We start from the raw sequence: 115,343 nt of genomic DNA on the forward strand, positions 1-115,343 counted from the left end.
CCTGCGGCACGGCCTCGACGCTGTCTCCAAGAGGATCGCGATCGGCGGTATCTCGCGGGTCGTGAACGGAAACCGTAGCGGTCAAGAACCCGACGCATTTGGCGAGGCTCGCACAGTCACAGCTCACGATGCATCTCGAAGTTTCGCAGCTGTTGCTGGGTTAGGAATTCCGACGCAGGCCTAGACGCTCCTTTTTGGGCATTCACCGGCAAGCACATTCGGGTGCGGCCTCCCGGTTCCCGAATTAACTTCCTGCGAGGAGATCAAGCTTAACTTGAAGATTTGATTGCAGCGGCGCATCGTAGGGTTAGCCTTGTGCACCGGACATTGCTCCCGTCCTGGGTCCGCCCAAGCGAAGCCGTCACGCCATCATATTCGGCGTGGCGGGTTCGTTTGCTCGGCCACGCACGCGAGTGTGATTTTGAAGAGGCCGTCAAAACACGAAACGCTCGACCTCGTCGAGATGCGTCGACAGGTTATCGGTCTGCGAACCCGGCACTCTGACAACGCCCGCGTCACATATCTGTTGAACCGGTTGCTGATCAAGACTGCATATCTCACCGAAGCAGAGAGCGCAGCTCAGGCGATACGGCTGTGGGACGCATTCACCGAAACGATGGCAGATGTCGAGAAGATCATCACAAAACGCGGCCAGGCGGCATCGATTAAGGCTAACAAGTAGATCCGGTTGCATAAGGCGAGCACTGCGTTGATGTTACTTATCGTCGCGCAGGTGGCTGTGTCTCGCGTAACCGCCTCCTTCGCGGCAAGGGGCCGCCGCCGTCACAAGCTGCGGCCCCGCCCGTGAGCGGCCTAGTAAGCGCGCCGCACTACTCGGCACAGGGAGGGCAGCCTCGGAGAAAACCGGTGGGCAAGCTCGAGCACTGCGGCTTCGTCGGTTTCGAGCGCGATCTTCTGGGCGAGCATCACGTCGCCAGCTGCCAGGGCCCGTTCGGGAACGAAACACCACCCGATCTTAGGCTGTCGTTCTTCATCAAGCTCCAAATCATTGCTCATAGTGCCCTGATGAATTCGATATCGCTGGCCGGTGCGGAGCCCGTGACTTCGAAATAACTCTCGGCATCAAACTGCGCACGCTGATCCGGAGATAGCCAATCGCGCAAAAGACGCCGCGCTCGCGCTTCCAGCCCATTTGCTCGACGAAGGTCCAATACAGCGAACGCAGGGCGCGCAAACGCGCACTACTTCCGACGCGGTTGCCTCTGAAAAACAACCTTTGCTGTGCGATACGGCCTTGAGATCGCCGACCGGCGACCGAGTAGGAGCGGTAAATCCACGACCCCGAGGGGCTGGCCAAGGCTGAGCGGTGTCGAGCGGCTCACATAGGCGCGTTTAAGTGCACAGCTCTGATTTCCCGCGCATGCTCATCAGCGTCAGAGGGAGCGCGATCCGTTTGCAGGCGCCATAGCATTAAGCGAGCTTGCCCGCTGGAACGCGGCGAACTGTCCATCGATTTTACCGGAAAACTGCGCCGCATCGCGGGACCAGCAGGAATTGTGCGACTCATTTGGATAATAATTTAGAGATTGGCTGGAAAGCGAACGAAGCGGCGACTGCCGATCTCTATTTCTCGCCGCAGAGGTCGTTCATGGGCAGTCGTGATCTAGTCTCCAGCAGTTTCCTAGGGCTGACCGCATTAGGAGTTGCGCTACTCTGCTCGAGCCTGCTTGTCTTCGTTTTCACATGAAGTGAACCGTCACTCGCGTGGCCCCTGCTCATTCAGTTCATCGGCTGGACGGGCTGCTCCCCTGCATTGGAGGCTAGCATCAGCCATCGCCGCTTGAGCTGTGTGATCATGTACGTCAGCGGTTCGCCACGTTGCCGGCATCAAGCATGTTGCCGAGGAACTCGAGCAAGATGAAGACTGGCTGCCAGAAGCCGCCAATGAAATGGAGATTGAACCTGGCGCAATCTGGGGCTATGGCGCCGGAGAACATGGCATGCAGGTTTTCACTAAGTTCGGAATCGAAAATCTGATCGAACTCGTCCGGATGTATAGGAAAGCCCGGAGCCGCCTAAGCGCTCGCCGCAAGAATAAGGTGCTCTCCGACGCCGGCCGATCCTCGACGCACGTTGCCGTCGTAAGATGCGGGCACAATCTTACGCCTTGGATGATCAGATGGTTTTTTGCTGCGCAGTTTTAGACTGGGACGTTTCATGAATGCTGCGATAGCAGGCCTTGGAGCCGGGCCCGTCGTGCGACTTCTGAAAAAATACATCCGCTTTGCGCGCGGGGTCGACGAGCTGACAGTAGGCGAGAAAGTTTATGCGATCGCCGGGTTTTTGGGAATTGTTACGATCTTTCTCCTGGTCATGTCTGTCCAGACCGTGCGACTGCAGAATTCCTACCGTGATACGCAAACGTCCTCCGCTGAAGCGGCGATCAATTCCGGACTGGTCAACGCATCCATCTATGCGATCGTGATGGACTCGCGCGGCATCTACATGTCTACCGAACGAGCCAAGGTGAAAGAGTTCGCGGACGAAATCCTCAAGCGCAACCACGAGCTTGCGGAGGTGATGAACGGCTGGGAGCCTACGGTCCGTTCGGAAGACTTTGAAGAGTTCGTATCGCTCAAACGGCGGATTGCCCAATTCATCGATTTCCGCCAGGAGTTGGTGCGCCGGGCGGTGGAGATTAGCCCCGCAGCTGCCCGCGAGTTTGGGGACACCGAAGCCAGCAGCACGGTTCGGGAGAGGCTGAATGCGGATCTGGAAGCGTTGCAGCGCGGCTATAATGAACGCACTCGCGAAGCAGATGGGCTCGCGCAGAAGAATCGCTGCGCGGCAGCGTACCTGTTCATGCTGGGTTTGGCGGCGCTGGTGCTTGCCGCGCTCAATGTTCTTGTGATCCGGGATTCAGTGCTGGCGCGGCTTTCAGACATTGCCCAGGCGACCGATCGTATCGGAACCGGGGACATCGGAAGCGAGGTGCCACATCTGCGAGACCACGACGAAATCGGCCACCTGGCGCGCGCCGTGCAGAACTTCCGCGCTGCTGTCGCTCAAGTTTTTGAGCTCGAACAACTTGAATTGGACCTCACCAAGCAGCGCGACGCCGCAATGGCCGAGCGCGACGCTTTCAACGACGAGTACCAAGTTAAAAAGTGGCAGCTCTCCGCCATTATCAACAGCATGCCGCAAGGCCTGATCATGGTCGATGGCAAGGCACGTGTGATTGCAATGAACAGCAACTACCGGCGCATGTATAATCTGCCCGAGACCATCGACTCAGGGGCGTCGCTCGGCGAGATCCTGCAGCACGGGCTGTTCAGCGGCGACATCAAAAAGTACGTTTCGGCCATTCTCGTTCGGATCGGAAAGAGGGAGCCGGCAGCTTACGAGGTAACGCTCGACGACGGCCGGATCGTCAAAATTTATGAACGGCCTATTGATGCCGGCGGCTGGTTCTCCGTCCAGGAGGACGTCACGGAACAGCGGCAGCACGAGCGTATTCTCGGGCGTACCGAACGCCTGCTCGCCACGATTGTCGAGAACGTGCGCGAAGGTATCATTGCCAAGGACGCACGCAGTCTGCGCTATCTGTTCATCAACAGGGCGGCCGAACGGCAGATGGGGCTGTCGCGCACCGACATTGTCGGCAAGACTGCGCGCGAATTGTTTTCTTCGGAAACGGCCGAGCTGATAGAAAAGCGCGACCAGCAGCTACTTGCGCAAAGCCAGCAGCTCGAGCCTATTGTCTGTACTATCTGCAATCCAGTTCGTGGCCGCCGGGTGATCTCGTGGAGGCGTTTGCAGATTGGCGCCCCCGGGGAGGACTCGCACATGTTCGTGAGTATGGTGGAAGACCTCTCCGATCAGGCTGGGACCGCCGACTAGCAGCTGGCATTACGTCACCCTCCGTGCAGGCGAATATGGGTACTGTCGCTCATTTCTGTTCTGTGCCAAATGGTTGGCATCCGCCCGAGGAAGAGTTCTCCACCAGTGCTGGCCTAGCTTGTCAGGTGTGTCGCTCTCGCGACGTCATAATTGTTCCATGGGCCGTCGAAACGTTTTTGACTTCACGGGGTGGCGAGTTCAGCGTTTGATTATGGCGGACCCCGGGGTAAGGTCTTTTCTCTCGAAGACAGTTTGAGGCGGGTTCAAGAGGCCGCTGTCCAGCGCCAGCGACCTCTTCGTTAGGTTCATCGGGAAAGTTCGTCCGATGCCGACGCAAGTATGGGCTCTCGCCGCGTCAATCGGCTGGACAGTCGTCGTGGCCGCGATCCTGCTCTATTTCATCTTCAGCCCTGGGTAATCCGGCGCCTCTTAAGGCGAGACGCCTAGTCGTCGTGATTGCGCAGCCGTGGCCACGGGACTGCCGGGCGCATAGGGCCGTGCCAAAAAGACGACCTACAATTGCCCCGCCGAATTGGGAAAGTCCGCGGAGGAGAAATCGCTATCTGCCGGAGCCTTGAAAGGACACGCCGAACGTGAGGTGACGCCAGCCGCGGTCATGCCTTTTTCTTCCTGGCGTTGGCCACGATGGCGTTGATGTCGACGGCTGGCCTGGTGGCCCCGCGGGCGGGCGCTTGTTCGGTGCCCGCGTCCAGGCGAATGTCCAGGGCGTCAAGGGCGCGAAGGATCAGACCGAGTTCAGCGCGCGCGTGACCGTGCTCAACTTCGATCACCCATTGGCGACTGACGCCAATGCTCTTGGCGAACGTCGATTGATCGAGTTTGAGCTTCTTGCGCCGCTCGCGAAGGACGGCGCCGAGTTCGGCCGGCGTGCGTACGAGCATGGGATCTCCAAATGTCAACGTTCGCTTACTTTAGCATAAGTCGGCGTTCGTTGACAATTTGTAAATGTCAGCGATCGATGACATCATAAAAAGTCATCAATCGCTGACATAGGCTCCGTCCGCGCCGACTTGATCAGCAGCGGATCGACCTGTTTCACCGCGGCAATGTTATCGAGCAGGAGTGGCCAGGCGCAGCTATAGATTACCATCGTGATCTTCGACAGCTCGCCGATTCGAGCAACAAGACCGGCAGCGGCGCGGTGTTGCGGCAGATCTCGATGAACTGGTTCACGAGATTGCCGACTCGCGCATACCAACCGACCGCCACGCCAAGCGGGACGATCAAGGCAACCGAAATCAAAAATCCGCTCAGGGCACGCAGCAGGCTGGCGGAGACGTCATCATAGAGCTCGCCGGTTTGCGCAAGCTGCCAGCCCGCAGCAATGATGTCCGAGAGCGGTGGCAGGAACACGGGATCGATCAGCCCGAGCCTCCGAGCCGCGTCCCACGCCGCCAACAGGAAATCAGCAGCAATGAGCGGTGCCCGAAGGCAGCCAGCCCGCGGGCCGCGGCGCGGATCCGGTCCACCGCCGGCGATGCCGGTCTTTCCACGCTGGTGAGCGGCTCTCGGGGCCCGTGCGCAACTCCACCAATGTCAATGTTCGAGACTAGACATGGGCGAACTCCTCCACTTTGCGATCGGTGCGCGCACCAGCTCCGCCAGCCAACTGTGCCTGCTGTGCTTTCAGCACTTCCTCGCAACAAGCTCCAGACCTCGTGGCGCACGCTGCCGAACTCAGGCACTGAGCGCACGTCGTCAGCCTCGCTGCGGAGCCCATCCGGAATGTCGAACACCTGCTTGATCCGGCCCGGGCGGGACTCATGACCGCCACCCGCTGGCCGAGTACGATGCCCTCGTCGATGCCGTTGGTGATGAAGACGATTGTCTTGCCGATGGCGCGCCAGATCCGCAGCAGCTCACCGTGCAGCATCGCGCGTCTGGGCGTCGAGCGCGGCGAACGGCTCGTCCATCAGCAGCCCTCGGGATCGTAGGCGAGGCTTCGCGCGATCGCGACACGCTGCTTCATGCCGCCGGAGAGCTCATGCGGACAGCGGTCGGCAAAGCCGGACAGCCCGACCAGGTCGAGGAAATGCAGCGCGATGTCGAGACGCTGCTGGCCTTGAGCCCGGGGATATCGAGACCGAACTCGACGTTCTCTTCGGCGGTACGCCGGGGACACAGTGCATACTGCTGGAACACGATGCCGGGGTGGCGACCGGGTCCGGCAATCGGCCGGCCATCGAGCAGAATCCGGCCGCCGGTCGGCAGCGTGAGCCCGCCTAGCAGATCGAGCAACGTGGATTTCCCGCAGCCGCTTGGGCCACCCAGGGCGAGGAATTCGCCGGAGCGAACATCCAGCGTGATGTCCTCCAGAGCGGCGAAGTGACGGCCTGGTCCGCGGCCCTCGCCGCGCACGACGAACTCCTTGCGGACATGCTCGAAACGGATCTTCACAGTGGTCATCGGGCCTCCGCCGTCCTTCCGGACGGAAATAGTTGAACGCATTGGTGTAGGTGTCGGAAGCCTTGACCTGGCCCGGCTTGAATAGGCCGTCCTTCACAGCCAGTCGATCCACATCTGGATCTCGTTATCCGAGATCACGCCGTCTTGGCCGCAACGCCGGTGCTCTTCCAGTATTTCATCGAGGAGGCATCCTCGTTGCGCTTGCGCTCGACAATGATCTTGTCGAACCGGGCCCGCACCTCTTCCGGCGTTGTGGTCTGGGCCCATTCGATGGCCCGCGAAATCCCTCCACCAGCCTGCGCGAGGCATTGGGAGTGTCGTTGATGAATTTGTGCCGCAGTACATAGGCACCGTCGGTGAACTGGCCGAACAGATCGGTGTCATTAAAAAGCGAACGGATGCCGCCGCGCTCAAGGGCTATGTCGCGCAAAGACGCCACTTAGCGCACTCACCTCGACTTGGCCCTGGCGCAACGCTTGCTCGCCGCTGACCGGCGGGATCGCCACCGCCGCGCCTTGGCGTCCTTGAACCCAGCAACGCTCGACGCCATCCTGCTAGACAGCAGTGCCAACACTCCCGAGCCTATGCCGCGCGATCTCAGCACCGGAGGCGTCAACCACGATTACGACCGTGCCCGCATCACGGTGATATTCGGGATCGCTGGCGATATCCCGAGCGACAAGGGCAGCGTATTTGACCGCTAGTTCAGCAGAGCGAAATAGCTCCCCCACATCGTCCGCCTGTGTCTCTCCGTTGTGGAAAATTGGGAAGTAGTAGCGTCGCATAGCCGCCGGCCCTCGTCCTTTAACCATGATCATGCCCACATCTCGGGACGGCCCGCACCTGTCAAAAACGACAGGGATCGCGCGACAGCGACTTCGCGCAATGGATCGTTATGCGCTTTGTTGCACTGTGACTTGCCCTCGCGCTCCGGTTGCGGTTGAATTCGGGGTGAGTGATTGGGGAATCACAATGAGGTCGAAAATTGCAGCCGGCTTGATGGCGCTCTTGCTCTCGACTACTTGGGCCTCGACGGCTGAAGCTCAGTTCGAGCCGTTGGCATTCGCGGTCTGCAAGAAGATCCCGAGCGACGCAGACAGATTGAAGTGCTTCGACAGATCGGGAAAAGGGCGAAGATCAAGAATCAACCACCGAGCCCACTCCCGTCAAAGCTAAGTGGACGTTTCGAAGGGCAAAATCCCCGATCGATGACAGCGATCAACTCGTTGCAATGCTCTAGGGCGAAACAGGGAAACGTTGCTGATCCTAAGATCCTGGGAGAACAAATCCGTCTTTATCCCGCCCGAGCTCGTTATTTCTGGCACCGGAAACCTCTACGACCTTCTAAGCCGGGTAAACGGAGATTCAGCCGCAAGTGTTCCGGGCAGCACCAATGGAAGGGCGATCTTTATTCCTAACGCTCAAAACTTATGGAATCGCTCCCGGACCAAGGCAAGCTGTTCATCAGAGCGACTGGTTTTCAAGGCACATCCAACGACGGCGCGTTCCTCTTAAATGACGTCACAGCCGCAAGGAACCGAACGGCAGAGACCTGTCGATGAACGACATGTAAGCCGAGCTCAATGAAGGCGGTTAAATGAGCTCGCTGATTTTTGAGGCGGCCTCAGGGGCGCTATTAGCTCCTATGAGCGATCTGGTCCTGTATGAAAGCAGCAAGGCGACGTCTGGCATTTAACGCAGCAACCGCTTTCGAGCTCGCCAGTCGTGCAGCATCAGCCGAATGCCGGCTGTGGAGGACCGACGTCGTTCATTGAATGGGCAAATTCCTGCGGGACAGCGCAAGGTCCGGAGCACCAAGCGCTGCTCAACCTGATCGGGACTTCGATACCAGCAAGGACACAATGATGCGGTATCCTCGGACTTTGGCGGCAGCCGCTCAGCCACCACTGCCCAGGCAATGACGGCGAGTGCGAAAACGCCTCCCAGAGACCCCGCTCCGGATCGAGGCTTCGCGGACGGGGGCGCCCCTTCGTTATCGCCGCTCTGTCCGCATGTAAGGGCTGCGCTCTGAGACCTATTGGAGGTCGGGGGCAGCCGCAAACGGGGCGAGCGGTTGGGTCACCGCTTTGAATGGCTCACCCGATCCGTAGATTTTCCGCCGAGTCTTTTCCGCGATTGTTCACGACGTCGAAGCTGACCTTAGCCCCCTCCGCGAGTGAGGTGAAACCGGCCTTCTCAACTGCCGAGATGTGAACAAAGACGTCCTTGCCGCCGTTGTCAGGTTGAATGAACCCGTACCCTTTCGTCGGGTTGAACCACTTCACTGTCCCCATAGCCACGTAACGTCTCCATTTTTCAAAAAACCAAAACTACTGCGGGAATTCCGACAAAAGAAAGGCTGGTCGCGAGGCGCGCGGGCCGATAACGGCACGCTGATTTAGTCGGCATGCCCCCAGTCAAGTAGATCCAAATAGCAGATCTGAAGTGTGAGCGGCTGCTTGGAGCCGTCTAAGAGCACACGTACCCTGTTGCCGGTGGAGCCTAGCGCAAGGACAACGCCGAGCTTGCCGGATAATGTTCGACCAGCCGACTCAGCCAACATGATACAACAACCCGGTGCCACCCTATCCATGATGAGGGACAATTCTGAAAAGGGCGGACAAAACTTGTGGTCGGACATGCAGGCGAAAATATCGTAAAATCGGCACAAGGAAAAGCCGCGCAGGCTCGGTAAGGACACAAATGTAATAACGATGCTGCCTCGGATCGAGTATCCTCATTGGTTGATGTTGGCGGGACCCATGTTTGTGCTGCCAGGAATGGCCGGATGGGCGGTTCAATGAAGCCGACAACCGGCCCGCGCTGACGCGGGGGGCCCTGAGCGCCTCCGCTGCGGCAGATAGCAGAGCTCAATGGACGTACTCATGATTTCCCCCGTATTTGACAGATGTTGGCGGATCAGCGGCCCAAAGAAAGCACGTGCGCCGGATCCGCTCACTGATCAGCATTTGCAGTATATGCAAGCAACTTTTCTTTTAATGCAACCACCGAGAGTCGGAACATCGTAACGCTTGCGGGCCGATTATCTGAGAGCCGCTGGATGCCGATTTTGAATCCGGACTATCCAATTGCTGTCGCCTTCCCGGCGTGCTCTGAACAGATCGACGCAGTTCCTCGAACAAAGGGGAGTTCGCCACGACTAGTGGCGGATGAGACCGAGCCTGCCCCCACACAGAGCGCAACGCGCCGCTCCGTTCTTTCGACGATTTTCCGAGTATCGGGGCATTGTTGGCTCCTCCTCTTTCTCGTAGCTGCTCGTCACGTATCTTTTTGCTGTACGTCGATAGCTATTGATGGGCGCTGTGGCATATCTGTCCTCATCGACTGCCGCTCTTGAAGAGCTCGAAATCAAGTGCTGCAATTGCCCAGCTTCGGTCCGGCAGGGCCTCGTTTCAATACGTCAGACAATGTCACGGCCTCACCGGCCCAGCCTGAGGAGTGCAAGCAGCCGTGCTTGGGTTGGCAGGTTTAATTTCCCATCTATTTTCACCCGGGACCCAGAGCGGCAGCAATGCTGCAGCGGGTGACTTGAGGACGATCTAGATCAGCGCTTTCAGATACTCAGGCCGCCTTCGGGCGACCTCCTTGCGTGAGTGCGGCAATACTTGTCATCAAATATAGAACGATGACTGCCCGCATTTAAGAAGGATCGGGAGGCGTGACATTGACTATCAGCTTCTCGGCAGCGAGCAGCAACAACGTCAGCTTGTCTTGCTAAGCGCGAGTTGGCGCAGTTACTTGAAGCGGCCGAACAACCATGTCCTGGGCTGGTTGAGAAAGGCCGTGGCGCTCGACCGCCTGGTCGCAAGCGGCCTCGACCCGGCTCATAATGACCCGACTCATAATAAACGCGAGACGCTAGAAAATGGGTCGTCTTCACGAGGGGCACTTTAATTCTGCAAAAAAGCCGGCCTCGGGGATGACTCTTGGGGCCGGAACTTATGGTCTTCTCTCTCCCAGAGACCGGCAGAGGCCAAGAAGGAAGCACAAGCAGCGGGCATCGCACACGCCAAGGCGAACCTCGTTCGACTATCTTGGCCGCAAGCCGAGCTTCACGCGTGACCAGCTACAGACCGTCCGCAACATGCTTGAGCTTGAGGCAGGCACCAGCGCCATACCGGGCTGAGCCGTCAAGCGGCGCTCCGTATCAAGGCTGACCGTGTGGCGCCGATGGGAGCCGCTGAACGGCACGCAAGCTGAGCTAGCGCCACACCCTGCGCCCCAGACGACGAGGTTGGAGAGATGCTTAGAAGGTCACCGCAATTCCGTAATCATCCGATCAGCCATCGACCTTTGTGGATATCGAACTTCACCAAACCCTCGTCTCGCATTTTCAAGAGGAGGGACTGGCAAGCTTCCTGATTCATGATATTGGCGCGTTTCATGACCTCGTACAGTTTGAGCGGTTTCTCTCGGAGCGCCGTCAAGATATTTTCTCGATCATTCAGCACGACGAAACTCCTACCATTACAAGCGCGCTAAATTACAGAGAGTACGACAGCTGATCTTCCGCCACGATTATCTCGATATTCTCGGACGTGGTTTTGATGCGATATCTAAGACGTCCGTCTGCCTCGATGGGCATACATTGAATTATGGTGTAAATCACCCGGTGGACCACTTGCTCCACGCCTTGTGGACCTTGGGGCCGATAGCGAACCTCCTCATTCAACCTATAGGGATAATGACGCACAATGATTTCGGCTGCTCTAGCGTGGAACGTGCTATGATGCAATGCATCGATTTGCCCTCCGGAGAGCGTTACGCGTCCGCGCCTCGCGATCGCAGGAGCGCAACGGAGAGGTCTGCCGTTAACGGCGGCAAGCGCCGAGCCAATCTTCAAGGCGCCGATCATGATAGAAAGTTCCAAGGAGCGATCACGCCGAGCGGCTCGCCGCGAACGAGACGGAGCACATCGCGCGAGGTGGCGCGATCTCGCCATAGATCTTGTTGATCGCCTCCGCGTAGTAGCGGATGGTCGCCACCGCCACAGCGGCTCGGCCTTGTACGCCATCCCGATCTCGATGCCGTTGTCGCGTACGCCGAGCACGGCAAGCTCGAGCGCATGACGCGCGACGAGCTCGGCGGCGCAACAGCACCTTCTTGCGTTCCGCGGGCGCGGCGCGCGACCATGCTCCCTTGTCGCAGGCTCTTCGCGCACCTGTACCGCGCGTCTATATCGGCGACACCGCCATCGGCGATCGGGTCAGCAGCTTGCCGTCGATGGGAGAGATGACGTCGAGCCGCGCGCCGCCTGCGCCCTCGACCGCGGCGCCTGCAATGAAGTGCTGCCGCGGAGAGATGGCTGCGGATCGCCGCGCGTTGATGTCGGATTGCAACATGAGAACGCCCGGAGCGAAACGTTGGATCGGCGGCTGCGCCGCCGACCGCGATTATGCGCTTCATACAGCCTCGATGCGACATTTCTCACAAATCCACCGATAGGTGGATATCATGCATCGCAGCAAATCCATAACGTTGCGGCAACATTCATCTGCGCTCGGACATGGGCCGTTGCGCGTCCGTTCGCTGACACCGGTCTTCCAATGACCAACAGATCACGCCCTCGCATCTTGCTGATCGGCACGGGCGACACTAAGTCGGACGAGCTCCTGTTCATGCAGCGCTGCATTGCGGGCGCCGGCGGCGAGACCGTCTTGATGGACGTCAGCGTCCTCGGCGATCCCCCTTACAAGGCAGCGCACGACAAGCACGCGGTTGCCGCCGCCGCCGACACGACGATCGCTGCCGTGATCGCGAGCGGCGACGAGAATTCGTCGATGACCTTGATGGCGCACGGCGCCGCCCGGCTGACGCGGCAACTCTGCGACGACGGCCGGATCGACGCCATGATCGCGATCGGCGGCACCATGGGCACCGACCTCGCGCTCGAGGTCGCGCTCGCCCTGCCGCTCGGCTTTCCAAAGCTGATCGTGTCGACCATCGCCTTTTCTCATCTGATTCCCCCCGAGCGCATCGCCGCCGATCTGATGATGATCCTGTGGGCCGGCGGCCTCTACGGCCTCAACGGCACCTGCACGGCGGTGCTGTCGCAGGCCTGCGGCGCGATCGTCGGCGCGGCCCGCGGCGCCATCAGGCTGCGGCCCGAGGGCCCGATCGTAGCGCTGACCTCGCTCGGTAAGAGCTGCCTCAGCTACATGGTCGAGCTGAAGCCGCAGCTCGAGGCTCGCGGCTATGAGGTCGTGGTGTTCCACACCACCGGCATGGGCGGCCGTGCGATGGGATCGATCGCAGCGCAAGGCGGATTTGTCGCGGTGCTCGACCTCAGCCTTCAGGAGGTCGCCAACCAGGTGATGGGTTCGGTGGTAAACTCCGGCTCGGACCGTCTGATGAATGCAGGCCGGAACGGCATTCCGCAAATTGTGGCGCCCGGCGCCATCGACATGGTGGACTTTCCCGCCTGGCTGCCGGTGCCGACGGAACTCGCCGATCGTCCGTTCCATGCGCATAACCGCCTGCTTGCGTCCGCGAGCTCCGGTGCCGTCGATCGCCGACGGATCGCGCGCGCCATTGCCGCGAAGCTTGCGGAGGCGACGGCGCCAGTAGCTTTCGTCCTTCCGTTCGGCGGCATCCAGCGATGGGATCAGGACCGCGAGACGCTGTACGATCCCGAAGGCCTCAGCGCCTTTGTCACGGAAATGCGTGCGGCGATCCGCCCGCCAATCGAGCTTCACGTGATCAAGAACCACATCAATCACCCGGGCTTCGTCGCGAAGATCCTGGCGATCTTCGACCGCTGGGTGGCACACGGCATCGTTCCAGCCGGCAAAGTTCCAGCGGAGCAGACATGAGCATATCCGCGCCAAGGGCGCTGGTGCTGGATTTCGGCGAGGTGATCTTAAAAACCTTGTTCGAAACGCATGATGCGGAAGCCGCGCGGCGTTGCCAAGGGAGCACTGACTTGGCGCTGGCCATCGCGGAGGACACCGATCCGCTCTGGTCGGCGATGCAGCGCCGAGAATTGTCCGAGCGCGACCATTGGCTGAGTCGCAGCCGGGAGGTCGGCAGCTCATCGGCGAGGACCGGGGGGATAGGCAGACCTTCGTCCGTCGGGCGCGCGGCGCTGATCCGATGCTCATCATCCGCCTCGAAGCCGGGCGCCATCCGGATCGCGCGAGCAGCCGGCGGCAAGGTCGCCATTCTCTCCAACCAGCCTCGACCTCTTCTAAGGCGCGGAGTTTCGGCGCAAGCGGCCGCTGCTCGGGCATTCGAGAGCATCGTCGAGGCCACGCATACCGACATCCTGAAGCCCGCCCCCCAACGCCGATGGCGCCGTGTGCGATGCCCTCGAGCTCGCGCCGCAGGCCTGCGTGTTCGTCGACGACCAGGAACGCGACATCAAGGGTGCGATCGCCTGCGGCCTCTCGACCGTCTGGTTCGATGTTCGACATCCCCAGAACTCTTCCCGGCAGGCACTCCACATGCTCGGCCTTGCCTTTCGACAGCGGAGCCATCCATGCCCGAAATCAATTTTCTCATCGAGAACAATGCCCGCCGGATCTGGCATCCGATGGCGCATCCCAAAGACATGCAGGACCATCCGCCGCGGATCATCATGAAGGGCGAGGGCATCCACGTCACCGACATCGAAGGCAAGACCGTGCTGGACGCGGTCGGGGGGCTCTGGAATGTGACGCTCGGTTACAGCTGCGATCCGATTAAGAAGGCGATCGCCGACCAGCTCAAGGAGTTGCCCTATTATTCCGGCTTTCGCGGCGTCTCGACGGGACCCGCGATCGAGCTCGCCTATGAGCTCACCGAATGGTTCAAGCCGGAGGGCATGGTGCGCGCGTTCTTCACCTCGGGTGGATCCGATTCCGTCGAGACCGCGTTGCGACTCGCACGGCAATATTGGAAGATCAAGGGCCAGCGCGACCGCACCAAATTCCTGGCACTGAAGAAGGGCTATCACGGCACGCATTTCGGCGGCGCATCCGTCAACGGCAATGCCAATTTCCGCCGCAACTACGAGCCGCTGCTGCCGGGCGTCTACCACATCCCCTCGCCCTGGACTTACCGCAATCCCTTCAACGAGACCGACCCTGCGAAGCTCGCGCAGCTCTGCGCCAATGCGCTCCTCGACGAGATCGAATTCCAGGGCGCCGACACCATCGCCGCCTTCATCATGGAGCCGGTGCTCGGTGCCGGCGGCGTCATCGTGCCGCATTTGAGTTTCATGGGACTGGTGCGCGAGATCTGCGACCGCTACGGCATCCTCCTGATCTCGGACGAGGTCGTCACCGGCTTCGGCCGCACCGGGGCATGGTGCGGCGCGCGGCTCTGGAACGTCAAGCCGGACATGATGACAATCGCCAAGGCCGTCACATCGGGCTATTTCCCGCTGGGCGCCACGATGATCGGCGATAAAATCGCCGAGGCGTTCGAGAGCGACGAGACGAGCTTCGGCTCGATCGGCCATGGCTACACGTATTCCGGCCATCCGGTCGGTTGCGCGGCCGGTATCGCGGCGGTTGCCGAAACAAAGCGGCTTAAGCTCGACGCCAGGGCCGAGGCCTACGGCGCCATCATCGACGAGGCGCTCGCGGCTCTCAAGCAAAAGCACGAGATCGTCGGCGACGTGCGTGGCAAGGGCTTGATGGCCGCGCTCGAGCTGGTCGCCGACCGCGGCAGCAAGAAGGCGCTCGACAAGAAGCGCGTCGGAAAGATCGCCGATGCGATCTACGATGCCGGCGTGGTGGTTCGCGTCTCCGGCAGCAATATTATCCTCTCTCCGCCGTTGATTATTACGGCCGAGGACGCCAGGACGATCGCTCACGCGATCGACCACGGCCTTGCGACTGGTTGATGAAGGCAAGCGTGGCCGCTAATTCGGCCGCACCATCAGCGCCACCACCGCGGAGCGCGTCTCCACGCCGAGCTTTTGAAAGATGTGGATGAGGTGCGTCTTGACGGTCGCCTGGCCGATCTTAAGGCACTCGCCGATCTCGCAATTGGTGCGGCCGCAGCACAACAGCCGTACCACGTCCATCTCGCGGCTGGTCAGCCCATAGCGCTGCCCGTCCTCGGACGCGGCGGCGCGGCCGACCAGGTTGAACTGGAGGTACTGGTGGATCTTCTCGGCGATGGTCACGGCGCGCTCCGGGATCCTCGCCTCCCTATCCCATACGACGCTCATCCCGGCGACGATTTGGTCGTCGCGCCGGAAGAAGAAATCGAGGATGTCGACGATGCCGCATTGGTCGATGAACGAGCGGTAGAGCGCTGTCTCGCCTGTTTGCTGGCCGGCCATCGTCTTACTGAGGCGCGCCACCGCAAGGTCACCCGCATGAGTCGGATGCTGCGGGTCGAAGGCACTCATGCCCTCGAGATACTGTAGATGAAACGGCTCCGGAATGCGCGCCAGGAGGAAGCGCCGGAGGTTGTAGCCCTCGTCGACTTCGTAAAATGCCGTCGCCGAGCCCTCCAGCATGGACTGGGCAAAATGCACGGCTTCGGTCGTTACGGCCTCCGAGCGGCCCATGAGCATCAGCATGGCCTAGTTTCCTCGATTCCACTCCATTCGGGACATCTGGTGCGTCCTCGCGCGGGCGACGCCGGGAGAGGCACGGCACGTACTTAAGCAACTTGCGGGCCATCGGTTTAGGTTGCCGCCGAGCCGAGGTCCGAACCTGGTCTGCGCCTCGATCGATTGACTGGACAGCGACACCGGCACGTTCGCCGCAACCGATTCGATCCTCGCACGGATTGCCGGCCTACGCGACCGGTTATTGCCGAACGCACAAGCCGCATCACATCGTGACGCCCTGCATTGATGAATTCACATCGCGCGACGTTGTACAATGCGGGCAGCATCGATCTACTCGATCTAACCGCGATGCTTAAATTCGCACGCCAACCTAGCGGGACCATTCCGACCGGTCCGATGGTCATGCTCATCAAAGCGGAAAGCGCGACTATGGCACCTCGGTGACATTCGACGAGCGCCTGCTCGCTTGCAGTGCCGGGGCGGGATCGCTTGGATTGGCATCCGATGAGTGGCTCATCCATGCCAGCTCGGGCAGCCCGATCGGCAAGGCGGCGGTGACGATCGGCGGCAACCGATCGGCGCCCCGGCCTGGGAGCCGCGTCCCACAGGAGCAATAAGGCGATGACCACCGGGAGCGTCGTCCGAGCCAGCCAATTGCCAGCTTGCGGAACGAAGCGGGCTGAGGAATGGCGCCGCTCCCCGGCGGCGGCGCGGCAGCTCTTGTTGCTGATCCAGGAATTGCCGTGCCGCTCGCGAAATACGGTGCGCTCCGCATTTCAAACACACGTACGGCTCAGCCCTTGTCCTATTCCGACATTTTGTTCTCAAGCATACATGGATGGCGCGACAACCAAGATGAGAACGCGTCTCGCCGTCCAGACATCAGCGGCACGACGATATCACGGAAGAAGATGCCGATCGAGAGCTCGGGGCCTTCCGACGGCTAAGCAGACAGTCGTACCGTGTTGCGAGCTCACGGTAGGGCGCTTGTGATCAGCGTCCCGGACTTTTGCGCTCGATCGTATGGTTGGAACGGCCCGGAAACTGCGCTCTTCTGTCGCGTGAGGCACCACGTTTCACGTCAAGGAGTTTGCAGCACTTCAATTTCAACCGCTGTGCGGGCGCATGTCTAGACCCAGCTCGAAATTAATCAGGCCAACGCTTGGCACGGACGTTGCTATTGAGAGCTAGGACAGCAAGCGAGTGGGCGCGGCCAGATGAGCAATATCTTCCGTGGGCCATATCCGAGAGGTGCAACACCGCCCCCGAGCGGATCAACCTTCTCAGCCCGATGATCGAGTTTAACGTTGAACGGCTTGCCGGTTTCGCACGCGTCTGGCCCACCGTGTTGCTGCCCTGGACTACTCCCGCCGCTCGCTAAGCACTCATGGAGGTTGAAATGATGACCCAACTCGGCGCATCCGTACGCAGCCAAACAACAGACGTGGATGCAATGTTGGCCGAACTGCGTTTGAACAATGATCCGCACGATGTCGAAGTCGGCGGCATGTCTTTGCACATCCTGCCCGGGGTTTTGTCACCGCGCCTGAGTCACGCACCGGACGCACTGATCTCGAAATGGCACATCGAGCCCGGCGCGGCGGTACTCGATCTTGGGTGCGGATCCGGTGTGCTGGGCCTTGCAGCACTCCGTGCCGGGGCAAGACGTCTAGTCGCTCTCGACATAAATCCGCAGGCCGTTCTCTCGACGAAGATAAACATAGAGCGATTAGGCTATGGAGATCGAGCAGAAGCCCTCGAGAGTGACACCTATGCTGCGCTACAACCTGGAGCACAATTTGATACCATTATCTTTGCCGCCCCCTATTGGAACCGCAAGGCCAATGACGATCTCGAGCGTTCGTGTTTCGATCAAGATCACAAGGTCATGGCCGCCGCCCTCGGAGGGGCGCACGTCTGGTTAAGTCCGAAGGGTGCGATGTATGTGATTTTCTCCGATCAGGGAGACGTGGGGCATGTCATGAACCTGATCGAGGAGAGCAAGCTGCGCGTCAGAGGCATGCATATTTTCCGACCGACCATTCCAGGCGGGCACGTCCGCATTGTTTGGAAGCTATCCGCGCGATGAAAGTCTCTTGGCCAAGAAGCGCGGTACCCATCACATCAGCGCCAAGCGCTTGGCAGTGTAGTCGATCAGGCCAATTTGCATGTTCCCGACCCAGCTGAAATCGCTTGGCCGCGTGCATGAGTGCGCATCTCGATCGCGACCGTCGAGAGACATCGCAGGTCCGATGCCGTGATCCAGACAATAGCCTCCAAGAACATACTGGTTGGCTTCACCCCGGAGTGCGAGGTGAGGATTAATCCCGCCCGGGCTCGAGCGGTTCGGCCGGACGCCTCTTGGGGCCGGGCACAATTCGTCGCCCCGACAGTGAGATCTGACGAGTGGGCGAGATAGCGTTGCGGGCCCGATGCGCAATGCTACGACCATCGCGAACTTGTGAACTCGGCGGCAGGGGCGGACCATCGCTACGTTCCGTAATTTGAGTGTAGTTTCACGAGCGATCTCGCTGCGGTGATCAGCCGGATAGCAATTCTAAGAATTGAAGTCATGCCTAGATATCAACGCTTCAGGGCTAGGCGGCGCTCTTTCCCTGCAGCGTTATGAAGGGGGCGCCCCGCCTCTTTTCGACGAACGAGCGCATTTTACTGCAGTTCTTATGCGTCAATCCAGCAAGTGAGATCGTTTCAAGCACGACATCCACGCAAAGCTAGGGGCGTCGACGCAGTCATATACTTAAGCTTCTCCCGGGGACTGATGATCAGGCGCCTTCTTACTGGATGCGAAAACTTCGTCTCAGACATGGTCCAGCTTGATTCAGCTAAACACCGGGCAGTGCGATCGACAGGGCGCCTGCCGCGCGGTAGCAGCTGAACGGCTGCCCGAGTCCTGCATGATTGGCGAAGGAGGCTTCTGTCGCTTTCGGCGACCTCAAGCCGCAATGTTTGGGATTACCGGCGGTAAACTATGATTCGACACATCGTATTCTTCACCGCAAAAGATAAGGCGCATATCGACAAAATCATCGAGGGCCTTTCCGTTCTCACCAAAATCCCGCACGCTCGGCGGCTTGAGGTCGCTCGCAACCGCAAGAGTGACCGGCTTGGCAACGAAATTGATGTGATCGTCTACGGTGAATTCGACGACGAAGGCCAACTCGAAGCCTATAAAGCGCACGAGCTTTATCAAGATTCGATCCGGCAAGTAAGACCGCTCCGCGAGCTACGTCTCGCGGCCGACTACAGCATGTCTGCAGATGCGGAGCCAGTATGTTCGGCAGGCCCTCCCCACGGGCGTGGTTAATTGTCAGGCATGTAGGGCTTTTGGGTGGCCATAAGGCTCGCCTTCGCCGGGCGGAATTACGATCACCGATGTATCGCTGAGCTGAGCGACAGAATAATGCATGTAGTGGAACTGCAGTGGATTGAGCCCGTCACAGCCATGCGAAGCCTCTCGCATCGGAGGCACCTCACGTTCCTGGATAGCGCATCGAGAGACGCGGTGCTCGGGCAGCATTCCTATGTGACGTGCGATCCCTTCTGCACCTATATGATGGCGGACGGGAAAGGCATTTGCAACGGAGAGACCATTGTGGGCGATCCGTGGGTGGCACTTCGCGCTCTGCTAGCCAACTATCCGCAAGTGCACTGCGCCGATCTCCCGGCTTTCCAGGGCGGTGCCGCCGGCTTTTTTGGATACGAGCTGAACAGGACGCTGGAGCGATTGTCGGTGCCGGCTATCGGGGGGCATCGCTTGCCTCAGGCAATCCTACATCTTTACGACGTCGTGATAAGCTTCGATCACAGCCATAACAGATGTTGGGTCGTTTCTACCGGGTGGCCGGAGCAGGATCCGGCTCGCCGGCGTGAGAGAGCTCGCGGAAGAGCCGAAGAATTTGTTGCGCTGATTAGAGTCTCAGCCTCCCCTCCTGATTTGACACCAGGCCAAGCCGGCTTATGGCATTCAAATTTCAGTCGCCAAGGATACATTGCGGCAGTACAGAGCGTAATTGATCTCATTCGGGCGGGTGACGCCTTCCAGGTCAATATTGCGCAACGCTTCAGCGCGCGCCTGGCGAACTCGTTCGATCCGATAGCCTTCTATTGTCAGCTGCGGAGAGTGAATCCGGCTCCCTTTGCCGCCCTCCTTCGGTATGGCAAGCTCACCATTGCATCGAGTTCGCCCGAGCGTTTCCTCAAGCTTCACGGTCGACAGGTCGAAACGCGGCCTATTAAGGGGACGATGGCGCGTTCTGCTGATCGGGAGGAAGACCGGCGTCGTGCTGAGACGCTGTCAGGTTCGGAAAAAGACCACGCCGAGAACACCATGATCGTCGACCTCCTACGCAATGATCTCTCGCGCGTTTGCACGCCCAGAATCAATCCATGTCCCGTCATTGTGCAACCTCGAGTCCTATGCATCAGTGCACCACCTCGTGTCGGTCGTTACGGGTGAGCTGGCATGCGGAGAGGACGCCGTCAGCCTACTTCGAGCCTGCTTTCCCGGCGGCTCCGTTACTGGAGCTCCCAAGGTACGCTCGATGGAAATTATCCTGGAGATCGAGCGTGTGGCGCGAGAGGTGTATTGCGGTGCCATAGGCTACATAGGGTTCAATGGACATATGGATTCAAATATTCCCATTCGCACCGTGACGATCGATGCCGGCCAGGCCGCCTTTCATGCAGGTGGCGGGATAACGGCAATGTCCGATCCGGTCGCCGAATACGAGGAGAGCCTAGCAAAAGCAGAGCGCATTTTTCGCGCATTTATTGCTGAAGGCGCCGGTGCATCTTGATTGTCATCATCGACAACTACGACTCTTTTGTCTTCAACATTGCGCGATATTTCCGCAAGCTTGGTGCAGCAACATGTGTCGTCCGGAACGACGCGATGCATGTGAGCGAACTTGCTGACCTCAGGCCCCGCGCGATCGTCATCTCCCCCGGCCCGGGCACTCCAAATGAGGCTGGAATATCGACAGCCGTCGTTCGCGAACTTTCCGGTCAGGTGCCAATTCTCGGCATCTGTCTCGGACACCAGTGCATTGGGAGCGAGTTCGGCGCACGTGTAACGCGCGCACGCCGTCCTATGCATGGTCGGCCCTCGTATGTCACGCATGAAGGCGGGGGCCTGTTCGAAGGATTACCATCCCCACTTTGCGTAGGGCGCTACCATTCGCTTATCGTCGAATTGGATCCGTCATCTGCCCGAGACCTCGCTGTGACAGCACTCTCGGATGATGGGGAGATCATGGCTCTTGCCCATCGCAATCAAGCGACATATGGCGTGCAGTTCCATCCGGAGTCGATACTCACACCGCAAGGGGACGCACTATTCGCAAACTTCCTACGGCTTGCAGAGCTTTCTTAAGGCGGCCGTACAGGTCGGTTTCACAATGCGCAGCTCGATAAAATACCGGTCAACGCGAAAGGAGCAATACTGCCGAAACGGGTTGAGTTCATTGCTGCGGGCAGCACACAACGCCGCGAAGCGGGTTGAACTTATCAATACCTTTCAGGTGCTCGGATCAATAGAACTCTACTGTTGATAGTCCCAGCAGGACGTTGTCAATCAGCCGGGTCGAACCAACGTAGGCTGCGACACAGAGCGCCGCCGGATGCCGCAGCGGACTCTCGGCGCGCTTGAGCGTATGACCGTCGACAAGTTCAAGGTATTGCAGCCGATCAACTGTTTCAAGTTGCCGCTCGGCGGTCGCAATCAGCTTGTCCACCTCGCGCACTCCTGAGCGGAACTCATCCGCCGCGGCGAACAGTCCACGACTGATGGCAACCGCTCGCCGGCGTTCTTCCTTGCTCAGATACCGATTGCGGCTGCTCATCGCGAGCCCGTCGGGTTCCCGAACGGTTGGCACGGTGACGATCTTGATGGGAAGATTGAGATCTGTTGCCATGCGACGCACGACCGCGCATTGCTGAAAATCCTTTTGCCCGAAAAACACGACGTCCGGATGCACCATGTTGAACAGCTTGCACACGACGGTCGCGACGCCCCGAAAATGCCCAGGCCTGATAGCTCCGCATAGTGGCTTCGCCAGTTCGCCCGGCTCGACGAAGGTCTCGAATTGAGCCGGATAGACTTCCTGTGCACCCGGCGCGAACACAATCGCAACACCAGCATCGCGGCACAATTTTTCATCGCGCAGGAAATCGCGAGGATAGCTGCTGAGATCCTCGTTTGGTCCGAACTGAGTCGGATTGACGAAAATGCTGACGACGGTGATATCGCATTGCGCGCGGCTCGCCTCGATCAGGGCGAGATGGCCATCGTGCAAATAACCCATTGTCGGCACTAACCCGACGCGTTTGCCCACGCTGCAAGCCTTCGCGAGCTCACGACGAAGCTCAGCGACCGTGGTAATCGTCTGCATCATTGCACCTTACATCAGGTTGGGTTGGGAGGAGCCCAGGTTGCGATAATGTCACTCAGGCTTTCAGGAAGCCGGTAGGACTCCTGCGGCGCCGGGAACGCACCGGTGCGGACATCGGCAGCCCAACGCGACAGCGCCGCTTGTAAAAGCTGAAAGCCATCTGCATAGGCGCGAACGAATTTGGGCCGATGACCTAAGGTCAGCCCCAGGACATCATGGAATACGAGCACTTGGCCCGAGCAGTCGGGACCCGCGCCGATTCCGATGGTTGGTATCGATAGCGATTCGGTCGCTCGCTGGGCTAGCTCGGCCGGAATGCCTTCAAGCACCAACGCGAAGCATCCGGCCTCCTGCAGACGGTGAGCGTCATCGAGCAGCCGCAAAGCGTCATCGGCTTTCCGGCCCTGCACCTTGAATCCGCCCATGACGTTGACGCTTTGCGGGGTGAGGCCGAGATGGCCCATGACAGGAATTTCGCAATCGACCAGGGCACGCACCATTTCCACGCGCTTGGCCCCGCCCTCGAGTTTCACGGCATCTGCGCCTCGCTGCAGGAACCCTCCAGCGTTGCGTATCGTCTCCTCCGGACCAAGGTGAAAGCTAAGAAACGGCAGATCGGCCACGAGCAAGGCACGGGGCCTTGTGCGTGCAACAGCCTCGAGATGATGGTTCATCATTGCCATGCTGACCGGTAACGTGTTGTCGAATCCGAGACAGACATTGCCAACACTGTCGCCCACAAGAATGATGTCGACGATGGGGTCGGCGATGCCTGCCGTAACCGCATCGTAGGCGGTGGTCATGGTGACACGCCGCCGCTCCTGCTTCCACCGCTGCAGAATTGGGATCGTGACCCGCTCAACTGACACTTCCGAAGCGTGGCTCATTTTCGATCAGTTCCATCAAATGTCTCAAGTCGATTCTGCAGCTCGAAGCGATAGGGATCTGCTCTCATTTGTGCCGCCTACGATTTCGACGCCACAGCGCTCCCCAGGTCGCCCCATTTCCGAATAACAAGGCGAACGGTAATCCGATTGTTTCGAGCGACGCGGTTGGGTACTACGCGCATGCTGGGACCACGCTTTCCTATGGAGGACAAGACAAAACTGTCAACCGTGAAAGGAAGAAAGAAACATACGTCTCCAAGGTAGCGCCCGTGTGCACAAAAATTCCAATGGTCGCGCGACCATCCAGCAAGAACTTCCCGAATTCAAATTGTCATGTGGAAGCGCCTTGCGTCACGCCGCGCCTCAGGGCGCGCTGGGGCGGTCGGAGCCATTCCAGATGAGAGCGCAACGGGCGACGAGGGTGCGCTGATCTGGTCGCGCCGAAGCGCCGCGATGAAGCTCATGGTCTTCCAGTGGCGGAAAGGTGGTAACCTCTGGTCGGTCTGGGGCAGTGGTCCCGTCGACTCGCGTCATGCTGTGGACACCGCCTTCTCGCTTCACCAGGAGTTCGTCCATGTCTGCGGTTTGTCAGCTCACGCCATTGCTCGCCGCCCGCGGCGCAGATGATCTCTTGGTCGAGCCGCATCGGCGCTTGGCGAGCGATGTCGGAGGGCAGGGTGCTGGCCGGCTTGTTGCCGTCACCCCAAAGCAGGTCGAGGTCCGAGTGATCCGAAAGATAGGCGCCGGTGAGATGTTGACAGCCGGGCTGCCGAACGTCCGGGTCTGCGGACAGAGGCGGACGAGCCGATCAATCTTGTACTACCACGCCGCAGGGGCGAACCTTGCCGCGTGCCAGCGGCGGAGGCGGCCTGCGTTCGATGATCTCGTCGGACCCGATCGCGATGCGCCGTTTGCCGTGGCAAGGCGGCAGCGGCAAGCTAAGCGGTATCATTCCCGCGGGATCGACGCAGGTCCGGAGATGAGCTCGTCGCCATTGCGGCGACCCGGTCCGCGATCTCGGCTGCCTTCCGGCGCCCAACTTGTTCAGCGCTGAGCCGGCCGGGATCATCCGGTACTGTAGGCCAACTGCGGCCGAGCATCCGTGTCCGATCGGACAAGCACGGCTCGCAGCACGGAAGGACGACGGGCCCAGATCGCGCAGGCGCGCTTGAATGCCAGCCTTGCTCTGGCCGGTCTGCGAGCGGGCCTCCCTTTCCTTCCCTCATCACGCTTCGATGGCGTTCTCACCGCCCCCCTCCACATCCCTCCCAAGGACCTTCTTCGCCTCCGTCATTATCGGCGCTTTTCAGCCAACCCCTGCGGCGAAAGCCAAAGCCGTCTTCGCGCGCCTGCTACGAGGCAAGCCCACGTCACTATCCACCGACGAGGGCGATAGCGCTACCGTCATCGAAATCATCGAGCGCGTGCTCCAGTCGCGACAATCGAGCCGAGCGGCGTGACCGTGACAGGCACCTCGATCTCGCCTTCGCGGGCGCGTACGACTGTTTCGCCTTCCTGCTGGAGCTGAACGACGGCGCTCTGGATGCTCAGGTCTGTGCCTTTGAAAGTACTGTCGCAGCAACCCTTGGTATTCTCGTTACTGTCGAGCCGCCAAGCGCTTTGCGGGTTGCAGAAGTGGATACCGCATCGATCTTGAGACGATCGTGCTGAGCGATTTCGGCTCCCTAATCCCGGGTCAGCCTCCGGTCAACCCGGTCAACCGCGCCAGTCGCGGCGCTCCGCGCCATCGCTGGCGCACCCAAAATAGGCCTCGGTCCGTAGGCCGGGGCGTTCGATCCACCTTTTGAACGTGATCAACATTTGAGAAGAATCGGACCGCCAAACTTATAGTTGAGCCGTGCAGTCATAACGTCGAGATCCTGGCGGATGCGGTCGACCCACCAGCGGGCTCGGTGAAGCTCACCATGGCTGGCCGCATGAACAGGTGTGCGTACTCGAATCCAATCGACCAATTCGGTGCGAAGCCGTACTCGAATCCGGCTGCCAATGCGCCGCCCCAAAGAACGTGCTTGCTTTCTCCACCTAACTCGCCCGTCGTCCAGATGACCCGAAACGTGTTGCTCATCACCGCGGCGCCGCCTTTGGCGTAAAGCAGTACGTTGTCGAAGGCATAACCGATCTGCGCCGTTACGAGGCCGAACGCATCGATCTTGGTCTGGTTGATATCCAAAAAGCAACGCTGGGATTCCAGCCAGTCAAACGAGCCCAGTTCCCCTGGCCTTCAACACCAAGCACGATCGGGCCCATCTGCCATCGATAGCCGATCTGCCCGCCCACGCGTCCGCCGGTGGCATCATGGCAGCCCTCAGGCTTGCCAACATCGGAATCCCAGCAATTCGAGCTTGAACCAAAGCCGCCGTTCATACCAACGTTGTAGCCGCTCCAGTCGTAGATTGCAGCCGCGACCGCCTGCGGAGCGTTGTTGTAGAGAGGCTGGGCGGGCTGCGCAGCCAGATCCGCGCCGAATGCGGGCGCCAACACGCCAAGCCCCGAATGCTCACAGTCGCGAGCAACAAGTTCTTCATTTCTACTCTCATCTCTTCAGTGTCCCAGGCGTCATGCGTCTTAACAACGTCCGCGCGAATTGCTGTAACTGCATCGCAACATTTGCGCCGAAAGAAATGCGTGAACCGAACGCTGCGTCAGGTTGCGGCGTTGCAGATCATCTCCAACGGGATCGCAATGCACCTTCGCGTGCGAGCATAGATTGCGTAAGACTGAGAAGCGGGCCGCTGATTTCAGCGGAGTAAGCGCACGGCAAGTAAGATTGTGGCAAACCACACAGCAAGTGAGACGAGTGAAGTGCTTTGCAAAACTCTTGCTCTTGTCCCGTGCCGCCACTAAAGACCCCGTTACACACCACGCTCGTGTTGCATCCATTGGCCCTAGAGATCAGATGAAGTCTATTCGATTGAATCAATGTCCTGCAGATGCTGCCCCGTTCGTCGCAGATGCCGCTGCGTCCCGTGCTCGACAGAGCATGCGAATGACAACCTCCGCCTTCGGATGAAGGATGCGGCCCGAAGAATTTTACTTATTGGTTCAGCGAGCCGTTCTCCACCCGAGGCTTCCTACCACACCGCCAATGTCCCGACCGCCGATAACGCTTGCCGATCGTTCCTGCGCTTGCCGCCAGATATTGGACCCTCCATGACCCTTGCGCGAGCGCTTGGGTGAGCGCGCGAGTAGGTAGCCTCTTGCGAGGAATGAGGTGGCAAATGGCCGCCGTGTGTTCATCTTCTGAGCTGAAGTTCTAAGTCGATAAAGGACAGCGAGCATGTTCGTTTCATTCTTCCCTCGACCAAAGTTGTTCTTTGCGTCGTCAATTCTTTGGACGGCGTTGGTGATGGCGTTTTGGTATGGATTTGCCGGCAATCTCTTTCAAGCCCCGGAGAAGCCGGTCGGGCTTGCGACGTTCTGGTCGGCCTCGGCGCTGTGGTTTGATCTCTATTTTGCGCTGGCCGTTACGGTGTTCGCGGCTGCATGGATGTTATTTGCCCCCCATCCCTGGGCGACGTGGTCCATTCTTGGTTCGGCGCTGATCCTGTTCACCTCTTACTTTCAGGTCCAGGTCTCGGTCGCGATCAACAGCTGGTATGGACCGTTCTACGACCTGGTCCAGGCTGCGCTTTCGAAATCGGCGCCGGTCACGGTTGAGCAGTTCTACAACGAACTGTCGACCTTTGCCGGTATCGCGCTCGTGGCCGTCGTGGTCGGCGTGATGACGCGATTCTTCGTCAGCCACTACATCTTCCGCTGGCGCACAGCGATGAACGATTTTTATGTCGCGAACTGGCCACGGCTGCGCACGATCGAAGGCGCCTCCCAGCGCGTCCAAGAAGACACCATGCGCTTTGCCAGCACCATGGAGGGTCTAGGCGTCAATCTCATCAGCGCGGTGCTGACGCTCCTGGCCTTCCTGCCGGTTCTAGTGCGGCTGTCCAGCAACGTGACTGAGCTGCCTCTGTTCGGCTCGATTCCCTATCCGCTGGTGTTCGCCGCAGTGATCTGGTCGATCCTGGGCACCGGCGTTCTCGCGCTTATCGGCATCCGTCTGCCCGGAATAGAATTTTTCAACCAGCGGGTCGAAGCGGCCTATCGCAAGGAGCTGGTGCTCGGCGAGGATGATGCGGCGCGTGCCAATGCTCCGACATTGAGCGTGCTGTTTAGCGACATTCGCAGGAATTACTTCCGTCTCTATCTGAATTTCATGTACTTCAATATCGGCCGGATCGTCTATCTGCAGACTGACGCCATCTTTCCTTATCTGCTGCTTGCGCCTACAATCATCACAGGCAAGATCACCCTCGGCGCGATGAACCAGATCCTCAATGCATTCACGCAAGTGCGAACCTCGTTTCAGTATCTCGTCAACTCCTGGAGCACGATCGTCGAACTGATCTCGATCTATCAGCGGCTGCGGAGCTTTGAGGCAAAGATCCACGGTGGGCTACTGCCGTCGATCGAGACACAAAAACAGCCAGCCTGAGGCAGGAGTTGACGAAACCCGGCCCTTGAGTCGCTTGCCGCACACCCGATCCGACGCCTCCCACGCCGCGGTCGTCGCGTCCTTGATCGTAGCGTCATGTCTACGCTTGCGCTCTCGAGGTGCCTCGACCGGCCCCGGTTCAACCGTTGCGCGTACCCGAATTGCAGGCACCGCGTGCTTGCGGATGCCAACCCGTCGTCGCGCATATCGCTCGAGGATGCGCCTCTTTTTCCGCCCGGCGCCGACCAGCCACGATCCGTTACGGCCGACACCACCTGCCGCCGCGCGCCCATGCTGATCTTTCCCGCCATAGACGCCACCGGACTAATTCGATGGCGCCCACTCAATTACCGTAAGCGTCGTTCTCAGGCCACGGCTTTGAGGGCTTGAGCGCGGTAGGCCCAGGGCAGTAGCAGGTCGATGTCTCGGTTTGGATGTCCGTTGACGATCCTGGTCAGGACGTCGGTGAGGTAGGCGAGCGGATCGACGTCGTTGATCTTGCAGGTCTCGACCAGGGACGCGACGACGGCCCAATGCTCGGCGCCGCCGTCGGATCCTGCGAATAGTGCATTCTTACGGCAAAGTTTGATACCGCGGATCGATCGTTCGACGGTGTTGTTGTCGAGCTCGATCCGGCCGTCGTCAATGAAGCGCGTCAGTCCTTGCCAGCGCGAGAGGGCGTAGCGGATGGCATCGGCGAGCTTGATCTTCTGGCTGATGAGAGCCAGCTTGGCGCGCAACCAAGCCTCGAAGGCGTCGGCCAGAGGCCGGCTCTTCTGCTGCCGCACGAAGCGACGTTCCTCGGCGCTGCGGCCGCGGATCTCCTTCTCGATCGCATAGAATGCGGCGATGTGCTTGAGCGCCTCGCTCGCGATCGGAGCGGGGCCGGCTGTCGCGAGTTCGTAGAAGTTGCGCCGCATGTGCACCCAGCAGAAGGCGAGCTCGACTCCGCCGCGTTCGGCAAGCTTTGGGTAGGCATTGTAGCCATCGACCTGCAGGACGCCCTTGAAGCCGGCAAGATGGCTGAACAGCCGCTCGGCTTTGCGGTCGGGTGCATAGACATAGGCAATGCCGGGCGGATCGAGGCCGCCCCAGGGGCTGTCGTCGGCTGCATAGGCCCAGAGCTGGCCGGTCTTGGTACGCCCTCGACCGGGATCGAGCACCGGCACCGTCGTCTCGTCGGGGAACAGCTTGGATCTCGCGCGAAGCAGAGCGAAAAGGCGCTCATGCAGCGGACGCAGATGGAAGGCCGCATGCCCAACCCAGTCCGCCAGTGTCGATCGATCGAGAGCAATGCCTTGGCGGGCATAGATCTGGGTCTGCCGGTAGAGCGGCAGATGATCGGCATATTTGGACACCAGAACCTGGGCGACGGTTGCCTCCGTCGGCAGGCCGCCCTCGATCAGCCGGGCCGGAGGCTCGGCCTGCCTGACGCCATCTTCGCAGGCTCGGCAGGCGTATTTAGGACGCCGGGTGACGACAACGCGGAACTGCGCCGGCACCATGTCCAGCCGCTCGCTCCTGTCTTCACCCATCCGATGCAGTTCGCCCTGGCAGCAGGGGCAGGTCTTGTCGTCGAGGTCGACGACGACCTCGATCCGCGGCAGGTGGGCCGGCAGTGCTCCGCGATTGACGCGGCGCTTGCGTGCGCGCTCCGCCCGGCCTTCCGGGGCTGTCTCGTCCTGACCGGCCTCGGCAAAGGCTGCGACCTGTTGGACGTCCTCGAGGCCCAGCAGCATCTGCTCCTCGGGAAGCGACTCTGCCTTCCGGCCAAAGCGGTGCCGTTGCAGCTCCTTGATAATCTGACGCAGCCGCTAGCTCTCGTGAAGCGCTGCCAGCGGCATCGCCTTGAGCGTCTCGGGATCATCAGGAAGGTTATCGCTCACAGGCAAATCAGAGCATATTCGCGCCCGCTTGACGACGTGCTCGATGCCCCTGATTCACTTCGCCGCAGCACGGCTCACAACTATCCGACTTGCGTCGGCACGACCGTCTCCCGTGCCGGGTGGACACGCCGCCAATCGAGCCCTTCGAGCAGCGCCGACAATTCCGCCGCCGACAAACGCATCACGCCATCCTCGATTTTCGGCCAGCGGAAGACACCGTCTTCGAGCCGCTTGGCGAACAGGCACAAACCCGTACCATCCCAGAAGATCAGCTTGATCCGGTCTGCCCGCTTGGCACGGAACACATAAACAGCACCCGAGAACGGGTCAGCCTGCATGTGCTCGCGTACCAACATGGCAAGCCCCTCCATTCCCTTGCGGAAGTCGACCGGCTTGGTTGCCACCATCACCCGGACATTGCCGGACGGGCCGATCATCGGCTTGCCTTGAGCGCATGGACGATGGCCGCAATCAGCGCCACGTCCGCGCCTCGGCCGACCCTGATAGTGACGCCTTTGGCTTCGATCTCGATGCCCCCGACATCCGGCTTGGCCTTGCGTCGCGCTGTCTTGCGCTCATGGCCAACAGCCGCGGCCGGTACCATGGCCTCTACCACCGCCGGTACAAACGGCGGATCGTCAGCCATCGACGTCGGCAACCGGCGTGCTTGCCGGCGCCAGGTGAACACTTGTTGTGGGGCAAGCCCGTGCCGCCGGGCAATATCGGAAACGACGGCGCCTGGTACCAGCGTCTCCTCGACGATCCGCGCCTTGTCGTCCTTGGAGAACCAACGACGGCGTCCCGTCTCCGTGATCACTTCCAGCCGGCGCGCCGTCGCGTCCGACTTAAGCGTATGGTCCAGCATAGACACAAGCCGATCCCTTCAAAGAGATCGTGAAACTCACCTATCCCATGCGCCGCGAGAAGGTGGGAGCAGAACGACGCTTACCAATTACCGGCGAGAAGTTGTCCAGTAACCATCCGGACGAGGCAATGCGCCTCAGTTCGGCGTCTGCAAGGACGCTCCAGGAGCCGCAGCATGCGAGGCGTCTCCGAATTCCGCTCAATACGCCTTTCGCAACATCGGCGTAAGTGGGGGTGAGCAACCGTGCTGTATCTCTCCAATAATCTTGAACCCGTGGCGTTGGTAAAAGGGAATGTTTTCAGGATCCGAACTTTCGAGGTAGGCAGCGATGCCCTGCTCATCGCAGCGTTGAAGAGCGTACTTCATCAGCAATGTGCCAAGCCCTTGTCCGGCCCAGTTCGGATCGACAGCGATGACGGGCAAATACCAATGTGGCTCGGAGGGATGATGTTCGGCCATTCCCTGGCGTAGGTGTACCATATGTTCGCTGATTTCCGGGCGCAGGGACAGCGCCATGATTGCGTCCAGCGCATCCTCATCCTGCTGCACGCCGGGAGGCAGCCACAGGGCCGCGGCGCGACTGTCTGCCGCGACGTATGCTGTGCCATGCTCGAATGCTCGTCCGCCACAGGCGTTGATGAACTGAGTCATGCTGCCAAGATATTGCCCAGGGTCCGGCCAACTCCAACGCATCAAAGGATCGGCGGCAAAGCCGAGGACAATTGTCCAGACGATTCTTGCCCGAATACTTGCGTTCGCCGAGGTGACGCCCGGCTCGCTTGTCATGTTGCACCGCTTTTTCGATCGCAGAGTTGAAGGTTGGAGCACACGACCGATACCTTGGACGTGAGCGGAATGGTTGTGCCCCCGAAGATTCATCGGATCCCTTTAGTTTCCGCCTCCCGCTCTCATCCTGTCTCAGAAGACCGCCTTCGACCGCCGCTTCGGACGGAGATTCCTCGCTGGAGGCCCTGACTCTTGGACCTGGACCTGGATCTGGATCTGGATCTGGCGAGGACTTGTGCTTTTCGCCATGAGAGCGTCATCTGGATCCTGCCCTTTCCGAAGGAAGGGTTCGTTTTATCGGCGTCGACAACTCTGCCAGCTTTCCGAAAGCAGCGAAAAGACGATTTGAGTTACAAGGTGATCTTGTTTCGCCAAATGTTGCGAGTTGCATTCGCTCGAGAGTCTAAGCACTGCAGCATAATTTGTAACCTGCCAACCCAGGTAGGTGCTTGGCATTCTCTGCCCTAAGGATTGCCAACGACTTCCGCTTCGGCCTTGCCGCAGCGATCCGCACCGGTGACGTCGCCCGCACGCATCGAGTTGCCGCCTCCGTTTCAACGATCATCACCGGCTCGACCCCGCCTCGCCCTGGGGCGGGCTCGGCTATTCCGCCACCGGCCGCGAATGCGGCACCGAGAGCTTCGACGACCACTTCAACACCAAGAGCGTGATGATCGCCACGCACGAGCAGCCGTTCGACTGGTATCGCGACACGGCCAACCAGAAGCGGCTGAACTAACATGACGACAAGCGGCAGACGTTCGAAGAAGGCGGGCCGCATAAAGCATAAAGGGAGAGTGTCAATGTCGACATCCGTGAACGCAGGCACTCGTCTTGTCGACTGCCGGTCGGGCCGTTCCATCGCGGCATCATGCTGCTGATCGGCATCGGAATGTTTTTCGAGGGTTTTGACATCTACATTGCCGGTACCGTGCTGAGCGTGATGCTGAAGACGGGCTTTTCGATCCTCGCTGAGAATGTGGTGTTCATCTCCGCGGCCTTCGTCGGCATGATGCTGGATCGTTCGGTACCGGATTTCTCGGCGACCGCTATGGACGACGCTTCGCGCGCATGTCTTGCCCAGCGGCCAGGCCGCAGAGCTCGATCTGCGTCAAGTCCAACTCAGGCAATGCGCAGTGTTCGAAAGCGATATACTCCCAGGCGGCGGCGACCGTGGCCGGCGCCGTTCGGCGATCCAGCACGACGTCCAGTTAGTCGTCCTTGCACCGGCTCAGGGCGGTGTCGCTCTGCTCGCTGCATCGGGTGACGGCGTTGCGTCGGATCGGACCGACGGCAGCGGGCGCACGCCGCCGCCTTCCGCGCGTTCAGCCGGGCGCACACTGGGCTGCGCCCGCGGCGTCCCTGCGGTAGCGGCTGGTCGAGGTCTGGTAGTACTGCGCGCGGATGGCCGCCATGGCCTCGATCAACGCTCCCCACGGCGCGGGAAAGCGTTCTTCCGCCATCAGGCGGTTCAGCATGCGCGTATGGCCGGCCAGCTCGTCCTTGAGGAACTCCACCACAGGCATAGCCGGATAGCGCTGCAGCAGCAGGATCGCCGCGTTGTCGGCCTCGCCGGCCGAGCTGTCCTTGTCGCGTCCATGCAGATCGTTCTGCAGACGCCCTATCCCGGAGATGAGCCGCAGGACCTGGCGAAACGCCGGACGCGCCCGCAAGGTCGCCATGTCCAGCCCCCACAGCAAAGACAGGCAACAGAACACATTCGCGTAGGCGATCGAATCGATGCCGTTGTGCAGGTACTCGGCGTAAGACCAGCGTTCCGCCCCTGCCGCCCGCGCGTGTCCGGCGCGCAGCGCCGCGCAGTAACGCCGGGTATCGTCGAGAAGCTGAGCATAGTCGCGACGATCGTAGGCGAGTGCGGCCAGCGAGGCGCGCAGCACAGCGCAGCCCTCGAATCCGGGGAGCGCGCACGGCACGCCCTGCCCCAGCGCCTGCTCCACAGCGGCGAGCTGCTCCGGCGCGATCAGGCCGACGTCGTTGCAATCGTCGAGCCAGAACAGCAGCGCCAGTTCGCGGTAGAACGCCACGATCAGCGTTTCGTCCTGCGGATCGCGGCCGGTGCGGGCGCTGGCGTCGCGCAGGCTCGGGTGGATGCGCTGCAGGATGTACTGGCCGCCCCTGACCGCTTCCTCGGCATGCTCATCGGCGAACCCGGTCAGGGAATGCCCCCACTCCACCACCTGCTGCAGCGCGCGTTCGGTCTGGATCATGGCACCGCTCCTGCTGCCTCGGCCAGGGCGCGTTGGCCCCAATGCAGCGCCAGCCACAACCCGGCGAGTTCAGCCACGCGCACGACCCGCGTGGGGCAATACAGTTCCTTGCCGATCCACAGCGGCGTCTGCGGCAATGGATGCGCCGCATGGCGGGCGAGCATCCACTCGAGCGCACGCGCCACCGCCAGCGCGATGCGCCGGCGCCCTGTCGCCTCTTCGCTCCCGTCCATCACGTGCAACGCGAACAGCGCATAGGCGGTTTCCTCGAATGTGGACGCGCGACCGGCGCCCCAGCCGCCGTCGTTGCGCTGCGCCCGCAGCAGCGCCGCCAGCGCGCGCTCGTCGCGCCACTGGGGCTTGCCTTGCGCCAGCGCTGCTACCGCGTGCGCGGTGGGATACAGCCACGAAACGTGCCATTTTTCGTTGTCCCATAGACCCTGCGGGTTGCGATTGGCCTCGACGTAGGCGGTGGTGCCGGCAGTGGGCTTTCCCAACAGTCGCAACGCATGCAGGGCATGGATGTTGGTCGACACCGAGGCATTGCGCTCGCCGGGGAAGGTGACGAACAGCTCGCCGCATTCGAAATGGCGCAACGCATCGACCGCCCGCTCGCGGCCTGCAAGGCGCAGGACGCACAACGCAATCGCGGTGTCGTCCGCATCGGCCGCGAAGTGCAAGGACGGGCCCAGACCGCGCACGCCCAAGCGGGCGTCGAGCTGCAAGACGATCACGTGCACCGCCTCGGCGAGCGCGGGATGTGTGAACAGCCCGGCCAAATGCAGGGTGTACAGCGACCAGCATGGCTCGAACACATTGATCGGCCAGACGTTGGGAATGACACCTTCGATGCCGCTGCGCGTCGCGCGCGATGCTGCCTGCAGATACGCGTCGGCGCGCCCGACCTGCGGCGTGCTCTCCTGTGTCACGGCCTGCGCACGCCAGGCGGTGGTGGCCGCCGGACTGATACCGATGCTGCCGTCGTGATCCGGGCATGCGGTGCTCGGCGACGTCCCCCAGGCTTCCCAGGAGTGCAGCAACGGATGGCCGCTCGGCAACGTCGCCATTGCCCTAAGCTTGACCAGGCACGCTTGCCGCAACGGCAACAGCGCCAGGTGGCGCGGAAACGCCACGCCGTCCAGCAAGGATGCGGCCTCGGCGCAAAGCTGCGGCAGGATCAGCTCCGCGCCGATCGGCGCGTCTTCCGGCACCGCATGCGCGTAGGGATCGGGCAGGCGTTCGAGGAACCGGGTTGCAGCCTGGACCGCGTCGGCAGCGCTGGGAAGAGGATCGGCACTCTGCAATGCCAGCAACGCCGCCCACGTGGGCGCATGGCGGAACAGCGGGAAGTCCGCACTTCCCCATCCGCCATCGGCCTGTTGCTGCGCGATGAGCCACGCATATGCGTCCTGCCGACCGGTGACGTTGCCGTGGAATTGCAGAGCTCGCGCCGTGTCGTAGACGGACGGACCGACGCTGCCGCCGTCGCTCATCTCGCTCAGCAAGTGGCGCAATTCGGAAAGGATCTGTTCCGACCGCGCGTTCACGCGCCCTGCTCCTTCTCCAGTCCGTTGACGAGAACCAGGATCGGGCAGACGCCGCGCGCGTCGCCGCAGGCCCGTCGCGGCCCCGCGCATGGGCAGCGCCGGACGGCCGCCCTGCTCCGGCGCGGCGAGGCGCCCCGATCCTGGCGCCGGTCCGCCGCATAGGCTTGCGCGTAGCCCGCCGCGGGCGCTGCGGCCGTGCTGGGCAATCGCTGCGATCGGCGCCGCGGACTCGGACACAGTGCAGCATGCACGGCTGCCGCCGGTCGATGGCAGCGGCACAGGAGCGACTCCATGCGGACGGGCGCGCTCATGCGCATGGCGTGTGCTTGAGCAGATACGCGTTGGCCCGCTGCAGCATCTGCGCCAACCGTTCCGCACGCGGCCCAAGCGGGGCGATGGCCTCCCCGGCGTCGCGCAACAGATCCAGCGCGAACTGGCGCGCAGCCTGCAGCCCCATGATCGACGCGCAGGTCGGCTTCTGCGCCGCCGCGTCCTTGCCGGGGGTCTTGCCCAGCGTCGCCGTATCTGCTGTCGCATCGAGAATGTCGTCGACCACCTGCAATGCCAGGCCGAAACAGGCGCTATAGCAATCGAGCGCAGAGTACAGCGCAGCGTGTGCAGCATTGTCCGCGATGGCGCATAGCGCGCCCATGCGAACGGACGCGCGCACCAGCGCTCCGCTCTTCATCCGGTGCATCGCCAGGATGCTGTCCAGCTCGACGTGCTTTCCGACCAGAGACAGATCCACTGCCTGCCCGCCTGCGGCACCCTCGGCGGACACTGCCTGCGCCAGTTCGCGCACGAGCGCGATACGGTTGTCGCCCGGCCCATCCAGGCTCGCCAAGGTCAGGAAGGCGTGCGCCTGCAGCGCATCGCCGACAAGGATTGCAGTGGCTTCGCCGAACTTGACATGCACGGTCGGAAGGCCGCGGCGAAGCACGTCGTCGTCCATCGCGGGCAGGTCGTCGTGGACCAGGGTACAGGCGTGCATCATCTCGATGGCGGCGCCGACGTCGTCGAGCATATGCGCCGGCGTGTCGGCTAATGCGCCGGCAGCCATGCAGAGCAAGGCGCGGGTGCGCTTCCCGCCATTCAAGGTGGCGTAGTGCATCGCCGACATCAGCTCGGTCCCACCGTCGTTTTCGGCGCAGAGAAGACGCGCCAGCGCCTGTTCGACCCGTTTTGCGCCGTCCTGCATCCAGATCTCCGGAAGCAGCCTGCCGGATGCGCCGCGCCCCTGAGCGCCCAATCCGCCGAGCGCGGAAACACCAGTTCGTCCGTCGTGTTGCGTGTAACCGGTCTGCATGTCGTTTATGTCCTTGTACCTGACAGGAGACGGCCACGGCGAGTGGCGAGCCGCCGCGGTATTGCCGGCGTGGCTGCCTCGCCACACCGGCGCAAGCGATGCCAGCTCACGAGAATCCGATGCGGATTTTCATGGACGGATGTGCGGTCGGGTAATAGCGCCGGCCTTTTTCCACGTCGCTCAGCAACCGCGGCCGCACCCCGGCCTTGTGCATGGTCAGCGCCAACGCGATGCAGAACTGCACTAGTTCCAGCCATACCAGGTGGTAGCCGATGCAGACGTGTGGGCCGGTACCGAACTGCAGGATGTCCACCGGCCGGATCGGCTCCGTGCGTTGCAGCCACCGCGCCAGGCGGAACTGATCAGGCGCCTCGTGCAGCAGCGCCGAGGTCGAGAAATGCAGCAGCGGGATGCACAGATGGGTGCCCGCGGGAATGCGCCGCTGGCCGAGTTGCAATTCATGCAGCGCGCGACGTGGCAGGAGCGAGGTCGTCGGATGCACGCGCAGCGTTTCGCGGAACAGGGCCTCGGCGACGGGACACTGCGCCAGGTCCGCGTGCCGGGTCGGCACCGCGCCGACGCGTTGCGCCTCCTCGACCAGGGTGTCCCACAGCATAGGCTGGCGCGCCAGCTCGACCACCATCCAGGCCATCGTCGAGGCGGTGGTGTCGTGACCGGCAAGCAGCAGCAAGCGGATATTGGCGATCAGGACGTCATCGGAGAGCGCATCGTCGCTTCGATCGAAGGCGCTCACCATGTGCTTGATCAACCCGGTGCGCGCGGCATGCGCACGCGCGTCGCGGACGAACTGGCGCAACTGCGCGTCGATCCAGTCGCGGGCGGCGCGGCCGCGCCGCAAGGGCAGTCCGGGCAGATCGACAGGGGGCGCGACGATCAACTGCAGCAGTTGCCGGTACTTGCGATGCCATCCCGGCAAGTCCTGCGCGGGGATTCCCATCAGGCTGAAGATGAGCTTGAGCATCAAGTCGCCGGTTTCGCGCAGGATGGTTACCTCCCCGCGGTCGCGCCACGCCTGCACCCGCGCTCCGATGACGGGCGCGAACAGGTCGCCGATACCGGCCTGGGTCAGCCCCTTGGGCAGGAACGCCGCCTTGATCGCATCGCGCGCCTGCCGATGCGCGCCGCCGTCCTGGGCGACCAACGTTCCGGCAAACAATTCGGGCGCGATCTCCTCGATCAGCGCCGAGGACACGTCCTTGTGCCGGAGCAGAGCGAACGCATTCGGATCCACGCAGGTCATCAGGTGTCCGGCAGGGCCGAAGTCCAGCCAAAAGTGGCTGCCCAGCGTCCGTTCCGCGCGCCGCAGCAAGCTCGGCAGGTCACAGATGATGGCGGGAAGATGCCCCACCAAGGGGAAAGCGCCGGGCACGACCGGTATGTCGAACCGCAGCCGGTGGCGACGGTTTAGCGGGTTGAGCAGCATGTTCATCCGCAGCGCGGCGCCGCGGCCGCTTCGGCGGTGTCGCCGGCACGACGCGCGACGCGGCTGTTGCCACCGTCGGCGTACGTCGGCACATGCGCCAGCATGCCGCCGTCGATGCACACGACCTGGCCGGTGATGAACGCCGCATCGTCGGAGAGCAGAAACGCCACCAGCGCGGCCACGTCCTCGGGGCGGCCGATGCGCGGCAGGAGCTGGTGCCGGCGCAGATGCCGTTGCTTGCACTCGTCCAGCTTGGCAAGGAGACGCTCGGTCATGATGAGACCCGGCGCAACCGCGTTGCAGCGGATCTGCGCTTGACCGTACTGGGTGGCGAGCGAGGCCGAGAGCATGTTCATCGCCGCCTTAGACGCGGCGTAGGACGTCTGCGCGGTATCACCGCTGAGCCCCTGGCATGACGACATGTTGACGATAGCGCCACCGCCGCGGGCGATCATCGGTGGGATGGCCTGCCGGCAGCAGAGCAGCGTGCCGCGCAGATTGGTCGCCATGGTCTGATCCCAGACCGCCAGATCCAGGTCGCGGATCGCGCCGTCGCGCGGGGTCAGATGCATGGCGCTCGCGTTGTTCACCAGCAGCTCGACGCCACCGAAGTGCCGCTCCGCCGTCTCGAACAGCACTGCCACCGCCTGCGCATCGGCGATGTCCATGGCTAGGGCCAGCGCGTGGCCCGCTTCGGCCGCGATCTGCGCGGTGCAGGCGATGGCCGCCGAGCCATCAATGTCGGCCACCACCACTCTGCCGCCCTCGCGCGCGATGGCAAGCGCGCATGCCTTGCCAATGCCGGCGCCGGCGCCGGTCACTACGGCCACCTTGCCTTCAAACCGTCCCATCGTGTCCTCGTGGATTGCGCTGGTCTTTCGCGGCATGCCGCTCGGCCTCGGCCGGAGAAGGCGCAGGGTCGGCGCTGGCGCGCTCGTCATCAGTAGCGTCGCCTTCGATGACCCGAATGGCGGCGACCGGGCACTGGCTGGCCGCGAGCCGCACGGCGGCGTGCAGCGCCTGCGGGACCGTCGCCGCGCACACTACGGCCACGCCGTCCGGTTCGCGCTGGCGAAAGGTGCCCGGCAGCGTCAGCACGCATTGCGCGGTGGTTCCGCACAAATCCTGGTCGACCACGACGCGCATCTCAGCCCCCATTTGCATGCAGCCGCACCCGCAACGCGCGGAATGTCCTAAGGAATGCGGAGGGCTCCCGGGTCGGCTGCTCGGCCAATGCCAGCGTGGGAAAGCGCGCCTGGATCCGCGGCAGGCACTCGGCCAACTGCACCCGGGCGAGTTGCGCACCGAGGCAGAAGTGGATGCCGTGGCCGAAGCTCAGCATGATCTTCCCGTCGGTCGACATGCCAGGACTGGTGCCGTAGAACCGCGCGGGATCGAAGCGATCGGGATCGGCGAAGGCGTCCGGGTCGCGATTGCCGGCCGCGATCAGCACGCGCACGTCCGCGTCCTTCGGGATCACCACGCCGCCCAGCTCGATGTCGCGCCGGGCGATACGCGGAATGGAGCTGAACATGGCGGGCGCGTCGCAGCGCAGGACTTCTTCGACGAATGCCTTCACCCCTACGGCGTCTCCCTGCAACCAGTGCCGCTGTTCGGGATACGCCAGCATCGCCAGGACCGCATGGTCGATGGTCGCAGCAGTGGTGGCGAAACCGCCCAGCAGCATGCCCCATAGCATGCTGATCAACTCCGCATCCGACAAGGTGTCGGCATCGTCGTCGTGTGCGCCGACCAGCATCGAGACGATGTCGTGGCAGGGATCGGTGCGCTTGCGCTGTATGAGGTCGACGAAGTAGGCCTGCACCCTGCCGCTGGCCGCATCCGCCGCGGCGAGCTGGGGATCGCTGGCGTGCGGGCTCAGGCCTTCCAGAATGGCGCCGATGCCGGCGGCGAGCCCGAACATGTCGTCCGGGGGCATGCCGAACAGTTCGGCGAAGACCAGCATGGGCAAGGCCAGCGCGAATTCCCGATGCAGGTCCACCGCCTCCCCGCGCTCCAGCGCGGGCGTCATGCCGTCCAGGCGCGCTGCGACGATGCGCGCGATGCTCGGCCGCAGGTCGTCGATCTGGCGCATGGTGAAATCGCGCGAGATCAGCCGGCGCAGACGCGTATGCGTCGGTGGGTCCTTCATCGCCAGCGTGGACGCCAGCAGATTGAGCGACAGGCTGGTCGCCGCACGCGGAAAATAGCGCGCAAGTTCGCCTGGCGCCGGTCCCCGCAATGCATCGCCCGTGGCCTTGAGCGCCCAACAGATGTCGGCGTGGCGGCTCAACAGAAAGAGGCCCGAGGCCGCGCGATGCACCGGATCGTGCTCGCGCAACCACCGCATGAACGGATACGGGTCGTGGATACACGCTGGCGACGCCAGTTCTGCGAAGGCGTTCCGGCATGCTGCCGTGGTTTGTTGCACGTCCATCTTGGTCACCTGTTGGCTGGCTGATCTGACCGGTGCACGCCAGGCGCCAACAAATTGCGGAGAAGATCGCGATTCCGAGCGGCGTCCGCGCCTCACCAGAGCACCGGAAACTCCTCGAACCCGCCAGTGATGATCTCCTTGCGCAACTTCAGTTCTTCAGGCGCCACGGCCAAGCGCAGCGCGGGAAAGCGCTGGAAGATCGAACCGAACACCACCTTGAGTTCCAGCCTGGCCAACGCCAAGCCGATGCAGTAGTGCGGCCCATAGGAGAACGCCAGGTGCGGCTTTGCGTCGCGTCCGATGTCGAAGATTTCCGGGTCTTTGAAATGGCGGCGATCGAACGACGTCGCCGACAGGCCGACCAGCACCTTGCTCTCCGCGGGAATATGCACGCCCGCGATGATCACGTCGGTCCTCGGATAACGCATGATGCCGTCCCAGCCCGCGCCCGGCGGGTACATGCGCAGAATTTCTTCCACCGCCTTGTCGACCAAGGATGGATCGCCGACCAGGCGTTCGCGCTGTTGCGGATGGCGGAACATGGCCAGCAGGCCGAATTCGATTTGCGCGAGGGTGCTCTCGTGCCCCGCCACCAGCATGCCCGCCGCCAGGCCGATCGCCTCTTCCTCGTTCGCCCTGCCCTGGTCGACCGCCGCGAGCAGATCCGTCAGCAGGTTGTCGCCCGGATCCTTGCGCTTGTCCCGCATCTTGCCGCGAATGTAGGCGCGCAGTTCTTCCCAGGCCAGGCGCGACGCGCTGCGCGGGCCGCTTTCATGCTGGTGTGTCATCACCTCGTCGGACAGCCCGGCGAAAAAGGCGTGATCCTCATAGAGAACGCCCATCAGCGCGGTGATGACCATGGCCGGAAGCGGAAAGGAGAGGTGGCGCCGCAGGTCGGCGGGCTGGGGCTGGGCCGCCAGCTTCTCGAACAACTGCGCGGCGATCGCCTCGACCTGCTGGGCGAGCAGCTTCACCCTGCGCTCGCTGAAGGCCGGCGCCACGATCGTGCGTAACCGGGCATGCTCGCTCCCCTCGTGCGAGACCAGCCACCCCGGCGAACCGAGCATCACCGAATCCGGAGTGAATGCCGCCGGTGGCATTCCCGCGGGCCGGAACGCCGCGTCAGACAACACCGCCTTGGCCTCGTCGTAGCCTGTCACCCACCAGCCTTCGTGCCCGGATGGGAAGCGCACGCGGTGGATTGGACCGTTCGCGCTTAGCGCCAACATCTCGGGCGAGGGCTCGATGTGATCGACGCGCCACATCGGCAGCGTCGCCAAGGCTTGTTCGGACATGTTGGCAGTTCACTCTCTCAGCGATGGAGGGCGGAAGGTGACAGGCAGGCGCTGCGAGCAGCGGCTTCACGTGCGCTTGCGTTCCCTTCTGTTCGTCGACGATGATCGGCGGAAGGCGGCCGGACCCTAGGGCCTCAAGTTGGCTTTAACCACCTACCGAATCTTGTAGTAGCCCCACTAAGCTAAACGCCTGGTGGTGCAAGAAAATATGCGGAGAACTTTGTCGCCACGCGCTGCCATACGGAAACCTATGTATCCGCCTATGTTGGTTGGCTACATGCGCGTGTCGTCGGACTCAGAGCGACAGAGCACGGACTTGCAGCGCGAGTTGCTGCTCGCCGCCGGCGTTGATCCGCGTCACCTGTTCGAGGGTCACGCCTCGGGTGCGAAGGATGACCGCACCGGCTTAGCGCGGGCCCTCGAATTCGTCCGGCCCGGCGACGTGCCGGTCGTGTGGAAACTCGACCGGCTCGGCCGCTCGCTGTCGCACCTGCTCGCCAACGTGACTTCGCTCAAGGACAATCGGGTGGCGTTCCGCTCGCTGACTGAGAACCTGGACACCACGATGCCCCCGGGCGAATTCCTGGTGTGCCAGGCTGATCGCCAACGCAGTCTTCTTCTACAACTCGGGCATCCTGTCGCGGCTACTGACGAACTACGAGGCGAACGTTCACGAACGCGCTGGCGCCCATCACCCAGATGTTGCCGCCAGCTTGGCGGCACGTCCTGCGAACGGGTTACAGCTTCCAGAGCGACGGCAAGATGATCGACCTAGACACGCTTGTGGCAGCTGGAGTTGGGATGACCGAAATTTCGGCGGTTCAGGCTTAGAATTCTTCAATGCCTGCCGGAATTGGCCTATTGTTTGCGTCGAAATGCGGCAGGACAGATAGGCCAGAACTGCAATGGTAAGGCGCCGAAACATTGTCGCGATTCCCTCGCTGGGATCTCTCGACAAGACCGCTCGGAGAGTCGGACACCAACTCACAGAGGCACTCCGTGAGGCAATATCGAAGGGAGTCTTGAAACCGGGCGAACCGCTGCCGTCCACCCGAGCCCTTGCTGCATCGCTCAAACTTGCGAGAGGTACGGTCATCGAGGCATTTGGTCAGCTACATGCGGAAGGCTATCTCCAGGCGCGCGCCAGAGGCCGGACCATCGTAGCGAACGTCAATGGCGAGAGCGAACTCGTGAGCCCCGCGCAGGCATTCATCGAGCCGCCGCGGATCGGCCCTGTGTTGGCGGAGAACGTCGCCCGTCTTGCAGAGGTCGCGCAAACTCTTCGACCCCAAGGGACGACGCCATTTGCAATCGCTCATCCGGCAGGCGCGGTCGCCCCGGATGACAAGTGGCGCCGCCTTGGTAATCGCGTCCGAGCGCTACGCCTGGCTGCTCCGTCAGGGTACATCGACCCGAAAGGATTGCCAGATTTGCGGATCGCGATTGCCGAGTACGTCCGTAAGGCCCGTGGAGTGAAATGCGAGCCCGGTCAGGTCGTGATCACGGCAGGTACGCAGCAGGGTCTTTTTCTCGCTGCAACCGTTCTTCTTGCGGACGGAGACGCGGTATGGGCAGAAGACCCAGCCTATCCCGGTATTGTCGCGGTCCTCGGAAACTTCAACGTCCAGACCTGTCGGATTCCTGTCGACGAACAGGGCATCGACGTCCACGAAGGTCTCGTCCGACGTCCGAAGGCCCGGGTCGCCTTCGTTACACCATCGCATCAATACCCGCTCGGCATGCCGATGAGCATGGCCAGGCGCACGGCTCTGTTGTCGTGGGCCCGTCAAAACAATGCATGGATTGTCGAGGACGACTACGACAGCGAGCTTCGCTACGCGGGACATCCATTTCCATCCCTGCAGGGACTCGATCCTACACGCGTCGTCTATCTCGGGACGATGAGCAAGGTGCTATTTTCCTCGATGCGGATCGGATACGCCATCGTTCCCGTTCCCCTGGTGAATGCGTTCGCGGGCGCCCGTGCTCTTATCGACCGCCATTCTCCGACGGCCGATCAATATGTGCTCGCACAATATATGCGCGAGGGCTATTTCGAAGCTCACATACGGCGCATCCGGGGCGCTTATGCAGAACGGCGCGCAGCCCTGATCTCCGCCATCGAGACAGAGCTGCCATCCTGGGCAGCGCTCCAACCAAGCGACCAAGGTATGCACCTGGTGCTCTGGCTTCCTGCCGGCCTCGACGATGTCAAGCTTGCCGACCAAGCACAGAAGGCCGAGCTGGTCGTGCGACCGATCTCGCCCATGTATCAAGATGCGCCTGCTCGCGTCGGTCTCATGCTCGGGTTTGGCGGCTTTTCCGTCGCGGAATTGCAGGCCGCCGCAGTTCGCCTGAAAGGTGTACTTGAGGCATCGGTCCGCGCGAACAGGAAGGCCAAACTGTCCAAGGGCCCACGGATGAAAATTGCCAAATAATATCGGATGGCCGCGCTCAGGTCCCTTTCACGGCAATCGGCGCTCGCCGCGAACTAGAACATTGGATCGCGTGCTCCGCAGCGCGCCGGGAAGAACGCGCACTGATCTCCAGCTTTTGAGTCCAATAGCACAGCTTTCGACATCATCCGTGCTTTCACAGGGCCGCCGATGGGTTTGGCCCCGCCATACCCTGCCCCGACGATTGCAAGTGGGTCGTTGTGCCACGATCTTTCCGAGCATGTCGCTCGGGCGCGTAAGAGTCAGGCCTGCTCCGCTTTGGCCGCAGCGGCGGCCAGCATTGCATCGCCGATCACATCCTTGCCCTGCGCCTTGAGCGCGTTCCCTGCACCAAGAATGTCCCGGACCTCTTTATTTTGACTGAGCTTCGACTTGCCAACGAGCCTTGTGATCTCGATTTCGATCCCGACGATCATCTTGAGCATCGTATCGATATAATCCTTGGGGCTATCGGTCATCTTCCAAGGATTGGCCTGCTTCGCCTCATGAATGCGCGTCAGCCGCGCGACCATGCCACGGACGTAACGCTCATCGTCGCGGATCGTCGCGCGTCCGTACACATGTGCCACAATATAATTCCAGGATGGAACCTGCTTCTTGAACTCAATCTTGCTCGGATACCAGTTCGGCGCGATGTAGGCGTCCGCGGCGCGGAACACGATCAGCACCTCGTCGCCCGTGGAGATGTCCTGCCAAACGGGATTCGCGCGAGCGACATGTGAATGAAGCACGCCCTGCTGCCCTTCGTTCGCGTGCAACTCGAAAGGCAGGTGATTTGCGTCCAGCCCGCTCTTCCCGTTGGTAAAGAGGATGCCAAGAGGATTTTTGTCGATGAGATCGTGAAGCGCCTCGGGGCGCGACTCGGCGAAATGTGGGGGGACGTACATGCTAGCTCCTTGGCCATTGATGAATGCCGCGCACGCTGCTCGCACCATCAACGGGTTTTCGTTCAGACCTCGGTCATCTGGAATTCACTCTTGTCTGCGCCGCAATCGGGGCAGATCCACTCGTCGGGAACGTCTTCCCAGCGAGTGCCCGGCGGGATGCCCTGGTCCGGCCATCCCTCCCGCTCCTTGTAAACTACCCCGCACAGCGCGCACATCCAGGTCTTGTAAACCGGTGCGTCGAGCGCTGTTTCGGAGTGCAGGCGAGCGCTTTCATTGCCCATAACGGTTCCCCATGCTGTGGAGCATTCATGAGCCGATGTAGACCCCAACTGGTTCATCCGATAGTGCCAGTCTGCGGCATTCTTGCTGTACCAGATTGACGTCCCTTGGTTTTGGTCACGGGGTCAACCCGGCAGCAGGAAGATCTCTCAGAGAAGAAGTGCATTCGTCTTTGAGCAGCCGAAACTGCTCGCGCAAATGAGCCAGAATCGGTCCAGCGGCCGACCGGCGGCGTTAGAACTGGCTTTGCAGCGAGCCACACGGCCGCTGCGGTCCTGAGCTTTCAGCAATTTGCGCTCAGGCCTGAAACGGGTCTAGCCATCATGCACGAAGATTGGCGCCACGAACGCCAGTTGAAACGATGATGGGGTGAGCGATGTTCGACCCGCATACCTTCTTCTTGTTGCTGGCTGCGGCATGCTTGTGGCGGTCATGCCAAGCCCGGGCCTCCTCTATATTGTGGCCGGACGCTTGCTGGCAGAAGTGAAGGGCTCGCATCGAGGGTTGGCCTGAGTAACGGACGGCTTGTCCACGTTTCGGCGCGCCGTCGGTCTGTGTGCCCTTCTTGTCGCAAGCGCGCAGGCGTTCGCCTTCCTGAAGAACGTCGGAGGCCTATATCTCATCTGGTTCGGGATCAAGGCGTGGCGCGAGGCACGTATCGTCGATCCGATAGAGGTGCAGACGACAGATACGCATTCGGCTTTTCGCTCAACCCAAGTTATCATCCTTCCTCGTGCCCGAAAAGAGCAGTGCAGCCGCAAGGGTGAGAGATGCCGGCAGCGCTCTCCCGCCGGATCTTGAACATGCGGCATCATCCAGCCGATCCTGAACACCGTCAGGTCTTCATCGCGAGCGGCGTCCATTTCTCGCGCATGGGGAGAAGGCGTGACATCGCTGGGATTGCCGGTAGTGTTTCGACAAGCGCATCGCCGCGATGCTTAGAGCTGCGTCCCAGGAATTCAAACCATGTTGCTCCTTAACCATCGCACTGACCACCGGGCGCCTTTGGACGGTGCGGATGCCAACATGCTGGGTTGCGAAGCTGCGCGCGAGGTGGAGCGGTTTCTTAGACATCGCAATGGCCACAACGAAACACCGCTTATTTCTTTGCCGGGTCTCGCCAATGAGATTGGCGTGGGCTCGATCCAAGTCAAGGACGAGGGTCAGCGGCTCGGCCTTGGCAGTTTCAAGGCTTTGGGCGGCTCCTATGCCGTGATCCGGCTCGTCTTAGAGGCAGCAACTCGGCGCCTCGGCAGGGATGTTGACTTGCCGGAGCTTCACGCACCTGTGGTGCAGGCCGTAGCACGGGGAATGACGGTATCTTGCGCCACAGATGGCAATCACGGCAGGTCCGTAGCGCAGGGCGCCCAGCTGGTGGGGGCCAACTGTGCTATATTCATTCACTCGGGAGTCAGCGATCAGCGTAGCGCAGCAATCGCCCGATATGGCGCGCAGATTATCCGCGTCAACGGCAACTATGATGACTCCGTTGCCGAAGCATCCCGAGTCGCCGCAGAGAACGGCTGGATCATGGTGTCCGACACGTCCTGGCCGGGCTACGAGCGTATCCCTGGGTTGGTAATGCAGGGATATACCGCGCTCCTGAGTGAAGCACTACGACAGTTGCCCGAACCTCCGACCCACGTCTTTGTCCAGGCAGGAGTCGGTGGACTGGCCGCGGCGGTCGCCGGACATTTTTCGGTGTTGTTAAGTGATAAGCGCCCGTTCTTCACGGTTGTCGATCCATCGCGCGCAGCGTGCCTTTTTGAAAGCGCTCGAGCCGGGCATCGCATCAAGGTAGCTCATGGGCAGCCGACAGTGATGGCGATGCTCGAATGCTACGAACCTTCACTCGTCGCTTGGCGGATCCTTTCGCGCGCAGCCGACGCTTTTATGATTGTCGATGAAGAGGACGCCATCGGGGTCATGAACCGTTTGGCCAATCCCGGGGCCGGTGATCCAGCTGTCGTTGCAGGCGAAAGTGGCGGGGTTGGTCTGGCGGGTTGCTGAAAGTTGCTGCCGATTCGACCTTGCGCGGCCAGATTGGCCTTGGACCTGACGCACGGGTCTTTCTCATCAATACCGAGGGTGCGACAGATCCTGGCGTTTACGAACAGCTCGTGGGTCGGTCTCCATCGCAAGTGGCCAGGAGAAATCTTGGAGTCTCAGACGCTCATGATCCGCGGCCCGTTCGGTGAACTCGTGACGGGGGACGAAAACCCAATAGAAGGCCAAGAACGAAGGCATCCAGCGATTGATCCTACGCTTGAAATCCACCGCATTATTTCTGCCCCTAACCAAGACCCGACGCACGTTTTCGGCACAAAAGCACTGGCTTTGACGTCTTGCCGCAAGAGCAAACGCTATGATTTTGGCACTTTGCAATCCAACCGCGTTCGTCTCATGGCATGATACAACAGCTTCACTTTCTTGTTGATCCGGCACACCTACTATGAGCCGTTTCATGATTGCGTTACGGCTTTCCGAGTAACCCGTCGACATGCGTGGACTCCTCATCCTTCTCACGGCTTTCGTGATCATGTTGGCGGCCCGCGGCCAGCACCAAAGTGCTTTCATGCCGCACCCGACCACGCCCATGCCCCCCAAGGTAACGCCCCTGAACTTACCCAGAGAACTGGTCTCCACAACGTTGTTGTCCTAACCGGATCTGCACGATCTCGATACTGTTGAACGTGGCTCGAGACTAGCCTGGAATCTGCACCGGCAGCGCGGAATAACCGTGGACAAAATTGGATTGAACTCGCTCCGGTTCGCCGACCACCTTTACCTCCATTGATCGGTTCAGCATCTCCTCCCAAAGGATTTTCAGCTGCAGCTCCGCAAGATGCCTTCCCACGCAACGATGAATCCCAAACCCAAAAGAGAGATGTTTCCGTACATTTCCACGATCAATGATGAAGCTGTTGGGGCTCGCAATGACCTCGTCGTCTCGGTTGCCAGAGATGTACCACATCACAACTTTATCGCCTCGCCTGATTTCCTTGTGGCCTATCGTGAAATCGTCGACAGCGGTCCGCCGCATGTGCGCAATAGGCGTTTGGTATCGTATGATCTCGGATACCGCTCCCGGCACGAGCGAAACATCATCGCGGAGTTTTCGCATTTCGGACGGATTTTGGCTCATGAACAAGACGCCACCGGTAATCGCGTTGCGCGTAGTATCGTTACCTCCAACAATCAGCAGAATGAGGTTGCCCAGGAACTCACGCGGCGCCATGTTTCGGGTCGCCGGTGAATGCGCCATCATCGAGATTAGGTCAGCGCGCGGCTCCGAATTCACCCGTTCGCTCCAAAGCCGTGTGAAATAGTCCAGGCACTCCGACAGCACCACGTTTCGCTTTTCCCAGCTGTCGATCTGGTCGTCCATTCGTGGGGTCAAGGCAGCTACGTCCGACCAGTAGGTCAGCAGCCGTCGATCCTGAAATGGAAAATCGAACAGCGTGGCCAGCATTTGGGTCGTCAACTCGATCGAGACCCTGTCGACCCAGTTGAAGGTATCATTGCGTGGCAAACCTTCCAAGATCTTCTGGACCCGCGAGCGGATCAAGCCTTCAAGCTTCGCCAGGTTCTCCGATGCCGCTATCGGACTGATAGTCTTACGCTGCTGAGCATGGAGAGGAGGACTCATTTTTATAAAACTCGGAGTCCAATACTTCTCCGGCGGGTCGACGATTGTGACGCTTCGCTCTGATGAGAATATTTTATGATTAGAGTCCACGGCTATGATGTCGCGGTATTTTGTTATCGACCAATATGGTCCGTATGGGCTCTCTTGGCAATAATGGACGGGATCTTCCCTTCGCAGCCGCTCGAAACAGGGCCAAATGGTATCATCCTCAAAGCGCTTGGGCTCGCTTACATCAAGGCTGCTCAGGGGAATATCAGCCCTCTCGCAAGCGTTCTCGGCCGATAAGGCTGTCATGGTTGTCTTGTGGACATTGGCATGCAATTTTGCTTCCTCAGTTGAGTGCGCTGTTTAGACTTCGCTTGGAAGCTCGGGCGAAACACAACGAGCTTGGGCGGTGCACTGACTTGTGTGACGCATGTCCATGGCTCGGATTCCGAGGGCACCGAAATCTGACATCATCTTACCGGCGGAAGGTTAGGCGGGCATTTGGTTCGGCCCTGCCGAAGAATAATGGAAAGGCGGGCGAAGCTCCCCTATCAGGATTGGGAGGCGCGAGAACGCGACTATATGCGGTACTCAACTCAGTATCCCGGTCAGGCGCGCCCCTTTGCCACTCGGCTACTTACATCGCGCGAGCAGATGGACCCCCTAACACGATAGAGACTAAGAAGAGTCGCGGGCCGCCAAGCCCTCGCTTTTTCCTCCGCCGGCGACGCCGCGCTTTCCGAGAACGAGTGAGCAAGCAAGGAGGAGCAACAGCAACACCGGAGCAAACCGGTTGTGGTGCCCGAGCCCGACGAGGACTAGACTAACCTGACGTCGCAACTGGCAATATAAAGTATGTTCCATGCGCTGGAATAGAAGAGAATTGGCAGAGCTGAAAAAGCTCTGGGCCGAGGGACAAAGTGCCGCGCAGATCGCGCGTCATCTTGAGTGCAGTCGCAACGCAGTTTGCGGCACGCTAACTCGGTTGCGCCTCACTCGAGGTCACAAGCCACCAACAGCAAAACCCAAGATTAGAGCCGCCCCCAAGCGAGGGCTGACGTCGACGGCGGCCGGTCGCGATGGCGGCGGAAAGAAGCTGTCGCAAAAGGCGCTAGAAAACCGGCCTCTCGAAATGAGCAAGCGACAGCTTTACGCGATGCTAGCTGAGGCGGTCAGGAATACCGTATAGAGCTATCAGGCGCCGCGATCTCCCGCCAACAGCCGTGGTAGCGCCCGACGATCGACAATACGCTGTGAGAGATTTCCGCCCAGCAATGGACCCACGCATGAGCGATTTCTCGCCCCGCGGGACTCACGAACGAGGCCCTCCGGCCATCCCGGGATTGGCGGCGTCCGACTACGTACCGGGACGCACCCCAAAGGCGGCACAACATTCCTGGAACGATCGGGAATACGCCACGCAAATGTCAACTACCAACCTTGTCAGTTGATTGAGATTACAGGGTACGTATCAATCTTAGTCAATGAACCTCGCACGAGTCAGGTCGTGAAGCAGTTCGAGGTCTAGCAGCATCAACGGCCCTGGTGGATATCTCGTTGGCAATCACTACAGATTACCGAAGCGGAGTTGAATCTGGGGCTCCGTCGCGGCGAGTATCGCGCCTGCAGCAATTGTACTCTCCGTTCGAGAGGAACGGCTCGCTAACCGACAGCGTGTTTCGCCGGCAGATTGGCCCCTGCGCAAATTCCCAATGGCGTAGCGGCAATCCGGATTGCTATCGGCAAGCGAGGCAATGTAAACGGATCTTGCGACCACAAACTTCGTAAACACGGGATAGAACGGTTGCAGACCTAAATGCTAGAAAAGTATTGCGATGCTCGCCTTCCTTGGTACACCATCTATCCAACCGTAGCCCAATTCTCCACAGCGGTCGGCGCCGACGCCTCTGAGAACTGGCTGCAGCGCCTGCCGGTCAATGATTCGGTGTCGCTCTATTTCCACATTCCGTTCTGTCGATCGATTTGTTGGTATTGCGGCTTCGCTCGAAGCATCACCCGCCGGGATTCACCCATCCTCGAATTTTTGGCGGTTCTTCGTAAGGAGATCGAGTTGGTCGCGGCGCACGTGCCGCAGCGTCTCCCCGTGAGCGACGTGCACTTCGGCGGTGGAACGCCGACCCTCATCGAGCCAGCGGAGTTTCGGCGATTGATGGAACTTCTGCGCCATCGGTTTGCAGTTTCGAAAACGGCCGCCGTCGCTGTTGAGATCGACCCGCGCACGTTCACGCGCGCCACATCCGCAGGGTTAGCGGCTGCCGGCGTGAACCGCGCAAGCCTTGGCGTCCAGAGCTTCGATCCAATCGTTCAAAAGGCCATCAACCGGGTCCAGAGTGAGGCACAAACGGCGCGCGCTGTCGAAACGCTGCGGCAGCATGGAATATTCCGCATCAACTTTGATCTCATCTACGGTCTGCCAAATCAGACGGTGCAGTCCTGCGTTCAGACCGCGACTACGGCGGTGGCGATGCGACCAGACCGGCTTGCGGTATTCGGCTATGCGCACGTTCCTTCCTTCAAGAAGAATCAGCGCCTGATCGACGAGGCAGCGCTGCCAAACAGCGCTGCCCGTGCAGAACAAGCCGCGGCGATGGCCAATACACTGATTGCAGCGGGCTACCGCCAAATCGGGCTCGATCATTTCGCTTTGCCGGGCGATGAGCTCGTGCTGGCGCAGAAAGCCCGTCGCCTGCGGCGAAACTCACTCGGTTACTCGGCCGACACCTGCAATAAAGTGATCGGCTTCGGACCGTCGGCGATCGGCCGGCTTGGCGAGGGTTACGTCCAGAACGAAGTTACGGCGGGTTCCTACAGCAGCCAAATCAAGGCCGGCCGTCTGGCGACGTCGAAGGGCTACTGTCTCAGTCTTGAAGACCGCGTCCGGGCCGCGATCATTGAGCGGCTAATGTGCGATTTCGAGGTCGACGTGCCGGCAATTTGCGTCGCTCATGGATTTGACCCGGTCGCTTTCCTCGGCTCAGGCGAACGCTTGGCGATGCTCGCTGAGGATGGAATCGTGCAAATTGAAAAAGGGATGTATCCGCGTGAGGCCGCAGCATCGTTTTCTAAGTCGCGCTGTGGCAGCCGCATTCGATGCTTATCTTGGCACACCGCTCTGTTGACGCCAGCCAAGGGGCGATGACTGGAAACAATGCATTACGTTTCGTTGTACGCTCACAGAGCCTGACGAACGCGTTTCGCTCACCTGATACACTCCCAAACAGCTCCAAATCGGTAAAACGCGCCGTGTGTGGCGAGAGCCACCCTGAACCGAGCCGCGAAGACAAGCTGGACGTATTGCTCGGAAATTGGAAGCCTCCACAGCAACGCTCTTCGCTCAAACAGCATGACCACGCACCCCGGCAAGGTTCATCACATCATCGCCATGATCCTTGTAGTGGCGGCCCCGACGGGACGACGACTGGCTGCAGGACGTCCCAACGAAATGGAATCGAGGAGGGATCGTCAGGGGCCCAGGGCGTCGGAGAAGGTGGCATCTCGCCGGTCAGCGACTTCGGTCGAAAACCTGATCGAATTCGTGCGGATGTACAAAGAGATCTGACCTGGCGCAAGCGGTGGCAGCCGAAATGTTGCAATCAAGCCGCGCTCTACGCCGATGTGTGCTCGCACCAATACGCAGCGATTCGTCGTGGTGACGCGACGGCTCAGTTGATGTGCACGGTCGCCGCTCGACCGGATCGACAGCGGCGGCGGCGTGCAATCCAGAGCAGCACCTGAGATCCTCGCGCGACTTGGATCGAAGCGACGACTTCCCGAATTGTACCGTCAACGCTGCCATACCGGTCGTCCGTGAACGCCGAAGCCCCCTCGCGCCGAGCGACACAATTGGTGCGCTTCGCGCACCGACAGCCGACCTCCCCCGGTCAACTACCAAACCTAGCGATTGATCGAGACGACGGACACATGCCAGTCAGTACCGGTGACACTTGCTCGGACCACATCAGGAAGAAGTCGCATGCAATATAAATCTCGTAGATCCGATGGAGCTGATGGATGTTCAGTCTCGTCGTCCGCAGGTATCAGAACGCCTGCAATCGCGCGCTCAGTCTGCCGATGAGGGCCAATCAAGTCCTTGTTGCGGCGTCAGCAAGCTGACGGACCTCAAAAAATGGAGGTCCCTTCTGCGTGTCAGAGCTTCATCCGAAACCGATGTGCGAGCGGCGTTTCTTGGATCCGGCGTTTTGTTCTGCGAGCCCGCCATTGGCGCTGCTCTCTGTTCAAGTCCATTGCTTTCCTTTTGGCAGCGGATTTGCCGCAAGTTCGCTGGGCTGCGTGCATTGGCCGCCAATCTCTTGCTAGGGAACGCTCACACCAAGCAGGCCACTCTCCATGTCGACGCCGTGCCGCAGATGCCTGCATTCGATTAGCGATCGAGCGGCTGGGTTGTTTCGCGTTGAATACCCGCCTGGTTGGCCAAGCTGCGCCGGCAGTGGTGACAGCGCGGAAGGCTGAGCGGGTCTTGTTCTCATAAAGACGCCGCCTGGTGTCAAGCGCCACCCAGACCGCCTTGAAGAGCAAGGATTCGGAGCCGCTCTAGGCGCTGAGGTGGAAGTACCACTTTATTCGAATCAATCAGCGCGGAACCACCATGCATTGTTGCGTTATAACTCCTGTATCTATTCGGGCATACCCGGCTGGCGTAGTTGCTCTCATCTCACGAGCACCTGCGAAGCCACGAGGGCGTTTGGTCCTTTCCGTGATAGCTGGTCTCGCCGGCAGTTCGGCGGCGGTAACTGCCGAGATCTCCGGGCCAAGAAGCCACAGCCCCGATGAGCTCGTTGAGGCAAAAAGCCGACCAATTTCGGATCGGGCCGTCACATTCCGAAGCGGCCGCCCCAGGGGAGCAGGACGCCTTTCTGGGAGCTTCCTGTCAAAAACAGCTACGTCCACCACAAAGCGCGACAGTGCCCTCGACACTGCCAAGAGCAGAATTCAAAAGCAGACCGATCCATTCGCAAAATTCGATAACCTCCGTGAAAAAGGTGGCGCGTTCACTGCTCCCGGTGCTGCGGACACGATAGATCAGGACGCAGCTTCTGTCAGATCCGAGCTTTCGGATCTCGGTATTGGATTTTCTGGCTGGACCCTAAACACGTTTGTCAACAATGAACTCGGCAATGCCGCCAGAAGCACAATCGCCAGTCAGCAATACGTCGGCCAGAATCCGACATTTAGTACGGTCAACTCGATGATCGTAACCTATGACCTCGCTCGGTTCGGCATTCCCGATGGTCAGATCGTGCTCGGAGCTGAGCATCAATACTGGACATGGAAGAGCGCCGGGCCAGACCGACTGGGACTCAATGCAGTTTCTTACTATCAAACCTTCTTCGACAGGAAGATCGAGCTCAAAGTGGGTTATCTCAGGAACCAACATGAGTTTGCGGGCGCCGGCGACAAGGTGTTTGGACCCTCGTCGAAAATGCTCTTCCAAGCAGGCATGAGCAACAATTGGGCGCCAACGCCCGCTCTTAATCTGAAGTACAATTTTGATCATCGCTTATATAACAAGTTCTCAATCCAGCGCTCGCTCAGTCCAGCTGGCCAATATGCGCATGTAAGCGAGAATCCCATTGGCCTGAACTGGAGCACGCGCGACGCAGGCATTCTTTTGCTTGATGAACTTTCGTATAGGAGCAAGCCTACTCCGGGTGTGCTGGAGACGTGGCTGCGCGCTGGCGCGGGCTTCAACAACAGCAGCTTCACGGACCTAGAACACCCCACGCAAGCAACAGCCAAGGCGAACAGCGTCTACTATGTAGCTGCGGACAGGCAATTCTGGCAGTCTGCCGGCCACGGCTCGGCATCTCGCGGAATGTATGGCGGGTTCTCTGCGATGTACGCCCCGCCTGACCTGAATAGGGCCAGTCAGTACTACGAGCTTCGCCTGTATGCGAAAGGCCTGTTTGACAGCCGGCCCACTGATCAGATGAGTGTTGTTATCAACAACACCATCTGGAGCCACTTCGCAGTGGACGCTGCGCTGGCGAAAGAGCAGCTGGCGCACCGCGACAGCACGGCAATTTCCGCGCTGTATACGGCCCATCTGGCGCCCGGGATATATACGACCGTAGGACTGACGTACATCAATCACCCGACAAGCATTACCTACACGCCACAAACGGGACACGCCCTGAACATACTGGTATCTACGTCGGTGTTTTTTTTAAGGCTTCAAGTCTGCGCATGAATTCACCAGCATCCGGTCGAGATCACAATGGGCCTTTTCAACGGCTCGGACCCACTTATCACGGCGATTTTGGTAACCGCGGTGCTCCTGACGCGAGGCGGGTACGATCGTATTGCGCAAGATCTATATGCTCCGCCGCAGAATGATCCGGATGCTAATTTGTCCAATCAAGTGCTACCCTTGCGGCAGCGACATTGCTTTTCGATCCCTGCTCGCGCTCGTCGGACTCGCCTCCGAGCTCGTACTCCGCCATGACAGGCACAAATCGCGCTCGGAGCTTAGTTCCTTCGCGAAGAGGCGTGGCAAGCGAAACCGCGACACAGATGGCCAACGTACCCAACTAAGGCAAATCGCGCTACTTCTGTCCGACGGTCGTGGCGCCGGCCAAAGGGCGGCGCATCGGCGGAAACGCTCCCACGCAAATCAACCGGACGCGGCCGGATGACTTAAGCCCAGTCGGTGGTGAGTCGTTTTCGCCCGGTCGAGATGAGCTTAGCATCTAGTTCAGCAAAGAGATCGCCTGCCGAGCTCGCGGCGCGTTTGCCGTCCCAACCACTTCCGCGTGGAGTTGGCGTGAACTCCTCCTGGCGACATCTATTCGCGCGAACAAGTGAAAAAAGTAGTGAATCGCCGCTGAATTTGCCAAAACCTGCTAGGCTACCTTAGTAAACGGGTGCTTCGTCGTCTTGAGGCGCGTTACACTGCATCGACCGTCGACGCTGACGGGCGCGTCACCATCGATTGTGGCACGATGAACGACGCGATGCTGGTCATCGTAGTCGTTGACCGCATAATGCTGGGTTGCGCGGTTATCCCAAATCGCGACATCGCCTTCTTTCCAGCTCCAGCGTACGGTATTTTCGGGCGCCGTGATATGGGACTGGAATAGATCAAACAACTTTTGGCCGTCGCGTTTTGGGAGATCGATAAACCTTTGCACCAGATCGCCCAGCACCAGCGCGCGCTCGCCGGTCTCAGGATGCACGCGTACTACCGGATGCTCGGTCTCATAGATCGTGTTGGTAAAGACCTCATCAAAATGCTTCTGGTCGATTTCGCGAACACGGCAGGACCCGGCGTAGTCGAAGGCGTTGCTGTGAACGGTCCAGAGTTCATCGGCAAGCCGTTGGAGCGGCCGCGGCAGATCCAGGTAGGCGGCCACAGCGTTCGACCAAATCGTATCGCCACCGGACGATGGGATCACAACGGCTCGCAGCACCGCAAGTTTGGGATACGCCGCGAGAAAGGTTCCATCGGCGTGCCATACATCCGCCCTGCTACCCCCGCGCGCGGAATCAAGCTCGATGATCGAGGTCGTTCCATTGATCGTACCGAGTATCGGATGCGGCACCAGCTTTCCCAAACAGGCAGCAAACCGCTCCTGCTCCGCGTCATCAAGATGCCCCTGATCGCGGAAGAATATCACCTTGTGTTCGAGCAGCAAGCCGTTGATCGCAGCGACGGTTCTGCTCGGCAAATCACCCGAGAGTTTGATATTTCTGATTTCAGCACCGATGCGCGCCGCGCGCTTGACGACGTCGGTCGGTGGAATGACACTCTCGCTTGAAGCTATTTCATTCATTGCGAATTTTTCCAGGTTTTGCGGAGTCTTTAAGCGGACGAGGGCGCGTGTCACTCGATTTCGAAGGCGAAGCTCGCGCTACCGGTGCTCTCGAGCAAGCACCATGCCAGACGGAAAACGGAGCTGTGAACGTCCGTCAGGTAGTGGATCGGATGATAATTCGAACAGTTTGCCAGGAACGCGATGCCGCCTCCCATCCTTTTCAACCCGACCCCGCCAAAAACCCGACATAACAATCTGAGACGAGCGCCTGGGCTGGCGGCGAAAGGCATAGCGCGCACAATCAACAGGAATTCTAACGCTCGGCACCCGAAGAGAAGGGCCATACCGTCCTCGTGCAAGGTCCGGCACGCGTGCCGTTCTCGTCCAGTATGCGCCTTTTGGCCAACTGTTTGCGGCAATCGGCCCAGTCTCGAGCCGCGTCTGCGAACGAGCTATCACCGGCTCTCAAGGTGTCCGGGACCTGCCCTGGCCGTGATCACTGCCGGAACATCATCCGCCGGAAATGGAAGAGGAATAGATGACTTTGGAAGAGCTCCAAACGATTGAATTACGGCTTCATCCAGGCGAAAGCCATTGATCCGCGGCACGGGGATCGCGATGTTCTCGATGCACCGACGTCCGAGCACGCTGAAGCAGATGCTCTGCACGGTCCCGCTGCCTTTGCTTAACAAGCCAAAGATATGTCCACTACCAGTCTTTATAGGTGTTTCAATGTTGTCAAAGTAATTACCCTCGACAAGTGCTTGCACAGATGATCCAGCATCCACTGCATGGAAAAATCCGCCGCTCTGTTGCGCATTCGTGTTGTGGAAGTAATTATTAACGAGATGAATAATGGCCTGCGCACCGTCAATGTGCGGCGCCCGGCCCGAGATTTCATGGAAATAGTTATTTGCGATGGTGATCGTCTGCGGGACACCAAGAAACAGGAGATTCCAATAGTGCTCTCCGTTACAATAGGAGGAATAGGTATCGCTGCCATCGAAGTCGTTCCAGGAAATCGTAATATTCGTCGTCGGGCCAAAGCCGCCGGCAATCATCTGCCGCCCGAGGTTATGAAACCGGTTGTGGTCGATCCAAACCAGGTCGGCTCGTGCAATTGCAATAGCGTCGCCGGCAAATATCACGCCGCTATTGATATCACTGATGGTCAGGTTGCGAATAATGACGTTGCTGACCCCATTCAGGCGCAGCCCCTTCCCTTTCATTGTAGCGTTCGGGCCAACACCGATTACTGTCTTGTTTGAGCCGACTTCGAGCGGACGCTTTCCAGCCCTGTCGAAGTCGACCAACATCTTCTCCTTCCCATCGCAATGCGCGTCGTTGCCATCCATAAGAAGAAGGGATTCACGTTTGTAAGGTGCCGAACAAGCACGGCCATATTGGCAACCCTGCCCTTCGCCTCGCCCTTCCGTACCAGTAAAGTCTATAGTTCCTATTACCTGGATCTCACGCGGAGTATTGTCACTGCAGTACCCCAAGCTGTAGGAACGACACAGCTCATAGGTCAGATCTTTGGTTGATCTGACCTGAACTATCTCGCCTCCAAGGCCGCCCGTAGCTCCGACGCCAAAGCCGTTGAGGGCTTGCGATCGCACATTGTTCGGTCCGAGCACAGACGAGGCCCCGAGGACGACAGCAAGTCCGCCGAGCACGCGTAACGAACGCTTGATGTGCTTCTTCGTGTCGTTCATAGGCACATGCTCTCTCTGTTACTCGGAAATCCGCGAGGACCGGGGCTCTCGATCTCAAATGCTGAACTGGAACAGGCCATCAGCATGCGGCGTTAACGCCATCAGATCGTCCTCAACAAGGCAGCATCGAATTATCGGAGCCATGCTACACGACAGCCGAAGTGTGCGGTCGCAGGCTTCCTACCAGCTGCGTGGATCTGGGTAGCCATTGGACAATTACAGCCGATGAAAGCAGCGGTCGATGCTTAGAGAGCCCGTCAGAATCAAAGCAGGACTCCCACAGCTCACCGTAAGGCGCCGTCAGCATCGCAACAAGATGCGACCGCCGATCGAGCGTTGATACAGAGGATAAACGTCCACGCATAGCGTCCCAGAGCTGTCTCAGATCGAGCACTGTCTGGTGCCGGCCAGACGCATTGTTTAGGCGCGTTGGTCGTGTCCCCGGTAGTGGTGTAGCTCGGTAGAGCAAAGCCGCCCGGACGCGCGCCCCCCAATAGCGCCGTAGCGGGCGGGCGGCTTTGCGGTGGTCACCGGCAGTTCTCCGGTAGGATCGGGTTGCGATACGCCAACGCAACCAGAGGAACCACCGATGACCGCCGACATGATGAACCTGCGCACGCTCGTGGAGAAGACCCCTGACGCCGATCTCTTGCGCGAGATGATCGGCTTTGCGGCCCAAAGGCTGATGGAGCTGGAAGTGGAAGGCCAGACCGGGGCGGCCTATGGCGAGAAGAACCCCGAGCGTCTGGCCCAGCGCAACGGCTACCGCGACCGGACCTGGGAGACCCGCGCCGGTGCGGTCGAGCTGCGCATTCCCAAGCTGCGCAAGGGCTCCTACTTCCCGGGCTTCCTCGAGCCGCGCCGCATGGCCGAGAAGGCGCTCACCGCCGTGGTTCAGGAAGCCTATGTGCAGGGCGTCTCGACCCGTTCGGTGGACGATCTGGTGCAGGCCATGGGCATGACCGGCATCTCCAAGAGCCAGGTCAGCCGGCTCTGCGCCGAGATCGACGACAAGGTGAAGGCCTTTCTCGCCCGCCCGATTGAAGGCGACTGGCCGTATCTGTGGATCGACGCCACTTACGTGAAGGTGCGCCAGCAGGGCCGCATCGTCTCGGTCGCGGTGATTGTCGCGGTCGGCGTCAACAGCGACGGTCGGCGCGAGGTGCTGGGCATGGACATCGGCCCGTCCGAGGCCGAGACGTTCTGGACCGCGTTCCTGCGCAAGCTCGCCCGCCGCGGCCTGCGTGGCGTCAAGCTGGTCGTCTCCGACGCCCACGAAGGCATCAAGGCCACTGTTGCCAAGGTGCTCAATGCCAGCTGGCAGCGCTGCCGCGTCCACTTCATGCGCAACGCGTTGGCGCATGCCGGCAAGAGCGGACGGCGTGTCGTCTCCGCCTTCATTGCCACAGCATTCGCACAGGACGATGCCGAGGCCGCGCGAACCCAGTGGCGCAAGGTCGCCGACCAGCTCCGGCCAAAGCTGCCGAAGCTGGCCGGCTTCCTCGACGAGGCCGAGACCGACGTGCTGGCCTACATGACCTTCCCGCCGCAGCATCGGACCAAGCTGCACTCCACCAACCCGATCGAACGCCTCAACGGCGAGATCAAGCGGCGCACCGAGGTGGTCGGCATCTTCCCCAACGAGGATGCCATCGTCCGCCTCATCGGCGCGATCCTGCTCGAACAGAACGATGAATGGGCGGTCCAGCGTGCCCGTTACATGACACTGGAAACCATCGCGCCGTTGAGCGATGATCCGAGCGTCAGCCTCACGGCTATCGCCAGCTGACCACCCGGCTCTCGCCGGCGAACGCGGTGATCCACCGCCAGCTACACCACGCCACGGGGCACGATCGGCGCGTTCGGCAGCCATTCTGAAACGATTTTTTCCCGCAGTTCAACACAGATCCCCCTGACACGAAGCTTTGAGATATCCTGGGCGAAAGAACGTGTGAGATGCCGAAAAGCTCTAACCTCCGTTTGGTCACATAAGATTGGCAACTCGAGAATACTGAAGGCGGCAACACGTTGGCCGGGGCGAATGGGCCGTCAGTCAAGTTTCGCTGAACCGGCGGGAGGCTCTCGGCACTTTCCACCAGCTCCAGAACGCGTTGGCATCTATCGGTTGGCGAGATCTGCCCCGTTTTATCCCATGCCCGTGCCGGACACACACGAGGGATGCCTCCTATGGATTTGATGACAGGCAATCATCACGAATAGGTACGATCTTCTTTGTTTTTGATGTGTCCAGTCCGCGGGCGGATCTAGCACAGCCGCTCACAACGAACCTCCCAGTCGCGGTGCGGCGAGGTGATGCGGCACTGCTCAGCCGCAATCCTGGTCATCCACTCATAGCCTTCAGGTGAAGCTGCTCATGTACTACACTCATCGCCGCGAAAAGCCGAATTCGTCTGCAAGCGCCCGTGGAAAGCAACGGCCGAGCAGCTTGCAAAGCCGCTCTTCGATCTGCACCTCTGATCACCATAGGTTAGCGGTCCCTTAGGGGCAGGGGCCTCCGAGAAATGACACCACCCACCAAAACTGGCGGTTTATGTGATCCCGCATGAGGCGTACTCCAGTTTAAATCGTGTGTCGCCCGGCCTTCGGCCGGGCTGCCGGGGAGCCTCGCTAATGTACACGCCGCCCTCCTTCCAAGTTCTCGATATCGCCGACCTTCATCGGTCGATGCGTGAGGCCCGCTCGGCGACACTGATCACCGCCACTCAGGAAGGGATTGTTGGAACGATGCTGCCCGTAGTACTCGACGAGCGCGAAGGTTGCATGGGCACGATTTATGCGCACCTGGCGCGTGCGAATCCGCAGTGGAAGCTGGCACGGACTGGCGAAGCGATGGCTATTTTCACTGGGCCGCAAGCCTATATTAGCCCTTCCTGGTACGTGACGAAGCAGGAGAGAGGCGAGGCCGTACCGACCTGGAACTATGTTGCGGTGCATGCCTACGGGCCGGTCGACTTCTTCGATGATGCCGATCGACTGCTGGAGGTGGTCACGCGATTGACCGATGCGCATGAGGTCTCGGCGGGCAAGGACCGCTGGACCGTCTCGGACGCCCCTGCCGATTTCATCAAAGCGGAGCTTAAGGGGATTGTTGGTGTACGATTGCAAATTACACGGCTCGACGGCACGCGGAAGATGAGCCAGAATCGCAACGCAGCGGATCGCGCCGGCGTGATTGACGGCTTGTCGAAGAGCGACCGTGACGAATCCCGCCGTATGGCTCACTTCATTCCGAAGGGATAACCAACCGCACGACGGATTGTAAACGACCTCGATTTAGACTTCCTCCATTTCCTCGATGGCCATTGACGTCATTCTCGCGAACACTCCGTCTGCTGCTTTCGTCCGATTCCGCTTGACGGCCTGCAAGGCTCACGATGTCTGCAAAGAGCCCTCAAAGCTTGTTGAATCTGGCCACTGCGGTCACATTCAGACCACAATTCGCGACAATCCGCGGTCGCTCCCACACTCCCGAGGGGCAGCAAGAAACGCGAATGTTTCACATTACGAACGTCACGCGCCTGGCTTCTGTCACATTGGCTCCCGGAGCACCCCTGCTGGAGATCGAGCCTAAGACGTTCAAGAGACCTGCTGCACCCCATTCACGCCCTCCGTCGCAACGGGCATGCTGAACTGAAAGACCGCCCCGCGAGGATCATTCGGGCCCGCCCACATCCGGCCCCCATGCGCCTCAATAATAGAATGGCAAATGGCCAGTCCCATGCCCATGCCCTCGGATTTGGTGGTGTAAAAAGCCTCGAAGACGCGGTCTGCGCTGTTTGGATCGAGCCCTGGGCCCGTATCGCGAAAACTGACCAATACGCTATTCGCGCCATCCATCCGGGCACTGATCAGCAATTCGCGGTCGCCTTCCTTGATTACGCTCATGGCCTCGATGGCGTTCGTGATCAGATTGAGGATCACCTGCCGCACCTGAACGCGATCCGCTCGAACCAGCGGCAAAGCCTCAGGTCGTTTGGTTTGCACCCACACATCATTTTTTGCAAGTTCCGCGCGGACTAGGGCCAGCACCTCTACGATCAATTCGTCAATTGCAAGAAGCTCCGTTTGCATAGGAGCTTTATTCATAAGAGCGCGGATCCGACGGATCACGTTTCCTGCGCGCATACTGTCACGGACAATCAAACCGAAGGTTTGTCGAACCTCTTCCAGATTTGGCGGTTGAGCACCGAGCCAATTTAGCCCCGCCCCCGCATTACTGCTGATCGCGGCAATCGGCTGGTTGACCTCATGGGCGATCGAGGCGGCCAGCTGTCCCATTGTCGTGATCCGATTGGCGTGTGCAAGGCCCATCAGAGTCTCGCGATACCGCCGTTCGCTTTCACGGGCCTCCGCTTCCGCTCTCTTTCGTTCTGTCAGGTCCAGGACGAAGCCAACACCTTGGTCCTCTCGCGCATCGAACACGGCCAGGCCAATTAGCACCGGCACCCGACTGCCATCCTTCCGAACATACTCTTTCTCGAACTGCTGAACAGCTCCGGTCCTTTTTGCTTCTGTGCTAGCATCCATTGTGCGCTCGTGCCATTCTGGAGGCGTCAGATCGAGACCGTTCACTCGGCCTGCCAGGAGATCTTCTTGGTCGTATCCAACCATCGTGAGGAAGGCTTGATTTGCTTCGATGATTTCGCCCCCTTCCTGAATGATAAAGATTCCGATGATGTTAGCGTCGAGCAAGCGCCGGATTTTCGCCTCTCGTTGCTGAACTTCGCTGTACAACCGGCTGTTTTCGAGCGCTGTTGCAGCTTGAGAGGCAAGCATTTTCTGCATTGACGTTCGGGCAGCCGAGAATATGCGCGGGGCGAGATTATTCTCCAGATAAAGTACGCCGATCAGCTTGCCCTGCGTGATCAGTGGCAGGCAAAGAATAGAACGCGCTTTGCGCTCGCGGATATACGGATCCTCGGCAAATGAAGGCTGGGCGACAGCATCTTCGAGAATGACGTTTTCGCGGACACGTAGCACGAAATGCAGCACGGATTCGGGAAGAGCCATCGGAGTTACGGGCTGTTCATCCACCTTTACAACGAGGGCATCTGCTACCGTTTTGCCTTCCGCTTCGATCCGTGGCTCGCCGCCATGCAGCAGAATCAACAAACCTCGTTCGGCGCCGGCCTGCTCAATGGTAGTCCGCATAAGCTTGTCAATTAGCTTCTGAAGCACAATCTCGCCGGAAATTGCCTGCGACACTTTGATCACCGTCGCCAGATCAAGATGCTCAACCGGAGCTCCGATCGTCATGCCATTCACGGCAAGAGGGGCCTCCTGATGCATGAGATGCGGATGCAGCTCCTCGAGTTGACGCACCTTACCATCCGCTCCCCAACGAAGGTAGCCGCGCCGCGCGTCCTGCAGGTAAACCCGGGAGATTCTGTCAAAACCGCGCGCAGCATAAAAGCGCGCTGCAAGTTCGCAGGCGATTGCCTCGTGGTGGACGAAGCCGTTACGTGCTGCGGTCTGGATTGAATGTTCGTACAGTCGCATTGCGTCTGCATCCCGGCATTCGCGCCTTGCAATTTCAGCGCCGACCAAGGCAGCACGATTTTCAAAGTTTTCGGGGCAATTCGTCGCCAATATCTGCAGCTGTCTGTAATGGGCATCAATGATATCGCGATGTTGCTGCTGTTGGCTTTCGCCTAGCTTGTCGCAATAACATGAGTGAGACAGCGCACCATAGAAGTGAAACTCCGCGATCAAGGGCTCTGTCGGCATGGTCCATAATTGGGGCTCCGCCTTCGAGCGAGCACCAACAGCCGCAGCGTAATCGCCAGCTAGAAACCGCGCCTGAAGCTTGCGGATCCAGTAGACAGTTTGGCTAGGCGACCGCTCCGGACTTCCGGCCAACGATCGTTCAACGTCCAGCTCGTTAAATTGTTGGTCATCGAAGCATCCGAATGAGCGCGTGAGGCCGCGCATCGTTCTAATGATTGCGAGCTGAGCATCTATGGTATCAGCAGCGAACTGCACCTTTCTGTTCCGTGTCGTGGCAATGCTCTTCTCTATCTCATTCTGCACCTCTCTCAGAGGATCTCCGGCCATGATCATGTTTGACGTTAGATGAACCAAGCTGTACGCCTCATAGATGAGGTCGCCGCTAATGACCGCAGCTTCGTGCGCTCGCCGAATCAACACTCGGCCATCTCTTAAGGGCTTCGTCCACGGGATCACGTTGCATCCAACGGCCAAGTAGACCGGAGCCCGAAAACGAGAGAACTCGCTGCGATCAACCAGGTCGCAAGCAAGACGACCAAATTTATCAGCCGCTTGGTAGTCACCGAAGCGACCGGCCGAGATCCGGCCTAGCCATGCGTAGTGGGTGCAAGAAGCATCAGTATTGCCGTATTCGAGGCTCATGGTCACGGCTCTGCAGATAACCAAAGCGGATAAATTGGCGTCCGTGAAACTCGCGGGCGGAAGAATCCGCGTCAAGACGGCAAGCGTGGCAAGCGTGGTCTGATCTGTCATTCCAGGCAAATCAGCAAGCTCCTCGATTGCGTCGGGCAGCTGTGACCACATCCGCTGATATTCGGCCAGTGCTTCCTGGTCGGTCGGATGCTGCGACCACTCGATCCCGCTTCGCGAAGATATTCGAGACCTATGAGTACCGCCCGCCCGTACTGGCCGAGCGTCAAGTAAAGATCGACCCGCAAACATGCGACCGTTGCTCGTTGGGTCGCGTTCAAGGCGCGCTTCGACAGTGCGGACAGGAGGCTCTCCGCAATATCCAGCCGGCCTACCAAGAATTCGCATTCGGCCCGGCTTGTCTCCAGTGCGAACGCGAGTTCATGGCGCGTTTGCCAAGAGTGCTCTGCGAACAGCGCAGCACCGACCGTGAAATATGTGAGTGCCGAAGCGTAGGCCGCTGCCCCCTGGCACGCTGCCCTGCGGCCAAATTCAGCTGAGCAAGCTGCTCTCGCTCCTGATCGGAAACGATTAGTGCGACACCTCGATTGAGCTGACTGACAATATCGAAGATGGCCTCTTCACGCTTGTCCGCAGGAACATGTGCGGCAAGCATCCGACCGATGTTCAAATGGGCAGGAGCGCGCGAGGATTCCGGCATCAGCAAGTAGGCCGCCTCTTGAACGCGATCGTGGACGAAGCGGTAGGCTGTCCCATGCCGCACGATCAGTTCCTGCCGAATTGCCGGCCACAGGGTCGCGTGCACCTGCTCCTCTGAAATTTCGAGCACGATCGCAAGCTCTGCCGTCTCGGCCATGTTGCCGAAACAGGCCAGCTGTTGCAGCGCGTCCTGGGTTTCCTCGGGCAGCCGGACGAGCTTGCCGAGCATCAGATCGACGACGTTCTCGGTGTACGCTTTTGCGTGAATCCGCTGCAGATCCCAACGCCAGCGCGCCGACTCGTGATCGAACGTCAACAGCTGCTCTCCGGCTAGTTCAGACAAGAATTGAACGGCGAAGAACGGATTGCCCATCGTCTTCTGATGCACCAAGTTCGCAAGCGGGGCAGCGCGTTTTGGCCCGCAGCGAAGGGTATCCGCGACCAACTGCGCGACGTCGTCTGCGCTGAGCGGCGATAGCGTGATCTCCTCTAGATTTACGCCGGCTCTCCCGATGGACTCGAGCTTGCGTTTGAGCGGATGATCAGCATCAACTTCGTTGCTGCGGTAAGCTCCAATAAGCAGCAGGTGCAGATCGGGCTGGGTTAGCAGATCCTCGATCAGGTCGAGTGTCGCAGCGTCATACCACTGCAAATCGTCGAGGAAGAGCACCAATGGATGGGTCCGCCGGGCGAACACGCCAATAAAGCGACGAAGCACGAGCTGGAAACGGATTTGCGCTTGACGGGCTGGAAGCTCAGCAACCGCGGGCTGCTCGCCGATAACCAGGCTCAGATCGGGGATCAATTCGACGATCAGCCGTCCATTCCCAGCGAGCGCCTCCCGGAACGCTTGCCGCCAGGTCGCGAGTTCGCCCTCACTTTTGCTGAGAAGAGGACGCACAAGGCTCTGAAAGGTCTGCACTAGTGTCGCATAGGGCACATCGCGCTTCACTTGGTCGAATTTGCCTGATGCCAACAGCCCGCGCGAGGGTACGAGTACTTTGTGTAGCTCCTGGACAAGCGAAGACTTACCGATGCCGGAATAACCGGCAACCAGCACCAACCTCGGCGCGCCGCTCTTCACCGCGCGATCGAACGAGCCGAGCAAGGTCTCGATCTCGCGGGCTCTGCCATAGAGCTTCTCGGGGATGATCAAGCGATCAGGTGTGTCGTCTGCGCCAAGGTCAAAAGGCTCGATGCGACCGTGGTTGGCCCATGCTGCCAGACAGTGTTGCAGATCGTGTTCAAGGCCAGCGGCAGTCTGGTAGCGTTCCTCGGCGGTTTTCGCGAGGAGTTTCATCACAATGTGAGAGATTGGCTCCGGGACATTTTGCGATTTCTCGAGGGGCGGTGTTGCTTTTCTTGCAATATGACAATGAATCCACTCCAACGGGTCTGAGCCCGTGAACGGCAGCGCCCCGGTCAGCATCTGGTAGAATATCACGCCAAGTGAATAGAGATCACTGCGAGAGTCGACTGAGCGGTTCATTCGTCCGGTCTGTTCGGGCGCCATGTAGGGCAGCGAGCCGGCGATGAACTCGGCAGGCTCAGGCAGCACCCGCTCGCGGGAAAGACGGGAAGCCAGACCAAACCCAGTGAGCCGCACCTGTTCGTCGGGGCAATTGACCAGAATGTGAGCGGGTTTCAGGTCCTTGTGGATCAAGCCGTGCCGGTGAAGCTTGCCCACGGCCGTCGTGATACCAACGGCCAGGCGCAGGAAGCGCTGGGGCTCCATGCGGGCTCCAGCTAAGTTTAGCAGCGGCTCGCCGCATGGATCCTCCAGGACCAGCATGGTACGACCAGATTCCCGGATCAGTTCCAAAGGCCGCACCGCCCATGCCTCGTCTAGCTCCTCCCTCAGCTCACACTCATGGACGAGGCGGTCGAGCGTCGCTGGGTCTTCCGTGATCGGCCGCACGACGAGCACGACAGTTCTGCTGCCATGGATTAGCTGTCGCCACGCACGGCAGAACGCGCGATCACCGTCCTCCCACAGGGGTTGGAAGTCGCTGTCGAGATTTGAGCCGAACAAAGTCCGGCTGAGAGGGTCTCGCGGCATTTGCCCGCCCAGACTAGGAAGACGCGAGCCAACATCTGACACAGAAGGGACGCAATTGTGAAGAGACTTTACAAAAAACGCCACAGGTCCGGGGCCGCCAAAGAATAGGCCGCAGCAAGCAAAATAGAACGAACGCAGGCTGTATCATAGAGCCCGATCATGTCGATCGAGCGCAGGCTTGGGCCCGCGTGGGCGGCGGCTCCCGATTACGCAGCGTGTCGCGCGGGAGGATAGAGCGGCTCGTGGCAGTTACCTGCCACCAGCGCCCCGCTGCCCGACATGCAGCAGGGCTCCGGATAGCCGCTATCTCTCGATCAGGCCATGAGATATGAAAGCCGATCGGTTTGCCCATGATCGAGGCAATGCGCGGTCCAGGCAAGAGAAATGCCGCCGACAGGCGCGGTGCAATTTGCGAGATCGACAATCATTCCAAGCCCATTTTGTCAGAGGCAATGCAGTCATCCACTCTGAACGGCAGCATCATGCGGCAGATCTGCGAGCCTGTTTGAGCCAAACCGTGCCCGATAGCTATTCTGAGGATTCCTGCTGCCATTTTTCGAAAAGCAACTGACCCGCGACAAGGCACTCCTTATGCTGATACAGGGCCCGTACAGGCCCTCACTCATCGGAATGCCGAGCGCCGCCGTTCGCAGGAGGGCGATTGCCGGCCATGCCGAACCCGATAGATCAGGCAGAGTTCCCATACTCAAACCGCGGTTCAAGCGCAGCGGAAGCTATCCCAGAACCGGTGAAGCGAATTGCAACGAATATCAAGAACAGCGGAACGCCTTCTCCCTCGCCACGCGCACCGTAACAACATTTGCCGCAATCCTTGCCAATTCCGCACTCCACCTTGTCGGACTTTGCCAACTTCGAGAGATCTAGACGACATCGCACAACGTGACGCTACGTACGATTCAAACTCGTCGTGCCGGCGTGGAGTAGCAGCCGGCCGCTATTGAGTTTGGCTGCGGAGCGAGCCTCAGTTTTGCCATGTGGATTGCTTCATTGGAGCAGCATCGCCACGGATGTACTGGCGATGTGGGGCGAACCCTGCGCAGTTCTTCTCGAAGGAGTGCGCCGGGCCGCTTTGATGAGCTGCGTGGGAAGATCAATCAGCTAGTGGCAGGTTGGCGACTGCTTCAGGCTGACCGCTCGGCTCGCATTCTATCCTATCTTGCGGGGTTGAGTACAACCTTCGAACAGCCTGCTCGCCACAAACCTATGATGCCCGCCAAAACTGCTAGGAGAGCGATACCTTTGCCGGATCAGCCTTTGTTGAGCTGCGGCCGGAGGCCAATTGCAACTGGCTTTGCCGAAGCGATCGACAGCCAGGCAGCCAATGGGCCTCTCCACGTAGATTCACCACCTCATCTTGGGATAGGCGCTTAGAAGGAAACAGGGGGGACGAAAGAACATAGGCACCTCAGCAGATCGAGATGACTATATTTCCTATGAGCACGACCGAAAGGACTTGAATCGCACCTTGCGTGAGGTTGTACGAAGCCGATGCAAGATGCCTTCCCAAGCTCGCTAAAGACGCAACTCACAGGCGCTCTGACGAAGCAAAAAGAGTTCATGTGCTGATGCCGCTGCTGCTCGTTCTAATTTCCATTTTCCTTAGTACAAGCGCGGTAGTCTACGCCGCATGCCGACAATGCCGGCGAGCCCGGCGCATGCCTAGGCAACATCGCGCCGATCTGCTCAGCTCGCAGCCCCGCATCCAACTACCAAGACGGCGGGCATTCTAATCCAGCCGCATAGTGAGGGTCCGCCGACGCCTCCTGCAGCCGCCACTCGCGAAGGGCCAGCGGGGACGCCCCGTGCAAGAGCGAACGCCTCAACCTCTGGATTCGGTGCTTGTCAAACGGCTGCTGATTGATTTGATCGATGCCGCGGGCCCGTTCCCGCGGAACAGCGGACAGACGCGAAAGCCAGTTCTCGACCACTCGGGCGCTTTTTGCTAGACTTTCCTGGTAATGCATTACGCGGCTGCAAACGGCTGACCCGGTCACATCCCTGGAAAGTCTCATAGATTTGCAGTGCCCGAAAGCTCCTAGGAAGACCACGACGGACAACCATTGGGCGTGGTAACACATCTTTCTACTATAATTGCAAAAGTGAGGCTCTTCGTGACCAAGCGCTCTGAACCGCGGACGCAAGCCGCAACCGTCGAAGGGCCGGAGGTGAGACCGAGAGTGTTCGTCGTCGACGACGACCTCTCAATGCGCGAATCGCTGGTCAACCTATTTCGATCCATCGGTCTAGATGTCGTTGCTTACGGATCCGCCCAGGAACTGCTCCACAGCGAGCTTCCTGATGTTCCTGGCTGCCTTGTGCTTGACATCAGACTGCCGGGATTGAGCGGACTTGAGCTCCAGAATGAGTTAGCCAAATTGAAGGTTCATATTCCCATCATTTTCATCACCGCTCATGGCGATATTCCGATGACCGTCAAAGCGATGAAGAGTGGAGCAATCGATTTTCTCAGCAAGCCATTTCGCGATCAGGAACTGCTCGATGGCGTCATTGCTGCGATCGAACGGGATCGCAAAAGACGAGGTGTAGACAAGGTCATCAAGAGGCTGCAGTCCTTGTTTGAGGCCCTGAGTCCACGGGAGCAGGATGTGTTGAGACTTGTCGCCACCGGCCTATTGAACAAACAGGTGGCCGCGGAACTCGGGCTCGCCGAGATTACGGTCAAAATCTACCGCGGGCACGTGATGAGGAAGATGGGCGCTCGATCGCTAGCCGATTTGATTAGGATGGCTGAGAGGCTGGGAATTGGGACCGACCGTCTCAAGGTACAAACCTAAGTATGATTTTACAATTTCCGCGTACTCGCGCACCCTTCAGCTGGCCGCTATGCTTCGGCCAGTGCCTTCGCCCAACGAGGACGGGTGGTCTTGTCTAAGTGTTCAACTATCTCCGTTGTCGACGACGATCCTTCAATTCGTGCCGCACTGAACAATCTTTTGAAATCGCAGGGCCACATCGTTCACACGTTTGCATCGGCTGAGGATTTCTTGCGGTCGTCTCAATTGAACGATACATCCTGTGTCATTGCAGACGTGCAGATGCCCATGATGAGCGGCTTTGAACTTTTGGAACAGATGCGGGCCCAGGGCCACGCTGCGCCATTCATCTTGATTACTGCCTTCGCGGATGAGCGCACGCGAGCCCGCGCGTTGAAAGCCGGCGTGACCGGCTTTTTTCCCAAACCCTTTGCCGGTCTGGAGTTGATAGCCTGCCTCGATAACGCGCTGGACGAGCATCGTGACGGAACGGACGCCTGAAAGATGGGGAAGCAGCCCGGACCAAGCCGCAACCCGCACGGCGCTTGCGATCTCCATCAATGGGCGATTACCCGCGCTTACGGGTGGCAGTGGCAACGATCGCTTTTCCATCTTGCCGCATTCATATCGCTGTTGTTCCGCTTTCGAAATCCGGTTGAAGCACTTGCAACGTCGACCTCCTGACAAGACGCCTCTGGTATGATCACGTAATCCGGCGAGGCGGTGCCCCCTTCCCTTTCAATGAACGTGCACACCACCTTCACAGCAGTACGACGGCTTCCGAAGCGGTCGAACGTTTGCACCGACAGATTCGCCAACCTGTGTCCGATCCCAGCAACCTAAAGCATCCGAAACTTAGGCATCTGTTGCGGCTGGCCGCTGCGATCTCAAGCCATGCCTTTGCTACCGAACGCATTCACGCCGGCGACGCAACGGTCCGCTGCGCAAAGCGGTCGGCTCTGGTCGCGCGATGAGCCCGCGTGCCGGGCCAGATCCGCGGCGGCAGCCCCCTTCTACTCGCCGGGACCGTGAGCGTGAGCATGCAAAACACGCTTCCGGCTGGCGGGCTCCGTCCTCGGCAGGAGCGCGTCCGCGCCTCTGCTCAGATGACATTGTTCGGCCTACATCCTTCCCGTTTCCAAAGTTAGCCGCGTGGTATGGGCAAATTCTTCGATCGCGCCGACTGAGCAATCCTGGCCGCGAAAGGCGAGTTAGGCAGGAGCCTCGCTGGATGCGAACGGAGCTACTAGACATAGTAGCTTTGTTCCGCCTGGTTCTCAGGTAAGCAAGCGGGGCCGATTTTCAGACGCGCTAACGCGTACCCCCCAAAAGACGGTCAGCAGAACAGCGCGGCTCGCTTTGCCTCTCTTGTACGATGTTGGCCGCGCGCTTCATTATGTTATCGAGGAGATGACGACATGGTTGGAGTACACGCGTCGCGCAAAATGAACACCGTCGAAACTCTCGAGTCGAATGTGCGCGCGTACTCACGTTCCTTTCCTGCCGTCTTCAGCAGGGCGCGCGGTTCTATCATGTTCACAGAGGGTGGCCGAAAGGTCATCGACTTTCTGTCCGGCGCTGGAGCGCTAAACTACGGCCACAACAATCAGGAAATCAAAGCGGCTATTAGCGAGTATCTAGACTCGGACGGGGTCGTCCATGGCTTGGACATGGCCACGCCAGCAAAAGTCGAATTCATGGAGACCTTTAGCTCCATCATCCTTCGCGAACGGAATCTTCACTACCGCTTTCAATTTACGGGGCCTACAGGAGCTAACGCTGTTGAAGCAGCTCTAAAGCTCTCGCGAAAGATCACAGGACGACACAATGTCATTTCTTTCACGAATGGATATCACGGCCAAAGCTTGGGAGCCATAGCTGCAAGCGGTAACCGCTTTTACCGCAAAGCCAGCAGCATTGCCTTATTCGGCACAACTTTCATGCCCTATGATGGGTATCTCGGCTCCGCTGACAGTCCGGCGGATTACCTGCGAAAGGTGTTAATGGACGAGAGCAGTGGCATTGATCTTCCAGCCGCCATTCTCGTCGAAACCGTGCAGGGAGAGGGAGGCATTAACGTCGCGGGAAAGGAATGGTTGCAGTCAGTTCAGGCTTTGGCAAAAGACGTCGGAGCTATTTTCGTAGTTGACGATATCCAAATGGGCTGTGGTCGTACAGGCGAGTTCTTCAGTTTCGAGTTCGCCGGGTTGTCGCCAGACATTGTTGTAATGTCGAAATCGCTGAGTGGATTCGGTTTGCCACTGTCGATGCTCTTGATCAAAGAAGCGATCGACGCATGGGAGCCAGGCGAGCACACGGGAACGTTCCGAGGAAACAACCTTGCACTCGTTTCTGCCAAAGCGGCTTTGAATCTGTATTGGCACAACCAGACGTTCTCGCAAGAGGTCCGACGCTTAGGCGAATTTATGCGGCGTCGACTCGATGCTATCGCGCACCAGCACGGAAACAAGTTCGTTGTTCGGGGGCGGGGCATGGTATGTGGCTTCGATTGCAAAACGACCGAGCTTGCAGAGGCGACGTCACATAGAGCGTTTGAGAAGGGACTGATTGTCGAGCGATGCGGAGCGACAGATCAGGTTGTGAAGTTCTTACCTGCACTTACGATCGACCAAGAAACGCTGGGACAAGGCCTGGATATATTCGAGGAGTCATTGTGCGAAATGTTGAATTTAGCCCGAGCAAGCTAGTTTTAGCACACGAGAGAAACTGTTGCTAGCACAGCATCGGTGCACAGGTCACTGGCGCTAGTCCTCGCTTCCTGCCGAAACGCCCAGGAGTTTTGAAGTCATGATCACGGAGGTGACGCGTGAAACGCTAACGTTGTCTGTGTTCCGCTGAGTCGGCTGATGCGCGAAGAACGTTGGCTGCCCTCCTTGTTTCACAACACGTGAGTGCGAGCGGCCGCTTTGCAATAGAACCTCGCAGTGGCGAGCGACTCTGATCGAGCTGCTTATCTCAGTTTTCAGAATGAGGTCCGCCAAATGTGACCTCGTTCGCGCCGAACCTTGCGCTCTCTGAAGATGGCTCACTTGAACCCAATTGATCATCCGACCAGGTACGATCTAACGATCTAACTAGCGCCTTGGCCGGATGCACTTCCAATCAACGAGCTTCAGCAAGACATGGCACTCCACTCGCGCAGGCCCTTGCACGCCCGGTCTTGATGAGCCCGTGCCCATCGCACGGGCGCAGACTTTGTGAGCGCCGTAGACATTGTGCAGCAGCAATCCAGCCCGAGCCGTTTACAGTATCGGTGCAGCAGCAATCACTCCGGCGGCGGCTTTGCGCCGAAAGTTGTCACAGCACCGGCGGTTCACGGCGTGAGTTACACAAAACCGAACGCGCATCTCAATCAGGAAGCGTTGGTTTTCGCTTATGCTCCAGAACTGATGAGCACCGCTATCCGCGTTCGCGCGTAGCGCGCCGCCGTACCATCTTGGCGTGCCCGAGTTCAGTTATCAAACGCCCCCATTGGCGTAAGCACCTCGGCGTCAAGAAGGTGACGGACCAAACGCCGATTATTCTGGGCCAACCGAAGAAGCCCGACGCATCTGCCGGGTCTGAGATGCGTCGGGCTGAGTGGAAGACTGAGGGCGACAGTCTTCCTCCCAAAAAGCGTCTGCAACTAGTATGCCTGCCCGTTCTGCTACGCCTGCATCTCAACTTCGATATCTACTCTCTGCCGCAAAGTTCCCGGAGCCCAACCGAGACGCTCGGCCCACAGCTCATTCTTCCAGCCCTAACAAGCTGGGCTTATTCCCCTCCCAAAAACTCCCGCCATCACCTTTCGTTTAGATCAAAAATGAGGCAGAAGAAGCGAACAATGGGCCGCCGGCTCGTCAAGAACAGATATCAAGATGTTTGAGAGATTGCTACGCGTGACTGGAACGATCGCCCCGAGCTCGCGCGCGACAAAGGCAAACGATCGAGATCTAAGCTTAGATTTCGCGAAAGGTGCGCTCATTGTCCTGGTGATCGTTGGGCACCTGATCCAGTACGTCATCTATCGAGACGACGGGTTTTGGTATTCGCCCTATTACAAATCGATCTATATGTTTCACATGCCACTGTTCATGGCGATAAGCGGATATCTGTCTGTTGGATCGCTGCTGCAAAAGTCGTTCATTCGAGCCGTCAGCGACCGTGCAAAGCAGCTTTTGCTGCCGATGCTGTTTTGGTGGGCTTTAATGGAGACAGCTAAGTTAACGGCATTGTGGCGCGCGACCAGCCTAACGAGCGGACTTTTGGAATTTGTAGACGATCTGGCTGGCACATACTGGTTCATCTGGGCCACGTTTTTTTCCTACCTTCTCATCAAGATTTTTACCAGGCTCAGCCACCCATTCTGGGCCGTATCTGGCTCAGCCATACTGGTCGCACTCACGCCTCTGACGTTCTCCATATCCCCCTAATCAGATTCACTTACCCGTTCTTCTGCCTGGGGTTCTTGCTGGCCCATTCGAGAGAACGATGGACGAGCACATCGCGAAATCACAAGCCGCTCTTGATTTTCTTTCTCTCGATAGTGACTTGCATATCCTTTCTAGCTTGGGGCAAGGACACTTATGTCTATAATAACCTTGCAGTCTTTCACGATTTCCGGTCGGCCAAGGACGCGCTTCTGATGTTTGTTGGCGCTGCAGCTGCCTCAGCAATCGCTATCGAACTCCTGCTGCAATGCTGGAGCTTTGGCCATTCAAATCGAATCGCCCGGTTTATCGCTGTGGAGTTGGGCCAGACCACGCTGCTGCTCTACCTCGTCCAGGGTACCGTGTTCCGTCTCATGGATTTCATACAGTTCGGAGAATTTTGGGATCTCACGACCCGGTTGATCATCGCAGGTGTGCTCGGGGCCGCCATTGTTGCGATAGCGCTAACGGTCCGCGCGATCGTTCGCGGCGTTCCATATCTGTCTCAGCTGGTCCTTGGAATGCCACCACGCTCAGGTCTCCCGCAAGCCAAGCCTGCAATGAACTAGCTGTATGTATTCTTTTGTTTGAGTACGGCAGTGTTGCGATGGCGTCGACTTTTGACGTCGCCGGAATACCGTTGGAACCCAGAGCCGGCGGCGACGGTGTGCCGCCGGTCGAGCCGGTGATCGGCGTACGAGCAACCCCATCTAAGCGTTGAACTCAGCCCATTGCCGTTCATCCAAAAAAGATCGAGCGTCTTGAGCTTAGCTTCGCTGTACCAGTCGTCTAGCCGGGGGGATTTCGACCCAGATCTGGGGATCGAACCTAATCCAATCAGTTGGCGAGATGGTCCTTCGGGTGCCGTACTGAGCCCGAGACGTCCCAGTCGTTCAAATCTCCGTCTCGGGCCGCAGCTGCCCGAAGGAAAAGGGCTTCGGCGACCAACAAGTCGTTCTTATTCGGCGAGATGGCGGGTGCAATTACCTGTCGCGAGCCTCTCGGCCTCTCACGGTCTCTCCGAGCGGTGACGATCTCGATCGGAAGATTTGGAGACACGACCATGCGGCGCACGACCGCGCCTTATTAACCTTTGTCCAATGGCCTTTGCCTGAAGACCAAAAAGTATCTATCACTACGGCGGACGAAAAGGCGCATCCCACTGAGAAGTTGCAAAGCAACACATTTCTGATGATTGAGCGCTCAGTAAACACTTAAAGGTGCAGCTTCGGCGGAGTGCAGGCGCATTCCGCAAACGAACCCGGATCCAGGCGAGAGAAATGGAAAGATGCACCAGCACTCGCACGGCTGCCGCAGACTCCAGCAGATGCGAGGCAACAATCGTCCATTTCGTAGGCAGTCTAAGGCAAGACCCTCTCAAGTCGTTCGAAAAGCCGACGGCACCGCGGAATCCTTGATTTTGCAATGCCGCGCGCGTGTTTAGGCCAGGGCATCGGCAGCGTCACGGATGCCTGCATATATTTCGTCCAGGTCGCCCGCTGTTACACAATAGGGCGGCATCACATAAATCGTATTCCCGAGTGGGCGCAGCAAGAGATTGCGGTCTTTAAAGAAGGCGTGAAGCTTCGGGCCGACTCCTGCGAGATAGCCGGTCTCTCTCGCATTCAGATCAAGTGCTGTGATGGTGCCGCTGCGACGAACGTTTGCAAAGCGCGGATCGGCGCGGAAGACTTCAATTGCCTGCTGTTGCATGTTTGCGACCGCAGCGATGCGTCGGTGAGTTTCCTGGTCTTTCCATAGATCCAGGTTAGCCTTGGCGGCGGCACAGGCCAGCGGATTTGCCGTATACGAACTCGAGTGAAAGAACGTGCGCGTACGGTCTTTTGAATAATGAGCATCGAAAATCTCTGCCCGGCAAAGTGTCACCGCGAGCGGCAGCGCCCCTCCAGTGAGACCCTTCGAATAGCACGCGATATCTGGTACAACATTGGCCTGATCACAGGCGAAGATTGTTCCGGTGCGGCCCCAGCCCGTCATGACCTCATCGGCAATGAACAGGACATTCCACGCCTCGCAGATCCGCTTCATCTCTCTTAGCACCCAAGCTGGGTACATCAGCATTCCGCCCGCCCCTAGCACCAGAGGCTCGACAATAAAGGCTGCGGGATTTTCGTTCCGACATGCTGACTCGAGCGCATCAAACGTCGCCTGCTCACGACCGCTGGCAGGGAACGGGATTGAGGTTACGTCGAACAGAAGGGGACCGTACGCCGCGTTGAAGATACCGCGGGCACCAACGGACATCGCGCCGAACGTGTCGCCATGATAGGAGTGCTGCATCACAATGATGCGTGTTCGCTGTTCGCCTATATTGTGCCAATAACCGAGCGCCATCTTCAAGGCGACCTCCACGCTGGCTGAGCCACTGTCCGAGTAAAACACATGGTTCAAGCCTCGGGGCGTCAGTTTTAAAAGGAGCTGAGCGACCTGCTCGGCCGGATCGTGCGTGTAGCCGGCGAAAATGATTTGGTTCAGCTTGCCGGCCTGCTCCTGAATCGCGCTCACGATCTGCGGATGGCAATGGCCGTGAGTGACGACCCACCAAGATGAGATTGCATCTATGATTCGGTGATCATCGGCAGTGTAGAGATAAGCACCCTCGCCGCGCACAACCTTGGTCATCTCGTTGTGAAGAGCATGCTGCGTGAATGGATGCCAAATTGGCCACCGCGTGTCTGGCATCATGGATTGAAATCGCCGGAAATAAACGAGCCTTTGAAGGCAACCTGGAGGCTGTCTGCCGTCAGAGGAGAAATCCAGGGCAGCCGCCCTAACCAACGTACCCGCGTTATGTCACAAATTGCGCTCTCAGTTTCAGGATTTCTTTCCCCGATGAATGCGATCCCAAGAATGTCGATTTGGCGCTTTCGCAAGGCTTCTATCGATAGCAGGGAGTGATTGATGGTCCCCAGTAGCGTGTGGGCGCAAAGCACGACGGGAAGGCGCCACCTCTCAAAGACGTCGATGTAGAGTACGTTAGAACTCAGTGGCACCATCAGCCCGCCGGCGCCTTCGATGACGAGCGGTCGCTTCCCGGTATCCGGCACAACCAGCGAGTCGGGATCGATGCGAACTCCGTCTATTTCAGCGGAATGATGCGGGGAAGCGGGTGTTCTAAGGCAGTAACGCTCCGGAACGATCCGATCGGCCGAGAGACCGCCTAGTCGAGCGGCCAGCTGGCTGTCGGTCTCATCTTCAAGACCGGCCTGAATTGGTTTCCAATAATTCGCGCCGAGGAGCTGCGCAAGGCCTGCCGAAAAGACAGTTTTGCCGATCCCTGTATCTGTGCCGGCCACCACGATCCGCTGACTCATCGAAACCTGTCCCTCGTCTCCTCAGCAAGCGCATCGAGCATCGCACGCACCTCATCCTCTCCGACGTTGAGCGTCAGTGAAATCCGCAAACGGGCCGTGCCGGCCGGTACCGTTGGCGGTCTGATTCCTCGGATGTCAAATCCGCGTGCCTGTAGCGCGGAGGCCAGCCTCATGGCGCGGGCATTCTCGCCAACGATATAGGGCAGGATCTGCGAGTTCGGAGGACTGCTCTCGCCTCGCGCAACCATCTCCCGATGCGTGAACGCGACAAGCTTCGCCAGCCGCTGTTGGCGCTCCGGCTCTTCTTGCAGGATCAACAGAGCCTCCCGTACCGCCACCGCCATTAACGGTGAAGGGGCAGTCGCGAAAATAAATGGGCGACTGCGATTGATTATGAAGTCGCGCAGCACGCCAGAGGCGGTGACAAGCGCGCCGGCAGCTCCCAGCGCCTTGCCGCAGGTATGGACAACGAGGAGATTTTCGCGTCCTGCATAGGGAGCAGTGAGGCCTCGTCCCTGCTCGCCGTAAACGCCGGTGGCATGAGCCTCGTCCACAACCAAGAACGCATCGTGCCCGTCCGCGATCGCGAGCAGGTCTTCAAGCGGTGCGAAATCGCCGTCGATGCTGTAGAGGCTCTCGACCACGATCCAGACCTGCCCGGCTCCACCCGCGGTCCGCCAGTCGCAAATTTCGCTTTCGACAGCCTGCGGGTCGTTATGAGCATTGATCTGAAACGCGGCTCGGCCAGCTCGCGCTCCTTCGTGAATACTGGCGTGAACCAGGGCATCAAGGATGAGCAGGTCGTCCCGTTGCGGCAGCGTTGTCAGCACCGCAAAATTTGCGACATAACCACCACCGAAGAAGAGCGCGGTCTGCGCGCCGAAGAACCGCGCCGCTTCTGCTTCGAGGCATTCGTGCTCGTCGCAGTTGCCGCGCAGAAGCCGTGATCCGCCGGCTCCGATCGGAGTACCGGCTTCGAGCGCAGTCACGATGGCCTTTTTCATGCGCGGTGCGCTCGCCAGGCCCAGATAATCGTTTGATGAAAAGTCGGTCCCGGTGCGCGGCCTGAGACTGCGCAGGCGGCCGTCTTGTTTAAGCGCATCCAAGCCTGCCACATAGCTGGCGACTTTAGCGGCAACGATGCAACTCATTCTTCACTCGCTGAGCAACGGTGGATGCGCACAACTCTAACTGGCGCCGAAGAACGGGGCCTTCCGGGTTTGGCTTGTTGGATCAAACCGGCAGGATGCGATTTTCTCGATCAACCAGCACAATGCGCGGTCTGAAGATTCTTGCATCCTCCTCTTCAAATGACGCGTATGCGACGATGCTTATCTTATCTCCGGGCATCGCCAATCGCGCCGCCGCACCGTTCATGTCTACAGTGACGGATCCTTGTGGCGCTTCTGTCACAAACGGTGCAAAGCGTGATCCCGTCTCGAGATTGTAGAGTTCGACGCGTTCGTTGATCAGGATACCGGCCGCGTCCAGCAGCGCGCGATCAACCGAGATGGAACCTTCATAGTGCAGGCCGGATTCAGTTACGGAGGCGCAATGAATCGTTCCCTTCATCAAGACAATCTGCATTTCTCACCTACGCTGATCGCTTGCGCGCAGCACCTCTATTGTTCTGATAACCTAAGCGAGTCCAGACGTAATGCCGAGCCGGGCGAGCAAACTTGCGTCACGGTCAAGTTGCGGGTTTTTGGTAGTGAGCAACACATCGCCGACAAAGATGGAATTCGCACCCGCCAAGAAGCATAGCGCCTGGAGTTCATCAGTCATGTACTGGCGCCCTGCGGCCAAGCGTATGACGCTCTTGGGCATCATGATCCGCGCGGTCGCCACCAGGCGCACCAGGGCAATCGGATCGGGACGCTCCGCCGTGACCTTCACCGGCACGCCATTCACCTCGTTCCAGACGTTGATCGGTATGCTTTCCGGATGGTTGCGAAGATTGGCGAGCAATACCAGCATGCCGAGACGGTCCTCGACGTGCTCACCCATACCAATAATGCCGCCGCAGCAGACTTTGATGCCCACCTCGCGCACGTGTGTAAGAGTGTCGATGCGATCCTGCAAGGTCCGGGTCGTGATGATGCTGCGGTAGAACTCCGGCGAAGTATCCACGTTGTGATTGTAGAAGTCGAGGCCGGCGTCGGCGAGCCGTGCGGCTTGCCCTGGCGTGAGCATGCCGAGCGTTGCGCACGTCTCCATGCCAACACGTTTAATGGCAGCAATCATGTCGCAGACCCGATCGAGGTCCCGGTCCTTTGGACTGCGCCAGGCCGCGGCCATGCAGAAGCGAGTCGCGCCGGCGGTCTTGGCGCCCTGCGCGGCGGCGACCACATCAACGCGATCCATCAAGCGAGCTGCCTTCAGGCCAGTGTCGTAATGCACGCTCTGTGCACAGTAGGCGCAATCTTCAGGACAACCGCCGGTCTTGATGCTGAGCAGGCTTGCGGTTTCGACGTGATTTGGGTCGAAATTGCCGCGATGAACGGTGTGGGCCTGAAATAGGAGGTCAGCAAATGGCAGCGCGTAAACCCCTTCCGCCTCGGCACGTTCCCAGTCGTGGCGGACCGGCGCGCTGTCATGGCCGCTATTGCCTTCGCCTTCCACAGCACCCCCCAAGAGTTTCGCTCAATCATACAGACAATACCGTCGTGCGTAGCTCCGCAAAGCAGCACTCTTGACCGGGATTAAACGAGAATTATCGCCGAGTTGCGCCCGGATGGCGCTCATATCACGCTAATACCCGCCCCTCATGCAGGATTTCCTCGCAGCATCGCGTCACGCGCAACAACATTCCCCAACGCGTCTCATTCGGGCAACTAGCCAATGCGAGCGATGGTTGCGCTCCATAGGATCGTTTCCTGACACAAAAGTGGTTTGGCCGCCCACATGTATAACGGAGCGGCGGATCTGCTTTAATGATCAACCTGCCAATTCCTCGCTGGTGGTCATGCACGTCACATTCCGCACAATAAATGGTGGTCCAGACGAGCCGCCTCTGCGAGCGCCTCTCGCCAGCTTCAGAAGCGCACCGAGCTGGGCTCTTGGGCGCAGAGTGGTGGCCCGCACCCTCTTTGGCGGGCCTGTGCACCATTAGCTCACCTAGGCTCCATCGACGGTGTGCTCGTCGCCCATGGCTGCGGTGCGTAAATCCATCTGCACTCTCGAAGATGATCTGCGGGAACAGCAGAGTACTTTGCCGCCGCTCGACTTAACAGCGACGCGGCGGGATCGGATATGCCCCGGCACTCATCTGCCCAAACAGAATTGCCGCTTCAGACGGCCCGAGCCCGACGATGCCCACGAAAGCTGCCGAAGGCATCGGAATGACCTGACGTGTCGGCCTCCAGAGATGCAGGCAATAGCGACTATTGTTCACATACTGCGAACGAGGAGGATGCAGCTGCATCACGCATTCCTCCTGATCCCAAAACAGATCTTTGACAAGGCACATTTCGTCCCAGTTTGGAGAACGCCGTGGCGTCGACACAGAGACGTGCTCCCATCCCGGACGGACGAAGCCGATGATCTTGAGTTGACAGCCACAAGGCCCCTGCACGTAGAAGAGACCGGAAGGACCAGATCCCGGAGCGGTAGCGAATCGGCCATCGCGTACGCGCCCCGCCTCGAGTCTTTCAACAATTTGCTTCCTCACGCGTTCTCCTTGTTTCGACCGACAGAGTTGACCCCGCACCACACGTGTTGTCCGACTCATAGATCGAGCGGCTGCTACCCGGCATGGGCAGCCCCAAATACTCCTGATCATCTGCACCCAACTTACCTGGATGAAGAACATCGGTTCTATCCGGAATCGTCCACCGAAGAGTTCTGTTGTGGTGTATCTTCTCGTCATGGGTGACTTGTTGCGAACTTGCCTGATGCGACGATCCGCGCAGACATCTCCGATGGTTTGGCTACGCAAGCCATGCCAGCAGGGGGGTCTGCTCGCCTCTCCGCCTTAACAAGTCCGCAACGTTATGGCGTTGAGCTAACGATGTTGGTGCAAGATGCCAGAATTCGACTGAAACGCTCCACAGCCAAAATGGCGACGGAAGCCAATTCGCATCATCCGGCGATCCGTTAGTTTGTCACCTAAAGACACGTCGCCGGCTTCAGCAGATCATGCAAAAGCGACGCCGATGCTTCGCCAGTTCGTCGAGCGAGAGGCTTGCAATTTCGCTCTTGCGACGATCTGACGATGGGCTTTCATCTCATTCCTTCTCATGTCCAGGTTAGCCGGCTTGCCGCCTGAGACACCGTCAATGCGTCATCTATGTGGCCGACCACCCTGATTCACCATTGATTCACGGCCAGAGGTCCGGCCGCGCGGGTCGCACTTTTGAACAGCCTCGCTCATTGGCGTTACCGTGGGAGGGCGTTTCGCAGTTCAGCCCTAGAGCCGTCCAACGGAGAGGCTTCCGCGCCGCGATCACAACGCATTGACCTTCGATGCAACCGTTCGCTCCGGCGGCGATCAGAACTGCCCGTCAACCCCATTTCTTTGCTGCCCCTCCGCGAGGCGGGCCAGCTTATCATATTCCTCAGCGACCTTGAGGAGCCTGCATCTGGATGTGTCGTCCTCGAGCGACTCCGCTTTTACTCGCGTCGCTTCCGCACGACCTCGCCAATGTTTGGCGTCGGAGAATGGTTTCTTCTGCTTCATGCAAAAGACGATGCAATATTTAGATCAAGAAAATGCGACACATGACCTACGTAAGATCCCGTAGGCCGGCTTTCACCAAAGCACAGCTCATTCGCCTCCATCTACCGCCCGCTCTGTCAATGTCTGAGATGCGACAAGCCACTCGCAACAAACCCAAGGAGTAAGCTTCACTACGGTCTTCTCGGTTGAGAACGCCCGCTTGGAAACACCAAGCCAACGCAAAATGATAATGGCGATTGGATCTCGCGTCAGGTCCCCGCGTTAAATGCGCTACTCTCGACATAAGGGCTTGAATCGGACGTAGCGTCAGATTGTAAGGTCTTCATGCAGCCGGCGACCGCAACTGGCCGTACAACAGCTTGCGGGCGACAAAATTGGGAATGTGTGATTTGGAGCTCAGATTTGAGAACGCCCGCGGTGGCCCCAAACGCCTCAGTGAGGCGGCCTCGGCGAATCGTTGCAAGATCTCGGGATGAAACCGGGAGTGCAGCAGAACCGGTTTCTAAGATCGGAACAGCATCGCCGCATGGCGATTGCCCCGATTTGAGATATTGCTCACGGCGGAGGCCGCCGTCCGGAGATCAGCGCCTTGCCGCTCAGAGTGGAATGGAAGTTGGAGGCCATACCCAAATTATGCGGTCGTGATCCAACCACCACCAATCTGCAAATGGCTTGCTCGCGCCGAAACGGGGCAGCTGTAGGCATACACGTTGCCATAGTGTTCGGTACGCATCCTCCTATCGCGACGTTTCTCGTCATGCCTGGCTGCAATGATTCGGCCATCGGAGGAAAGATGGTCCGATTATACGCTGGCTCACAGTTTGCTGAGCAATCTCAGGAGGGTTCAGGCCTAAGAAATTACGGCCTCCTCGACGCATCGAAAGCTCGAGAAGCCCGATTGCATGGCGCGCTTCATTCGCGGCCCAACGATAGGCCCTTCGGGCAGGTCGCATGTCCAAGCGCCGGTCATTCTATGGCCTTCTTGGCGACCCTGAGCGAGCTGGGCATTACTTCGATTGCGCGGAAGGTGGGGATTGACAGGAACGAATGACAAGACCGCGGATCTACGAACTGGAAAAGAGCCTCGTGAGCCGAAAGAAGGACATGTATGGCTCCCCGACGCTCAACCCTCAGCGCAACGCGATAGCTGTTGTTCATTCTATTGCGACGCCTGCCGCTTTATGTCCAGCGCGGGCGAGCGTCCACGAGCGCCTGCCGACGGCTTGGGAGCGAAAGGCTTGCACACCGGACGCACTTCACCTTTACCGCAGACATATACTGCGTGAGGACGCCGTTGCTGCCTGTCCAAATTCAACCAGCTTGAGTGAGCAATGTCGTCATGTATTTTCGGTTTGAGATCCCGGCGAGGGAAGGGTCGGCAGATGACAAGCCTTGGACAAGCAGCCTCGTTTGACCGGCTCCCGTTGGAGCAGCGCGTTCACGCTGTACACTCAAAACCACCGAATCGAGCGATGGCCACACTCGATGAGCTTCTCGCAACAATCGGGGATGCTTGCCGCTGTCACGACGTACGAGCATTCTCAAGTTCACTACTAGAGCATTCCAACCAGCTCACGAGATCAAATCGAGCACGCTTCCTGCGAAAGTCCGGGATTGCCTTCAAAATCGCATTTGTTCCACGATTTGAAGAAGACATCCGCCTCAAGCAAGCATCGGGATACGCCACGATATGTAATGAGCTAAGCCGCCAGTCTGGAGGTCAGGCAGGTGCTGAACTTTGCAAAGCTTTGGCGGCTCGGCTCTCGCGTCTTGATCACACACTGATAGAACAAGTCGGCTTCGGATCCCTTTCGCTTTTCGCATGCTCATTTGGTCGCCACCCTGCATCTTCCGAATGCCGGGATGCCACGATCAGAATTGCTGAAGTTTGTCGCGATAAGCGCGAGACCCTCCAGGACCTGACGAGCCTAGACTTATCATTGCTGGTAAACGGGTTTAGCAAGTGGCCGGATCAACCGGCGCTTCGTGAAGCCGCGGTCAAGATCGCGACTGAGATACTTTGCCGGATGCGCTCCGACGATCGTCTCTCCGCGTTCACTCAACAGCATCTCGCAACGCTCGTGAACGGCTTTGGAAAATGGCGGGGAGACGAATGCTTTCACACGGCCGTTGTCACGATCGCAGATGAGCTTCTGCGCCGAAGCGATCAACTCTCAGATTTCACGCAACAACAGTTGGCGAGTCTGGTCAATGTCTTCAGCAAGTGGCCGGAAGAGTCGAGTTGTCGCAAAGCAGCGATCGCTATCAGCAACGAGCTTCTCCGCCGCTCCGATCATGTCACCAATTTCAGTCCGCAGCGTCTGGCCAACTTCGTGAACGGATTCAGCAGGTGGCCGGGCGAGTTCGCGGCTCGGCAAGTCACAGTCAAGATCGCGGGTGAACTCGTTCGCCGCGCGCTTTCCGTCGATCAGCTCGGTGACTTCGCTCACCATGATCTGGCGAGTTTGGTCAACGGCTTCAGCAAGTGGACGAAGGAGGTTGCCTGTCTAACCGCTACCGTTGCCATCGCGGATGTGGTCATCTGTCACACTCGTCATGCCAAGCGCCTCTCTTGCTTTCGCTACCAGGAACTCGGCATGCTGGTAAACGGCTTCAGCAAATGGCGGAAGGACACGACTTGCCGCCTAGCCACAATTGCAATTGCCGATGAAGTGCTCGCCCGCAGTCGCGGCGTCGACGGAGTCTCCTGCATTACTGACCAGGGACTGCCGAACCTCGTAAACGGGTTCAGCAAGTGGCCACAACAGGCGTCTCTTCGCGATGCCACGGCAGCGATCGCCCAGGAGGTCGTTTGCCGTGCCCGCCGCGCGGATCGGCTCTCTGAATTTACGCCGCAGGGACTGGCTATTCTCTTGGACGGCTTCAGTAAATGGCCAACAGCGGTTCCGCTGCGCGAAGCTGCGACTGCAATCGCCCGCGAGGTTCTTGTTCGGGCCTGCCGTACCGACAGGCTTTCTCATTTTACGGGTGGAGGACTGGCGATGCTCGCCAACGGCTTGAGCAAGTGGCGGCAAGAGGCGAGCTCTCGCAGTGCGACAGTAGCCATCGCGCAGGAGATTCTTCGCCGCGCCCATCAAATTGGTGAGTTTAGCGAGCAGGAGCTCGCACACCTCGTGCGTGCGTTCAGCAACCGGCCGGAAGAGGTCACCTCTCGCGAAGTCGCCGTCGTGATCTCAGAGGAGGTCCTCCGCCGTATTAGCGAGACTGGTCGTTTCACCGAGCAAGAGTTCGCAGACCTGGAGAATGGGTTGATCAAGTGGTCCGAAGTGGCGATCTGTCGTCGAGCCGCTGCGGCTATCGGCAATTTGAGAGCGCGGCGTGACGGACGACGAACATGGTGTCGTCCGTCGTCTTGCAAAGAAGAACAGGGCATCGCTCTTGTGAATGCGCCAAGCACCGCGCCGCTCCAAAGGACGACGATTCAATGCGGCACGAGCCAGCAAGTGCCGCAACCAAGGGCAGCACACCTTTATGACTAAGGCGATCGTGCGTTCTCAACTTCGTTCAGCCGAACCGAACTCCGATGTACTTTCCGCCAGTAAGGCGAATTATCCGGAAAGCTTTTTGCATAGCCGGCGGGCCTATCGGAGCGCCCTTGCTCGTGAGATCTTTAGGCGGGCCGGCGGCACGATATGCCGCGGCCGTCCAATGTATCGTTCGACATAGAGCCGGCACCCTCAATGACCGCGCTCTCACTACGCGTCCCGACAATGGCGTCCTCCAGAGTATCGAGGCCACACACAATCCACGTGCCTTACTGCAGCAATGGCTACCAAGTAGTCGTTCAAGTGACGACCACGTAGTGCGCGAGCTCAGCCCTCAAGGAACTCTCGATCCATGCTCTGCCCGAAATGTCATACAGAAAGCTGGTGCGAGATCGCAATGCACGATCCCTGGACTGGCCGACCAGTGATCACCTGCAATACTTGTGGTGAGCATGCCGAATACGATTGCCTCCAGCGCAAAATGGCGCACGAGATCATCGCTGCTACGTTGGCCTGTAACGTGAGCATAGAGAAGCAGCGCGATCCGCGGGCGGCTGCTGATAGGATTTTGGATGCGCTAGAGAATGCCGGTCTAACAATCGCTCGCGCCTCTAGATGAGTGGGAGCACCGCCGAACGGCGCCCCTACGAGGCCTTGGCAGCCCATCAGAGAGCATGACCAACTGCGCTGCTCGTTCCATGAGACGTCTGATTGCCTCCAGATCCGCCGTCTTCCCCTCGGCCGATCCCCAATAGCAACTCTTTGGTACCAACCACCATTGTAGCAAACACGCCAATCTGGACCGAAGCCCCGATACTCAGCGGGACCAGGGCTGAGCACCGCTTGGCGGCCTTTCCAACGGATGACGGCCAGGCGGATCTTCGCACAGGTATCGGACCCGCAATGATAGTTGGCCTGACGTGGCCTGGACCTTGCGGCACCTTGCGAGGTCGATACTTCAAAGTTGTCGACAACGGCGAAGTCACTGTTAGTGTCTCAGAATTCGGCTATTGACCAGAATCGCGCGCTGCCGTTTGATCCTGTTTCCTATTCCGCCGGGCCGCCGCGGCTCCAGAATTCCCGGGAAGCAGCCCCATTAAGATCGTGAGAGCGGATAGCTCGGCTGGATAGGCGGAGCCAATTCGCACACACGCCAGAGAGCATTCTCGCCACGGGCGATTGATTCCGGCGGCGAGGCAGCTCACTCGTTGCCTAGCGATGAGCCGCCTCACAGCTCGAGCGTCGCTATGTGCGCACAACTCAGCGGACCTGAGTTGCGCGTTCCTCAGACCACCAATAACAAAAAGCCAGCTGCTTTGGTAAAGACGCCTCCCGCCCTCCTCGCTTCGCGGCTGGCTGCTGGCGAACGAATACGAGTTTGACATATTCACGCGATTAGCCCGCAGGGGGGATTGAACCGCACGTAGCGTCAGATTGTAGAGTGCGCAGTTAGGTAGCATCGATCTTCGGTCGATTCAGAATTCCTATGGACAAACCCGAATCACGCCGATCGCGTGCGATGAGAGGTCTTCTGCCAAAGCGGCCCGAGGATCGCGCTCAGTGCCGAAGGACGCTATTTCTGTTGTGTCCACGCAAATCGTGGAGCCCTATGAAGACACGATCGCTCACATGTAAGAAGGACCAATCCGCCATTGGAGGCTCCGAAAGACGTTTGCGGGCACCGAGTGCCCAACGAGCCGCCGAGAGATTGATGCGCTATCCCGGAGCGGTAATGTGAGAAGACCCGATGAAACGAACAGGGTCTTGCTCGTCGATCACTGTGAGGGGCCAATGCCGGGCCATTGTTGGCTTCAAAAATGGCGATCCCGGAACCGCCTATATGTGCGGCGAACCCGTTGTGAGGGGACCGCGCCAAAAGCTGTCATCATGGTGCGCTTACCACCATGCCCGAATGCACGTCATGCCATGGTCGGACGGGCACGGCGTGCTTCAAAGAAAGCAGATTAGTTGACCAACAGTAATCTAAGAGGAGCGCGCGTAGCTGCTGGGCTTCGGCAACGGTTGCGGCAGCAAGAGAGCTGCCGATACCTCCGCGAGCTGGATCTACTCGACATGCAGGCCCGACGATTGCCCCAAGGCCGACCGCCGCTCCAGGCAATGAGACCTGACGAACGAGTGTTGAGAGCTCATGTGAGCGCCTCGGAAAGGAAATGATGTGCAAGTCTAGAGCCGTGAGCGACTGAACATTTGATCTCGGTACCTTGTCCGCGCGCGGCTCTTCCCAAGTTCTTCTCCGAGGGGCCGCAACTCAAGTTCGATAATTGAGGTAGAACGCAATTGCTCCGTCTGTTCAGGCTAGTCTCCCCCGAAAGCGTGCTCAAGAACCGGACGTTCCCGCCGTATCGATGACAGAAGGGCCTCGGGATCGGCAAGCCGCCACTTTCAATGACACCGGCATGCGCTCAACGCGGCTTGTTCACGCACATCCGGTCTTCGCCTGGCCATAGTACCGCCGTCGTCCGCGCGCTAGACGCACCATTGTTGTTGACTCCGTGACGCACTCGCGAGCAATGAACCGCCAGAGTGTTTCCGCTACTGACTTCGTCGTTAGGGGGCAGAGCACACGGCTCGTCGCGATAATCTCCCTGAGGTTTGATAAAGCAGGTGCACTGGCCTCATTCATGCATTTGCTATGAACTCAAACGGCACAGAGCCAATATGCGCGCCTTCACTTTTTCTTGCCCGATTGCCAACATGATTGTTCAGAAATGGATCGATGATGATAAGGACTGCGCGACAGAGAACGAATTTCAGGGGTTTGTATGTCCGGCTTGCTCGCAGTTGCACTGGATGAACAGCAAGACTGGTAAACTCTTAGGCAAGCACAAGAAATGAGGGAAACTCCCTGGCTCGACGCGCGAGCTGAGCACGGAGAGACTGTGGAACGCTTCTCCACCAAACGCTCTGCTTACCCCTTATCTGCGCCGCAATTCATTGCTCGCACTCAAGCAATAGAGAAGCGCCTGACGAAGGCCGAACGAAATCTGCCGGACTGCAAACTTTCGTATAGTCCTTCAAAACCCTTTCGACGTGGAGGGTTTACCTCCGTACAGTTGAGCAATCGACGTAATGCCTGTAGAGGGTCCACACTTCGGCAGTTTGAGAGCGTGACGCTTCCGCTTTCGAAGGGCCAGACGCGAGGACGTCGATCGGGGAACGACATTTGCCTGCACAGAGAAATAATTTGTTAAACCAAGAGAGCAAACGACGGGTCGCTCTGATCACCGGCGTGACCGGCCAGGACGGCGCCTATCTCGCCGAATACCTGTTGTCGCTCGGCTATGTCGTGCACGGCGTCAAGCGGCGCTCGTCCTCATTCAACACCGCGCGAGTCGACCATCTCTACCAGGACCCGCATGTCGGGAACGTGCCATTCCTGATGCATTACGGCGACATGACGGATTCGACCAATCTGATGCGACTGGTGCAGCAGATCCGGCCGACCGAGATCTACAATCTCGCGGCGCAAAGCCACGTCGCCGTCAGCTTCGAGAGCCCGGAATACACAGCTAACGCCGATGCAATCGGCGTGCTGCGCCTGCTGGAAGCCATCCGCATCCTCGGCATGGAGAAGGAGACGCGGTTTTATCAAGCCTCGACCTCCGAGCTCTATGGCCTCGTGCAGGAGATCCCGCAGAAGGAGACCACGCCGTTCTATCCGCGCTCGCCCTACGGGGTGGCAAAACTCTACGGCTACTGGATCACGGTGAACTACCGCGAAGCCTATGGGATGTTCGCCAGCAACGGCATCCTGTTCAACCATGAGAGCCCGATCCGCGGCGAGACCTTTGTCACCCGCAAAATCACCCGCGGCGTCGCGCGCATCGAGGTTGGACTCGAGGAGACGCTCTATCTCGGCAATCTCTCGGCCAAGCGCGACTGGGGTCATGCCCGGGATTATGTCGAAGGCATGCACAAGATCCTGCAAGCAGACAAGCCTGACGATTTCGTGCTCGCCACCGGTGAGACACGGTCGGTGCGCGAGATGGTCGAACTGTCGTTCGCGCAAGTGGGCCGCCGGATCGAATGGCGCGGGGAGGGCATCGACGAGACCGGCGTCGACATGAAGAGCGGCAAGACCGTGGTGAAGATCGATCCCACTTACTTCCGTCCGACCGAGGTCGATCTTCTGGTCGGTGACGCCAGCAAGGCGCGCGACATGCTCGGCTGGAAGCCGAAGCGAACGTTTACCGAGCTCGTCGCGGAGATGATGGCGAGCGATCTGGCCGATGCAAAGCGGGACGCTGGCAGTGCCAAACGCACCGTTTGAACTGAAGGGCAGGAGCGTCTACGTCGCCGGCCATCGCGGCATGGTCGGCAGCGCGCTGCTGCGCCGGCTGGCGCGCGAGGAGGTGAATCTCGTGACGGTGGACCGGCGCGAGGTCGATCTCTGCAATCAGGCCGCCGTGTTCGACTGGTTTGCGAGAACGCGTCCGCAAGTCGTATTCCTTGCCGCCGCCAAGGTCGGTGGCATCGTCGCCAATGCCACGCTGCGCGCCCAGTTCATCTACGATAACATCGCGATCGCAGCCAATGTGATCCAGGCCGCGCATCAGAACGGGGCTGAGAAGCTGATGTTTCTGGGCTCCTCCTGCATCTATCCGAAGCTGGCGCCGCAGCCGTTGCGCGAGGACTCGGTGTTATCAGGCCCGCTGGAACCGACCAACGAGCCCTATGCGATCGCCAAGATTGCCGGGATCAAGATGGCGGAGGCCTATCGCAGCCAGTACGGCAGCGACTTCATCAACGTGATGCCGACCAATCTCTACGGTCCCGGCGACAATTATCACCCCGAACTGAGCCATGTCGTCGCGGCGCTGATCCGGCGCTTCCACGAGGCGAAGCTCGCGGGGGCCAAGAGCGTCGTGGTGTGGGGCACCGGAACGCCACGTCGCGAGTTCCTCTATGTCGACGACATGGCGGACGCCTGCGTGCACCTGATGAAGACTTATTCGAGCGCGGAGCTGGTCAACATTGGCACCGGCGAGGACATCACCATCGCCGAATTCGCTCGCGTCGTCGCCGAAATCGTCGGCTACGGCGGCGAAATCAGTTTCGACACCTCGCGGCCCGACGGCACGCCGCGCAAGCTGCTCGACGTCAGCCGTCTCGCTAAGCTCGGCTGGCGCGCGAAAACATCGCTTGCAGATGGAATGCGGCAGACCTACCAGACCTTCTTGGCGCTATCGGCTACATCGGACAAAAGGAGATAATCATGCAGCTGCTAGCCTCTGACGGGGCTCATTGTCCGATTGCCAGAAAGTTGCTTTAGGATTGTTCCGGAGAATTCGACAGGCCTCCACGCTTTGCTTGGAGCTCGCGCACCTGCTGGTGACGCGGCCAGATGGAGCGCAGGCACGGCTCGACTGGCCGATACTATAGCGAGCGAATTGTCAGGCGCGCCTTCCGGCCTGCTCTGTGTTGAACTTGAGGTAAACTGATTAGCATGTGCGGAATTGTCGGCATATTGGGGCGCGGTCCGGTCGCGGATCGTCTCATCGATTCACTAAAACGACTGGAGTATCGCGGCTACGACTCAGCAGGCATCGGAACGCTCAAAGGAGATCATATCGAGCTTCGACGCGCCGAGGGCAAGCTGCGGAACCTTGAGACGCGCGTTCGCTGCCATCCGCTCTCAGGCCATGTCGGGATCGGGCACACGCGCTGGGCTACTCACGGCAAGCCGACCGAGCACAATGCTCATCCGCATGCAACGGACAATGTTGCGGTCGTCCATAACGGCATAATCGAGAATTTCCGCGAGCTGCGCGCGGAGCTGAAACAGCATGGCGCTTGTTTCGCCTCTGAGACAGACACCGAGGTGGTGGCGCATCTCATCGACTCTCATCTGAAGAATGGCTGCCCGCCGCAGGAGGCAGTAAAAGCGTCGCTGCCGCGGCTGGTGGGCGCGTTTGCGCTTGCAATCCTGTTCAAGGGTCAACACGACCTCATGATCGGTGCGCGCAAGGGCTCACCACTCGCGATCGGGCATGGCGAAGGCGAAATGTATCTCGGATCGGATGCTATCGCGCTCGCGCCCCTTACCGACGTGATCACCTACCTTGAGGATGGCGATTGGGCTGTGCTCAACCGCAACTTCAGCGTGGTCTACGACGCACAAGGCACAGTCGTCCGCCGGGAGGTGGTGAACTCTGGCGCGTCGTCGGTTCTCGTCGACAAAGCACAATACCGCCACTTCATGGCGAAGGAAATCCACGAACAGCCAGAGGTGATCGGGCGTACGCTTGCGCATTACGTCGATATTGCCACCGAGAGCGTGGTACTGCCGCAGGAGCTTCCGTTCGACTTCAATGAGATCGGACAAATCTCGGTCACGGCTTGCGGTACGGCAGGCTACGCCGGCCACATCGCCAAATACTGGTTCGAGCGGCTGGCTCGCATTCCGGTCGAGCTCGATGTCGCCTCCGAATTTCGCTATCGTGAGGCGCCGATGCGCAAGGGAGATCTTGCTATCTTCATCTCGCAGTCCGGCGAGACGGCCGATACGCTGGCCGCACTCCGCTATGCCAAATCGCAAGGTTTGCATACCCTTTCGATCGTGAACGTACTGAGTTCAACGATTGCGCGCGAAAGCGGGACGGTATTGCAGATACACGCGGGGCCCGAAATCGGCGTTGCCTCAACCAAGGCGTTCACATGCCAGCTGGTCGTCCTGGCCGCGCTTGCGCTCGCTGCGGGTGAGGCGCGCGGTGAATTGTCGGAGAGCGACAGCATCGATCTTGTACGCGAGCTGATCGAACTTCCTCGGTTAGTTAGCGCGGCGCTTGCCAGCGAGCCGCAGATCGAGAAGCTCGCACGCGACATCACCAAATCGCGAGACGTGCTATATCTTGGTCGCGGCACGTCGTTTCCCCTGGCCCTGGAAGGGGCACTGAAGCTTAAGGAGATTTCCTATATTCACGCCGAGGGCTATGCGGCTGGAGAGCTCAAGCACGGCCCGATCGCCTTGGTCGACGAGAGCGTTCCCGTAATCGTCATCGCTCCTTCCGACCGGGTGTTCGAAAAGACCCTCTCGAACATGCAGGAGGTCGCCGCACGGGGTGGCAAGATTATCTTGATAACGGACGCTAGGGGAGCCGCAGAGGTGTCCATGGATTCACTCGCGACCATTGTGCTGCCGGAGATGGGAGCGACATTTACCTCGATTGTCTATGCGATTCCGGTGCAGCTCCTGGCCTACCACACGGCCATCCTCATGGGCACGGACGTCGACCAACCCCGAAACCTCGCCAAATCGGTAACCGTCGAATAAGGCAAGGTGACGCGACCCGGGTCGTCGTGGTCAGATTCCGAATGCGCGCAAGCCGCGGTCGGACCGAATCACGATGTGCCGCCCAGCTCCAGGCCCCGATGCCACTGGCGAGGCTTGTGCCTGTTCTTGGCCAGACGGCGTTTGGACCGCATTCGAACCGGAGCGCCCCTCGAAGTACGAGGTGCGCCTTGCTCGCAGGACAACGTGGCTCTTTCCGAGCATGGCGATCGGCGGTATCGGGCGGGCTTGATCGCCAGCGCGCTCACCAAATCTTTTCCGTCAAACCTCAGTTAACTTGAGCAATATCGAGATCGCTCGACATCGGGTGAGATGCTAGGGCAGCTCGGCCTCAATCGCAGGCTCGCGAGCTGTTCTAGCACGACATCTCACGGAGCTCCTCCCTGCGGCTCGTATGCTACGGATATCGTCCTTCCCCTTTTACTGAATATCGGTGCGCTCGATGAGAACTTCGGCCACGCCACAGACAACAACCGTGTCACCGAGAATTGCCCGACGCTTCAGTAGCTTGAGAGTCACTCCTGCTGCACGAGCGGAATAACGAGCGAAAATTGTGAGAGTTTGCGGCAGTTGCCGAAAATATGCCGGAAACGTCAGGCGCTTACGGTTTGGTCGATAGGTCCTGATGGCCGATTCGGGGCCATGAACCTGCACGCGGCTGGCGTGAGATTTTCTCCGCAACCGGCCATTTCAAAATCGAGAGGATACTCGCCATGTCACCAGCGCCCATTGCGCACGCCTCAAATGCCAAATCGCGCATTGGCGCCATCTTACGTGCCACGAGCGGCAACTTCCTCGAGCAGTTCGACTTCTTCTTGTTCGGGTTCTACGCCAGTGCCATCGGAAACGCGTTCTTTCCATCAGGAAGCGAAACCGCTTCACTGCTTAACACCTTCGGTGTGTTCTGGTTGGGTGCCCTGATGCGACCTGTTGGCGCGATCGTGCTTGGAGCCTATATCGACCAGATTGGCCGTCGGCAAGGCCTGATCATCACGCTTTCGATCATGGCTATTGGCACCATTATCATCGCCTTTTGTCCCGGCTATGGGACGATCGGCATTGCCGCACCCGCGATTGTGCTGTTCGGACGGCTGTTGCAGGGATTTTCTGCCGGCGTTGAGGTTGGCGGCGTTTCCGTCTACCTCTCTGAGATTGCCACTCCGGGCAACCGCGGCTTTTACACATCGTTCCAGTCCTCGAGCCAGCAGGTTGCGATCTTTGTCGCGGCTCTTATCGGATATTTTTTGAGCGAAACACTTCCGGCCGAAATGGTTGCCGCCTGGGGCTGGCGGATCCCCTTCTTCCTTGGCTGCTTGATCGTACCGCTTATCTTCTTCCTGCGCCGGACGCTGGAGGAAACTCCGGAGTTTCTGGTGATGAAGAACCACCCAACGGCCCGCGAGGTCTTTGCCTCCACGCTTGCGAACTGGCGCATCGTCATTCTCGGCATGATGATCGCGATGCTGACGACCACGACATTCTATTTCGTGACGGTGTACACGCCTACCTTCGGCAGGCACGTATTGCAGTTGTCCTCGCAGAACACGCTCTTGGTCACGCTTTTGGTCGCGGTGACGAACTTCATCTGGAACCCAATTGGCGGCGCGATTTCCGACAGAATCGGCCGGAAGCCCGTCTTGCTGACCATTGCCGGCCTTGCGTTGGTGACCGTATATCCAGCGTTGTCTTGGCTTGTAACCGATCCAAGCTTTGGCAAGATGCTGATAGTGGAGATGATGTTCTCGTTTTACTTTGGCACCTATAGCGGCGCCATGTTGGGCGCTCTGGTCGAAATCGTGCCGAAGCACGTTCGCACAACCTGCTTTTCTTTGGCCTTCGCACTCGCCGCGGCTCTCTTTGGCACGTTTACGCCGCTTGCATCGACCTGGCTCATCGACCGGACCGATGACAAGGCCTCGCCCGGTTTCTGGTTGATGTTTGCGGCTTTGCTCGGCATTATCGCCGCACTCACGGTTTATCGAGGAAACACCAAGAGAGTTGCGAAGCCGTTGCGACCCGAGCGGTCTAACCAGGCTGTGAGCGCGCAATTTACCACGCATTAGCACGCGCGCCCGCGGGACGTTGACGGCCCAAGGCTGAACTGAAATTGGTGCGCGACTGTCCCTGCGGTGATTTACACGATGATGCGCGGCCCGTTCTGCCCGACACGGTTCTTCCTGTGTGATCTGGGGCAGTATCGGGACGAACTGGCGGTCATGTTGACCGGGGAGCTGAGCTTATCGGCTAACCTCGATTCCGTCCTGTGGTCGGACGGTGCGCTACCCGCACTTTGCAGTCGCGCAAAACACGGCAGATCTCGCGCGCCGACCGAGATCCCTCGCGCGAGCTCCACGCCTGATATTCTGTGCGGCTGCCACAAAAAACGACCGCCCACATCGTCGGACAGCGCGAACTACCGAGTGCACTGATCATCTCGCAGGTAGCGCCAAACGTTAGCGTAGCGAGTCGTCTTCTACGCTCGATCAGCCGCGACTTTACGCACCGCGAGCTTGCGCGGATGAGGCGAGCTGTGCGAGCTCCGTTTCGAGCATAGGGTTGCGCTTGAACATAGCGTCGATCAATGCTTGCGCCGGCTGCTCGGCCGCCTCCACCCACGTCGCTTTCTCCGCTCGCGCGGAGGGCGCGAAAACACGTTTGACGACCGTGGGCGATCCCCTCAGACCGCAATTGGCCATGTCGTCCACGCCGGCGCTTTGGGCGCTCCATTTTACGATTGGGGTACGGGCGGCACGCAAGGCATCTACCATTGCACCACGGCGAATTTGATTTGTTGCCTCTAACATGCTGATGAGACACGGCAGCTTGGAACGCAACACCTGGACGCCCCCTTCGCAGCGCCGTTCGGCCTCGATGGTACGTTGCTTGAAGTCCAACGCTTTGATTGTGGAAACATAAGTAAGCTGCTGGACCCCGAGCCGCCCTGCAATGCCAGGTCCCACTTGCGCCGTATCGCCATCGATAGTCTGCTTGCCAGTGAATATGACGTCCGGTGGGCCATATTCCTTCCCGATATTGCGAATCGCGCACGCCAACGCGTAACTCGTCGCCAGCGTATCGGAGCCCGCGAAGCTACGGTCGGTGAGCAGGACAGCGCGATCAGAACCAAATGTCAGTGCCTTTCGCAGAGATTCTTCGGCCGATGGCGGCCCCATTGTCAGGACGGTTATTTCGCCGCCGAATTTATCTCTTAGCTCGAGCGCAGCTTCCAGTGCAAAGAGATCATATGGGTTGATGATTGTCGGCACACCCTGGCGCATAATCGTATTCGTAACAGGGTGCACGCGGATTTGCGCAGAGTCGGGGACCTGTTTGATGCAGACGATGCTGTGCATGTACTTCTCCTAAGATGCCGAGCCGACTGTCGATGCAGCAAATGTCATACCACCGCCCCCCGGCCACTCCGCCAACAAGAAAGGAACGAGATGAATGACGCCTGACGTCGAGCCGGTTGTCACAACCGCGACAGTTTGCGGGCGAGTCTCGAGCTGATCTGAGTCACGCCGAGCAACCGAGCCGCAGCGATCGGGTTGCCGGTTCGACGCCAAGCCATTTTCAGGGCGAGCACGCTTGCGAACAGAAGATGACAAGGCTGGCCGACGCGAAGACGCCTTACGCGTCGCCGGCGAGCGAATCCCAACCCAAGGCATGAGGCTAGCATTCGCGTCATGCATCCGAGCTGGCGACCGCGCCTTTCCGTGCCCTCCTATCCCAGTCGGCCGAGCAAGAGAAAGGGAGGGAGCGAGCCCGACGCTTTGTTCAGAAGCGCTTGATCTCGATGCCGTGTGTTCGCAAGGCATAGCCAATCTGGCGCGGGGTCAGTCCAAGCAGGCGCGCCGCCTTCGCCTGCACCCACCCGGATCTTTCCATGGCCGCGATGACGCGCTCGCGATCGGTGACTTTCGCGGCACCCGCCACGGGGCGCCCGGGCGGCCCCAGCGATGTCGGCTCCCTGCTGACCGGCTGAACGGGTGTCACGGCTTGCGTTGCCGGCATGCTCAGCCTCGCGGGCAGCGCGATTGTCGGGCTCGGCTGTCGCGCCATTTCCGCCGGACCACACTTCCATAGCAAGGCCGACAGGCACTGCCCGTAGCAGCACGCAAAATCATCTCTAACGATCGACGAACCTTGCGCTAGCGTCGCGGTCCGCTGCACGCAGTTTTCGAGTTCGCGGACATTACCGGGAAATCCGCAATTCATGAGGACCTCAATCGCACTTGAATCGAATACCAGAGCACGGCCGTTCTCATTGTTGAAGTTTTTCAAAAAACGAGCCGCGAGAAGCGGAATATCGGTGCGTCTTTCCCGCAGCGGCGGCAATAGCAGCGGAACCACGCTGATGCGGTAGTAGAGATCGGCACGGAACTCGTTCCTTGCCACCGCCTCTTCAAGATTCTTGTTCGTGGCCGCAATCACGCGGACATCGACTTTGATTGTCTGATTGCCGCCCACCCTCTCGAATTCCTGCTCCTGAAGCACGCGCAGGAGCTTCGCCTGGAACGAGCCCGAGATCTCTCCAATCTCATCCAGAAACAACGTTCCCTTGTCGGCGATCTCGAAGCGACCCTTGCGCGCGTTGAATGCGCCCGTAAACGCCCCCTTCTCGTGTCCGAACAATTCGGATTCCAGCACGGTCTCGGTGAGGGCTGCGCAATTCAGCTTGATAAAGGGGCGTTTGGCGCGCGCTGAACGCTCGTGAATAGCCTTCGCGACCAGCTCTTTGCCGGTACCCGACTCGCCACGCAACAAAACCGTGCTATTCGATTTTGAGATCACCTCGATCTTCTCAAGTAGCGCGCGCAGCGCCGGGCTGTCGCCGATAATTCCCTCGACTTGGACCTTCTTACGGTCCCGCCCATGGGGCTTGAGCTCGGACAGCTGCTTCTGCAGCCGGAACTCCTCGTCCATAAGGCGCCCGCGATCGCGCACAAACAAGCAATGCAACTTCGCCGTCTGGCCCAGCAGCCTGGCGACCATCGTCAGCAGGCGGACGTCGTCCTCGAGCTGCGCACGCGTCCCGTTGTCCGCGATGCGGTCGATGCTCAGCGTACCCACAACTTTGTCGTCGACGTTTATGGGAACGCCGATGAACGCAACGCGCGTATGACCGCCGGCATCTAACATATCGGCCTCCGAAGAACTGAAGGCCGAATGCAGCGCTACGTTCTCGACGATGAGCGGCTGCCCCGACGCCACGATTTGAGCGATTGCTCCTTGCGGCAAGCGCGACCCGCAGCGCCCATCGCGGTCTTCGCTCCTGCCGTCGTCCACGATGATCTCCGGCCCGCCGTCATGCTCGAACAGACATACGATGCCGCGCCGCATCTGCACGAGCGATCCCAGACGCTCGATGACGCTCGCCAGCTTAGCTTCGAGCCGACATAGGCCAGTGAGCGTGTGCGCTATTTCAACAATCGTGCTTAGCGATTCCTCTTGCGACCGCACAATACAAGCGGAAGCGTCCGCATCGGAGGTTGAGTTTGGCTTTTCGCGCAGGGAAATGCTGTCTAGCATGACGACTTCTCCGTTCCTTTCTTGATCCTCCTCATCGGACTTGTTGGATTCGTGTTGCATGCCCGATCTGACATCCAGTTCTCAGGGCGGGACGAGAGATTACCCTTCTTCATGGCACGTCGGCAGCACTTGGAGTGGCTAGCTTTGCCGCTTTGTTCTTTCCAACTTGCTGCGCGAATTCACCCCGGCCAACATGACTTCCATCGATGAAGCTCAGAACAGCCGGGGCTCTTTAGGGATTGAATTATAAGTGTTGCCCGCCATTGATCGGCACTTCGGCGCCGGTGACATAACTTGCCGCATCTGAACATAGGAAGAAAATGACCTTGGCGACCTCTTCGGGTGTACCCACTCGGCGGAGTGGGATCTTTGGCACAAGATGCGCTTCCGTGTCAGGCGACAAAATGTCCGTCTTGATTTCGCCGGGCGCGATCGCATTGACGCGAATGCCATGCGCGGCGTAATCGTGCGCCATTTCGCGCGTGAGACAAGCGAGCGCAGCTTTCGAAGTCGCATATGCCGAGCCTGCAAATGGATGCACCCGCGAGCCGGCGATCGACGTCACGTTGACGATCGAGCCTGACGCCCTTTTTAATTCGTCGAACAGGCCTTGAGCGAGTAGGATTGGTGCCACCAGATTGAGGTGGAACACGCTCATCCAGGTGTCGACTGAGGTCGCCAGCGATGTCAGCCTGGTACCGTTTGCCGCTTTTGGTGAGTTTCCGGCATTGTTTACCAGTCCGTGCAACGGTGCGCCAGCAAGGCGCTCCTTGATCTCGGCAATCACGCGCGGCAGCATCCGATGATCGCCCAGGTCGACTTCGATATAGCTGTCGCCCTCTGAGTCTGATGGGCGGCGCGCCGCGTCCAATGGTTGGCGCGCGCAAGAAATGATGCGCCAACCGGCTTTCCAAAACAATTTTCCGGTGGCGCGGCCGATACCGCGCGATGCCCCAGTCAATACCAGCGTCTTTCGCTCGCGCAGCGGGCGGCCCGATCGATCGGCGTGAATTGGACCGCCAGGGTCCGTTTCCGACGATTGAGCTACGACCGCTTTGTCATCTGGTAGACCTAGATTCACAGGCGGCTCCCATCCGCTCCCGTCGCCTGTGCACCTGGTGCAGGATCCGGGCCAAGGCGACGCAGGGCACAAGGGGCGCAATTTTGAGACCCAAATGGCAGGTTCTGAACATCTGGCCTGTTTGCTTTTCGACAACAGCAACGCCGCGTCGAGCGCCCGGGCGCGTTGACCGCGTAGCACTCCAGGGGTGGTCTGTGGCTCATTCGAGTTGGCGGAGATAGATCAGCTGCTTTGTGCGGAGATCAGGACCGATGGCCAGTTCGTCCAATTTTGGTCTCGGCGGTTGGACGCCGGCGCAGATGCGGCTCTGGTTCGACATCGATGGGCCGAGGCTCGTGCCTTCATCAGCTGCGGCCGAACGTATTTCGCAACCAACGCATGAACAAGGCCGATCGTCCAGAAGACGAGCTGACCGCGAAAGGATTGCGCAGAAACGGCGATCCAACTACCGGACGCGCGTCCTTGCTGCTGGGACATTCTGACGTGACCGTCTGTTAGGTCAGATTTCCTCGGCGGCCCGGAACACCATTACCGTGCTCTTCAGCGCCTGGCCAGCGATGGCGGTTCGGGCCCAGTGATGACGGGAGATCACCTTCTCCGCGCCCGTCGACTTACAGGTGGCGGCCAGACACATTGCGGGACAAGGCCGCCGACGCTCGCCGGCATTGCCCGACGCTTCGCCAGGCGTTCGCCGTACCAGCCGCAAGGCGTTCCGGAGAGTGCGCGGGTCAGCCCTCATCTGCGGACGGAACTCGCCATCCACCGTTTCTGGGACACGTTGCGAAACTCGATGCTGTGGAAGCCAGCAGTATCAGGCCGACGATCCAGGCGACGATTGCTCAGGCTCGTTCAGATTCTCGGCACTTCATGAAGCCGCGAAATGCTCGTATGGATTATCGACCAGGGTCAAATGCTCCGGATTGCTCAGATCGAATTCAATAATGCGTGGCACGAGCAGACGGGCATAGCGCGTAAAGGCGCTGGTGGGAGGAAAGCGGATCACGGTGGCGCATCGCGCGAGAAGATACATGTCGATGAGAGCGGAAGCTCCACCTTCAATTCCCATTTCCGCGCTATGCAACGGCCCTGCCCGATCGGCCTGGAACCGTTTTGGTACGGCGAAGATATCGGGAAACAGGCCCGATACGTGATCGAGCACCTGTGCGCTATCGGTGCACAGGAAGATCTTTACAGGCTTCGGATATGGCAAAGCCTTGGCTTTTCCGATTGCCATGCGGACCTGACGAAGGGCGAGCTCCGAATCGGCCCAGTACGGAGCGTGCCCCATGATATCTTCGCCATTGCCGTGCCGAACATGAACGCCGATCATGCTATGGCCGCTAAAGTGTTGCTCATGCAGGGCGTCGATCCGCGCTTGAATCTCAGACCTGAGCTTGAGGCTCCGAAAGATCAGTCGTTCGGCTTCCTCACCACAGCGCCACATCAGGCAAGCGTCACAGACAATGGTGTTGGCTTCGTTATCGTCTCTTGCCTGGAACAGCTCGGTCAGTTCGTCACGTTCTCGGAAGATCTGCTCGTCCGGACGATTGATACAGTCGATCGACGGCCTATTCCACCAGGGCGGGAAGAACGGGCCGGGAAACGAGAGCTGGTTGACCCTGTCATCGCAAATCACCGGGACACCAGCGATCTCCTCAACCGGCTCGAAGAACACCGGAAAGGCATTGCTGAACGGTTGGTCGACATAACAGGAACCGCGCCAGTCAATAACGAGCGTTCGCCCGGTCCGCTGCGCGTACGACCAGGCTGAGGCCAACGACCAGAGGCAATCACCAAAGCCGGTGCGCCTCCGAGAAACAACAAAGCGTTCCTTCGTCAAGTTATCAAACCCTTTTCGTTGCGCGAGCTCAGTTCTGTGTGGCGCACCAACTCATCTGCGATGCCGATCCACGCCGGGCGCTGGTCACTTGGACGCAAGTCACTTAACCCGCAAACTCATCCTGCACGGCACTGCGATTGGGAGGTCATGCAAGAGGATCACATTGCGAACCTTTCACGAGCGCGCAGTCTGTGACGGATGCAGCCGAATACGACGCTGATCCCACAGCCCGCGCAGTTCGTTCACGAGAGCTTCGCGCCTCGTCCTGTCAGAGGTGACCCTGGCGAGAAGATCGGCAAGAACCGCTTCCTTCTCAATGTGCATCAGCATGTCGAACAGGTCGTGCGAGACGCGTACGCTGTCATGGCTGGAGTGACCCATGCGGATCTCGCAGACTGTCTCCTGCCGGTCTCGGGCGGTATGAGCGCGAACCCGGTAAAGAGATACATGGGCCGGCAGTGATACAGCGAGCGCGGTCCAGTTTTCGAGCGTTGTTGCCCGCTTTTTGATGAGGAATGACCCGACCACAAGGCCATCCAGCTCGGTTGACAAAAACGCCGTAATCGCATCGGCAACGGAATCTACGATCGGTTCGGCATTGTTGTTGAAAGACGTGTTAAGCAGAATCGGGACGCCTGTCCGACTCTTGAACGCATTGATAAGTTCCCAATAGGCGGCATTGCTCGTGCGGGACACCGTTTGCAGCCGAGCCGTACCATCGATATGCGTGATCGCGCCCAGCAACGCACGCATGGATTCGCGTACGCGAACGACGAAGTTCATGAAGGGATATTCTGCACGACCATCCGGCAACTCAAAGAACGCACCCGCATCCTCCTCGAGAACCGATGGCGCAAACGGTCGATAACTCTCGCGCTTCTTGACCATCGCATTGATCCGGTCCTTGTTTGCCGCGGGCCTCGGGTCCGCAAGAATACTGCGGTTGCCGAGCGCACGAGGGCCGAACTCGGACCGGCCCTGTACCCACCCGATCACAGCGCCATTAGCGATCCACTCGGCTGCTCTGGCTGCGACGTCAGCGGTTCGTTCAATCTCGAGGTGTCCGGCCCATCCCTTCAGTTCCTGTGCAATGCTGTCGTCGTTGCCGACATCCGGCCCCCAATAAACCGCCTGTAGTCGCTCGCGGGGCGGAGCCTGCCCCGCCTCGTTCGAGACCATCAGTGCCGCGCCCAATGCGCATCCGGCATCATGTGCAGCCGGCTGCACGAAAATGTCTTCGAACAGGCCTGAATACAGCAATTTTCCGTTTAGCGTGCAGTTGTGGGCCACACCGCCAGCCAGGCACAACCGTTTCATTCCGGTCTGCTCACGATAATGCCGAAGAATGTGAAACACGATCCTCTCCAGCGCCTCCTGCAACGATGCGCTCACATCTCGATGCTGTTGCGTGAACGGCATTCCCCTTCGCCGGACCTCGATATTGCGCAGCAATGCCGGGCCGACACGGTCGAGGTGAACGCGGTAGTTACCGTTTGGGGAGAGCTCATAGAATTGGGAAAAAAGCTCGCGATAGCGTGCGGGATCTCCGTAAGGAGCCAATCCCATAACCTTGTATTCGTCGAACAGGCCGTAGCCGAGGTATCGGATCGTTTCCAGATAGAACAGTCCGAGAGAGTTGGTCTCTGGAAACGTCATGAGCTCGGTCATTTCGGTGCCCGACCCCACCGCCAAGAGACCCGAGAGGAAGTCGCCACAGCCGTCGATCGCGAGAACCAGGCTTTCTTCAAAACCCGACATTGCCAAAGCGCTTACGGCATGGGCCTGATGATGGCCTACGAATGACACCCGCGATGGGTCAACTTGGGTACCGAACTCTGCCGCGAGAAGGTGCCGCAACAGCAGATTCGCATCAAGCGGAATTGAGATCTCAGGTTGTGAGATGAACAATCGTTCCAGCATCGAATTGCAGTAGGCTTCAGTCGCGTAGAACGCAATACGATCGACGTCGCGAAGCTCCACGCCCGCGGCTGCTAGACAGTATTCGACCGCACTGCTTGGGAGCTTGTTCGAATGTTTGATGCGGTTGAGGCGCTCCTCTTCAACGGCGGCGATGACGCGACCGTCCTTGACGAGCACTGCGGCGCCGTCGTGCAGAAACGTGTTCGGTAGTTGCAGCGGGTTTTCATAGACCTTATCGAGCCCGCCACTCAATCCTAGACACAGCATCTTGTTCTCCGTTCACTATGAGAGGCCTGTTGGCCTATTTCGTGTCGTCTGCTTCGCAAGTAGGCCGCATGTCGCCACGGGGCCAATCAGGCATCGCCAACGAAACGAGGCTCACATAAGCGTCAGCCGCGAATCGAACGTGAGTTGCGTCCGATGTCTGATCTCGCGGCGCTTTAGGTCTTGTTCCTCTCACCGCATCAGTCGCTGCCGAAGCAGCGCGGCCGAGACGATGAAGGGAATCGCTGCGTAGATGCAAAGTGCGCCCACATGCAAACCGACGCTGTCGACCGGCCGACCGAGCATTGCTGGACGAATGAGATCGACCGAATGTGTCAGGGGCAACAAGGCCGCTATGCGTTGAAATGAACCAGGCAACTGGCCGATTGGGAAGATCGCCCCGCTCAAATACATCATCGGCGTGAGGATAAGTGATTGGTAGAAGATGAAATAGTCGTGGCTCGGTGCAAGCGCTGAAACGACCATTGCGAGGCTCGCGAAAGCAACGCCAGTGAGGGCGATGGCTGGTAACCCATAGGGAATGGACGACCACTCTGCATAGCCGAGTGCGACGGCAACAATTGTGATCGCCGTCCCGGCGAGCAAGGCCTTGCTCGCTGCCCATGCCAATTCACCCAGAACAATGTCGCCGAGCGTAAGGGGCGTACAGAGCACTGCCTCCCACGTGCAACCTGTCTGCATGCGAGCGTAAGCCCCATAGATCGTTTCGAAAGTTGAGGAGACCATCGCGCTTGTGGCAACCATGCCAGCCGCCAGAAACGCAATGTATGAAGTCCCCTCAACGCCACCTACGATCATTCCGAGGCCAAAACCAAGACCGAAGAGAGAGCTCATCGGCTCGGCCAGATTTCCAAGAATCGATGCCAGAGCGACTTTCCGCCAGACCAGAAAGTTGCGGCGCCAAACCGCGATCCAATTCCATGGATTAGCAGGGAGCGCGGGCGCAAAACGTTGCCACATCGTTCAGTCCTTCATCTCTCGCCCGGTTAACCGCAAGAAGACATCCTCCAGATTTGGAGGGCGCTGCAGAAGGCGGAGATCCGTACGGCAGGCAAGCCGGCGACGCACCTGCTCGGGATCCGTGACATAGCAAAACAGCGTCTCCCCGCTCACCTCAGCGTGCCGCACTTGGGTTCTGACCAGCGGCAGCAACTCATGCGGATTACCACCGTAAATCTCGATCACTTGACACCCGATCTGCTGCTCGATGAGAGCATGAGGCTGCCCTTCCGCGATTTTGCGGCCGTGCTCAAGCACGCACAGGCGGTCGCACAATCGCTCCGCCTCTTCCATGAAATGGGTGGTGAGAAGAATCGTTTTGCCGCGCGCTAATAGCCAGCGCAAGCGTTCCCAGATGAGATGACGGCCGTGCGGATCGAGGCCAGTCGTCGGCTCGTCAAGCACCAAGAGCTGCGGGTCGTTAATGAGGGCACGTGCCAGCGTCAACCGCCGCTTCATGCCGCCGGACAGTTCCGCGACGCGGGCGTCCGCCTTGTTCTCCAGGCGGGCGAATTCGAGCAGCGACGGTGTGACCGCTTTGACCTCGGTCGCGCTCATGGCGAAGTAGCGACCGAAAACGAGCAAGTTTTCGCGCACCGTGAGCTGAAGATCAAGGTTGTCGAACTGGGGGACAACCCCGATGCCCCGGCGCGCCAACGGCGCACGTGCCGGCACCGGCTCGCCAAGCACACAGATCTTACCTGCGTCGGGCGACGCAACACCCAGGATCAAACGCGCAAGCGTGCTTTTACCCGCGCCGTTTGGTCCCAGTAGACCGAAGCATTCTCCCGGCGCGACCGTAAACGAAAGAGCGTCCACGACGATCCGGTCCTTGTAGGACTTGCTCACCTCGAAAAGGTCGACTGCCGGGGCTGACATTTGCTTACGCCATCGCGACGGACGTTGTTCGCACCGCGTCCTGGGTCGCGTGCTTCTTTGTCCAAAGAAGGCCGTCACACCATACGTGATCGACGCGTCCCCACTGGCATGCGGCGGCAGCATCCGGGAAAAAGCCGCTTCCATGCAGATTAGCGCTGGTATTGCAAAGCAACGGGATGGCTGTGAGCTTCTCGTACTCGATGAGAAGCTCGACCACTTTATGCTGAGATGATCTGGAAACCGTCTGTAGGCGAGCAGATCCATCGAGATGCACGACGGCGGGAATTTTGTCCCGCCATTCGGGTCGCGTCTGGTGATCGAAGAGCATGTACGGATCCGGTACTCCGGGGCTAAAAATCTCCGCCGCACGATCCTCCAGGCATATCGGCGCTACTGGCCTGAAATGCTCACGAAGCTTGATGTCGTTGAGTTGATCTTTCATTCCCTCCCAGCTTGCAGCCGCGAGAATGCTTCTGCCACCCAAGGCCCGTGGTCCGAGCTCGGCACGCCCGGCAAGGAAGATCACGGGCTTGTCACTCGCGAGGATTGCCGCAAGTTCGCCCATCGTGCAGGGCGCGCCCTCCCATCCGGACGGGACTTCGCTGGGACGAACGGCCGGTCCACTATAGACCGACCATTCCAGAGCTCTAAAGCCTTGCTGTGCCACCAGGCCAGAGCAAGCAGCACCGACGGCTGAGCCGCTGTCGTTCGGAAAGGGCGGCACCCACACGTCATCGAACAGGCCGGTCGCACGAAATGCACTATTCCACTTGATATTCAGGCCGCAGCCGCCGGCTATGCAGAGGTTACGCACCCCCGCAAGGTCCGAATGCCGCTGCACAACATCAGCAATTGTGCGAACCAGCAGCCGCTCTAGAAACACGTGAAATGACGCAAGGATGTCTTCGGCCTGCTTGGCCGTCAATCGCAGCGCGCACGCATCGAAGAAGTCGTGCAGAGCTTCAAGTGGCGATTTTGAGCTGTTGATCTGTGCAACCTTGTGACAAGCGCCATCAGCATCCGTGGCAAAGTGCGCCTGATAAAGCTCCTGAAACGTGTTAATGATCTCCTCGTCGGGAGCTCCCAGAGCGATATAGGCCATCAGCTTGCCGGCGATACCTAGATCCCAGCTGGTCCGGTCTGCCCGCCTGTAAGGTCCAAAGTGATGTCCTGCCGTCGCATAAGCGTGGCCTATCATCGGAAACAGGCACTCGATGAACCGGATGCCGTGCGGCTCGACATAGTAGAGGCGTGGAAACATGCAGCCGTCCCATACCAAGCAGAAAGCAGGCTGTGCGGATTCCGCAAACGAGCTGGTGCAGTATGCGGATGCTACGTGCCCGGTGACATGGGGATAGCTTTGATAGGGATATAGTTTTCCGTCAAGCATAAGGCCCATGCGATCGCGCGACGCGAGGGGGCTATCGCCTTGGCGTTCGACATACGGCGCGCCCTTGAGCTTGACGGTGGTCGTCCCACTAAGGACTTCAAACTGCGACTCGACCTCTCCATCCCAGCCATCAATGACGAACTTATCAACATCGCTCGGATCGAGCCCGTGCTCCGCCAAAGCGCTAACAACGGAATCCAGGTTGCCGATAGTTTGATAACGCGGATTATTGTTCAGCTTCTCCTGCTCGACGCAGAACACCAGTCGGCCGTCCTCGATCAGAGCGACTGCCCCGTCATGCGTCAACTTGATACCGCAGATTCGCATAGTGGCTCCTTTCAGGCTCGGCCGTTGGGTCGGATCGAAGATCGCTCCGGATTGCGAAAGCGGACCAACAGGCAGTCTTCGTCAGCCGACTGCCCCTGGCACTGCACGCGTTCGACCTCAATGAGCGCTTCACTCAAAATCGTGATGACCGTCTCGGCACCAGCGACATGCCCCCATCGCTTGCAGGCCGCATCACGTGCAGATCCGAAGACCAGATGCCCACCCGGAGCAAGCATTTTGACCATGTTGTCGATTGCAGTACGCATTTGCGTCATGTCTTCAAGATAATAGAGAACTTCGGCGACGACGATCAGATCGAACAGCTCCGCGGTAGCGAACTGCAGAATGTCGGTCGCCGCCCAGCTGATATGCGACCACCTCTTGGTCCGCTGGACCGCTCGACCGATCGCTCGCGGCATAACATCGATGACCGTGAGCCGTTGGCAGTGAGGAGCAAGCTTCTCTGTAAACGCACCGGCCGCGCACCCTATTTCGAGGCCGTTTGACACGGCGCTGTTCGACAGCGACAGCCGCAGCAATTGGGTGTGACGCTCACGTTCGAACGGATTGTCGTCAAGCCGCCACGGGTCATCATTAGCCAACTCCCGTTCCAACGACTGGTATATGTTGTCCATGCTCACCACTGATCCCCTTGAAGCTGCTTAGTCAGTTTCGGCCGCAATGCCGTCCGACGCGATCAGCTGCGAAGGAGCGCGTGAAAGACCTGCCCTGCGAATTGAGCCAGGCGTTTCCGATGCGAGGTTGAGGCTTGGTCCTGTTGTCGCGCCTTCGATCAAGGCAATCGATTCATCACCGTCTGATGATTTCGCTATTGTGCGCGAGAGCCAATCGCTGTTGCTCAAAGTACAGAGCGCATAGACTTTCATCGGGAGCAGGAGAAAAATGTTGATCGGCGTATGCAGCGAGAAGCCGAGAAATCGAAGCTCGCGAGCACGAACCGCCGCTACGCTACAGCGAGTCATGGTCATCGCGACGATAGTCAGACCGGTCCACCACGGCACGCTGTCCGTGAGCGCGAGCTGTGCGAGCGCGGCGATCGATGAGATGGCGAGCAGCAACGGCCCGAGGTTCTGTCCGAGCACATCGAGTGTGAGGTACCGATCGAGGCCGGGCAGCAGGTGCAAACCGAGCAGCGTGTCGCGGTAGGTGCTTCGCGCCCAACGGAGCTGTTGGCGCAGATAGGGCAAGAGCCTATCCGGGACCACCGTTGCGGCGATTGCGTCCGGAACGTACTCGGTTCGAAACCCTGCCTTGAGCATGAGGATCGTCAGATGACGGTCCTCACCGAAGTCGCTCGGCTTTCCTCGGAAGAACTGCGTCTCGTATTGGTCGAGCAGTAACATGAGCGCGGAACGCCGGTACATTGCACATGGCCCGCAGCAGCACATGACGGCGCCAAAGCGCGTCTGCGCCGCGCGCTCCTCGTTGCAAGCCAACCAGTACTCCATGTCGATCAATCGGGTCAGCCAGCTGTCGTTCCGGTTGCTGGCCGTCAATTGGCCCATGGCCGCGCCGACGGCTGGATCCTGCATCTTGCAAACGAGCTTGCTGACCACGTCGGGGGCGATTTCCGTGTCGGAATCGACATTGAGCACGAGATCGCCGAATGAGCGGCGTATCGCGGCGATCTGCGCCTTGCGCTTTCCAACGTTGCTTGGCAGCAGAATGATACTGAACCTCGGGTCATATGCGTAGCTCGCATGGACCGAGGCCACTGTACCGACATTCGCAGAGCCGTCATCGACCACATAGACCTGCAATCGCCCTGGGTAGTCCTGGCTTGCGATCGACTTCAGGCAGGCTGCCAGCGTGCGCGGGTCCTCGTTGAAGCAGGGCACGATGACATCCACGCTGGGCAGAGCACCGGTGTCGACCGGGCCGTACGGCGGCAGTGAGGTGTCGGTTCGCCGCGCATAGAGCGCCTGCGCGCTCTTATGAACGCTGGAGAGTAACGCGTAGGAAGCAACAGCAGCGGTGCTGATGGTGGCAAGAAGGCTCATGGGAATTGATCTATTCAGTGAGGTTGAGGAAGCGACCGGATTGCGAAGCCACGGTCATGCAGTGCTGGAATGAGCTGGGCGAGCGCCGTCACAGTCTGGTCGCGCCGACCAGCATGAGGGCAGCGTCCCACCTCGTGAGGAGGGCATCCGTCGTGCAGGAGCACGATTGCACCCGGCCGGACCGACGCAAGCACCGCCGCAACAATCGCCTCGGCGCCGGGACGAGACCAGTCTTGCGGGTCGACTGACCAGTGCAGGGCTGCCAGTTCGGCCTTCGCCGACACGGCGAAGGCCTCCTTGCTCCAGATCCCATACGGCGCACGCATGTGCCGCACAGAGGCCCCGGGGCAGGCCATTCCGATGACCTTATTCGTCGTGAGGATCTCGTATTCCACCTCATCCGCTATGCATTTGGCCAAGTCCGGGTGCGTCATTGTGTGGTTTGCGACCTCGTGTCCTTCTGCAATGATGCGCTGGATCAGCTGCGGCTGGCCCGCCGCGTATGCACCGATCACGCAGAAGGTGGCGGGCGTCCGATGCTGCGCCAGCACATCCAGGATAGCCGGCGTGCAAAGCGGGTTGGGACCATCATCAAAGCTCAGATAGACGCAGGGCTCTCCGCCGGCATCGGCGTAGTCGCTCCGCGCTTCAGTCGCGTCGTTTGTGGGCCTCATAGTTCTGGCCCGTTCCGTTCGATCGTGTCACCCGCCGGCCATTCGCTCATGGGCCTCGCAATCGGCAGAACGAGGCCGACCACGTCCTCCACGCGCGTCGGAGGCACAGTGAGGTAGATGTCCGGACAAGCGGACCGGACGCGGAGCCCTGGCAGAACAGTCGCCAATCCCTGTCGCCCGAGCAGCCTGGTTATATGTTTCTGCAGGGCAGCGCGGACCGTGCCAAAACCGAACGGCACGCCAAGATCTCGCAATACGGGATACATCACTCGGATGGAGTGGGTGATTCCAAGCCCCTCCAGATCCGGGCGCACCCCGTACAACCCGAGTTCAGCCACGAGCAGATCGCTCTCGCCAACTTTTATGAAGCGGCGTAGTGCCGCGATGTGAATCGCAACGCCGCGATCATCGTAGCCGATTGCTCGAATCTCAGGCCTTGCGCCGGCCCAGCTTCGATGACCTTCAAAGGGCTTTGCATTGAATTCCCCGGTCGGACCATAGGTCTTCCGGAAAAACTCGGATAACTCAATATGGTCAGCAAGTTGAAGGTCATTCTCCCAGCACAGCCTCCAACGCACCGGAGGGCGCGCCGAAACAGCCCGTGTGGATTCGGGCGCGATCATGTTCATAGGGCGTCACTCCTGTTCGTTATCTGGCTGCTGACGCAGGCCAGCAGCTCGCTACCTTCGAAAGGCTTGCTCAGGAACTGGAGTCCAGCTTGCAGGCTTGGCCCCACATCGTCTTCGGAGTGATCTGCGAGCAGAACGGTGGGAATCGCGCCTCCGGATGCAACCAGATGATCGAAAAGATCAAGGCCACTCATCGCGCTCGACTGCATATCCGCGATCAAGCACGACGTGATCGAACGGCGACCTGATTTCAAGAACCCCTCTGCGCTCTCGAATGGTTCGGGCACGTAACCGCCGGAAAACACCACATCTGTGAGAGCTTCACGCACCGATTTATCTGCGCTAACGATGCAGATGACGTCGAGCGTGTGCGCAACTCGCATCAGATTCGCCAAGGACGCCTTCGCTTGCATGTTCCGCACGATTTCACCGTAGTAAGGACGCAATCCAATCGGATGCGGCAAAAACACATTTAACACCCGCAACTCGAGGGCTGCGACCGGACGGAAATCTACGGCCAGGTTGAGCGTTCCTCAATTCTACGGCGGTACACGGCAGATATAGAATGGGTTGGCGAAGCCATACGATCGTTTGCTCGTCGTATACGCCCCAACTTTGCGGTCTCCGATCGTGCTGGCTCATCGTAATATGGCTTGCGCAACACGCGCAAAACTGCGACCGCACGGTCGAGACGTCTTGTTCGATCCCTAGCGCTGGGCTGAGACGCGCAACGATTTGTAACCATTCTGATGGATCTGAGATCTCGCTAAACTATCGTTTGCTATCCTCATTCGGTACAAATGGTAAAATCGATTGTATCGATAGAACACATTCACAGCGTGGATCGCTCAGAATTATGCGTTTCAAGGGCCTCGATCTAAATCTTCTCGTCGCGTTCGACGCCCTTGTGACGCAAGGCAATCTCACTTCGGCGGCAAGAAGCATCAATCTCAGTCAACCTGCCATGAGTGCCGCCGTCGCGCGGCTTCGCACTTACTTTCGGGATGAGCTATTCACCATGAAGGGGCGGAAGCTTGTCCCAACCCCGCGGGCTGAAGCGCTCGCCGCCCCGGTTCGCGAGGCTCTCGCTCACATTCAGCTCTCCATTATTTCTTCTGACGGCTTCGACCCGTCGCAATCGAATCGACGATTCAGGATCATCCTGTCCGACTTCATGACCGTCGTGTTTCTTCGAGGGGTCGTGGACCGCGTCGCGCTTGAAGCTCCAACGATCAGTTTTGAGTTGCTGCCGCCCGCAGAAGAACCCGATGAGCTCCTCCGGCGCGGTGAAGTCGATTTTCTCATGTATCCGCAGATGTTCATGTCGAGCGCGCATCCGAAGGCGGCTCTGTTCGAAGACACTTTCGTTTGCGTGGGCTGCCCCATGAACAAGCAGCTCGCATCGCGACTCACGTTCGAGAAATACATGTCGATCGGGCACGTGGAAGCCCAGTTCGGCCGCTCGCTGAGGCCCTCCTTCCACGAATGGCTCTTGCTCGAGCATGGTTTCAAAATCCGCACCGAGGTCGCGGTGCAGGGTTTTGGTATGATTCCGCCCATGTTATTGGGCACCAACCGTATAGCGAGCATGCCCTCAAGATTGGTCAGCCATTTCGCACAGACGATGCCGCTGCGGGTTGTCGAACCACCGCTGCGACTTCTCACATTCACCGAGGCCGTCCAATGGCCCGCTATTCATAATACTGATCCCGCAAGCATTTGGATGCGCAACATATTCTTCCAGCAGGCATCCACGATGGTCTCTCGGTCCGAAACCAGTCAATGTCACGGCCCGTCCTAGGATTGTTCGGGCCGGTTGCGACCTGCCCTCGGTTAACCGGACCCACGCCAGGCTCGAAGCCCCGGTCTTCTTTTGACCTTGGGGCATAGTGGGAATTAGCGCGCTTAAGCGCAGTTTGGTCGGGTCGCAGGCGCTGTTGATATCGCGCCGCCGGGACGATCCTGCGCATCGTGCAGCTCGCTTGGCGGCTAAGGACTTCTCGCTGATTCGGAGGGGACTGCATCAGAGAGTGCATGCGCCAGCCTCAGACCGCGTAGAATGATGCGGCTCACCGGTGAACAATATTCGCCTCAGCACGACACTTCCTTGAATCGAACGCCGCGTCAGGTTCAAGGCCAACAACCGAGAGCGAAGTTGCGGATTGGCATCGCTGTTCGCCGAACTGGCACATCTCATTGTCGTCAACGGCGATTGAGTTAGTCCCGAAGCGCGCCAGTCGCCAGGAGCCTACATGGCTGGTGACCGGCAGGGACGGTTTCCCGCCGTTCGTGCCGAATCAACAAACTAAGCCGAACGCAACCGCCGCCCACTATCACGCCGGCAACCGCCAGCTCGCGTAAACCCGAGAGGGCGAAAACACTGCGCGTGTTTGCGCAAGGTCGCGAAAGCTGGGAGAACTTAATCTCGACGGCGCTTACCTTACTCTTGTTGTACGCGAAGCCGCTGATTGAGCGCAACTGCAAGCTCGCACGCAGCAGGATGGCCGAGATCAGCTCGCGGCATTTTCCGGCTGCGCGCGTGTTCCGGTGAGGAGTGGTCATGTTGAGAGGACGCCACCCGTGCCAACGTGGGACCGCGTAAGCGATCGCCGCTCCCATTGGCAAGCCTGCTGCTCCTTCAGCTTTCGATCGCTTCGGCCCACATGTTCACCCCAGCCTCATTGGGTTATGGGCGCACGGCTCTTTTTTCGGATGTCGCGACAATCGTGTTTTTCGAAAGCTCGCGGCATGACTCGCGCGACGTCAACCCGGTGCACTCGAGCTGCTGCCTCGCACGGCTGACCCCGAAGCGCTGCTTTAGTGCGGTAAGACGATTTGTCTAGCTTTTCCGAAGCATCTATGTCCAGCGCGCACGCCAAAAGCGATACTGTTTGAGGATGGAATTGAGTGAGTGAGTGAGCGGTCACACGAGCAAGCCAATACCGCGACAGATCGCCGTTGAGCCTCATGTTCGATGGGATACTTGCGGCGACTCCGCCAGACAGTGTCCCCAGATTTGAGAGTAGATTTGAATTGAGCATTATCTTAACACGTGCATCGAACTCCTCGACCACACTATAGCATTAACGCTGTCTTGCTATTGCGGCCCCGTATAGGGAAGCGGCCAGGGCTCGCCAAGTGATTTTGAAGACAAAGCCGCTACGGCATCTGCCGAGGATGTAGTGCGCTCCGCCACACTGGTCCGGCGCACGCCTAAAAATGCAAGTTATTGCGGTGCCTCATTCTCCCGGCGTTTGCGACGGTCGACCTGCGCCGTCGAAGAGCAGCCATCATCTTCCGGCACTCAAAACCTGGGCAGCGATCACCCGGCAATGCCGTCGAGCGCACCGTGCCAACACAACAGGACTAGCCGAGGATCGAAAAAGCTGTTAGGCGCCGAGCCCGCCGCCGCGCCACGACGTGCTGATGGGGGTGATCTGCGATAATCAACAGGAGACATTGCACAGTTTCAGGTAGCGCACTGTTGGGCAACGGGAAGCAAACGCCGTGTTGCACAATGGCACCACGTGGACGCGCCTGTCACATTCTTTCGCGCACGTCGCCGCTCCGTCTCCTTTTTGCCCCACCACAGCCAAACGGCCTCGTCACGTGCGGCGCGAGTGCAATCATCAAAGGAGGTTTCTGTTGGATAAGCCGAGCGGAGTCTATGATCCGGAGGATCTCGCGAGCTTGGGAAGGCTTTTCGATCAAACAATGGCGTCTTTACCGGCATGCATGCGAACCAGCGAGAATCGCGTGGCGATCGCCAGACTTGTAATGCAGCGCGCAGCGAGGGACGGATTGGCGTCGCTCGCGCACTTGATGCTTGCACTTGTCTCAGCCACCTGAGCCACGGCATGCGCTCGGTCGTTCTGTGCTCCGCAGAAGAGACGCATCATCTAGATCATTGAAATAACTTGATTCTCACGTGACGTCAGGTTGTAGGCTTGCAAATTGAGGATCATGACAAACGCCACACCACGACGGCGCCGATGGCGCATTGGAGAACTTGCAGAGGCGACCGGTGTAACGGTACGCACTCTTCATCATTACGAACATACCGGGTTGTTGACGGTCTCGGAACGTACCGATGGCGGTCACCGCATGTACGATCGTGAAAGCCTGCAACGCGTCTCCCAGATTCGTGCGCTACGTGAGCTCGGCTTCTCGCTTCCTGAGATCCGCAAGGCCATCGAGGGGCGGACATCTCTCACGGACCTATTGCGCAACCATCTGGAGCGCATTGAACTTCAAGTCGCGCGGGCGACATTATTACGGGATCGATTGCGCACTATGACGACGCAAGGTGAGACAGAAGTCAGTGTGGACGAGCTGCCGGCCACGTTAGATGCAATGTCGCGGATTGAGGAG

Annotated in this window: 70 protein-coding genes and 15 pseudogenes (1 of these 85 running past the window's edge); 35 read left to right on the forward strand and 50 right to left on the reverse strand. The window is 59.4% G+C overall.

The window, feature by feature from the left end:
• Nucleotides 1–421: 421 nt before the first annotated feature.
• The gene (locus AB8Z38_RS16770) at nt 422–682 is read left to right on the forward strand and encodes a hypothetical protein (protein WP_369726167.1); all 261 of its coding nucleotides are present in this window, start codon (nt 422–424) and stop codon (nt 680–682) included.
• A gap of 131 nt (nt 683–813) precedes the next feature.
• Here the strand turns inward: AB8Z38_RS16770 and AB8Z38_RS16775 are convergent.
• Nucleotides 814–1,195, reverse strand: a pseudogene (locus tag AB8Z38_RS16775) (hypothetical protein).
• Between the two features lie 983 nt (nt 1,196–2,178).
• Here AB8Z38_RS16775 and AB8Z38_RS16780 point away from each other — a divergent pair.
• Nucleotides 2,179–3,861: a PAS-domain containing protein gene (locus AB8Z38_RS16780; protein WP_369726168.1), complete on the forward strand. Its 1,683-nt coding sequence runs from the start codon at nt 2,179–2,181 to the stop codon at nt 3,859–3,861.
• 614 nt (nt 3,862–4,475) lie between these two features.
• Here AB8Z38_RS16780 and AB8Z38_RS16785 read toward each other — a convergent pair.
• From AB8Z38_RS16785 to AB8Z38_RS16800, 4 genes and pseudogenes are all read right to left on the reverse strand, one after another.
• A complete protein-coding gene (locus AB8Z38_RS16785; protein WP_369726169.1) occupies nt 4,476–4,763 on the reverse strand; it encodes a helix-turn-helix domain-containing protein in 288 nt (95 codons plus the stop codon).
• A 202-nt stretch (nt 4,764–4,965) separates the two neighbouring features.
• The gene (locus tag AB8Z38_RS16790) at nt 4,966–5,280 is read right to left on the reverse strand and encodes an ABC transporter permease (protein WP_369726170.1); all 315 of its coding nucleotides are present in this window, start codon (nt 5,278–5,280) and stop codon (nt 4,966–4,968) included.
• A gap of 151 nt (nt 5,281–5,431) precedes the next feature.
• The gene (locus AB8Z38_RS16795; protein ID WP_369726171.1) at nt 5,432–5,755 is read right to left on the reverse strand and encodes a hypothetical protein; all 324 of its coding nucleotides are present in this window, start codon (nt 5,753–5,755) and stop codon (nt 5,432–5,434) included.
• 39 nt (nt 5,756–5,794) lie between these two features.
• Nucleotides 5,795–6,330 (reverse strand): annotated as a pseudogene (locus AB8Z38_RS16800) (ATP-binding cassette domain-containing protein).
• A gap of 434 nt (nt 6,331–6,764) precedes the next feature.
• Here AB8Z38_RS16800 and AB8Z38_RS16805 point away from each other — a divergent pair.
• Complete coding sequence (locus AB8Z38_RS16805; protein WP_369726172.1) at nt 6,765–6,992, forward strand: hypothetical protein; 228 nt, start codon at nt 6,765–6,767, stop codon at nt 6,990–6,992.
• Between the two features lie 1,392 nt (nt 6,993–8,384).
• On the opposite strand, the gene AB8Z38_RS16810 is transcribed toward AB8Z38_RS16805, so the two are convergent.
• From AB8Z38_RS16810 to AB8Z38_RS16820, 3 genes are all read right to left on the reverse strand, one after another.
• Nucleotides 8,385–8,588, reverse strand: a complete 204-nt coding sequence (locus tag AB8Z38_RS16810) for a cold-shock protein (RefSeq protein ID WP_028141284.1) — start codon at nt 8,586–8,588, stop codon at nt 8,385–8,387.
• Between the two features lie 1,992 nt (nt 8,589–10,580).
• Entirely contained in the window at nt 10,581–10,760 is a 180-nt protein-coding gene (locus tag AB8Z38_RS16815; RefSeq protein WP_369726821.1) for a hypothetical protein, read from the reverse strand.
• 723 nt (nt 10,761–11,483) lie between these two features.
• The gene (locus AB8Z38_RS16820) at nt 11,484–11,651 is read right to left on the reverse strand and encodes a hypothetical protein (RefSeq protein ID WP_369726173.1); all 168 of its coding nucleotides are present in this window, start codon (nt 11,649–11,651) and stop codon (nt 11,484–11,486) included.
• Between the two features lie 204 nt (nt 11,652–11,855).
• On the opposite strand from AB8Z38_RS16820, the gene AB8Z38_RS16825 reads away from it, so the two are divergent.
• The 3 genes and pseudogenes from AB8Z38_RS16825 to AB8Z38_RS16835 all read left to right on the forward strand — a co-directional run bounded on the left by AB8Z38_RS16825 (nt 11,856) and on the right by AB8Z38_RS16835 (nt 15,136).
• On the forward strand, nt 11,856–13,121 hold the full coding sequence (locus tag AB8Z38_RS16825; protein ID WP_369726174.1) for a Tm-1-like ATP-binding domain-containing protein: 1,266 nt from the start codon (nt 11,856–11,858) through the stop codon (nt 13,119–13,121).
• Nucleotides 13,118–13,763: pseudogene (locus AB8Z38_RS16830) on the forward strand (HAD-IA family hydrolase); the annotation flags it as partial. The gene AB8Z38_RS16825 and the pseudogene AB8Z38_RS16830, both read left to right, overlap by 4 nt.
• A gap of 23 nt (nt 13,764–13,786) precedes the next feature.
• A complete protein-coding gene (locus AB8Z38_RS16835) occupies nt 13,787–15,136 on the forward strand; it encodes an aspartate aminotransferase family protein (protein ID WP_369726175.1) in 1,350 nt (449 codons plus the stop codon).
• Between the two features lie 18 nt (nt 15,137–15,154).
• Here the strand turns inward: AB8Z38_RS16835 and AB8Z38_RS16840 are convergent, their stop codons facing one another.
• Entirely contained in the window at nt 15,155–15,823 is a 669-nt protein-coding gene (locus AB8Z38_RS16840) for a response regulator transcription factor (RefSeq protein ID WP_369726176.1), read from the reverse strand.
• A 1,393-nt stretch (nt 15,824–17,216) separates the two neighbouring features.
• On the opposite strand from AB8Z38_RS16840, the gene AB8Z38_RS16845 reads away from it, so the two are divergent.
• The 4 genes and pseudogenes from AB8Z38_RS16845 to AB8Z38_RS16860 all read left to right on the forward strand — a co-directional run bounded on the left by AB8Z38_RS16845 (nt 17,217) and on the right by AB8Z38_RS16860 (nt 21,209).
• The gene (locus AB8Z38_RS16845) at nt 17,217–17,906 is read left to right on the forward strand and encodes a methyltransferase (protein ID WP_369726177.1); all 690 of its coding nucleotides are present in this window, start codon (nt 17,217–17,219) and stop codon (nt 17,904–17,906) included.
• Nucleotides 17,907–18,806: 900 nt separating this feature from the next.
• Nucleotides 18,807–19,142, forward strand: a complete 336-nt coding sequence (locus AB8Z38_RS16850; RefSeq protein ID WP_369726178.1) for a Dabb family protein — start codon at nt 18,807–18,809, stop codon at nt 19,140–19,142.
• 96 nt (nt 19,143–19,238) lie between these two features.
• Nucleotides 19,239–20,634: pseudogene (gene pabB, locus AB8Z38_RS16855) on the forward strand (aminodeoxychorismate synthase component I).
• Entirely contained in the window at nt 20,631–21,209 is a 579-nt protein-coding gene (locus AB8Z38_RS16860) for an aminodeoxychorismate/anthranilate synthase component II (RefSeq protein WP_369726179.1), read from the forward strand. Before pabB ends, AB8Z38_RS16860 begins: the two are co-directional and overlap by 4 nt.
• A 157-nt stretch (nt 21,210–21,366) precedes the next feature.
• Here AB8Z38_RS16860 and panC read toward each other — a convergent pair whose 3' ends face one another.
• From panC to AB8Z38_RS16880, 4 genes and pseudogenes are all read right to left on the reverse strand, one after another.
• Complete coding sequence (gene panC, locus AB8Z38_RS16865) at nt 21,367–22,227, reverse strand: pantoate--beta-alanine ligase (protein WP_369726510.1); 861 nt, start codon at nt 22,225–22,227, stop codon at nt 21,367–21,369.
• Between the two features lie 14 nt (nt 22,228–22,241).
• Nucleotides 22,242–23,114: a 3-methyl-2-oxobutanoate hydroxymethyltransferase gene (panB, locus tag AB8Z38_RS16870; RefSeq protein WP_369726180.1), complete on the reverse strand. Its 873-nt coding sequence runs from the start codon at nt 23,112–23,114 to the stop codon at nt 22,242–22,244.
• A 460-nt stretch (nt 23,115–23,574) separates the two neighbouring features.
• Complete coding sequence (locus AB8Z38_RS16875) at nt 23,575–23,907, reverse strand: phosphoribosyl-dephospho-CoA transferase MdcG domain-containing protein (RefSeq protein ID WP_369726511.1); 333 nt, start codon at nt 23,905–23,907, stop codon at nt 23,575–23,577.
• A gap of 1,021 nt (nt 23,908–24,928) precedes the next feature.
• Nucleotides 24,929–25,660: pseudogene (locus AB8Z38_RS16880) on the reverse strand (outer membrane protein).
• A gap of 752 nt (nt 25,661–26,412) precedes the next feature.
• Between AB8Z38_RS16880 and sbmA the strand changes: the two are divergent.
• The gene (gene sbmA, locus AB8Z38_RS16885) at nt 26,413–27,624 is read left to right on the forward strand and encodes a peptide antibiotic transporter SbmA (protein WP_369726181.1); all 1,212 of its coding nucleotides are present in this window, start codon (nt 26,413–26,415) and stop codon (nt 27,622–27,624) included.
• A 365-nt stretch (nt 27,625–27,989) separates the two neighbouring features.
• On the opposite strand, the pseudogene AB8Z38_RS16890 reads toward sbmA, so the two are convergent.
• From AB8Z38_RS16890 to AB8Z38_RS16905, 4 genes and pseudogenes are all read right to left on the reverse strand, one after another.
• Nucleotides 27,990–29,468 (reverse strand): annotated as a pseudogene (locus AB8Z38_RS16890) (IS66 family transposase).
• A gap of 122 nt (nt 29,469–29,590) precedes the next feature.
• Entirely contained in the window at nt 29,591–29,947 is a 357-nt protein-coding gene (gene tnpB, locus AB8Z38_RS16895) for an IS66 family insertion sequence element accessory protein TnpB (protein ID WP_369726182.1), read from the reverse strand.
• The gene (locus AB8Z38_RS16900; protein WP_369726183.1) at nt 29,944–30,375 is read right to left on the reverse strand and encodes a transposase; all 432 of its coding nucleotides are present in this window, start codon (nt 30,373–30,375) and stop codon (nt 29,944–29,946) included. Before AB8Z38_RS16900 ends, tnpB begins: the two co-directional genes overlap by 4 nt.
• Before the next feature lie 198 nt (nt 30,376–30,573).
• Nucleotides 30,574–31,161: a GNAT family N-acetyltransferase gene (locus AB8Z38_RS16905; RefSeq protein WP_369726184.1), complete on the reverse strand. Its 588-nt coding sequence runs from the start codon at nt 31,159–31,161 to the stop codon at nt 30,574–30,576.
• Between the two features lie 461 nt (nt 31,162–31,622).
• Between AB8Z38_RS16905 and AB8Z38_RS16910 the strand changes: the two are divergent.
• Both AB8Z38_RS16910 and AB8Z38_RS16915 read left to right on the forward strand, forming a co-directional pair.
• Nucleotides 31,623–31,900: pseudogene (locus tag AB8Z38_RS16910) on the forward strand (aldehyde dehydrogenase family protein); the annotation flags it as partial.
• Nucleotides 31,901–31,964: 64 nt separating this feature from the next.
• Nucleotides 31,965–32,226: pseudogene (locus tag AB8Z38_RS16915) on the forward strand (MFS transporter); the annotation flags it as partial.
• Here the strand turns inward: AB8Z38_RS16915 and AB8Z38_RS16920 are convergent.
• From AB8Z38_RS16920 to AB8Z38_RS16960, 9 genes and pseudogenes are all read right to left on the reverse strand, one after another.
• A pseudogene (locus AB8Z38_RS16920) lies at nt 32,226–32,467 on the reverse strand (type 2 isopentenyl-diphosphate Delta-isomerase); the annotation flags it as partial. The pseudogenes AB8Z38_RS16915 and AB8Z38_RS16920 overlap by 1 nt on opposite strands.
• Nucleotides 32,468–32,486: 19 nt before the next feature.
• On the reverse strand, nt 32,487–33,389 hold the full coding sequence (locus AB8Z38_RS16925) for a hypothetical protein (RefSeq protein WP_369726185.1): 903 nt from the start codon (nt 33,387–33,389) through the stop codon (nt 32,487–32,489).
• Complete coding sequence (locus AB8Z38_RS16930) at nt 33,386–34,936, reverse strand: hypothetical protein (RefSeq protein WP_369726186.1); 1,551 nt, start codon at nt 34,934–34,936, stop codon at nt 33,386–33,388. Before AB8Z38_RS16930 ends, AB8Z38_RS16925 begins: the two co-directional genes overlap by 4 nt.
• A 307-nt stretch (nt 34,937–35,243) precedes the next feature.
• Entirely contained in the window at nt 35,244–36,242 is a 999-nt protein-coding gene (locus tag AB8Z38_RS16935; protein WP_369726187.1) for a polyprenyl synthetase family protein, read from the reverse strand.
• A 106-nt stretch (nt 36,243–36,348) separates the two neighbouring features.
• A complete protein-coding gene (locus AB8Z38_RS16940; RefSeq protein ID WP_369726188.1) occupies nt 36,349–37,692 on the reverse strand; it encodes a cytochrome P450 in 1,344 nt (447 codons plus the stop codon).
• A complete protein-coding gene (locus AB8Z38_RS16945) occupies nt 37,689–38,537 on the reverse strand; it encodes an SDR family oxidoreductase (protein ID WP_369726512.1) in 849 nt (282 codons plus the stop codon). The genes AB8Z38_RS16940 and AB8Z38_RS16945 overlap by 4 nt, the downstream gene beginning before the upstream one ends.
• Complete coding sequence (locus AB8Z38_RS16950) at nt 38,524–38,832, reverse strand: ferredoxin (protein ID WP_369726189.1); 309 nt, start codon at nt 38,830–38,832, stop codon at nt 38,524–38,526. Before AB8Z38_RS16950 ends, AB8Z38_RS16945 begins: the two co-directional genes overlap by 14 nt.
• Before the next feature lies 1 nt (nt 38,833).
• Nucleotides 38,834–40,123, reverse strand: coding sequence for a cytochrome P450 (locus AB8Z38_RS16955; RefSeq protein ID WP_369726190.1), 1,290 nt, complete (start codon nt 40,121–40,123; stop codon nt 38,834–38,836).
• 92 nt (nt 40,124–40,215) lie between these two features.
• Nucleotides 40,216–41,418: a cytochrome P450 gene (locus AB8Z38_RS16960; RefSeq protein ID WP_369726191.1), complete on the reverse strand. Its 1,203-nt coding sequence runs from the start codon at nt 41,416–41,418 to the stop codon at nt 40,216–40,218.
• 262 nt (nt 41,419–41,680) lie between these two features.
• On the opposite strand from AB8Z38_RS16960, the pseudogene AB8Z38_RS16965 reads away from it, so the two are divergent.
• The 3 genes and pseudogenes from AB8Z38_RS16965 to AB8Z38_RS16975 form a co-directional block, all read left to right on the forward strand.
• Nucleotides 41,681–42,004, forward strand: a pseudogene (locus AB8Z38_RS16965) (recombinase family protein); the annotation flags it as partial.
• 1 nt (nt 42,005) lies between these two features.
• A pseudogene (locus tag AB8Z38_RS16970) lies at nt 42,006–42,223 on the forward strand (hypothetical protein); the annotation flags it as partial.
• 100 nt (nt 42,224–42,323) lie between these two features.
• Entirely contained in the window at nt 42,324–43,856 is a 1,533-nt protein-coding gene (locus tag AB8Z38_RS16975) for a PLP-dependent aminotransferase family protein (protein WP_369726192.1), read from the forward strand.
• Between the two features lie 260 nt (nt 43,857–44,116).
• On the opposite strand, the gene AB8Z38_RS16980 is transcribed toward AB8Z38_RS16975, so the two are convergent.
• Both AB8Z38_RS16980 and AB8Z38_RS16985 read right to left on the reverse strand, forming a co-directional pair.
• Nucleotides 44,117–44,761, reverse strand: coding sequence for an FMN-binding negative transcriptional regulator (locus tag AB8Z38_RS16980; protein ID WP_369726193.1), 645 nt, complete (start codon nt 44,759–44,761; stop codon nt 44,117–44,119).
• A 62-nt stretch (nt 44,762–44,823) separates the two neighbouring features.
• On the reverse strand, nt 44,824–44,976 hold the full coding sequence (locus AB8Z38_RS16985; RefSeq protein WP_369726513.1) for a rubredoxin: 153 nt from the start codon (nt 44,974–44,976) through the stop codon (nt 44,824–44,826).
• A 589-nt stretch (nt 44,977–45,565) separates the two neighbouring features.
• Between AB8Z38_RS16985 and AB8Z38_RS16990 the strand changes: the two genes are divergently transcribed.
• The 3 genes and pseudogenes from AB8Z38_RS16990 (at nt 45,566) to AB8Z38_RS17000 (ending at nt 47,452) form a co-directional block, all read left to right on the forward strand.
• Nucleotides 45,566–45,841 carry a LysE family transporter gene (locus AB8Z38_RS16990; RefSeq protein WP_369726194.1) on the forward strand — a complete coding sequence of 92 codons (276 nt, stop codon included), beginning with the start codon at nt 45,566–45,568 and terminating at the stop codon, nt 45,839–45,841.
• 165 nt (nt 45,842–46,006) lie between these two features.
• Nucleotides 46,007–47,238, forward strand: a pseudogene (locus AB8Z38_RS16995) (diaminopropionate ammonia-lyase).
• Nucleotides 47,198–47,452 carry a hypothetical protein gene (locus AB8Z38_RS17000; protein ID WP_369726822.1) on the forward strand — a complete coding sequence of 85 codons (255 nt, stop codon included), beginning with the start codon at nt 47,198–47,200 and terminating at the stop codon, nt 47,450–47,452. Before AB8Z38_RS16995 ends, AB8Z38_RS17000 begins: the two are co-directional and overlap by 41 nt.
• Nucleotides 47,453–47,744: 292 nt before the next feature.
• Here the strand turns inward: AB8Z38_RS17000 and AB8Z38_RS17005 are convergent, their stop codons facing one another.
• On the reverse strand, nt 47,745–48,983 hold the full coding sequence (locus AB8Z38_RS17005) for a cytochrome P450 (protein ID WP_369726195.1): 1,239 nt from the start codon (nt 48,981–48,983) through the stop codon (nt 47,745–47,747).
• Nucleotides 48,984–49,536: 553 nt separating this feature from the next.
• On the opposite strand from AB8Z38_RS17005, the gene AB8Z38_RS17010 reads away from it, so the two are divergent.
• From AB8Z38_RS17010 to AB8Z38_RS17020, 3 genes and pseudogenes are all read left to right on the forward strand, one after another.
• Nucleotides 49,537–49,863, forward strand: a complete 327-nt coding sequence (locus tag AB8Z38_RS17010; protein ID WP_369726196.1) for a GcrA family cell cycle regulator — start codon at nt 49,537–49,539, stop codon at nt 49,861–49,863.
• A gap of 627 nt (nt 49,864–50,490) precedes the next feature.
• Nucleotides 50,491–51,814: pseudogene (gene hemN, locus AB8Z38_RS17015) on the forward strand (oxygen-independent coproporphyrinogen III oxidase).
• Between the two features lie 1,583 nt (nt 51,815–53,397).
• A complete protein-coding gene (locus tag AB8Z38_RS17020; protein ID WP_369726197.1) occupies nt 53,398–54,903 on the forward strand; it encodes a carbohydrate porin in 1,506 nt (501 codons plus the stop codon).
• Nucleotides 54,904–55,555: 652 nt separating this feature from the next.
• Here AB8Z38_RS17020 and AB8Z38_RS17025 read toward each other — a convergent pair.
• Nucleotides 55,556–56,485: a TauD/TfdA dioxygenase family protein gene (locus tag AB8Z38_RS17025; RefSeq protein WP_369726198.1), complete on the reverse strand. Its 930-nt coding sequence runs from the start codon at nt 56,483–56,485 to the stop codon at nt 55,556–55,558.
• A 437-nt stretch (nt 56,486–56,922) separates the two neighbouring features.
• Nucleotides 56,923–58,182, reverse strand: coding sequence for a right-handed parallel beta-helix repeat-containing protein (locus tag AB8Z38_RS17030; RefSeq protein WP_369726199.1), 1,260 nt, complete (start codon nt 58,180–58,182; stop codon nt 56,923–56,925).
• A 589-nt stretch (nt 58,183–58,771) separates the two neighbouring features.
• On the opposite strand from AB8Z38_RS17030, the gene AB8Z38_RS17035 reads away from it, so the two are divergent.
• Nucleotides 58,772–59,971 (forward strand): IS256 family transposase, encoded by a 1,200-nt coding sequence (locus AB8Z38_RS17035; RefSeq protein ID WP_369721934.1) that lies wholly within the window; start codon nt 58,772–58,774, stop codon nt 59,969–59,971.
• 842 nt (nt 59,972–60,813) lie between these two features.
• Nucleotides 60,814–61,443, forward strand: a complete 630-nt coding sequence (locus AB8Z38_RS17040; RefSeq protein WP_369726200.1) for an FMN-binding negative transcriptional regulator — start codon at nt 60,814–60,816, stop codon at nt 61,441–61,443.
• Between the two features lie 336 nt (nt 61,444–61,779).
• Here the strand turns inward: AB8Z38_RS17040 and AB8Z38_RS17045 are convergent.
• A pseudogene (locus AB8Z38_RS17045) lies at nt 61,780–67,339 on the reverse strand (AAA family ATPase).
• 2,132 nt (nt 67,340–69,471) lie between these two features.
• Here AB8Z38_RS17045 and AB8Z38_RS17050 point away from each other — a divergent pair.
• The 4 genes and pseudogenes from AB8Z38_RS17050 to nolL all read left to right on the forward strand — a co-directional run bounded on the left by AB8Z38_RS17050 (nt 69,472) and on the right by nolL (nt 75,133).
• On the forward strand, nt 69,472–70,155 hold the full coding sequence (locus AB8Z38_RS17050; RefSeq protein ID WP_369726201.1) for a response regulator transcription factor: 684 nt from the start codon (nt 69,472–69,474) through the stop codon (nt 70,153–70,155).
• Between the two features lie 84 nt (nt 70,156–70,239).
• The gene (locus tag AB8Z38_RS17055; protein ID WP_369726202.1) at nt 70,240–70,635 is read left to right on the forward strand and encodes a response regulator transcription factor; all 396 of its coding nucleotides are present in this window, start codon (nt 70,240–70,242) and stop codon (nt 70,633–70,635) included.
• 944 nt (nt 70,636–71,579) lie between these two features.
• Nucleotides 71,580–72,842, forward strand: a complete 1,263-nt coding sequence (gene ectB, locus AB8Z38_RS17060; RefSeq protein WP_369726203.1) for a diaminobutyrate--2-oxoglutarate transaminase — start codon at nt 71,580–71,582, stop codon at nt 72,840–72,842.
• A gap of 1,170 nt (nt 72,843–74,012) precedes the next feature.
• Nucleotides 74,013–75,133: pseudogene (gene nolL, locus AB8Z38_RS17065) on the forward strand (nodulation factor fucose acetyltransferase NolL).
• 871 nt (nt 75,134–76,004) lie between these two features.
• Here the strand turns inward: nolL and AB8Z38_RS17070 are convergent.
• The 5 genes from AB8Z38_RS17070 to bioB all read right to left on the reverse strand — a co-directional run bounded on the left by AB8Z38_RS17070 (nt 76,005) and on the right by bioB (nt 80,521).
• Nucleotides 76,005–77,270: an adenosylmethionine--8-amino-7-oxononanoate transaminase gene (locus AB8Z38_RS17070; protein WP_369726204.1), complete on the reverse strand. Its 1,266-nt coding sequence runs from the start codon at nt 77,268–77,270 to the stop codon at nt 76,005–76,007.
• Complete coding sequence (gene bioD / locus AB8Z38_RS17075) at nt 77,267–77,899, reverse strand: dethiobiotin synthase (RefSeq protein WP_369726205.1); 633 nt, start codon at nt 77,897–77,899, stop codon at nt 77,267–77,269. Before bioD ends, AB8Z38_RS17070 begins: the two co-directional genes overlap by 4 nt.
• Nucleotides 77,896–79,050: an 8-amino-7-oxononanoate synthase gene (locus AB8Z38_RS17080; RefSeq protein WP_369726206.1), complete on the reverse strand. Its 1,155-nt coding sequence runs from the start codon at nt 79,048–79,050 to the stop codon at nt 77,896–77,898. Before AB8Z38_RS17080 ends, bioD begins: the two co-directional genes overlap by 4 nt.
• A gap of 82 nt (nt 79,051–79,132) precedes the next feature.
• Nucleotides 79,133–79,486 carry an aspartate 1-decarboxylase gene (gene panD / locus AB8Z38_RS17085; protein ID WP_369726207.1) on the reverse strand — a complete coding sequence of 118 codons (354 nt, stop codon included), beginning with the start codon at nt 79,484–79,486 and terminating at the stop codon, nt 79,133–79,135.
• Between the two features lie 51 nt (nt 79,487–79,537).
• Nucleotides 79,538–80,521 carry a biotin synthase BioB gene (gene bioB / locus AB8Z38_RS17090; RefSeq protein ID WP_369726208.1) on the reverse strand — a complete coding sequence of 328 codons (984 nt, stop codon included), beginning with the start codon at nt 80,519–80,521 and terminating at the stop codon, nt 79,538–79,540.
• A gap of 3,528 nt (nt 80,522–84,049) precedes the next feature.
• Between bioB and AB8Z38_RS17095 the strand changes: the two genes are divergently transcribed.
• The 5 genes from AB8Z38_RS17095 to AB8Z38_RS17115 all read left to right on the forward strand — a co-directional run bounded on the left by AB8Z38_RS17095 (nt 84,050) and on the right by AB8Z38_RS17115 (nt 95,458).
• Entirely contained in the window at nt 84,050–86,077 is a 2,028-nt protein-coding gene (locus tag AB8Z38_RS17095) for a hypothetical protein (protein WP_369726209.1), read from the forward strand.
• Between the two features lie 3,211 nt (nt 86,078–89,288).
• Nucleotides 89,289–90,374, forward strand: coding sequence for a GDP-mannose 4,6-dehydratase (gene gmd, locus AB8Z38_RS17100; RefSeq protein ID WP_369726210.1), 1,086 nt, complete (start codon nt 89,289–89,291; stop codon nt 90,372–90,374).
• Nucleotides 90,355–91,317, forward strand: coding sequence for a GDP-L-fucose synthase family protein (locus AB8Z38_RS17105; protein WP_369726211.1), 963 nt, complete (start codon nt 90,355–90,357; stop codon nt 91,315–91,317). The genes gmd and AB8Z38_RS17105 overlap by 20 nt, the downstream gene beginning before the upstream one ends.
• Before the next feature lie 233 nt (nt 91,318–91,550).
• A complete protein-coding gene (gene glmS / locus AB8Z38_RS17110) occupies nt 91,551–93,377 on the forward strand; it encodes a glutamine--fructose-6-phosphate transaminase (isomerizing) (protein ID WP_369726212.1) in 1,827 nt (608 codons plus the stop codon).
• Nucleotides 93,378–94,108: 731 nt separating this feature from the next.
• A complete protein-coding gene (locus tag AB8Z38_RS17115; protein ID WP_369726213.1) occupies nt 94,109–95,458 on the forward strand; it encodes an MFS transporter in 1,350 nt (449 codons plus the stop codon).
• A gap of 432 nt (nt 95,459–95,890) precedes the next feature.
• Here the strand turns inward: AB8Z38_RS17115 and AB8Z38_RS17120 are convergent, their stop codons facing one another.
• The 13 genes from AB8Z38_RS17120 to AB8Z38_RS17180 form a co-directional block, all read right to left on the reverse strand.
• The gene (locus tag AB8Z38_RS17120) at nt 95,891–96,748 is read right to left on the reverse strand and encodes a nitrogen fixation protein FixA (RefSeq protein ID WP_369726214.1); all 858 of its coding nucleotides are present in this window, start codon (nt 96,746–96,748) and stop codon (nt 95,891–95,893) included.
• A gap of 424 nt (nt 96,749–97,172) precedes the next feature.
• Complete coding sequence (nifA, locus tag AB8Z38_RS17125) at nt 97,173–98,987, reverse strand: nif-specific transcriptional activator NifA (protein ID WP_369726215.1); 1,815 nt, start codon at nt 98,985–98,987, stop codon at nt 97,173–97,175.
• Between the two features lie 184 nt (nt 98,988–99,171).
• The gene (locus AB8Z38_RS17130; protein WP_369726514.1) at nt 99,172–99,939 is read right to left on the reverse strand and encodes an SDR family NAD(P)-dependent oxidoreductase; all 768 of its coding nucleotides are present in this window, start codon (nt 99,937–99,939) and stop codon (nt 99,172–99,174) included.
• A 934-nt stretch (nt 99,940–100,873) separates the two neighbouring features.
• Nucleotides 100,874–101,848 carry a nodulation protein NodZ gene (locus AB8Z38_RS17135; protein WP_369726216.1) on the reverse strand — a complete coding sequence of 325 codons (975 nt, stop codon included), beginning with the start codon at nt 101,846–101,848 and terminating at the stop codon, nt 100,874–100,876.
• A 174-nt stretch (nt 101,849–102,022) separates the two neighbouring features.
• Nucleotides 102,023–104,035, reverse strand: a complete 2,013-nt coding sequence (locus AB8Z38_RS17140; RefSeq protein WP_369726217.1) for a carbamoyltransferase — start codon at nt 104,033–104,035, stop codon at nt 102,023–102,025.
• A 189-nt stretch (nt 104,036–104,224) separates the two neighbouring features.
• Nucleotides 104,225–105,013, reverse strand: a complete 789-nt coding sequence (locus AB8Z38_RS17145; protein WP_369726218.1) for an ABC transporter permease — start codon at nt 105,011–105,013, stop codon at nt 104,225–104,227.
• A gap of 3 nt (nt 105,014–105,016) precedes the next feature.
• Nucleotides 105,017–105,931 carry a nodulation factor ABC transporter ATP-binding protein NodI gene (gene nodI / locus AB8Z38_RS17150; RefSeq protein WP_369726219.1) on the reverse strand — a complete coding sequence of 305 codons (915 nt, stop codon included), beginning with the start codon at nt 105,929–105,931 and terminating at the stop codon, nt 105,017–105,019.
• 4 nt (nt 105,932–105,935) lie between these two features.
• Nucleotides 105,936–107,648 carry a nodulation protein NodU gene (gene nodU, locus AB8Z38_RS17155; protein ID WP_369726220.1) on the reverse strand — a complete coding sequence of 571 codons (1,713 nt, stop codon included), beginning with the start codon at nt 107,646–107,648 and terminating at the stop codon, nt 105,936–105,938.
• An 11-nt stretch (nt 107,649–107,659) separates the two neighbouring features.
• The gene (nodS, locus tag AB8Z38_RS17160) at nt 107,660–108,283 is read right to left on the reverse strand and encodes a nodulation methyltransferase NodS (protein ID WP_369726515.1); all 624 of its coding nucleotides are present in this window, start codon (nt 108,281–108,283) and stop codon (nt 107,660–107,662) included.
• 27 nt (nt 108,284–108,310) lie between these two features.
• Nucleotides 108,311–109,669 carry a chitooligosaccharide synthase NodC gene (gene nodC / locus AB8Z38_RS17165; RefSeq protein WP_369726221.1) on the reverse strand — a complete coding sequence of 453 codons (1,359 nt, stop codon included), beginning with the start codon at nt 109,667–109,669 and terminating at the stop codon, nt 108,311–108,313.
• A 14-nt stretch (nt 109,670–109,683) separates the two neighbouring features.
• Entirely contained in the window at nt 109,684–110,343 is a 660-nt protein-coding gene (gene nodB, locus AB8Z38_RS17170; protein WP_369726222.1) for a chitooligosaccharide deacetylase NodB, read from the reverse strand.
• Complete coding sequence (locus tag AB8Z38_RS17175) at nt 110,340–110,972, reverse strand: NodA family N-acyltransferase (RefSeq protein ID WP_369726223.1); 633 nt, start codon at nt 110,970–110,972, stop codon at nt 110,340–110,342. The genes nodB and AB8Z38_RS17175 overlap by 4 nt, the downstream gene beginning before the upstream one ends.
• Entirely contained in the window at nt 110,969–111,451 is a 483-nt protein-coding gene (locus tag AB8Z38_RS17180; RefSeq protein ID WP_369726224.1) for a response regulator transcription factor, read from the reverse strand. Before AB8Z38_RS17180 ends, AB8Z38_RS17175 begins: the two co-directional genes overlap by 4 nt.
• 377 nt (nt 111,452–111,828) lie before the next feature.
• Here AB8Z38_RS17180 and AB8Z38_RS17185 point away from each other — a divergent pair, with 377 nt between their 5' ends.
• Both AB8Z38_RS17185 and AB8Z38_RS17190 read left to right on the forward strand, forming a co-directional pair.
• A complete protein-coding gene (locus AB8Z38_RS17185) occupies nt 111,829–112,773 on the forward strand; it encodes a LysR family transcriptional regulator (protein ID WP_369726225.1) in 945 nt (314 codons plus the stop codon).
• A 2,162-nt stretch (nt 112,774–114,935) separates the two neighbouring features.
• Nucleotides 114,936–115,343: the 5' portion of a MerR family transcriptional regulator gene (locus tag AB8Z38_RS17190; RefSeq protein WP_369726226.1), read on the forward strand. Its footprint extends 312 nt past the window's final position; the window shows 408 of its 720 coding nt (coding positions 1–408); its start codon is at nt 114,936–114,938; its stop codon lies beyond the right edge, outside the window.

Origin of the sequence: Bradyrhizobium sp. LLZ17, from assembly GCF_041200145.1 — a bacterium.
Taxonomy (GTDB): domain Bacteria; phylum Pseudomonadota; class Alphaproteobacteria; order Rhizobiales; family Xanthobacteraceae; genus Bradyrhizobium.

Excerpts from the sequence above, each read along its gene's own strand:
- nodI (WP_369726219.1), bottom strand. The coding sequence starts at position 105,931 with ATGTCAGCCCCGGCAGTCGACCTTTTCGAGGTGAGCAAGTCCTACAAG.
- AB8Z38_RS16820 (WP_369726173.1), bottom strand. The coding sequence starts at position 11,651 with ATGTTGCAATCCGACATCAACGCGCGGCGATCCGCAGCCATCTCTCCG.
- AB8Z38_RS17140 (WP_369726217.1), bottom strand. The coding sequence starts at position 104,035 with ATGCTGTGTCTAGGATTGAGTGGCGGGCTCGATAAGGTCTATGAAAAC.
- AB8Z38_RS16955 (WP_369726190.1), bottom strand. The coding sequence starts at position 40,123 with ATGGACGTGCAACAAACCACGGCAGCATGCCGGAACGCCTTCGCAGAA.
- AB8Z38_RS17030 (WP_369726199.1), bottom strand. The coding sequence starts at position 58,182 with ATGAACGACACGAAGAAGCACATCAAGCGTTCGTTACGCGTGCTCGGC.
- AB8Z38_RS17005 (WP_369726195.1), bottom strand. The coding sequence starts at position 48,983 with ATGACAGCCTTATCGGCCGAGAACGCTTGCGAGAGGGCTGATATTCCC.
- glmS (WP_369726212.1), top strand. The coding sequence starts at position 91,551 with ATGTGCGGAATTGTCGGCATATTGGGGCGCGGTCCGGTCGCGGATCGT.
- panB (WP_369726180.1), bottom strand. The coding sequence starts at position 23,114 with ATGAGCCACGCTTCGGAAGTGTCAGTTGAGCGGGTCACGATCCCAATT.
- AB8Z38_RS17035 (WP_369721934.1), top strand. The coding sequence starts at position 58,772 with ATGACCGCCGACATGATGAACCTGCGCACGCTCGTGGAGAAGACCCCT.
- AB8Z38_RS17185 (WP_369726225.1), top strand. The coding sequence starts at position 111,829 with ATGCGTTTCAAGGGCCTCGATCTAAATCTTCTCGTCGCGTTCGACGCC.
- nodU (WP_369726220.1), bottom strand. The coding sequence starts at position 107,648 with ATGCGAATCTGCGGTATCAAGTTGACGCATGACGGGGCAGTCGCTCTG.
- panD (WP_369726207.1), bottom strand. The coding sequence starts at position 79,486 with ATGCAGATTGTCTTGATGAAGGGAACGATTCATTGCGCCTCCGTAACT.
- AB8Z38_RS16785 (WP_369726169.1), bottom strand. The coding sequence starts at position 4,763 with ATGCTCGTACGCACGCCGGCCGAACTCGGCGCCGTCCTTCGCGAGCGG.
- AB8Z38_RS17070 (WP_369726204.1), bottom strand. The coding sequence starts at position 77,270 with ATGATGCCAGACACGCGGTGGCCAATTTGGCATCCATTCACGCAGCAT.
- sbmA (WP_369726181.1), top strand. The coding sequence starts at position 26,413 with ATGTTCGTTTCATTCTTCCCTCGACCAAAGTTGTTCTTTGCGTCGTCA.
- AB8Z38_RS16795 (WP_369726171.1), bottom strand. The coding sequence starts at position 5,755 with ATGCTGCACGGTGAGCTGCTGCGGATCTGGCGCGCCATCGGCAAGACA.
- AB8Z38_RS17025 (WP_369726198.1), bottom strand. The coding sequence starts at position 56,485 with ATGAATGAAATAGCTTCAAGCGAGAGTGTCATTCCACCGACCGACGTC.
- ectB (WP_369726203.1), top strand. The coding sequence starts at position 71,580 with ATGAACACCGTCGAAACTCTCGAGTCGAATGTGCGCGCGTACTCACGT.
- AB8Z38_RS16935 (WP_369726187.1), bottom strand. The coding sequence starts at position 36,242 with ATGCAGACCGGTTACACGCAACACGACGGACGAACTGGTGTTTCCGCG.
- AB8Z38_RS17010 (WP_369726196.1), top strand. The coding sequence starts at position 49,537 with ATGCGCTGGAATAGAAGAGAATTGGCAGAGCTGAAAAAGCTCTGGGCC.
- AB8Z38_RS16780 (WP_369726168.1), top strand. The coding sequence starts at position 2,179 with ATGAATGCTGCGATAGCAGGCCTTGGAGCCGGGCCCGTCGTGCGACTT.
- nodS (WP_369726515.1), bottom strand. The coding sequence starts at position 108,283 with ATGGACAACATATACCAGTCGTTGGAACGGGAGTTGGCTAATGATGAC.
- AB8Z38_RS16840 (WP_369726176.1), bottom strand. The coding sequence starts at position 15,823 with ATGCTGATGCTCATGGGCCGCTCGGAGGCCGTAACGACCGAAGCCGTG.
- AB8Z38_RS16940 (WP_369726188.1), bottom strand. The coding sequence starts at position 37,692 with ATGAACATGCTGCTCAACCCGCTAAACCGTCGCCACCGGCTGCGGTTC.
- AB8Z38_RS17080 (WP_369726206.1), bottom strand. The coding sequence starts at position 79,050 with ATGAGTTGCATCGTTGCCGCTAAAGTCGCCAGCTATGTGGCAGGCTTG.
- AB8Z38_RS17120 (WP_369726214.1), bottom strand. The coding sequence starts at position 96,748 with ATGCACAGCATCGTCTGCATCAAACAGGTCCCCGACTCTGCGCAAATC.
- AB8Z38_RS16850 (WP_369726178.1), top strand. The coding sequence starts at position 18,807 with ATGATTCGACACATCGTATTCTTCACCGCAAAAGATAAGGCGCATATC.
- AB8Z38_RS17145 (WP_369726218.1), bottom strand. The coding sequence starts at position 105,013 with ATGTGGCAACGTTTTGCGCCCGCGCTCCCTGCTAATCCATGGAATTGG.
- AB8Z38_RS16960 (WP_369726191.1), bottom strand. The coding sequence starts at position 41,418 with ATGTCCGAACAAGCCTTGGCGACGCTGCCGATGTGGCGCGTCGATCAC.
- nifA (WP_369726215.1), bottom strand. The coding sequence starts at position 98,987 with ATGCAACACGAATCCAACAAGTCCGATGAGGAGGATCAAGAAAGGAAC.
- AB8Z38_RS17115 (WP_369726213.1), top strand. The coding sequence starts at position 94,109 with ATGTCACCAGCGCCCATTGCGCACGCCTCAAATGCCAAATCGCGCATT.
- AB8Z38_RS16950 (WP_369726189.1), bottom strand. The coding sequence starts at position 38,832 with ATGCGCGTCGTGGTCGACCAGGATTTGTGCGGAACCACCGCGCAATGC.
- tnpB (WP_369726182.1), bottom strand. The coding sequence starts at position 29,947 with ATGATCGGCCCGTCCGGCAATGTCCGGGTGATGGTGGCAACCAAGCCG.
- AB8Z38_RS16905 (WP_369726184.1), bottom strand. The coding sequence starts at position 31,161 with ATGACAAGCGAGCCGGGCGTCACCTCGGCGAACGCAAGTATTCGGGCA.
- nodC (WP_369726221.1), bottom strand. The coding sequence starts at position 109,669 with ATGAGCCTTCTTGCCACCATCAGCACCGCTGCTGTTGCTTCCTACGCG.
- AB8Z38_RS16900 (WP_369726183.1), bottom strand. The coding sequence starts at position 30,375 with ATGCTGGACCATACGCTTAAGTCGGACGCGACGGCGCGCCGGCTGGAA.
- AB8Z38_RS17175 (WP_369726223.1), bottom strand. The coding sequence starts at position 110,972 with ATGAACATGATCGCGCCCGAATCCACACGGGCTGTTTCGGCGCGCCCT.
- AB8Z38_RS16985 (WP_369726513.1), bottom strand. The coding sequence starts at position 44,976 with ATGTGCGCGCTGTGCGGGGTAGTTTACAAGGAGCGGGAGGGATGGCCG.
- AB8Z38_RS17095 (WP_369726209.1), top strand. The coding sequence starts at position 84,050 with ATGGCCACACTCGATGAGCTTCTCGCAACAATCGGGGATGCTTGCCGC.
- AB8Z38_RS16835 (WP_369726175.1), top strand. The coding sequence starts at position 13,787 with ATGCCCGAAATCAATTTTCTCATCGAGAACAATGCCCGCCGGATCTGG.
- AB8Z38_RS16975 (WP_369726192.1), top strand. The coding sequence starts at position 42,324 with ATGGTAAGGCGCCGAAACATTGTCGCGATTCCCTCGCTGGGATCTCTC.
- nodB (WP_369726222.1), bottom strand. The coding sequence starts at position 110,343 with ATGAGGCCCACAAACGACGCGACTGAAGCGCGGAGCGACTACGCCGAT.
- panC (WP_369726510.1), bottom strand. The coding sequence starts at position 22,227 with ATGCAGACGATTACCACGGTCGCTGAGCTTCGTCGTGAGCTCGCGAAG.
- AB8Z38_RS16825 (WP_369726174.1), top strand. The coding sequence starts at position 11,856 with ATGACCAACAGATCACGCCCTCGCATCTTGCTGATCGGCACGGGCGAC.
- AB8Z38_RS17040 (WP_369726200.1), top strand. The coding sequence starts at position 60,814 with ATGTACACGCCGCCCTCCTTCCAAGTTCTCGATATCGCCGACCTTCAT.
- AB8Z38_RS16925 (WP_369726185.1), bottom strand. The coding sequence starts at position 33,389 with ATGATCCAGACCGAACGCGCGCTGCAGCAGGTGGTGGAGTGGGGGCAT.
- AB8Z38_RS16845 (WP_369726177.1), top strand. The coding sequence starts at position 17,217 with ATGATGACCCAACTCGGCGCATCCGTACGCAGCCAAACAACAGACGTG.
- AB8Z38_RS16980 (WP_369726193.1), bottom strand. The coding sequence starts at position 44,761 with ATGTACGTCCCCCCACATTTCGCCGAGTCGCGCCCCGAGGCGCTTCAC.
- AB8Z38_RS16945 (WP_369726512.1), bottom strand. The coding sequence starts at position 38,537 with ATGGGACGGTTTGAAGGCAAGGTGGCCGTAGTGACCGGCGCCGGCGCC.
- bioD (WP_369726205.1), bottom strand. The coding sequence starts at position 77,899 with ATGAGTCAGCGGATCGTGGTGGCCGGCACAGATACAGGGATCGGCAAA.